The 100081-nt window shown below is 71.7% G+C and carries 84 protein-coding genes (1 of these 84 cut by a window edge); 53 read left to right on the forward strand and 31 right to left on the reverse strand.

The features are described 5' to 3' along the window. From trmD to ACIBQ8_RS30130, 10 genes are all read left to right on the forward strand, one after another. Positions 1-282, forward strand: partial view of a tRNA (guanosine(37)-N1)-methyltransferase TrmD gene (gene trmD / locus ACIBQ8_RS30085; protein WP_397169444.1) — the end only. Its footprint begins 498 nt before the window's first position; only the last 282 of its 780 coding nucleotides appear in the window; the start codon falls outside the window, past its left edge; it ends in the stop codon at positions 280-282. A gap of 137 nt (positions 283-419) precedes the next feature. Next, positions 420-782, forward strand: a complete 363-nt coding sequence (gene rplS / locus ACIBQ8_RS30090; RefSeq protein ID WP_357707128.1) for a 50S ribosomal protein L19 — start codon at positions 420-422, stop codon at positions 780-782. 142 nt (positions 783-924) lie between these two features. Further along, positions 925-1782 (forward strand): signal peptidase I, encoded by an 858-nt coding sequence (lepB, locus tag ACIBQ8_RS30095; protein ID WP_358283749.1) that lies wholly within the window; start codon positions 925-927, stop codon positions 1780-1782. After that, on the forward strand, positions 1782-2378 hold the full coding sequence (lepB, locus tag ACIBQ8_RS30100) for a signal peptidase I (protein WP_397169443.1): 597 nt from the start codon (positions 1782-1784) through the stop codon (positions 2376-2378). The genes lepB (ACIBQ8_RS30095) and lepB (ACIBQ8_RS30100) overlap by 1 nt, the downstream gene beginning before the upstream one ends. 50 nt (positions 2379-2428) lie before the next feature. Beyond that, positions 2429-3097 carry a ribonuclease HII gene (locus tag ACIBQ8_RS30105; RefSeq protein ID WP_397169442.1) on the forward strand — a complete coding sequence of 223 codons (669 nt, stop codon included), beginning with the start codon at positions 2429-2431 and terminating at the stop codon, positions 3095-3097. Positions 3098-3136: 39 nt separating this feature from the next. Then, positions 3137-3460, forward strand: a complete 324-nt coding sequence (locus tag ACIBQ8_RS30110; protein ID WP_026215037.1) for a DUF2469 domain-containing protein — start codon at positions 3137-3139, stop codon at positions 3458-3460. Positions 3461-4798: 1338 nt separating this feature from the next. Then, positions 4799-5152 carry a YraN family protein gene (locus ACIBQ8_RS30115; protein ID WP_397193509.1) on the forward strand — a complete coding sequence of 118 codons (354 nt, stop codon included), beginning with the start codon at positions 4799-4801 and terminating at the stop codon, positions 5150-5152. Then, the gene (locus tag ACIBQ8_RS30120) at positions 5153-6694 is read left to right on the forward strand and encodes a YifB family Mg chelatase-like AAA ATPase (protein ID WP_397193510.1); all 1542 of its coding nucleotides are present in this window, start codon (positions 5153-5155) and stop codon (positions 6692-6694) included. Positions 6695-6800: 106 nt separating this feature from the next. Further along, positions 6801-8039: a DNA-processing protein DprA gene (dprA, locus tag ACIBQ8_RS30125; protein ID WP_397193511.1), complete on the forward strand. Its 1239-nt coding sequence runs from the start codon at positions 6801-6803 to the stop codon at positions 8037-8039. Positions 8040-8338: 299 nt separating this feature from the next. After that, positions 8339-9451, forward strand: coding sequence for a tyrosine recombinase XerC (locus ACIBQ8_RS30130; RefSeq protein WP_397193512.1), 1113 nt, complete (start codon positions 8339-8341; stop codon positions 9449-9451). Positions 9452-10969: 1518 nt separating this feature from the next. On the opposite strand, the gene ACIBQ8_RS30135 is transcribed toward ACIBQ8_RS30130, so the two are convergent. After that, entirely contained in the window at positions 10970-12448 is a 1479-nt protein-coding gene (locus ACIBQ8_RS30135) for a M23 family metallopeptidase (protein ID WP_397193513.1), read from the reverse strand. A gap of 284 nt (positions 12449-12732) precedes the next feature. Between ACIBQ8_RS30135 and ACIBQ8_RS30140 the strand changes: the two genes are divergently transcribed. Then, complete coding sequence (locus tag ACIBQ8_RS30140; protein ID WP_397193514.1) at positions 12733-13971, forward strand: GNAT family N-acetyltransferase; 1239 nt, start codon at positions 12733-12735, stop codon at positions 13969-13971. Between the two features lie 495 nt (positions 13972-14466). Here ACIBQ8_RS30140 and ACIBQ8_RS30145 read toward each other — a convergent pair whose 3' ends face one another. Next, positions 14467-15789 carry an MFS transporter gene (locus ACIBQ8_RS30145; RefSeq protein ID WP_397193515.1) on the reverse strand — a complete coding sequence of 441 codons (1323 nt, stop codon included), beginning with the start codon at positions 15787-15789 and terminating at the stop codon, positions 14467-14469. A gap of 315 nt (positions 15790-16104) precedes the next feature. On the opposite strand from ACIBQ8_RS30145, the gene ACIBQ8_RS30150 reads away from it, so the two are divergent. The 6 genes from ACIBQ8_RS30150 to ACIBQ8_RS30175 all read left to right on the forward strand — a co-directional run bounded on the left by ACIBQ8_RS30150 (position 16105) and on the right by ACIBQ8_RS30175 (position 22174). Then, the gene (locus ACIBQ8_RS30150; RefSeq protein ID WP_397180112.1) at positions 16105-16719 is read left to right on the forward strand and encodes an ArsR/SmtB family transcription factor; all 615 of its coding nucleotides are present in this window, start codon (positions 16105-16107) and stop codon (positions 16717-16719) included. 242 nt (positions 16720-16961) lie between these two features. Beyond that, positions 16962-17885, forward strand: coding sequence for a 30S ribosomal protein S2 (gene rpsB, locus ACIBQ8_RS30155; RefSeq protein ID WP_397193516.1), 924 nt, complete (start codon positions 16962-16964; stop codon positions 17883-17885). A 1113-nt stretch (positions 17886-18998) separates the two neighbouring features. Beyond that, positions 18999-19832: a translation elongation factor Ts gene (gene tsf, locus ACIBQ8_RS30160; protein ID WP_352323799.1), complete on the forward strand. Its 834-nt coding sequence runs from the start codon at positions 18999-19001 to the stop codon at positions 19830-19832. 145 nt (positions 19833-19977) lie between these two features. Continuing rightward, complete coding sequence (gene pyrH / locus ACIBQ8_RS30165) at positions 19978-20676, forward strand: UMP kinase (protein WP_221762026.1); 699 nt, start codon at positions 19978-19980, stop codon at positions 20674-20676. A gap of 43 nt (positions 20677-20719) precedes the next feature. Beyond that, positions 20720-21277, forward strand: a complete 558-nt coding sequence (frr, locus tag ACIBQ8_RS30170) for a ribosome recycling factor (RefSeq protein ID WP_352350337.1) — start codon at positions 20720-20722, stop codon at positions 21275-21277. Between the two features lie 57 nt (positions 21278-21334). Continuing rightward, entirely contained in the window at positions 21335-22174 is an 840-nt protein-coding gene (locus ACIBQ8_RS30175) for a phosphatidate cytidylyltransferase (protein ID WP_352323802.1), read from the forward strand. Here ACIBQ8_RS30175 and ACIBQ8_RS30180 read toward each other — a convergent pair. Next, entirely contained in the window at positions 22154-23176 is a 1023-nt protein-coding gene (locus tag ACIBQ8_RS30180) for a suppressor of fused domain protein (protein WP_397193517.1), read from the reverse strand. The two genes, ACIBQ8_RS30175 and ACIBQ8_RS30180, sit on opposite strands and share 21 nt — an antisense overlap. A 153-nt stretch (positions 23177-23329) precedes the next feature. On the opposite strand from ACIBQ8_RS30180, the gene rlmN reads away from it, so the two are divergent. Next, a complete protein-coding gene (rlmN, locus tag ACIBQ8_RS30185) occupies positions 23330-24430 on the forward strand; it encodes a 23S rRNA (adenine(2503)-C(2))-methyltransferase RlmN (protein WP_397180108.1) in 1101 nt (366 codons plus the stop codon). 74 nt (positions 24431-24504) lie between these two features. Here rlmN and ACIBQ8_RS30190 read toward each other — a convergent pair whose 3' ends face one another. From ACIBQ8_RS30190 to ACIBQ8_RS30200, 3 genes are read right to left on the reverse strand one after another with little or no spacing between them, the layout of a single operon-like run. Next, positions 24505-25212 carry an SGNH/GDSL hydrolase family protein gene (locus ACIBQ8_RS30190; protein ID WP_397180107.1) on the reverse strand — a complete coding sequence of 236 codons (708 nt, stop codon included), beginning with the start codon at positions 25210-25212 and terminating at the stop codon, positions 24505-24507. Positions 25213-25243: 31 nt separating this feature from the next. After that, the gene (locus ACIBQ8_RS30195; protein WP_397193518.1) at positions 25244-25915 is read right to left on the reverse strand and encodes a hypothetical protein; all 672 of its coding nucleotides are present in this window, start codon (positions 25913-25915) and stop codon (positions 25244-25246) included. Next, positions 25912-26664, reverse strand: coding sequence for an ATP-binding cassette domain-containing protein (locus ACIBQ8_RS30200; RefSeq protein WP_397193519.1), 753 nt, complete (start codon positions 26662-26664; stop codon positions 25912-25914). Before ACIBQ8_RS30200 ends, ACIBQ8_RS30195 begins: the two co-directional genes overlap by 4 nt. Positions 26665-26822: 158 nt before the next feature. Here ACIBQ8_RS30200 and ACIBQ8_RS30205 point away from each other — a divergent pair, with 158 nt between their 5' ends. Further along, positions 26823-27323 carry a DivIVA domain-containing protein gene (locus ACIBQ8_RS30205; RefSeq protein WP_397180104.1) on the forward strand — a complete coding sequence of 167 codons (501 nt, stop codon included), beginning with the start codon at positions 26823-26825 and terminating at the stop codon, positions 27321-27323. On the opposite strand, the gene ACIBQ8_RS30210 is transcribed toward ACIBQ8_RS30205, so the two are convergent. Both ACIBQ8_RS30210 and ACIBQ8_RS30215 read right to left on the reverse strand, forming a co-directional pair. Beyond that, a complete protein-coding gene (locus tag ACIBQ8_RS30210) occupies positions 27320-27967 on the reverse strand; it encodes an HAD-IA family hydrolase (RefSeq protein WP_397180103.1) in 648 nt (215 codons plus the stop codon). The genes ACIBQ8_RS30205 and ACIBQ8_RS30210 overlap by 4 nt on opposite strands. 3 nt (positions 27968-27970) lie before the next feature. Next, positions 27971-29542 carry an FAD-dependent monooxygenase gene (locus tag ACIBQ8_RS30215; protein ID WP_397193520.1) on the reverse strand — a complete coding sequence of 524 codons (1572 nt, stop codon included), beginning with the start codon at positions 29540-29542 and terminating at the stop codon, positions 27971-27973. A gap of 66 nt (positions 29543-29608) precedes the next feature. Between ACIBQ8_RS30215 and ACIBQ8_RS30220 the strand changes: the two genes are divergently transcribed. Next, positions 29609-30202: a PadR family transcriptional regulator gene (locus ACIBQ8_RS30220; RefSeq protein ID WP_397180101.1), complete on the forward strand. Its 594-nt coding sequence runs from the start codon at positions 29609-29611 to the stop codon at positions 30200-30202. Here ACIBQ8_RS30220 and ACIBQ8_RS30225 read toward each other — a convergent pair. The 5 genes from ACIBQ8_RS30225 to iolC form a co-directional block, all read right to left on the reverse strand. Next, positions 30183-31187, reverse strand: a complete 1005-nt coding sequence (locus ACIBQ8_RS30225; RefSeq protein ID WP_397180100.1) for an AI-2E family transporter — start codon at positions 31185-31187, stop codon at positions 30183-30185. The two genes, ACIBQ8_RS30220 and ACIBQ8_RS30225, sit on opposite strands and share 20 nt — an antisense overlap. A gap of 62 nt (positions 31188-31249) precedes the next feature. After that, a complete protein-coding gene (iolD, locus tag ACIBQ8_RS30230; RefSeq protein WP_397193521.1) occupies positions 31250-33100 on the reverse strand; it encodes a 3D-(3,5/4)-trihydroxycyclohexane-1,2-dione acylhydrolase (decyclizing) in 1851 nt (616 codons plus the stop codon). Then, a complete protein-coding gene (gene iolB, locus ACIBQ8_RS30235) occupies positions 33097-33936 on the reverse strand; it encodes a 5-deoxy-glucuronate isomerase (RefSeq protein ID WP_397180098.1) in 840 nt (279 codons plus the stop codon). Before iolB ends, iolD begins: the two co-directional genes overlap by 4 nt. Then, positions 33933-34838: a deoxyribose-phosphate aldolase gene (locus ACIBQ8_RS30240; protein ID WP_397193522.1), complete on the reverse strand. Its 906-nt coding sequence runs from the start codon at positions 34836-34838 to the stop codon at positions 33933-33935. Before ACIBQ8_RS30240 ends, iolB begins: the two co-directional genes overlap by 4 nt. Continuing rightward, complete coding sequence (gene iolC / locus ACIBQ8_RS30245) at positions 34835-35773, reverse strand: 5-dehydro-2-deoxygluconokinase (protein ID WP_397180096.1); 939 nt, start codon at positions 35771-35773, stop codon at positions 34835-34837. Before iolC ends, ACIBQ8_RS30240 begins: the two co-directional genes overlap by 4 nt. A gap of 225 nt (positions 35774-35998) precedes the next feature. Between iolC and ACIBQ8_RS30250 the strand changes: the two genes are divergently transcribed. From ACIBQ8_RS30250 to ACIBQ8_RS30265, 4 genes are read left to right on the forward strand one after another with little or no spacing between them, the layout of a single operon-like run. Next, positions 35999-37177, forward strand: coding sequence for a CehA/McbA family metallohydrolase (locus ACIBQ8_RS30250; protein WP_397193523.1), 1179 nt, complete (start codon positions 35999-36001; stop codon positions 37175-37177). Beyond that, entirely contained in the window at positions 37168-38067 is a 900-nt protein-coding gene (locus ACIBQ8_RS30255; protein WP_397193524.1) for a TIM barrel protein, read from the forward strand. Before ACIBQ8_RS30250 ends, ACIBQ8_RS30255 begins: the two co-directional genes overlap by 10 nt. After that, on the forward strand, positions 38064-39152 hold the full coding sequence (locus ACIBQ8_RS30260; RefSeq protein ID WP_397193525.1) for a Gfo/Idh/MocA family protein: 1089 nt from the start codon (positions 38064-38066) through the stop codon (positions 39150-39152). The genes ACIBQ8_RS30255 and ACIBQ8_RS30260 overlap by 4 nt, the downstream gene beginning before the upstream one ends. Continuing rightward, positions 39143-41869, forward strand: coding sequence for an alpha-mannosidase (locus ACIBQ8_RS30265; protein ID WP_397193526.1), 2727 nt, complete (start codon positions 39143-39145; stop codon positions 41867-41869). Before ACIBQ8_RS30260 ends, ACIBQ8_RS30265 begins: the two co-directional genes overlap by 10 nt. A gap of 10 nt (positions 41870-41879) precedes the next feature. Here ACIBQ8_RS30265 and ACIBQ8_RS30270 read toward each other — a convergent pair whose 3' ends face one another. Continuing rightward, positions 41880-43334, reverse strand: coding sequence for a PucR family transcriptional regulator (locus tag ACIBQ8_RS30270; RefSeq protein WP_397193527.1), 1455 nt, complete (start codon positions 43332-43334; stop codon positions 41880-41882). A 70-nt stretch (positions 43335-43404) separates the two neighbouring features. Between ACIBQ8_RS30270 and speB the strand changes: the two genes are divergently transcribed. From speB to ACIBQ8_RS30285, 3 genes are read left to right on the forward strand one after another with little or no spacing between them, the layout of a single operon-like run. Then, a complete protein-coding gene (gene speB / locus ACIBQ8_RS30275) occupies positions 43405-44337 on the forward strand; it encodes an agmatinase (RefSeq protein ID WP_397180090.1) in 933 nt (310 codons plus the stop codon). Beyond that, a complete protein-coding gene (locus ACIBQ8_RS30280) occupies positions 44334-45839 on the forward strand; it encodes a purine-cytosine permease family protein (RefSeq protein ID WP_397193528.1) in 1506 nt (501 codons plus the stop codon). The genes speB and ACIBQ8_RS30280 overlap by 4 nt, the downstream gene beginning before the upstream one ends. Beyond that, positions 45839-46495, forward strand: a complete 657-nt coding sequence (locus ACIBQ8_RS30285) for a cyclase family protein (RefSeq protein WP_397180118.1) — start codon at positions 45839-45841, stop codon at positions 46493-46495. The genes ACIBQ8_RS30280 and ACIBQ8_RS30285 overlap by 1 nt, the downstream gene beginning before the upstream one ends. On the opposite strand, the gene ACIBQ8_RS30290 is transcribed toward ACIBQ8_RS30285, so the two are convergent. Beyond that, positions 46492-46983: an Lrp/AsnC family transcriptional regulator gene (locus tag ACIBQ8_RS30290; protein WP_352322709.1), complete on the reverse strand. Its 492-nt coding sequence runs from the start codon at positions 46981-46983 to the stop codon at positions 46492-46494. The two genes, ACIBQ8_RS30285 and ACIBQ8_RS30290, sit on opposite strands and share 4 nt — an antisense overlap. 203 nt (positions 46984-47186) lie before the next feature. Between ACIBQ8_RS30290 and ACIBQ8_RS30295 the strand changes: the two genes are divergently transcribed. From ACIBQ8_RS30295 to ACIBQ8_RS30340, 10 genes are all read left to right on the forward strand, one after another. Beyond that, entirely contained in the window at positions 47187-48620 is a 1434-nt protein-coding gene (locus ACIBQ8_RS30295) for a gamma-aminobutyraldehyde dehydrogenase (protein ID WP_397180088.1), read from the forward strand. Positions 48621-48635: 15 nt separating this feature from the next. Further along, a complete protein-coding gene (locus ACIBQ8_RS30300; protein ID WP_397180087.1) occupies positions 48636-49703 on the forward strand; it encodes an ABC transporter ATP-binding protein in 1068 nt (355 codons plus the stop codon). Positions 49704-49751: 48 nt separating this feature from the next. Next, a complete protein-coding gene (locus tag ACIBQ8_RS30305; protein WP_397193529.1) occupies positions 49752-50945 on the forward strand; it encodes a spermidine/putrescine ABC transporter substrate-binding protein in 1194 nt (397 codons plus the stop codon). Between the two features lie 2 nt (positions 50946-50947). Beyond that, positions 50948-51799, forward strand: a complete 852-nt coding sequence (locus tag ACIBQ8_RS30310) for an ABC transporter permease (protein ID WP_397180085.1) — start codon at positions 50948-50950, stop codon at positions 51797-51799. Continuing rightward, complete coding sequence (locus tag ACIBQ8_RS30315) at positions 51796-52608, forward strand: ABC transporter permease (RefSeq protein ID WP_397180084.1); 813 nt, start codon at positions 51796-51798, stop codon at positions 52606-52608. The genes ACIBQ8_RS30310 and ACIBQ8_RS30315 overlap by 4 nt, the downstream gene beginning before the upstream one ends. A 176-nt stretch (positions 52609-52784) precedes the next feature. Then, a complete protein-coding gene (locus ACIBQ8_RS30320) occupies positions 52785-54179 on the forward strand; it encodes an NAD(P)/FAD-dependent oxidoreductase (RefSeq protein WP_397180083.1) in 1395 nt (464 codons plus the stop codon). A gap of 60 nt (positions 54180-54239) precedes the next feature. Continuing rightward, positions 54240-55133: an alpha/beta hydrolase gene (locus ACIBQ8_RS30325; protein ID WP_397180082.1), complete on the forward strand. Its 894-nt coding sequence runs from the start codon at positions 54240-54242 to the stop codon at positions 55131-55133. Between the two features lie 38 nt (positions 55134-55171). After that, positions 55172-56116, forward strand: coding sequence for a zinc-binding alcohol dehydrogenase family protein (locus ACIBQ8_RS30330; protein WP_397180081.1), 945 nt, complete (start codon positions 55172-55174; stop codon positions 56114-56116). Positions 56117-56197: 81 nt separating this feature from the next. Then, entirely contained in the window at positions 56198-57112 is a 915-nt protein-coding gene (locus tag ACIBQ8_RS30335; RefSeq protein ID WP_397193530.1) for a serine hydrolase, read from the forward strand. Positions 57113-57327: 215 nt separating this feature from the next. Further along, positions 57328-58566 carry an MFS transporter gene (locus ACIBQ8_RS30340; RefSeq protein ID WP_397193531.1) on the forward strand — a complete coding sequence of 413 codons (1239 nt, stop codon included), beginning with the start codon at positions 57328-57330 and terminating at the stop codon, positions 58564-58566. Here the strand turns inward: ACIBQ8_RS30340 and ACIBQ8_RS30345 are convergent. From ACIBQ8_RS30345 to ACIBQ8_RS30380, 8 genes are all read right to left on the reverse strand, one after another. Then, a complete protein-coding gene (locus ACIBQ8_RS30345) occupies positions 58535-60040 on the reverse strand; it encodes a DHA2 family efflux MFS transporter permease subunit (protein ID WP_397193532.1) in 1506 nt (501 codons plus the stop codon). The genes ACIBQ8_RS30340 and ACIBQ8_RS30345 overlap by 32 nt on opposite strands. A gap of 35 nt (positions 60041-60075) precedes the next feature. Then, on the reverse strand, positions 60076-62958 hold the full coding sequence (locus tag ACIBQ8_RS30350) for an AfsR/SARP family transcriptional regulator (protein WP_397193533.1): 2883 nt from the start codon (positions 62956-62958) through the stop codon (positions 60076-60078). A gap of 7 nt (positions 62959-62965) precedes the next feature. Further along, positions 62966-63712 carry an isocitrate lyase/phosphoenolpyruvate mutase family protein gene (locus ACIBQ8_RS30355; protein ID WP_397193535.1) on the reverse strand — a complete coding sequence of 249 codons (747 nt, stop codon included), beginning with the start codon at positions 63710-63712 and terminating at the stop codon, positions 62966-62968. Further along, positions 63709-64476 (reverse strand): cytochrome P450, encoded by a 768-nt coding sequence (locus ACIBQ8_RS30360; RefSeq protein ID WP_397180075.1) that lies wholly within the window; start codon positions 64474-64476, stop codon positions 63709-63711. Before ACIBQ8_RS30360 ends, ACIBQ8_RS30355 begins: the two co-directional genes overlap by 4 nt. Positions 64477-64535: 59 nt before the next feature. Then, positions 64536-65210: a DUF998 domain-containing protein gene (locus ACIBQ8_RS30365; RefSeq protein WP_397180074.1), complete on the reverse strand. Its 675-nt coding sequence runs from the start codon at positions 65208-65210 to the stop codon at positions 64536-64538. After that, complete coding sequence (locus ACIBQ8_RS30370) at positions 65207-66418, reverse strand: glycosyltransferase (RefSeq protein ID WP_397193537.1); 1212 nt, start codon at positions 66416-66418, stop codon at positions 65207-65209. Before ACIBQ8_RS30370 ends, ACIBQ8_RS30365 begins: the two co-directional genes overlap by 4 nt. A gap of 81 nt (positions 66419-66499) precedes the next feature. After that, positions 66500-67312 carry a DMT family transporter gene (locus ACIBQ8_RS30375; protein ID WP_397180072.1) on the reverse strand — a complete coding sequence of 271 codons (813 nt, stop codon included), beginning with the start codon at positions 67310-67312 and terminating at the stop codon, positions 66500-66502. A 36-nt stretch (positions 67313-67348) separates the two neighbouring features. Further along, a complete protein-coding gene (locus ACIBQ8_RS30380) occupies positions 67349-67966 on the reverse strand; it encodes a DedA family protein (protein ID WP_397193538.1) in 618 nt (205 codons plus the stop codon). A 392-nt stretch (positions 67967-68358) separates the two neighbouring features. On the opposite strand from ACIBQ8_RS30380, the gene ACIBQ8_RS30385 reads away from it, so the two are divergent. Together ACIBQ8_RS30385 and ACIBQ8_RS30390 are read left to right on the forward strand one after the other, a co-directional pair. Beyond that, a complete protein-coding gene (locus tag ACIBQ8_RS30385; RefSeq protein WP_397180070.1) occupies positions 68359-69534 on the forward strand; it encodes a sensor histidine kinase in 1176 nt (391 codons plus the stop codon). A gap of 16 nt (positions 69535-69550) precedes the next feature. Continuing rightward, on the forward strand, positions 69551-70519 hold the full coding sequence (locus tag ACIBQ8_RS30390) for a hypothetical protein (RefSeq protein WP_397193539.1): 969 nt from the start codon (positions 69551-69553) through the stop codon (positions 70517-70519). Here the strand turns inward: ACIBQ8_RS30390 and ACIBQ8_RS30395 are convergent. Both ACIBQ8_RS30395 and leuE read right to left on the reverse strand, forming a co-directional pair. Then, a complete protein-coding gene (locus ACIBQ8_RS30395; protein ID WP_358283851.1) occupies positions 70427-71068 on the reverse strand; it encodes a VC0807 family protein in 642 nt (213 codons plus the stop codon). The two genes, ACIBQ8_RS30390 and ACIBQ8_RS30395, sit on opposite strands and share 93 nt — an antisense overlap. 217 nt (positions 71069-71285) lie before the next feature. Continuing rightward, a complete protein-coding gene (gene leuE, locus ACIBQ8_RS30400; RefSeq protein WP_397193540.1) occupies positions 71286-71939 on the reverse strand; it encodes a leucine efflux protein LeuE in 654 nt (217 codons plus the stop codon). Between the two features lie 106 nt (positions 71940-72045). Between leuE and ACIBQ8_RS30405 the strand changes: the two genes are divergently transcribed. From ACIBQ8_RS30405 to ACIBQ8_RS30415, 3 genes are all read left to right on the forward strand, one after another. Next, a complete protein-coding gene (locus ACIBQ8_RS30405) occupies positions 72046-73437 on the forward strand; it encodes a selenium-binding protein SBP56-related protein (protein WP_397180067.1) in 1392 nt (463 codons plus the stop codon). 11 nt (positions 73438-73448) lie between these two features. After that, a complete protein-coding gene (locus tag ACIBQ8_RS30410) occupies positions 73449-74048 on the forward strand; it encodes a hypothetical protein (RefSeq protein WP_397193541.1) in 600 nt (199 codons plus the stop codon). Between the two features lie 377 nt (positions 74049-74425). Beyond that, a complete protein-coding gene (locus ACIBQ8_RS30415) occupies positions 74426-77635 on the forward strand; it encodes a BTAD domain-containing putative transcriptional regulator (protein ID WP_397193543.1) in 3210 nt (1069 codons plus the stop codon). A gap of 76 nt (positions 77636-77711) precedes the next feature. On the opposite strand, the gene ACIBQ8_RS30420 is transcribed toward ACIBQ8_RS30415, so the two are convergent. From ACIBQ8_RS30420 to ACIBQ8_RS30430, 3 genes are read right to left on the reverse strand one after another with little or no spacing between them, the layout of a single operon-like run. Next, entirely contained in the window at positions 77712-78473 is a 762-nt protein-coding gene (locus tag ACIBQ8_RS30420; RefSeq protein ID WP_397180064.1) for an ABC transporter permease, read from the reverse strand. Continuing rightward, complete coding sequence (locus ACIBQ8_RS30425) at positions 78470-79381, reverse strand: ATP-binding cassette domain-containing protein (protein ID WP_397193544.1); 912 nt, start codon at positions 79379-79381, stop codon at positions 78470-78472. Before ACIBQ8_RS30425 ends, ACIBQ8_RS30420 begins: the two co-directional genes overlap by 4 nt. A gap of 4 nt (positions 79382-79385) precedes the next feature. Then, on the reverse strand, positions 79386-79898 hold the full coding sequence (locus ACIBQ8_RS30430) for an Lrp/AsnC family transcriptional regulator (protein WP_397193546.1): 513 nt from the start codon (positions 79896-79898) through the stop codon (positions 79386-79388). A 94-nt stretch (positions 79899-79992) separates the two neighbouring features. Here ACIBQ8_RS30430 and ACIBQ8_RS30435 point away from each other — a divergent pair, with 94 nt between their 5' ends. The 6 genes from ACIBQ8_RS30435 (at position 79993) to ACIBQ8_RS30460 (ending at position 90153) form a co-directional block, all read left to right on the forward strand. Then, positions 79993-80685 carry a nitroreductase family protein gene (locus ACIBQ8_RS30435; protein ID WP_397193547.1) on the forward strand — a complete coding sequence of 231 codons (693 nt, stop codon included), beginning with the start codon at positions 79993-79995 and terminating at the stop codon, positions 80683-80685. A 73-nt stretch (positions 80686-80758) separates the two neighbouring features. Further along, the gene (locus ACIBQ8_RS30440; protein ID WP_397180059.1) at positions 80759-82588 is read left to right on the forward strand and encodes a M14 family zinc carboxypeptidase; all 1830 of its coding nucleotides are present in this window, start codon (positions 80759-80761) and stop codon (positions 82586-82588) included. Positions 82589-83088: 500 nt separating this feature from the next. Beyond that, positions 83089-84912 carry a cellulose binding domain-containing protein gene (locus ACIBQ8_RS30445; RefSeq protein WP_397193548.1) on the forward strand — a complete coding sequence of 608 codons (1824 nt, stop codon included), beginning with the start codon at positions 83089-83091 and terminating at the stop codon, positions 84910-84912. Then, positions 84909-86597, forward strand: coding sequence for a fibronectin type III domain-containing protein (locus tag ACIBQ8_RS30450; RefSeq protein ID WP_397193549.1), 1689 nt, complete (start codon positions 84909-84911; stop codon positions 86595-86597). The genes ACIBQ8_RS30445 and ACIBQ8_RS30450 overlap by 4 nt, the downstream gene beginning before the upstream one ends. Before the next feature lie 74 nt (positions 86598-86671). Continuing rightward, positions 86672-88330: a carbohydrate binding domain-containing protein gene (locus ACIBQ8_RS30455; protein ID WP_397193550.1), complete on the forward strand. Its 1659-nt coding sequence runs from the start codon at positions 86672-86674 to the stop codon at positions 88328-88330. Continuing rightward, positions 88327-90153: a chitinase gene (locus tag ACIBQ8_RS30460; protein WP_397193551.1), complete on the forward strand. Its 1827-nt coding sequence runs from the start codon at positions 88327-88329 to the stop codon at positions 90151-90153. Before ACIBQ8_RS30455 ends, ACIBQ8_RS30460 begins: the two co-directional genes overlap by 4 nt. On the opposite strand, the gene ACIBQ8_RS30465 is transcribed toward ACIBQ8_RS30460, so the two are convergent. After that, positions 90140-91726, reverse strand: a complete 1587-nt coding sequence (locus ACIBQ8_RS30465; protein ID WP_397180054.1) for a molybdopterin-dependent oxidoreductase — start codon at positions 91724-91726, stop codon at positions 90140-90142. The two genes, ACIBQ8_RS30460 and ACIBQ8_RS30465, sit on opposite strands and share 14 nt — an antisense overlap. Positions 91727-91843: 117 nt before the next feature. Here ACIBQ8_RS30465 and ACIBQ8_RS30470 point away from each other — a divergent pair, with 117 nt between their 5' ends. Then, entirely contained in the window at positions 91844-93187 is a 1344-nt protein-coding gene (locus ACIBQ8_RS30470; RefSeq protein WP_397193552.1) for a hypothetical protein, read from the forward strand. Here the strand turns inward: ACIBQ8_RS30470 and erm are convergent. Beyond that, a complete protein-coding gene (gene erm / locus ACIBQ8_RS30475; RefSeq protein WP_397193553.1) occupies positions 93173-94000 on the reverse strand; it encodes an ErmE/ErmH/ErmO/ErmR family 23S rRNA (adenine(2058)-N(6))-methyltransferase in 828 nt (275 codons plus the stop codon). The genes ACIBQ8_RS30470 and erm overlap by 15 nt on opposite strands. A 232-nt stretch (positions 94001-94232) precedes the next feature. Here erm and ACIBQ8_RS30480 point away from each other — a divergent pair, with 232 nt between their 5' ends. The 4 genes from ACIBQ8_RS30480 (at position 94233) to ACIBQ8_RS30495 (ending at position 98767) form a co-directional block, all read left to right on the forward strand. Further along, complete coding sequence (locus tag ACIBQ8_RS30480) at positions 94233-95294, forward strand: ATP-binding protein (RefSeq protein WP_397193554.1); 1062 nt, start codon at positions 94233-94235, stop codon at positions 95292-95294. Then, positions 95291-97066 carry a hypothetical protein gene (locus ACIBQ8_RS30485; RefSeq protein ID WP_397193555.1) on the forward strand — a complete coding sequence of 592 codons (1776 nt, stop codon included), beginning with the start codon at positions 95291-95293 and terminating at the stop codon, positions 97064-97066. The genes ACIBQ8_RS30480 and ACIBQ8_RS30485 overlap by 4 nt, the downstream gene beginning before the upstream one ends. Before the next feature lie 78 nt (positions 97067-97144). Then, on the forward strand, positions 97145-97999 hold the full coding sequence (locus tag ACIBQ8_RS30490; RefSeq protein WP_397180047.1) for a hypothetical protein: 855 nt from the start codon (positions 97145-97147) through the stop codon (positions 97997-97999). Between the two features lie 36 nt (positions 98000-98035). Further along, positions 98036-98767, forward strand: coding sequence for a DUF6597 domain-containing transcriptional factor (locus tag ACIBQ8_RS30495; protein ID WP_397193556.1), 732 nt, complete (start codon positions 98036-98038; stop codon positions 98765-98767). Here ACIBQ8_RS30495 and ACIBQ8_RS30500 read toward each other — a convergent pair. Continuing rightward, positions 98744-99784 carry an AI-2E family transporter gene (locus ACIBQ8_RS30500; protein ID WP_397180045.1) on the reverse strand — a complete coding sequence of 347 codons (1041 nt, stop codon included), beginning with the start codon at positions 99782-99784 and terminating at the stop codon, positions 98744-98746. The genes ACIBQ8_RS30495 and ACIBQ8_RS30500 overlap by 24 nt on opposite strands. Positions 99785-100081: the final 297 nt, after the last annotated feature.

The raw sequence follows: 100081 nt of genomic DNA on the forward strand, positions 1-100081 counted from the left end.
GCTGTCGACGACTCCTTCGCGCCGGGTTCGATGCAGAACCTGGTGGAAGGCCCGGTCTACACCAAGCCGCCGGTCTGGCGCGGCCACGAGGTGCCTGCGGTGCTGCTGTCCGGACATCACGGAAAAGTCGCCCGATGGCGACGGGACGAGGCGCTCCGGCGTACGGTGCGGAACCGGCCGGAACTGGCCGCGGCGCTCGATCCCGAGACGCTCGACAAGCATGACAAGAAGCTGCTCGACGAGCTCTCGTTTCGCGTCCGGCCGGAAGATGTGGCAAACTGAATCGCTGCCGACCATCACACGGTTGGTCCGTCATGCCCGGGTAACGGTCCCGGGTTCATCAAATCAGCAAGCGTGTCCGCCGCGAGCTCCGGCCGGGTGGACCTCCGCGTGCTCGCGAGGACTTGAGGACAGCTCTCATGCACACGAAGATCCAGGAGCTCGAGAAGGCGACCCTTCGCAGCGACGTCCCGGCGTTCCGCCCCGGTGACACGCTCGAGGTCCACGTACGAGTGGTCGAAGGCAACCGCTCCCGTATCCAGGTCTTCAAGGGCTTCGTCCTGCGCCGGCAGGGCAGCGGCGCCCGCGAGACCTTCACGGTCCGCAAGGTCAGCTACGGCGTCGGCGTCGAGCGCACCTTCCCGGTGCACAGCCCGGTCATCGAGAAGATCGTGCTCGTGACCCGCGGTGACGTGCGTCGCGCCAAGCTCTACTACATGCGCGACCTGCGCGGCAAGGCCGCCCGCATCCGCGAGAAGCGCGAGGCGACGCCCGCGAAGTAACCCCAATCTTTTCCGAAAGGCCCGTGCACCGCACGGGCCTTTCGGCTTTGCGGGGCCATTTCCTTTATGTGGAGCGACTCGTGCGTGGGTGTAACGTCGGTCGAGGCTTGTCGAGCCGTTCCATCATCTAGGCTCGTCAGCGATGACAAGCGAAGACCAGGAGTACGGCGCCTCGCGCCGCCCTGTCGAGGACGAGGTGGACGTGGTCGCCGAAGAGACTCAGAAGCCGGCAAAGGGCGACAAGGAGAAGAAGGGGTCGTTCTGGAAAGAACTCCCCGTACTTGTCGTTGTGGCCCTCGTGCTGGCCCTGATCATCAAGACGTTCGTGATCCAGGCCTTCTACATTCCGTCGGAGTCCATGGAGAACACCCTGCTCAAGAACGACAGGGTCCTGGTCAACAAGCTCGTCTACCACACCCGTGACATCGAGCGCGGCGACGTGGTCGTCTTCTCCGGCGTCGACTCCTGGGACGGCGAGTTCGAGGTCGAGGAGCCGTCCAACCCGATCGCGGGCTTCTTCCGCTGGGTCGGCACGGCCTTCGGCGTCGTCCCCGGCGAGAAGGACTACATCAAGCGGGTCATCGGCGTGGGCGGCGACCACGTCAAGTGCTGCGACTCCAAGGGCCGCATCACGGTCAACGGCACGGCCATCGACGAGGAGAGCTACCTCTATCCGGGCAACGTGCCGTCCGACCGGTTCTTCGACATCACCGTGCCGCCCGGGCGGCTGTGGGTGATGGGCGACCACCGTTCCGTCTCGCTCGACTCCCGCTCGCACACCGGCGACCAGGGCGGCGGCTCGATCCCCGAAGGTCAGGTCATCGGCCGGGCCTTCGTGATCGTCTGGCCGTTCAACCGGGCGGGCGTGTTGTCCATACCTGACACCTTCGCGCAGCCCGCGCTCCAAGCACTCGGAGGGGCCGTACCGCTGGTGGCCGGGTTCGGGCTGGCCGTACCCTTGGTCCTGGTTCGTCGGCGCCGGTTGGGGAGGAAGCGCTGATGGCCGTCACCAAGAAGGCGGAGGGCGTGGCCAAAGAGAAGAAAAAGGGCGGCTTCCGGGAGACCGTCCTGCTGCTGGTGCTCGGCGTGGGCATCGCGTTGTTGCTCCAGGCGTTCGTGATCGGGTCGTTCTACATCCCGTCGGAGTCGATGGAGAACACCCTGCTCATCAACGACCGGGTCTTTGTCAACAAGCTGGCCGGCGATCCCGAGCGCGGCGACATCGTGGTCTTCAAGGGCTGGCGCACCGGCGAGGACACCATCAAGCGGGTCATCGGCGTCGGCGGCGACAAGGTGGTGTGCTGCGACTCCAAGCACCGCATCAGCGTCAACGGCACGCCGCTCGACGAGGAGTCCTACCTCTACCCCGGCGACTTCGGCGGCGGCGACAAGTTCAGCGTCACCGTCCCGGCCGGCAAACTGTGGCTGATGGGCGACCACCGCACCGCCTCGGCGGACTCGCGGGCCCACATGGACGAGCCCGGCGGCGGCTTCATCTCCGTCGACGACGTGATCGGCAAGGCGGTCGTCCGCTACTGGCCGCTGTCGCGCGGCTACCTGTTCTCCACGCCCGACACTTTCGACAAGGTCAAGTAAGGGGCTTTCGGTCGCGGTTTGCGGCGAATGGGGCGTACGCTTCGAGTGTCATGACAGTTGCGTTCCGCCCTCGACCGAGCGTCGTCCGGCGCGATTCCGGACTCTACGCCTACGAGCGGGCGCTGGCCCGCCGTGGGCTGACCCCGATCGCGGGCGTCGACGAGGCGGGCCGCGGCGCCTGCGCCGGGCCGCTGGTCGTCGCGGCCGTCGTCCTGCGCAGGGAGATCGACGGTCTCGGTGACTCCAAGATGCTGTCCCCGCCGGTGCGCGAGCGCCTGTACGACCGCGTCGTCGCCACCGCCCACGTGGGCGTCGTGGTGATCCCGGCCGCCGAGATCGACGCCCGGGGGCTGCACAGGAGCAACATCTCCGGAATGCGGCGGGCTGTGGCGCAGTTGCCATGTGATCCGGAGTACATCCTCACGGACGGCTTCCCGGTGCCCGGCATGCCCGCGCCGTCCCTGGCGGTGTGGAAGGGGGATCAGGTGGCCGCCTGCGTGGCGGCCGCGTCGATCGTGGCCAAGGTGACGAGGGACCGCCTGATGGTCGAGCTGGATCGAAGGTTCCCTCAGTACGGTTTTGCCGAGCACAAGGGGTATGTCACGCCAGGACACCGTTTGGCACTGGAGAGACATGGCCCGTGCCCCGAACACCGTTACTCCTTCGTCACGGTGGCCAGGGGGATGGGTGAAAATGAGATGGGGGCCGGGGTTGCCTGAGCAGGCGAACCGGGGGACCGGTACGACAGGAGGACCGCGATGAGCGCAGAGGATCTCGAAAAATACGAAACCGAGATGGAGCTGCAGCTTTACCGCGAATACCGTGATGTCGTCGGTTTGTTCACATACGTCGTGGAGACTGAGCGTCGGTTCTATCTGACCAACTCGGTCGATCTCGACGTCCGTACGGCGGAGAACGGCGACGTCTTCTTCGATGTGAAGATGCAGGACGCCTGGGTCTGGGACATGTACCGGCCGGCGCGGTTCGTGAAGAACGTACGGGTGGTCACGTTCAAGGATGTGAACGTGGAAGAGCTGGCCAAGGCCGACCTGGAGATGCCCAAGGAAGGGTTCTCGGGGTAGGGCGAAGGGGGCGCCGTCGAGGCGGCGGGTGTGGTGGTGGTGCGTCCGGTGGCGGCGTGTCCGGGCGTTGTGCTTGTGTTCGCATCTGGAGTTCCAGGGTTCCGGTGTTGCGCGTGACGCCGCACGCGGCCACACCGTCGCTTCGAGCAGCTTCCGGTCCCAGGACGTCTTGGGGCTGGTTGGCCAACGCTGACCTCATCGGCCCGATGCCGTGGATGAGGCCTACCTGCAGGTTCTGAATACCGCCTCCTGCACGCTGGGGCCCGGCCTGCTGTCTGCTGGTGCGGTGACGGCACAGTCGGGCCCACTGGACACATGCTGGGCCCTGCCGATGCACGCTGGGCCCTGTTGGCACATGCTGGGCTTTCCGGTACGCATTGGGCTCTGCCGGCAGACGCTGGGCCCTGCTGGTAGACGCCGGGCTCTGCTGGCACACGCTGGGTGCTGCCGGCGCACGCTGGGCGCCGTCAGCGCGTGCTGGGCGCCATTCGGCTTGCGGTGGGCCGTCGTCGAGCGCAGGGTGAGGGCCGCCGGGCATGCGGAATCATTAGCCAGCTCTGGGTAGCGACGCCAGGTCCGCGATGAGCGTTGGCAGCCGGCTCAAGATGCGCTTCGACTGGCCCACGGCGCCAAGCATCTGCCCTTCTCCTGCCACGCGCTACTCGCGCTCTCTGCCATGTGCCACCCCCTCCTCAGTGCCCACCCCCTCCTCAGTGCCCACCCCCTCCTTAGTGCCCCCCCGCCTTTCCGCACGTCCCCCGGCCATTTCAGTACCCACCCACCTCCCCGCACGCGCCCACCCGCCTCGGTCGCCTCCTCGCACGTGCCCACCCGCCCCCTTCCGCAGGCCTATCCGCCTCCTCCGTGCTGCCCGTCACGTGCCGCCTCGCGGGATAGGTTCCGCGTCCTACCAACACAGTCGCCGCCAGCCACCGCATCGCTTCAGGACCATGGAGGCCGCAGGCGGGCAGAGTGGCGTCGGGGGTGCAGGGACCGTGAGGCTCATGCTGCGCCTCCGCCTCCTGCGCTGTGCAGTGGTCGCCTGTCGTGCCACGGTGAGCCGTCCCCGGCAGGACGGTCACACCGCACATCGCGCCTGCTCACAAAAACGTCCTGTCCCGTCCCGCTCGTCATCCCGGTATCCCGGCATGGGACGCACGGATACCGCCCCCTTCGATGACCCGGCAACGAGCCTCGGTTGCATGAAGTTATCCACAAGCCACGGTCCAGCTCGTCCGGCCATCCCCAGAATCCCGTTCGCCTCCGTCTGACCTCCCCTCCATCCGCCAAGGTCGGTGACCGAACACAACACCGACGACGGACGAAGGGACGCCCCTCATGGCCCCGAAAGACGAGCTCGGCAAAGAAGGCGAGCACCTGGCCGCGATCTACCTCGAAGCCAAGGGGATGACGATCCTCGAACGCAACTGGCGCTGCCGTCGCGGCGAGATCGACATCATCGCCCTGGACGGTCAGGTCCTGGTGGTCGTCGAGGTCAAGACCAGATCCAGCAGATCCCACGGCACAGCCTTGGAATCCGTGAACCCCACCAAGCTGGCCCGGCTCCGCATGCTGGCCGCCAAATGGCTGTCGGCGCAGTCCCGTTCCTTCGAAGCCGTGCGCATAGACGTGATCGCCCTTGAGCGCTTCGCGGGCAGCTTCGCCCTGCGCCACATACGGGGGGCGATCTAGATGGCAGTGGCCCGGACCCGCAGCGTCGCGCTGGTCGGTGTGAGCGGCCGCAGCGTCGAGGTCGAGGCCGACGTGGGCAACGGCCTGGCCGGCATCCACCTCATCGGCCTGCCCGACACGGCGCTCAGCGAGGCCCGCGACCGGGTGCGATCCGCCGTGGTCAACAGCAGCTACCCATGGCCGGACGCCCGCATCACCGTCAGTCTCTTCCCCGCCAGCCTCCCCAAGCGCGGATCCCAGTTCGACCTCGCCATCGCCATGGCGATCCTGGGAGCCGCAGGAGTCGTCCCGGCGGAACGCATCGCCGAGCCCTTCTTCCTGGGTGAGCTGGGCCTCGACGGCCGAATCAGGCCCGTGCGCGGAGTGCTCCCGTCCATCCTCGGCGCCGCGGCGGCGCACGAAGACGCCACGATCATCGTCCCGTCGGAGAACTCGGGAGAAGCCGGCCTGGTCCCCGACGTGAACGTGGTCCCGGTGGCTCACCTGCGTCAGCTGGTCGAGTGGCTACGCAAAGGCGACAAGCCGCCCGAACCCGAGGCCGATAACCGTGTCGACACGCCCAAGCCCGTTCCCCAACCCGACGTCGACCTGGCGGACGTCGTCGGCCAGCCCGTCGCCCGCCGAGCCTTGGAGGTGTGCGCCGCAGGCGGCCACAACCTGTGGATGGTGGGCCCGCCCGGCACCGGCAAGACCCTGCTGGCCGAACGCCTTCCCACCCTCCTGCCGGACCTGGAGCTCGACCACGCCCTGGAGGTCACGGCCATCCACTCCGTCGCGGGGTTGCTGCCGCCCGACAGTCCCATGATCAACCGTCCGCCGTTCGTCAGCCCCCACCACACGGCGACGGCGGCCGCCATCATCGGCGGTGGCAGCACGGTCGTCCGTCCCGGAGCGGTCTCCCTCGCGCACAGGGGTTTGCTGTTCATGGACGAGGCCCCCGAGTTCCCCCGTCACGTCCTCGACTCGCTGCGGCAACCGCTGGAGTCTGGGCGCGTCACGGTGTCCAGATCCGCGGCCTCGGTCACGTTCCCCGCCCGGTTCATGCTGGTGCTGGCCGCCAACCCGTGCCCCTGCGCCCAGGCCGACGACCAGGCCGGCGCGGCCTGCCGCTGCTCGCCCACCACAAGACGCCGATACCTGGGCCGGCTGTCCGGTCCCCTCCTCGACCGCATCGACATGAAGGTCACGGTCGCCCGTTCGTCCAGACGCGAGCTCCTGGCCGACCGCCACTTCGTCGAATCCAGCGAAACAGTGGCCGAACGCGTCCTGCTGGCCCGCGAGCGCGCCGTCAAACGCCTGGCCCACACCCCCTGGCGGACGAACGCCGAGATCCCCGCATCCGTCCTCCACTCCGATTTCCGTCCGTCCGATGCGGCGATGAAGCCCATGACCTCCTGCCTCGATTCTGGCTCCCTCACCGCCCGCGGCCTCGACCGCACACTGCGCGTTGCCTGGACTCTCGCCGACCTCGCCGGCAAAGACCGCCCGGAAGAGAACGAGACCACCGCAGCCCTCGGCTTCTGGCTCGGAGTACGACCGTGACCCGGGCCGTCCGCCTGCACACCACCCCACCCATGAAGATCACCAGGAGGCCCCTGTGATTAGCCCAGAGCACGAGGCCCGTGCGGCCCTCATGCGAGCCGCCGACGTGGGCGACACGGCCATGGGCCGTCTGGTGGCGCACCTCGGTGCCTCCGGAGCGGTGGAGGCGATCCGCGAGCGTGCACTTCCACTGGCCTTCACCGCCCAGGAGTCGCGGCAGGAACGTCCGTGTGACCTGTCGGGGCGGCTGAACGCCTGGTTCCTCCGGCTGGCGGCGTCGAAACCCGCCGCCGATCTGGAGGCCGGCGAGAAGCACGGAGCCAGGCTGATCGTCCCCGGTGACCCTGAATGGCCCACGCAACTGGACCATCTCGGCCCGAGTCGCCCCCTGGGTCTCTGGTTGCACGGCACGGCCGACCTCCGTTTCGCCTGCCTGCAGTCCGTGGCCGTCGTAGGAGCCCGAGCCGCCACCCAGTACGGCCTGCACATCGCCGCCAACTTCGGCATCGGCCTCAGCGAAGCGGGCTGGTCCGTCGTCTCCGGTGGCGCCTACGGCGTGGACGGCGTGGCCCACAAGGGCGCCCTGCTGGCCGGCTCACCCACGGTGGTCGTGCTCGCCTGTGGAGTGGACATCTGCTACCCGAGCGGCCACCAGGAGCTCTTCGCCCAGGCCCGTGAACAGGGCGTCGTGATGAGCGAATGCCCGCCCGGCGTCCACCCCACCCGCGCCCGCTTCCTGATCAGGAACCGCCTTATCGCCGCCCTGACCAGAGGTACGGTCGTCGTGGAGGCTGCCCTACGCAGCGGTGCCCTGAACACCGCCGGCCACGCGCTCACTCTCAACCGGCACCTGGGGGCGGTGCCAGGGCCCACCACGTCCGCGCTGTCGGCCGGCTGTCACAAACTCCTGCGCGAACGCAAGGCCGTCTGTGTCACCACTCCGGAGGAGATGATCGAACTGGTCGGCGTCATGGGCGACGACCTGGCCCCGCAGACCCGAACCCCCGTCGTCCCCCGCGACGGCCTGAGCGAATCCACCAAGAGAGTCCTGGACGCCATCCCCACCCGCGGCGGCGCCGGCCCGGCATCGATAGCGGTCTCAGCAGGCGTCAGCATGGACATCACACTGAGCGCCCTGGGTGGTTTGGCCGCAGCGGGATACATAGAACGAACAGGCGGCGGCTGGCGCCTCCGCAAAACCGCATCCAGCTACCCGAAAGCCCCCGAATCCATGGCCCTGACCCCACCCCCGGTCAACGAAGCCCCCGCCCCAGACCTCCCGCCACCTACGGAAGACGACACCCCACCTCCACCCCACCCCGAAGAACTAGCAACCCCTACCTGACCAACCCGTGCGACGTAGGGGCATGCGGCACCGCCGATGTGACCGCCACCATGACCCAGATGACGAGTTCGTGAGGTGAGATGGTGAGGGAAGGGGCATGGGGGCGATCGAAAATGACTGACATGTGGGCGATGCGACGCACAACCAAGCCGCAGCCGGCGTCCACGCCGCGCCGCGGCGTGCCTTGCCTGTCCACTCAGGCGATGGACCTGCACACCGCTCCCATGGCGAGCCCGAGGCGCCGGGCGGCACAGTAGTGACACAAGTGGCAAATGTTCGTGCGGACAGTGGGTGAAGCCTTGAACAACAACCTCAACGACAGCCTGAACCACGACCAGAATCATGACCTGCCCCCCGACGTGGACGCCGGCCTGAACTCTGACGTGGACGCAAACCTGCACCCCCACGTGAACGCCCACCTGAACCCCCACGTGCATGCGGACCTGAATCGTGACCCGAACGCCGATCTAAATCGTGACCCGAACTGCGATTCGAATCGTGAGCCGAACTGCGATTTGAATCGGGACCTGAATGCCGACGAAGTGCTTGCCGAGTTCGAGAGATATTTGCGGTTCGAGCGAGACCTTTCCCCACATACAGTGCGTGCCTACCTCTCCGACATCACCGCCCTCCTCGACCACCTCCGTGGACGGCTCGACGGCCTGGACATCAGCGAGTTGCGAGGTTGGCTGGCCGACCAGCACAGCGCAGGCAAGGCAAGAGCCACGCTGGCCCGCAGAACGGCGTGCGTCCGGACCTTCACCGCGTACTGCCACCGCCGGGGTTGGCTCGCCGCCGATCCCGGCCTGTTGCTGGGCAGCGCAAAGGCGCCCCGTCCCTTGCCCGCCGTGCTCGATCAGGACCAGGCGCAGACCGTCCTGAGCGCGCCACCGTCCACCGGCGATCCCAAGGACCTTCGAGACCAGGCACTCCTGGAGCTCCTGTACGCCACAGGTGTGCGCGTGGGCGAGCTCTGCGCCCTAGACGTCGATGACGTGGACCGGGACCGGCATGTCATCAGAGTCCTGGGCAAGGGACGCAAGGAGCGTTCGGTGCCGTTCGGGCTGCCGGCGCTTCGAGCTCTGGACCGGTGGTGCATCAACGGGCGTCCCATCTGGGTTCGGGAACGCTCCGGACCGGCCCTCTTCCTCGGAGTCCGCGGCGGCCGGATCGACGCCGGTACCGTACGACGAGTGGTGCACGCGCGGCTGGCCCAGACCGAGGGCGCCCCGGACATGGGCCCACACGGACTGCGGCACACCGCGGCAACCCACCTCCTTGAAGGGGGCGCCGACCTGCGCAGCGTCCAGGAACTACTTGGTCACGCCTCCCTCAACACAACCCAGATCTACACCCACGTCTCGATCGACCGCCTCCGCACCGCATACCGCCAAGCCCACCCCCGCGCCTGACCACAGACACCAGCACGTCATCGCCTCCCCTCACCAACCCTTCGCCGCCCGGCTGAGCGCAAGGGGCACAAGACGTCGAACCAAGCCTCCACGTAGGCATTGGGCCCGGCCGAGCCCGCCCGCAGACGACGCAGCACGACGCGTTCGAGCGTGCTACGCAGTTCCCCAACTGACGCCAATGGCCCAAGACCTGAAGCCGTGTCGGCCTGAAGACCCGAAGGCACGACGACACGGCAGTGGCGTCGCTGCGCATGGCATGCGAAGGGGCGAGGGCAGTGAACGCGAAGAGCATGTTCCTCCCGCGCCGGCCGTGATGGATCCACGGTGCGACGAAGCGAGAGACCGGCGACCGCCTAACCGACGATGGCTCTACTGGATGGGAGCGCGCGCGGGAGGCGAGCGCACGGGAACCTGGGTGACGTGCAGCGCCTTGGTTGAAGACCTGACCTTCCTGGCTGGCGCTGGCTTGCTGGACGCTCCAGATCACCTGCCGTCATCCAACAGCAGGACCCGTCTGTACTCGGCCCCCTCCGAGGAGGAGCGGGGAAGGAAGGGGTGCGCACGAAAGCGGCGCGCACGGCGTAGGACCAAGCCACTCCAGCATTGGAGGGCGTAGTAGCGGGCAGGGTCTCCCACCGGGCCCGCCCCCGTCCCGCCAGGGGGTGGGGGTGGGGGCATCTACGCGGGTCCACCCTCTGCTTGGAAGCCTCCCGCCCTGCCAGGGGTGCCGGCTTCGGCGCGGGTCCAGTCTCCGCTTGAGTGAGTCCCTGCCCCACTGGGGTGTGGGCTCCGGCGCGGGTGCAGCTCTCGCCCGAGTGAGTCCCCGCTTGGTTCGGTTCCTTGCTGGACGAGCGTCCCATTGCGGCGGAGAGAAGCGTCTCGCATACAAGGGAGTGGTGACCATTCGGCGCCTGTGTTGACCCACGGTGGCCAAGAGGTGCGTAGTCGCCGTTCACATGGCGCGGGTGGCCTGTGCCGCTACAGGCAACCACAACCACACATGGCGCTGGTTTCGTGTGCGGTGGATGTAGGCCGCATCGGCAGCGCGGTCCTGGTGCACTGCATTCGGCGCCTGGCTCGATGGTGAGGACACCAAGGAGCAAGAGGTGCGAGGGGCGAGGGTTCAGAGACGTTTGGTCGGCGTCGGCGTCGGCGTCGGCGTCGGTGCGGGTGTCGGGCGCGCAACGCCGGTTGGCGGGCGGACAGCGGATGGCAGAGAGCGCGCGGCTACAGAGGTGGTGGACGGGGGCGCGGCGGGGCGCGGGGCGAAGCAAGGCGCTGGGATGAGTTGGGGCTTGGTCCGGGTTCGAGGGCGCATGCGTTTCTTGATGAGACTTGCGGGTCGTGACCATCTACCGGCGGTGAATGGGCATCTTGGCTGCCTTCAAGGAACTTCGTGATCGATGCGGCGGCCGTTGTGAGGTTCTCGTCGTGCGCTTGGAGGTTCTCGGTCGGGGGCGAGGGTCGGGGGTTGAGGGAGGGCTTGAAGAGTAAGGCTTCGGGGCGGTTTCAAGGGGGTTAGGACGAGCGTCGTGAGGGTGGGGTGGGTGGGCGTCTGTGGACCCCTTCTGTTGGGGGTTTGCGGTGTTGGCCGCTTCTGAAGCCGTGGTGCTTCTTGTGGGGGCGTCGGCGGCGGCGTAGGGCAGTGATCAGGAGTGCGGTGCCGAGGAGGGCGCCCAGTCCGATTGCTGGAGCTGCTGGCAGTGAAGCCGCATGTGTCAGGAGTCGAAGGACGGTTGCATAAGGCCTCGTGGGGGCGCGAGTTGGGTCAGGTCGCTGCTCGGAAGTGCTGGCTGATGCGTTGCGGAGGGGAAGGTCGCTGGGACGTATCTCCGGGCGTGAGGGGGTGACTGCAGGGGTGATGGGCGGGGGCTCGGGGGTCGGCTCTGTGGTGAGGGCAAGTGCCTCCTGGACTGTGGAGTAGGGGGATGGGAGCGCGTCCTGTGCGTTCGAGGGGGAGTCGCGGTGCGCGAGGACTGTGAGCAGGGACGGGGGGAGGGGGACGCGAAGTGGGGGCGGAGGAGGCGTGGGGGCGTTGGGGAGCAGGGTTCGTGCCAGCGGAGCCGGCGGGTTCAGGAGCAGACGTGGGGACGAGTTCGGGCGGTAGAAGGCGGCGGACAGGCTGGTGAGAAGGGGGAGGGCGGGTGGGGGCCAGGTGGCGGGTGCAAGGCCTTGCGAGGGGGCGAAGGAGACGTCAAGTGGAGCATCGGAGGGCTCGATGGGGACGGCAAGGGGCGCTCCGGAAGGCTCGGAGAGATAGGTAAGGGGTGCTTCGGAGGGTTCGGAAGCTTCGGAGGGATGGGCAAGGGGTGGGGGAATTGGGGGCGGGGGCGTTGTAGGCCAGATGGGGAGGAGGCGGATGGGGGCGTGGCCTAGGAGGAGGAGAGGGTCGAGGTAGCGGGTGCTTTGGAGCAGGCCCCAGTGCAGGCATGACTCCTGGCAGTGGCTGTGTGCAGCTTGTACGACACCCAGACGGCTGCCCATCGTGATCGGCTCACCTTGCTTCACCGATGGGCTGATCGGCAGGTACGTCGTTCGGAGTCCGCCTGGGTGGTCGATGGTGACGACTCCTCTTCCGCCTACTGGGCCTGCGAAGCGGACGGTGCCAGAGCCTGCGGCCAGGACAGGCGTGTCGGCGGAGGCGGCCAGGTCTACGCCGCGGTGTCCGGCCAGCCAAGGAGCCAGGGGTGGGGCGAAGCGGCGCAGGATGCGGGGGCTACCGTCGAGTGGCCATCGCCAGGCAGGTGGGGCGGCCTTCGCCAGCGGAGTGGGGGTGGCGATGGTCGTGAGCATGATCGCTGTCACGAGCACGACGAGGGAGATCACGGCGCGGCAAGCCATGTTCTGCGCGCATGGTCTCGGCGGTGATGGTGCTGAGCAAGGGGACAGGGCGCGGAGGCGTGGGCGAAGTGACAGCGCGCGGAGACGCGGGCGTGGGGAGAGGGAGGGCATGCGTGGATAAGTGGATAGGGACGGAAGACGTGGATGAGGGGGCATGGCGGGAGTTTCGCCGGGGGCGGCCTGCCGAGGTCGAGGCGAGCGGGATTCTGTGGATGGAGTAAGCGGCGGGGAGCCTCCTGTGGACAACCTGTCCTGTGCTGAGTTCCGCCGCCGCCCGTCCGGTGAAATCCAGTGGACCGAGCTCCGCCGGCCCCCGGTGAAATCCAGTGGACCGAGTTCCGCCGCCCGCCCGCTGATATCCAATGAGCCCAGCTCTGCCGTCCGCTCGCCCGGCGAAATGCAATGGACGAGGTCATGCGCGCGATGCGAGATTCCCACCCGTGAGCCCGACCGCAGTTTTCCCCGATCCCGTCCCGCTGGCCGGGGGTCTCGTTCTGCGGCAGGCACGGCCCGCTGACCTGGACCAGATCAGCGCGCTTCTCACCGAACGTGGCGACTCGTCCGACGCCCTCGACCACCGGCTGGTCGTCTCGGACCCGGAGGCCGGCTGGTCCGCCTGCGCCGTGGTCGTGGATGGAGAGCGGGTCGTGTCCACCGCGACGCTCCTTGACGAAGAAGTGCGCATCGGGAGCATCCGCCTACCCGCCGGCCAGGTCGAACTGGTCGCCACCGACCGCGAGTACGAAGGGCGCGGACTCGTACGGGCGCTGATGCGATGGGCTCATGACCGCTCCGCCGCCCGCGGGCACGTCGTCCAGGTGATGATCGGAATCCCGTACTTCTATCGGCTGTTCGGCTACGAGTACGCCATCGACATACCGTCGGCGCTGACCGTGCACACGCCACCGGCCGGTGAGGGCACGCCCGCACTTCGCGCCGCGCGGCCCGCCGACATCCCCGCCATGGCGGCTCTGCAGGACATGGCTCAGGACCGGTTCGACGTGGCCATGCCGCATGCGGCGGCATGCTGGCGATGGCTGCTCGACCATCAGGCGAGCACCTCCTGGGTTCTGGAGCACGCCGGCGCCGTCATCGCCACCGGACGCACCACGCCACCCGACGATGGTGAGGTGCTGCTGGCCGAGGCTGCCGCCGCCGACGAGAGCGCGGCCTGCGACCTGCTCAGTGCCGTCGTCGCACAGTTCCCTGGAAGTGAGCTGAAGGTCGTTCGTCGGGCCGGATCCGTGACTGCCGCCGCCTGGCAGGAGTTCCTCGAAGGCGAACCGCGGAAGCGGGCGCAGCAGTACTACGTGCGCATTCCGGACGTTGTGGTGCTGCTCGACCGCCTCCGGCCGCTGCTCTGGCAGCGCCTCACTGCAGATGGGACGGACCGCACCGGCGATGACATCGTCATCTCCACGTTCGGCGCCCATTACCGGATCCCGGTCGGCGCCGATGGCCTCGGCCAGGTCGTCACAGGCGGTCCGATGCAGGGACCCGGATCCGTGAAGGGCGTCGGAGTGGCGCCTGACCAGTTGCCTGCCCTGCTGTTCGGCCCCCACGGGATGGAGGGGCTGACCCGCATCCGGCCCGACGTCTACGCCGGAGAGGAAGAGCTGTTCCAGGCGCTCTTCCCGCCGCTCACGGCGGATCTGCTCACCTACTACCTGCCGTATTAGGCCCGTTCCAGCTTCAGGTCGCTGTTCGGCGGAGCTCGATATGGCCGATTGCTGCGGTTCTGGTCGACCGCCGATGGCCGCTTCCACCGGTGGCGGCGGCTACAGGACGTAGATGAAGCAATGATCGCCGCAGCCGCGCGGGTGCGGGGCAGGGGCAGGGGCAGGGGCAGGGGCAGGTCGATCTTTGTCTGGTCGGTGTGGGCTGCACTGTTGCGTCACCACCACGCGGCCGGTGTGGTGATCGAGCCAGAGTTGCTGCAAGAGCTGGAGAAAGACTGCGCCCAAGGGACGGGCCGCCGCAGTGACGGTAAGCGCCGACCCCGGCAGGGGAGCGATCAACGGAGGGGCGTCGTAGGCCGTGAGGATGAGGGCTCTGGGCGCATGCAGTCAGGGCCGGTGCAGACGCTGTGGGCGTACATGCGTTGGCATGGAGAGCAACGGGGGGCGAGGTGAGTCCGGGTAGGCGGGGTGCGGGATCTGGCGGAGTGGAGGTGGCTAGATGACGGAGTGGCGCTTGGCTTCCATCAGATTCTTCAGGGTCTCGGGGGTGGGGTTTTGCGGGGGTGCGGGGAAGGTGTGGGAAGTCTGAGGGCGGTTGGGGCGTAGGGGGGAGAGCCAGATCCAGAGGCTGCTCAGGGCGATGCCCGCCGCGCTCAGAAGGATGACCGGGCGCAGGCCCATGAACTCGGCCAGTACGCCGCCCGCCAGGCCGCCGACGGCCAGGACGCCCTGGACGGCGAAGGTCATGGTGGCGTTCACGCGGCCCCGCAGGGCGGTGGGGGTGTCGCGGAGGGTGATCACGCCCATGCAGGTGGCGAAGGCGACCACGATGACGCCGGTCATGACGCCCGTCAGTCCGAGGACGGTGAGCTTCACCCAGAGGGGACCGGTCAGGAGGCCGACGGCGAGGATGTCCAGCGGGAAGAACAGGACCGAGACGAGCAGGATGCGGTTCTCGCCGTAGCGCTTGGACAGGCGGGAGGTGAGCCAGGCGCCCAGGAGGCCGCCAGCGCCGCTCAGTGCCGTCAGAAAGCCGATCATGCCCTTGGGGATGTCGAGCGTGTTGACCATGTAGAGCATGTAGACGGCGATGTACGCCATGGCGAAGAAGTTGATCGTCACGCCGGCGCCCAGGACGGCTCGGAGCGCGGGGTGGGTGAGGCTGGTTCGCAGGCCCTCGACGATGTCGCGCCACATGCTGGACGAGCGGGTGGGCTCGTTGTGCTCCGGGGTGCGGATCGAGCGGAGCAGGAGGGCGGAGGCGAGGAAGGACAGCGCCTCGGCCAGTACGGCGAACGGCGCGGTGAGCGTCTGGACCAGGATGCCGGCCAGGCCGGGGCCGCTCACGGAGGCCACCGAGTACGAGGCATGGAAGCCGGCCATGGCCTCGGTGCGCTGCGACGGGTCCACGACCGCGGCTATGTAGGGGAAGTTGGCGGATTTGAAGATGACGCCGGCCGTACCGATGACCAGGGCCACGATGATCAGCCAGGGCACGGTGAGGACGCCGAACAGCCAGGCCAGCGGGACGGTGGCGGCGGCTGCGCAGGAGACGAGTTCACAGGCGATCATCAGCGGGCGGTGCCGGGTGAGACGGTCGGCGATGGCGCCCGACTGGAGGCCGAACAGCAGGGCGGGCAGCGGGGCGGCGGCGGTCAGCAACCCCATCTCGGCGGGTGAGGCGGTCAGCAGCGTGATGGCGGTCAGCGGGACGGCCAGCTTGGAGACCTCCGAGCCGGTGATCGAGATCGTGCGGGCGCTCCACAGCAGGCGGTAGTCGCGCTGTTTGCGGAGGGGGAGTGGGGGCGTCGTGTCCATGTTGAGGTCTCCGGTGGCGAGTTCGGGCGGGGATGGGGCTGCAAGGGGTGCCGGTTGGGCGGGGGCTGGGGAGGAGCGCCGGTGAGGGCGGGGGCTACGGGCTGGTGCGAGTGGCGGTTCGGCGAGGACGGAGGGCGGTGCAGGTGGTCTTGAGGTGGGGACGGAGGGCGGTGTGCGTGCTCCATGCAAGGGGGCGGTTGTGGGTACGGGAGGGCGGCGGTCGCGAGATGTGAAAGGAAGACTTCATAAGTATGAAGGGATCCCTTCAGAGTTGTAAAGGGAATGCTTCATATCTCCCGGCGGTACCTTTGGCACATGACGCAGGACATGGAGGGGCTCAGCGATCCCAAGATGATGCGGGCGCTGGCTCACCCGGCGAGGCTGTTGATCCTCAACCGGCTCGGCGTGGAGGAGAGTGCCACCGCGACCGAGGTGGCCGAGATCGCGGGGATCACACCCAGCGCCGCCAGCTATCACCTGCGCATGCTGGCCAAGTACGGGTTCGTCGAGGACGCCCCGCCCAGAGGCGACGGACGCGAACGGCTGTGGAGGTCGACGCACAAGCCGTTCAGTGTGGGAGTGCTTCCGGACGACCAGCCGGAGGTCCGTGACGCCAAGACCTTGTTGATCAAGGCGTTCCGCAAGGAGGCCGGCGACGAGGCCGATCGGGCGCTGGCCAGCATCGAGCACGACACGGACGAATGGCGCGACGCGACGCGCTTCAGCCGTGCGCGGATCAGGGTCGACGCGAGCGAGCTGGGACGGCTGAGCGCGGAGATCGAGAAGCTGCTGGAGCCGTACATCGCTCACCAGCGCAGCCAGGAGGACGCGCCGAGCGGGGCCAGGATCGCGGAGGCGCAGATCAACCTCTTCCCGGTCGCCCCCAGGACGTCGCCCGGGTTGCCCACGGAGGACCACGATGTGGGGTGAGCCGTACCCGGTATGTCGGTTTGACCTCCGACGGTCAGCCTGGGGCGGTGTGGGAGGTAGACTTTTCGATGGCCTGTGGCAACAGGCCGACTTCGCATGCCCCGTTGCGGACCGCACCCTCGGTCCGGGCCCCGGCCCGGCTGGAGCGGTTTTGGGGCATCAGGGCGGTAGACAACGCGCTGCCGCGGCACAACCGAGAACTGCGCCCATCCGCAGGGCGCCCAGACCTGGAGGACCATCACATGGCCCCCGTCGTCACCATGCGACAGCTGCTCGAGAGCGGCGTTCACTTCGGCCACCAGACCCGCCGGTGGAACCCGAAGATGAAGCGCTTCATCTTCACCGAGCGCAACGGCATCTACATCATCGACCTGCAGAAGTCGCTGTCGTACATCGACCGTGCCTACGACTTCGTCAAGGAGACCGTCGCCCACGGCGGCACGATCCTGTTCATCGGCACCAAGAAGCAGGCTCAGGAGGCCATCTCCGAGCAGGCCGCGCGGGTCGGCATGCCGTACGTGAACCAGCGCTGGCTGGGCGGCATGCTCACCAACTTCTCCACCGTGCACAAGAGGCTTCAGCGTCTGAAGGAGCTCGAGGAGCTCGACTTCGACAACGTCGCCGGCTCGGGGCTCACCAAGAAGGAGCTCCTCATGCGCCGTCGCGAGAAGGACAAGCTCGAGCGCACGCTCGGCGGCATCCGTGACATGGGCCGCGTGCCCAGCGCGGTGTGGGTCGTGGACACGAAGAAGGAGCACATCGCGATCAGCGAGGCCAAGAAGCTTGGCATCCCGGTCGTCGCGATCCTCGACACCAACTGCGACCCCGACGAGGTCGACTACCCGATCCCGGGCAACGACGACGCCATCCGCGCCGTCGGCCTGCTCACCAGGGTCGTCGCCGACGGTGTCGCCGCCGGTCTGATGGCTCGCTCCGGCGCCGCCCGCGGTGACGAGAAGCCGGCCGCCGCCGAGCCGCTGGCCGAGTGGGAGCGCGAGCTCATCGAGCAGGGCCAGGGCCAGGCCGCCGAGGCCGCCCCTGAGGCTGCTGCTCCCGAGGCCGCCGCCGAGGAGGCCCCCGCTGCCGAGGCTCCGGCCGAGGAGGCCCCCGCCGCCGAGGCCGCTCCGGCTGCCGACGCGACCCCCGAGTCCGGGCCGCAGGCCTGAGACCCGGCCACCGGGCCCGGCCGTGAGGCCGGGCACGGTACAGGCGCCGGCTCCGCGCCGCAGGTCGTCATCGACCGCGGTGCGGTGCGGGCAGCCGGCCGATCGAGGGTGAGCGGAACCGAGGTCCTGTGCGGGCCGAGGTTGTGAAGGGCAAGGCCGAGGTCCTGTGCGGGCTGAGGCCAGGTAGGGCAAGGTACGCGTCTCGACTGGGCAAACGGCCGAGCCGGGACGGCAAGCCGGACCGGACGGCACCCCGCTGAGGCGATAAGTCAAGGCAGGGCGGCGATCAGGCCGAGGCGGTCAGCCAAGTCGGATTGCCAGTCAGGCCGAGGCGGTCAGCCAAGTCGGATTGCCAGTCAGGCCGAGGCGGTGAGCCGAGGCAGGGTGGCAGCCGGGGCTGAGGCGGTCAGCTGAGGCAGGGTGGCGATCAGGTCAAGGCGAGAGCCGAGGCAGGGTGGCGATCAGGTCTGGGCGGTAAGCCAGGGGCGGGTGTCGGAGACCGAGGCGGTGAGCCGAGGCGGATGACCATCGGGCCGGAGCGATAAGCCGAGCCTGGCTGGGCAGTATGCCGAGCGAGGCGGAGCGGAGCTCCACCGGCGGAGCCCCGTCCTGCTGAGCGGAGACCTGGGCGCAAACCCGGGCCCGAGCGGAGTCCGCGCCCAGGCCGGACGAAGCCCGAGCCCAGCCCAAGGTACGAGCGAAGGTCCCGGCGAAAACCGGACGGGTCAGGCGAAAGCCGGGCTGGTTAGGCGGAAGCGGGGCCGGTCGGGCGGAAGTCGGACGGGTCAGGCAGAAGCGGGGCCGGTCAGGCGGAAGCCGGACGGGTCAAGCTAAAGCTGGGCTGGTCGGGCGGAAGCCGGAAGGCCCGGGCGGACAGGACCCGGAACCATCGCTTGAGACCTCGCAACACCTGGCACAACCTGGCATCACCCGGCGAACCTGGTAATACCAGGCGAGACCGCGCACAACCGAGGCAGAACGCACGACCCGCGCACGACCCGCGCACGACAAGGCCCTGGTGCGGCACGCGCCTGCCGTACCGACCCGGGGCGGGCGCCCAGGGCGTCCACTCCGATCCACGATGACGACGAAATCCCACAAGGAATAAGAGCAATGGCTTCCGTGAACATGGCCGACGTCAAGCGGCTTCGCGAGATCACCGCTGCCGGCATGATGGACTGCAAGAAGGCGCTTGAGGAGTCCGAAGGCGACTTCGACCGCGCCATCGAGCTCCTGCGCCTCAAGGGCGCCAAGGACGTGGGCAAGCGCGAGGCCCGTACGGCCTCCAACGGCCTCGTCGCGCTCCAGCAGGACAGCGACTCCTCCGCCGCCCTCCTCGAGCTCAACTGCGAGACGGACTTCGTGGCCAAGGGCGAGCGCTTCCAGGAGCTGGCCGCCGGCGTGGTCGCGCACATCCTGGCGAGCAAGCCCGCCGACGTGGCGACGCTGCTCGACTCCTCCTTCGACGGCAAGACCGTCAAGGAGCACCTGGACGAGGCCAACGCCGCGCTCGGTGAGAAGATCGAGATCCGCCGCTTCGCCGTGCTTGAGGGCGGCTACATCGGCTCGTACATGCACAAGACGGACCCGGCGCTGCCGCCGGCGGTCGGCGTGCTCGTGCAGCTCGACAAGCCGAACGCCGAGGTCGCCAAGGACATCGCCCAGCACGCCGCGGCGATGGCCCCGCAGTACCTCAAGGCCGAGTCCGTCCCCGCCGAGGTCGTCGAGAAGGAGCGCAAGCTCTTCGAGGAGATGACCCGCGAGGAGGGCAAGCCCGAGGCCGCCATCGGCAAGATCGTCGAGGGTCGCGTCAACGGCTGGTACAAGGACTTCACCCTGGTCCAGCAGGCTTTCGTGAAGGACAACAAGAAGAGCGTGGGCAAGTACGCCGAGGAGAACGGCGTCGAGGTGCTCGCCTTCGTCCGATTCAAGGTCGGCCAGGCTTAGGCTTGAGCGAACTGCCAGCCCAGAGTTCCACCCAATGAAGGAGGCCGCCGCCGTGCAGGACCACCGGGAGTCAGCCCACGAATCCACACGGACGGCGGCTTCCTCATCACCCAGCCCGCAGGGTCCACTGAGGTGGAAGCGGGTGATGTTGAAGCTGTCAGGCGAGGCGTTCGCCGGAGACGACCCGCTGGGCATCGACCCGGGCGTCGTCGACCACCTGGCCGACTCGATCACCGAGGCCGTGCGCGAGGGCGTGCAGGTCGCGGTCGTGGTCGGCGGGGGGAACATGTTCCGCGGCGCCACCCTGTCCCAGGGCGGCATCGACCGCGCCAGGGCCGACTACATGGGCATGCTCGGCACGGTGATCAACTGCCTGGCGCTCCAGGACTTCCTGGAGAGGCGCGGCGTCGAGACCCGCGTCCAGACCGCCATCACCATGCAGCAGGTCGCCGAGCCCTTCCTGCCGCGCCGCGCGATCAGGCACCTGGAGAAGGGCCGCGTGGTCATCTTCGGGGCGGGTCTCGGCTCGCCGTACTTCTCCACCGACACCGCGGCGTCGCAGCGGGCCCTGGAGATCGGCGCCGAGGCGCTGCTCAAGGGCACGCAGGTCGACGGGATCTACGACTCCGACCCGCGCAAGAACCCCGACGCGGTCCGGTTCGACCATCTTGACTACGGCGAGGTGCTGCTGCGCGACCTCGCGGTCATGGACGCGACCGCGATCAGCCTGTGCAAGGACAACGATCTGCCGATCGTGGTCTTCGACCTGATGGGCGAGGGCAACATCCTGCGAGCGGTACGCGGTGAGAAAATCGGCACGCTGGTGAGTCCCGCAGGCAAATGAGGGAGCTAGCCCGACACCGCCAGCTAGTAGACAGGGAGCCGCTGTGATCGACGAAACCCTCCTCGAAGCCGAGGAGAAGATGGACAAGGCCGTCTCGGTCGCGAAGGAAGACTTCGCGACCATCCGGACGGGCCGGGTCACCCCCGCGATGTTCAACAAGATCAATGCGGAGTACTACGGCACTCCGACACCGGTGCAGCAGTTGGCCTCGTTCCACCTGCCCGAGGCGCGCATGGTCATCATCCAGCCCTTCGACAAGAGCGCGATGGGCGCGATCGAGAAGGCCATCCGCGACTCCGACCTCGGCGTCAACCCGACCAACACCGGCGACGTGATCCGCGTGACGTTCCCGGAGCTCTCCGAGGAGCGCCGCAAGGAGTACATCAAGGTCGCCAAGAACAAGGGCGAGCACGCCAAGGTGTCGATCCGCAACATCCGTCGTACGGCCAAAGAGGCCCTCGACAAGATGATCAAGGACGGCGAGGCGGGCGAGGACGAGGTCCGTCGCGCTGAGAAGGAACTCGACGACCTCACCCAGAAGCACGTCGCCAAGATCGACGAGCTGCTCAAGCACAAGGAAGCCGAGCTGCTCGAAGTCTGAGCGGCACGCCTCGCGGCCCTCGCCGGAAGGCGGGGGCCGTGGCTATGGAGAGTGTCTGTGGAAGAACGTACGGCCGGCACCGGCCCGGACGGCGGCAGCCGTACCGGAAGGAACCTGCCGGCCGCGATCGCGGTGGGTGTGGGGCTGGGGGCGCTGGTCCTCGGTACCCTCTACACGATCAAGGAGCTCTTCCTCCTGGTGATCGTGGTGTGCGTCGGCGTGGGCGTGCTGGAGCTGACCAAGGCGTTCGCGACGCGCGGGATCAAGGTCCCGGCCGTCCCCGTGCTGGCGGGGCTGGTGGCGATGCAGGCCGGGGCGTACTGGGGCGGGCCGTTCTGGCTGCTGGGGACGTTCGCGGTGTTCGCGTTCGTGCTGCTGGTCTGGCGGATGTTCAGCGACGGCACCGACGGCTACGTGCGCGACGGCACGGCCTCGGTGTTCACGCTGTTCTACCCGGCGATGCTGGCGGCGTTCGCGGCGTTGCTGCTGGCGCCGCACGACGGCCGCGACCGGGTGCTGATCTTCATCGCGGTGACCGTGGCCAGCGACATCGGCGGATACGTCGCCGGCGTGCTGTTCGGCAGGCACAAGATGACGGTCATCAGCCCGAAGAAGACCTGGGAGGGTTTCGCCGGGTCGGTGATCGCCTGCACGCTGGTGGGCGGCTGGCTGGTGACCTGGCTGCTGGACGGCCCGCTCTGGCTGGGCGCGCTGATCGGGGCGCTGGCGGCGCTGCTGGCGACCGTGGGCGACCTCATCGAGTCGATGATCAAGCGGGACCTCGGCATCAAGGACCTCGGCACGATCCTGCCGGGGCACGGCGGCCTGATGGACCGCCTCGACTCGCTGGTGACCACGCTGGTGCCGGTCTGGCTGCTACTGACGCTGTTCCTCTAGCGCCTCCGTCGTGACGGGCGTGAGCCACAACCACCGGACGGCCTCGCCACCGAACGCGAACCCCGACATGTCCGGCATGTCGGGTGGGTCGGCCCGCATGAGCACCCCCGAGTACTGCGACCCCAGCGGGAACGTCGAGGGCTCGTGGTACCACTTGGCCGTGTGCCCGTGGCCGAGCCAGGTCACCGAGTGCCACGGATACTGGGCCAGCCACACCAGCAGCAGCGCCGCGTCCCTGGGGTCGTCGTGGGTGGCCACGGCCAGCTCGATCCGGGCGTAGGCGTCGGGGCGGTCGATCCACTGCTCGACCGTCGGCATGCGCTGGCAGCTCATCCCCACCGTGGACAGCACGGTCGGCTCGCGGCCCGCGTGCGGCGGACGTTCGGTGATGCCGACGGTCGGCAGGCGCTCGCCGCTGGCGTCCCAGTAGCGGCCGGCCGGGCCGAGCACCCGGTCCAGATGGCCCATGACGAACTGCTGGAACGACGGCCACGACCCCTCGCCGTGCCGCCAGCGCCAGTAGGACGTGGCGTTGGAGATCCGCGGCCGCAGCCCCTCCAGCGCCTCCGCCAGCGCCCAGGCGAACGGCGACTCGCCCACGGCGTCACGGGCGTAGCCGGGCATGCCCCTGCTCATGTCGGCCCAGCCGGGGATGACCGCGAGCAGGTCGTCGTCCTCGTAGAGGGCGACGCCGTCGCCCTCCTCGAACCACAGGGCGGACAGCTGGCCGAGCGGCCTGCGCCCCTCGGGATGCGTCGTGTTCCCCCTGGGCATCAGCGGGGGCAGACCGGAGTTGATCCGGGCCAGGTCCACCACGGACGGCGCCGGCCGATGGTTGGCCAGCCAGACCGCTCCGTGGACGGCGCCCTCGGGCGAGCACAGGTAAGCTACCGAGGAGTCCTCGTCCCGCTCGACCACGAGCGTGCGGCTGCCGTAGGGGTTACCGGCGGCGAGGACGACCTCGGTGCCACCCTCGCCAGATGCCGACCGGAAAATCGCCATACGAGATGACTGTAGATCGGGCGGTGACCCTGACGCGAGCCGTACCGTGATCAGGAATGCCTCCTCCGCGGGCGGCGTTCACTAACCTGGCCGGTGAGAAATCCCGGAAGTCCGAAGCAGAGTCCCGGAAGTCCCCCAAGCAAAGGCAGGAACGTGTCCCAGCAGCCAGGCCAGCTCACCTTCGTCGCACCGCGGCGGGCCAAGCCCGCGCGGCACCTGGCGGACCTGTCCATGGCCGAGCGCCGGGTCGCGGTCACCGAGCTGGGGGAGAAGGCGTTCCGCGCCGACCAGCTCTCGCGCCACTACTTCGAGCGCCACACCGCCGACGTCGCCGAGATGACCGATCTGTCCGCGGCGGCCCGCGACAAGCTGTCGGCGCTGCTGCCGACGCTGCTCACGCCGGTCAAGGAGCTGACCACCGACGGCGGCACGACCCGCAAGACCCTGTGGCGGCTGTTCGACGGCGCGCTGGTCGAGTCGGTGCTCATGCGCTATCCCGAGCGGGTCACGATGTGCGTGTCGTCGCAGGCCGGGTGTGGCATGAACTGCCCGTTCTGCGCCACCGGCCAGGCGGGCCTGACCCGCAACATGTCCACCGCCGAGATCGTCGAGCAGGTGGTCTCCGGCGCCCGCGCGCTGGCGGCGGGCGAGGTGCCGGGCGGGCCCGGCCGGGTGAGCAACATCGTCTTCATGGGCATGGGCGAGCCGCTGGCCAACTACAAGCAGGTGATCGGCGCCGTGCGCCGCATCGTCGAGCCCGCGCCGCACGGTCTCGGCATCTCCGCGCGCGGGGTCACGGTCTCGACCGTGGGGCTGGTGCCCGCGATCGGCAAGCTCGCCGACGAGGGGCTGCCGGTCACGCTCGCGCTGTCCCTGCACGCGCCCGACGACGAGCTGCGCGACACGCTCGTCCCGATCAACACGCGCTGGAAGGTGGCCGAGGTCCTCGACGCGGCCTGGTCGTACGCGGCCAGGACCAAGCGCCGCATCTCCATCGAGTACGCCCTGATCAAGGACGTCAACGACCAGGAGTGGCGGGCCGACCTGCTCGGCAAGCTGGTCAGGAACAAGCTCGTGCACGTCAACCTGATCCCGCTCAACCCCACGCCCGGCTCCAAGTGGACCGCCTCCCGCCCGGAGGACGAGCGGGCGTTCGTGCGCCGGCTGGAGTTCCACGGCGTGCCGGTGACCGTGCGCGACACCCGCGGGCGCGAGATCGACGGCGCCTGCGGCCAGCTCGCCGCGGCCGAATGAGCCGGCCCCGGCCTGAGCGAGTGTCCGGCGGCTGAGCGGCCTCGCCCGGCGCGCTCGCCGAGCCGGGCGGGTGGCTATCTCGTGGCGGTCGAGCGGGCGGCGAAGGTCTCGACCAGGTCGGCGATCATGGCGGCGCCCCGGCTGTTGAGGTGCACGGTGTCGGTGGTGAGCCGCAGGCCGCGGCTGCTGGAGATGGCGTCCAGGCTGCGGCCGAGCAGGAAGTGCTGCATCGCGGCGGTCTGCGCCTGCCTGCTCTCGGGACGGTAGCGGGTGCGGGGCGAGGCGCCCGCCAGGTCGGCGGTCATGCGCTCGTTGAGCGGCAGATAGGTGACGCCCTGCTCGGCGGCGACCGTCCTGACGATCTCGGCGAACTCCTGGCTGCGCCGCACCGGGAGCGAGTCCAGGTCCTCGCCGATGACCGGCGGGGACAGCAGCGCCACGCGGGCCATGGTCTCGTTCTGCAGGCGGGCGGCGATGGCCGTCAGGTTGGCGGCGTACGCGGCGGCCGTCGGTGTCTGCGTGAGCTTCCAGCGCCGGCGCAGGGCCCTGGCCCGCTTCTCGCTCAACGTGGCGTTGGCGTCGTTGGTGCCGATGAGCACGGTGACCACGTCCGGGTCCTGCCGCACGACGTCGTCGAGACGCTTGAGCAGCTCGGACGACGGCTCGTAGTTGACGCCCGCGTTGATCACCGTCTCGCCGGGCAGCCGGTCGCGCAGCATGGCCACATAGTCGACGCTCACCTGTCCGCGGGTGATGCTGTCACCCAGGCAGATCACCTTCACCGTTGCCTCCTCAGGGGTGAGTGAACGCTTACTAACCTACCTTACGGCGCCTCCAGGCATACAGGGCGAGTCCCGCCAGGCACCATGCCAGGGAGATCGCGGACAGTTGGGGCAGCCGGTCGAGCAGCTCGCCGGCGCCGGCCGTGCGCATCCAGACCACCAGCGGAACCGTCAGCCAGTACGCGGGGGACGCGCTGAGCAGCAGCATCACCAGGTAGCCGAGCACCAGCGACATGATCGAGACCGCGGGGGAGCGCAGCACGGCCCGGCTGGTGAGCGCGCCGAGCGCCGTCCCGGCGAGCACCGCCAGGGCGTGCAGGACGAGGGCCGCGCCGAGCACGTCCCGGCCGGGGCGCTCGCTCAGACCCAGCAGGACGGCCCACGCCAGGCCGACGGCGGCCAGCGCCGCGCAGGCGACCAGGCTCGCCAGGAGCCCCGCGGCCACCTCCTTGCCGCGCCCGCCCGCGGTGACCGCCGACAGCTCGCGCTGCCGGTCGGGCTCGGTGTCCAGGAGGCTCCGCGTGGCCCAGGCCAGGATGGGGATGATCAGGACGGCGCCGTCGGCCAGCACGGCGGCCTCGGCGCCCTTGGGCGCGCGGCTGCCGTGGACGATCGCGAGCATGGCGAGGGTGAGCAGCAGCGCCTGATGAACCCGATGCGACCGCACATAGGCGGCCAGCCGGAAGACAGCCAGAGCGATCATCCGGGCTCCTCGGAGGTAGGGGGGTGGCCGGGCTCGGCGGTCCGGTAGCCCTGGTCGCGCATCCTGGTGAGGAAGAGCGGGAGCTCGTCGGCGGGCAGGGTGACCGTCACGGTGGTCAGCGGGCGTCCCGGAGCGTGCGGTGCCGGGGCCGCCGGGGTGGCCTCCTTGAGGTGGCCGTCCACGATCGACCAGGAGCGCAGGCCGGGAAGGCCGCGCAGGCCGCCCTGGTGGTCGCTGGCGACGACGATGCCCCCGCGCCCGGCGACCTCGGTGACGATGGCGGGCAGCGTCTCGCGGGTGTCGGCGTCCAGGCCGGCGAAGGGCTCGTCCAGGATCAGCAGGCCGGGGTCGGCCATCAGGGCCTGGACCAGGCCGACCTTGTGCGCGCTGCCCTTGGACAGCTCGCCGAGCGGCAGGCCGAGCAGGTGTCCCATGTCCAGGCGTTCGGCCCAGGGCCGCCACCGGGCGCCGCCGCGTACGGACGCCATGTGCGTCAGGTAGGAGGTCACCGTGAACGGCTGGGCCGCCGGGAAGCGGTCGGGGGCGAAGCCCACGACGCCGGGACGGTCGGTGATGCGGCCCCGCGTCGGCCGCACGAGCCCCGCGAGGAGCCGCAGCAGCGTGGACTTCCCCGCCCCGTTGACGCCGGTCAGCTCGATCGCGTCGCCCGGCGCGAGCTGCGCGTCGGCCTCTTCGAGGACGAAGGGCTGACGTCTTCGGTAGCGGAAAGAGACCTGTAACAGTCGCATGGTGCTGTAACGGTATATGTCAGGGCGCAGGGCCGTGATAAAGGTTCCCACCGCCGTGATGAAGGGCCTCACAATGGAGAAGCCCCCGGCACATCTCAGGAGGAGTGGGCTTGAACCGCTTTCCGCGCGTCATGGGTATGCGTTCAGGCTATGACCCCGTGGAAGTCGACGCCCTGATCGCGCGCATCGAGTCGACCCTGGGCAGGGGGCCGCACGCGGTCGAGCCCGTCACGGCCGACGAGGTCCGCACCGCGACCTTCCGCGCCAAACGCGGCGGCTACCACGAGACCGCGGTGGACTTCGCGCTGGAGGCGTTCGTCGTGGCCCTGGAGACCCAGGCCAAGCGCCCGGTACGGCTCGCCATGGCCGAGCCCACCGGGGAGCTGCTGCGCGAGGAGTGGTTCGAGACCCAGGCGGCCCGCGTCGAACGCGTGGCCTTCCGCCCCGGCCGCATGGGCACCGGCTACAACGAGGATGAGGTCGACGCCTTCCTCGACCGCATCGTGGCCACCCTGCGCGGCACGACCGAGTTCGCGGTGACCGCCCAGGAGGTGCGCGAGGCCCGGTTCTCGACCGTGCTGCTGCGCGCCGGCTACCTGATCGCCGACGTCGACTCCTTCCTCGAAGACGTCGCCGAGATCCTGGACAAGCCCCGCTAGGCCCGTTCGACGGCCGCGAGCAGGCCGCGGAGGTCGGGCAGGACCACCCGGACGACCTCGGGCCCGGCGGGCCGCTCGCCGTGCCGGTTGATCCACACTCGGCGCACGCCCAGCCGCTCGGCCGTGACCATGTCGTGGAAGTGGCTCTGCGCCACGTGCACCCACTCGGCCGGCTCGTACGCCCTCCTGAAGTGCTCGAAGTGCGCCTCGTCCGGCTTGTAGGCCCCGGCGTCCTCGGCGGTCACCACCGCGTCGAACGGCACGGGCAGCCGCCGCAGCGTCTGGGCGATCAGGTCGCGGTCGCAGTTGGTCAGCAGCGCCAGCCGCCGGCCCGCCGCGCGCAGGGCTGACAGCTCCTCCCCGACCTCGGCGTACACCGGCCAGTAGGGCAGCGTGGCGGCCAGCACCGAGGCGTCGTCGTCGTTCAGCGGGACTGCGGCCTCGGCGCAGGCGCGGCGCAGCGCCTCGGCCATGACGTCCCGGTAGCGGGCCCGTGGCGTCTCGGCCTCGACCGCGCTCTCGTGCCGCAGGTACGCCGTCAGCAGCTCGTCTCCTCTGCCGGGCGCGATCAGCTCAAGGCTGGTGCCGATGCCGTGCCGCCAGTCGACGAGGGTGCCGAAACAGTCGAACGTGATCCATCGCATACGTCACATGATGACCCTTCCGAGCACCTGGTCCAGCGCCCGGCCGACCTCGCCCACGACCGCCGGTCCCTCGGCCCGCCAGGCCACGTAGCCGTCCGGGCGGACCAGGACGGCGGTGGCGGCGCCGTAGCGTTCGGCCCAGGCGTCCTCGACGTCGAGCAGGTCGCCGCCCACCTGATGCACCCGCACGCCGGGCTCGGCGGCATGCGCCCAGTCCGCGCCGCCGGGGCCGCACAGCAGGACGAAGGCGTCGTGGAACAGGTCGTGGACGCCGATGCGCCTGCCGTCCCGGTCGAGCCAGAGGTGCGGTGCGCGGGTGCCGGGACGGGCGCCCTGGGCCGCCGGGTCGCCGAGCACCGTCTCGTGGGTGGCGCCGACCATGGCCGACGAGCGGTAGCGCTGCCCCAGGATCGCCGCGACGTGGTCGAGCGGGTCGTCCTCGGGGTTGGGGCCGAACCTGGCCGCCTGGCTGCGCACGGTCAGGTCGGCCAGCTCCAGGGCGATCGGGCGGCGCTCGGCCTCGTAGGTGTCGAGCAGCGTGTCGGAGGCCCGCCCGGCCAGCACGGCGGCCAGCTTCCAGGCCAGGTTGTGGGTGTCCTGGACGGCCGAGTTGGCGCCCAGCCCGCCGGCCGGCGGCCAGACGTGCGCCGCGTCGCCGACCAGGAAGACCCGTCCCTCGCGGTAGCGCGTGGCGACGCCCACCGCCTCCTCCCAGGCGGCCTTGCTGACGATCTCTATGGGCAGGTCGCGGCCGATCAGCTCCTTGGCCGCGGCGACCAGCCGCTCGTCGGTGAAGTCGGCCGGCGACTCGGAGGCGGGGTCGTACGTCAGGGCCATGCCCCAATGGTTCGGAAGCGCGTGGGAGACCATCGCGCCCGAGGCCGTCCCGCCGGGCGCGCCGAGGATCCAGAACAGCGCCCGCTTGGTGACCAGTTCCGACAGGTCGGCCCTGAAGACGAAGGACTGGTAGCTGCGCAGGACGCCGAGCCCTTCGCGGGCGATGCCCAGCCGCTCCCTGATCGTGCCGCGGTAGCCGTCGGCGGCGATGAGGTAGCGGGCGCGCAGGGTCCGGCGCTCGCCGGTGCGGGCGTCCTCGGTCACCACCGTGACGCCGTCCGCGTCGGGCTCGACCGACCTGCAGATGGTGTCGAAGCGCAGGTCGGCGCCCCGGGCGCGGGCGGCCTCGGCGAGGATCGGCTCGACCGTGCTCTGGTCGGCCATGCCGTACTCGCCCGCGGTCAGCTCGGGCATCGCCCGGGAGGAGCCGCCCTCGAAGAGCCACTGCCACTCGCCGGCCAGCGTCGCGCAGCGGGCCACGCCCCCCTCCTCGTCGAAGGGCCGCCCGGCCTCCTGGACGGCCTGCTCCAGGCCGAACGGCCGGTAGATCTCCATCGTGCGCGGGGTGATGCCGCGCGCCCGGCCCAGGAGCGACACGCCGGGGTGGCGGTCGACGAGCACGCAGGGGACCCCGTGGTGCGACAGGAACAGGGCGGAGGTGAGCCCGGCGTAGCCGCCGCCGACGATCAGCACGGGAATCTCGGTCATGACGCCCTCCGGGCGGTCTGTTGTGGTCATGGAAGGAATAGTTGCATTGCAACTAGTAGCAAGTCAACTAGTCTCTCTGAACGATAGGGTGACTCCATGGCGCTCGACCGCGGCTCGCCGCTCGCTCTGACCGTGCTGACCTTGCTGAACCACCAGCCCCTGCACCCGTACGGCATCCAGCGGCTGCTCAAGCAGTGGGGCAAGGACCTGGTGGTCAACGTGGGCCAGCGGGCCGGGCTCTACCGCACGATCGACCGGCTGAGCGAGGCCGGGCTGATCAGGGTCAGGGAGACCGGGCGCGACCAGCAGTACCCGGAGCGCACGGTCTACGAGATCACCGAGGCCGGCCGCGAGCGGCTGATGGCCTGGCTGGACGACATGCTCAGCCGTCCCAAACAGGAGTTCCCGCAGTTCCCCGCGGCGCTGGCGAACGCGATGCTGCTCGGCCCCGGCGGGCTGGCCGAGGCGCTGGAGCGGCGGGCGGCGGCCGTGGAGCGCACGCTCGCCGGGCTGGAGGCGGGCCTGGCCGAGGAGGACCTGCCGCGGGTCACGATGCTGGAGTGCGAGTACCTGCGCGAGGTGACGGCGGCCGAGGTCCGCTGGCTCCGCGCCGTCATCGCCGACCTGCGCGAGGGGCGGTTGGAGTGGTCACGCGAGCAGCTTGAGGAGGTCAGCTCGGCCCGGGAGTGATCAGCTGCGCGCGCGGCCGCCGCAGCAGCGCGACGAGCACCGAGGTCACCGGCGCGGCCAGGAACGCCCCGGTGATGCCCGCGATCACGCTGCCCACCGTGATCGCGACCAGGATGACCGCCCCCGGCAGGTCGAGCGCCTTGCCGTAGACCTGCGGCGCCAGCACGTGCCCTTCGAGCTGCTGCACCGCCACCGTCACCGCGACCACGATCAGCGCCACCAGCCACCCCTTGGCCACGAGCGCCACCACCGCCGCCAGCAGCCCGGCCATGAACGCCCCCACCACCGGCAGGAACGCCCCCACGAACGTCAGCACGGCCAGCGGCAGCGCGATCGGCACGCCGAGGATCCACAGCGCGAGCCCGATGAAGAAGCCGTCGACCACGCCGACGATCGCCACCCCGCGGATGTAGCGCCCGATCACCGCGAAGATCAGCACGCCGGTGTCGCGGCAGCGCGCCTTGGCCGCGTCGGGCACCAGATCGACGATCCAGGCGAACAGCCGCTCGCCGCCGTGCACGAAGTACACCGACAGGATGACCGCGAGCACCGCGCCGACGACGATCTCGCCGGCCGTCCTGACCCCGGCGATGGCGCCGCTGGTGATCTGCCTGCCCTGTTTGGACACGTACTCCTTGGCCTGGGCGAGCAGCCGCTGGTCGTCGAGGCCGAAGCGGGCGGCCAGGCCGTGCAGGTCGCCGAACGCCTTGCCCAGGCTGGTGCGCATCTCGCTCAGGCTGTCGACCGTGGGCGGCACCAGCAGCGCGATCAGCGCCCCGGCCAGCAGCAGGCCGCCGACGAAGACGATCGTGGTGGCCAGCGCCGGGCCGAGCCCGCGGGAGGTGAGCCAGCGGGCCGGCGGGTGCAGCAGCGCCGTCAGGAAGACGCCGATGATCACGGACATGACGACCGTGCGCAGGTGATAGAGGCAGAAGAAGGCGACCGCGATGATCGCGATCCACCCCAGCACCCGCCACGGCCTCATGTCCGACCCCCCGATCGTGCCTGGTCAGTGGCCTTCCCGGCGGTGATCGAGGGCAACCCTGGTCAGGACGGCGGGCTCAGGTGCGCGCGCTGCGACCGCTTGGCCTCCTCGTACGCCGCCCGCTCGGCCGGCGCGCCCACCCCGGCCACGGGCACGTCCCACCACGCCTGCGAGGAGGGGACGTCGTCGGCCATGGGGTCGGTGCGCACGTGCACGACGGTCGTCCCGTCGGACGAGCGCGCCTCCTCCAGGGCCTTGCGCAGGTCGGCCAGCGACTCAGGACGCAGCACGGCCGCGCCCAGGCTGGCGGCGTTGGCGGCCAGGTCGACCGGCAGCGGGCCGCCCGTACGGGAGCGGTAGGAGGTGCCCAGGCGGCGCGCGCCCACGCTCTCCGACAGCCGCCCGATGGAGGCGAAGCCCGAGTTGTCCACCAGGACGACGACGAGCTTGACGCCCTCGGCCACCGCGGTGACCAGCTCCTGCGCCATCATCAGGTACGACCCGTCGCCCACCAGGACGAACACCTCGCGCTCCGGCGCGGCCAGCTTGACCCCGAAGCCGCCCGCGATCTCGTAGCCCATGCAGGAGTTGCCGTACTCGACGTGGTAGCCGCCTGGGCCGCTCGGCCGCCACAGCTTGTGCAGGTCGCCCGGCATGGAACCGGCCGCGCACACCACGACGCCGTCCTCGCCCGCCGCCGCGTTCACGGCGCCGATGATGGCCGCCTGCGACAGCGGGGAGCCGTCGATCGCGTAGGCCCGGTCCACCTGCGCGTCCCAGTCACGGGAGAGCGCGGCGGCCCTGGCCGTCCAGGCGTCGCCGGAGCGCCGGGCGGCCGGGCCGGTCAGCCCGGTCAGCCCGGTCAGCTCGGTCAGGCATTCGCGGGCGTCGGCGACCAGTTGCAGCCCCGACAGCTTGGCGGCGTCGAAGGCGGCGACGTTGACGTTGACGAACCTGGCGTCCGCGGCGAAGAGCGACCTCGACGCCGTGGTGAAGTCGCTGTAGCGGGTGCCGATCCCGATGATCACGTCGGCCTCGCGGGCCAGCGCGTTGGCGGCGGTGGTACCGGTCGCGCCCACCGCGCCCACCGCCAGCGGATGGCCGTGCGGCAGCGATCCCTTGCCGGCCTGGGTCTCGGCGACGGGGATGCCGCGCGCCTCGGCGAAGGCGGCCAGTTCGGCGGTGGCCCGGCTGTAGATCGTCCCGCCGCCCGAGACGATCAGCGGGCGGGCCGCCGACCCGATCACCTCGGCCGCCCTGGCCAGCGCGGCGCGTTCGGGGCGCGGGCGCGGCACGTGCCACACCCGGCGGGCGAACAGCTCCTCGGGCCAGTCGTACGCCTCGGCCTGCACGTCCTGCGGCAGCGCCAGCGTCACCGCGCCGGTCTCGACCGGGTCGGTGAGCACCCGCATGGCCGCCGTCAGCGCGGACGGGAGCTGTTCCGGCCGGTTGATCCGGTCCCAGTACCGCGAGACCGGCTTGAAGCAGTCGTTGACCGAGATGTCGTACGAACGCGGGTCCTCCAGCTCCTGGAGCACCGGGTTGGCGGCCCGGGTGGAGAAGACGTCGCCGGGCAGCAGGAGCACCGGCAGCCGGTTGATCGTCGCGCCGGCCGCGCCGGTGATCATGTTGGTCGCGCCGGGGCCGATCGACGTCGTGCAGGCCAGCGTGGCCAGCCGGTCGGCGGCGCGGGCGTAGGCGGCGGCCGTGTGCACCATGGCCTGCTCGTTGCGGGCCAGGTAGTAGGGCAGGTCGTCGCCCGCGGTGGCGAGCGCCTGGCCGAGCCCGGCGACGTTGCCGTGGCCGAAGATGCCGAAGCAGCCGCCGAAGAAGCGGCGCTCCTCGCCGTCGCGCTCGCTCCACTGGGCGGCCAGGAAGCGCACGACGGCCTGCGCGACGGTCAACCGGATCATGCGCGCCCTCCGAACGGCAGTCTCGGGTCGATGTCCTGGCCCGACCAGGACGAGCGGATCCAGGCGTGACGGGGATCATCGCAGAACGCCATCGAACGCTCCTCCGCCGGCCCCGCCAGCACGTTGAGGTAGTACAGGTCGTAGCCCGGGGCGGCCATGGACGGCCCGTGGTAGCCGTAGGGCACCAGGACGACGTCGCCGGAGGACACCTCGGCCAGCGTGTCGACCTGCCCCCGCTCGGAGGAGTAGACGCGCTGGTAGCCGGGCCCGTCGCCGGCGACCTCGAAGTAGTAGACCTCCTCCAGCACGGCCTCGCCCGGGTTGGGCGTGTCGTGCTTGTGCGGCGGGTAGGACGACCAGTTGCCGCCCGGGGTCAGCACCTCGACGGCCATGAGCTTGTCGCAGTCGAACACGCCGGGGGCACAGAAGTTGTTCACCTGCCGGCTGGCCTGCCCCGCGCCCCTGATCTCCACCGGCACCCGGGAGGCGGGCACGTGCCGCGGCGGCAGCGACCGGGTCGCGCGGGCCGACGGCAGCGCGATGCGTCCGCCGCCGCTCAACGTGACCTGGACGCCGATCGGCAGGTACGCGAAGTCGCTCGGCCCCTCGAACACCGACCCGCGCCCGGCCAGCACGAACGTCTCGCCGGCGACCTCGACCGTGCACGACCCCGACAGCGGGAGGACGATCATCTCCTCCTCTCCGGTGCCGAACGACAGCGGCGTGCCGGTCAGGTCCGCCACGCGCAGCCCGGAGTAGGTCCAGCCGGCCAGCGAGGGGGTGATCTCCACCGACCAGGGGCCGTTGGCCGCCTTGCCGTAGGGCAGGTAGGTCATGCGTGTGCCTCTCGTACCAGGGCGGCGGCGCCGTCCACCGCCGTCGCCACGTCGTCGTCGGATGGGTAGAGCAGGGCGCGGCCGACGACCAGGCCGAGCACGCCGGGCAGGGCCAGCGCGCGGTGCCAGTCGGCGTAGGCCGTGCCGATGTCGGGCGGGTCGCCGCCGAGGAGCAGGGTGGGCAGCGTGGTCGCGGCCATCACCCGTTCCATCTCGGCCACCACGGGGATCTTCAGCCAGGTGTGGGCCGAGGTGGCGCCGAGCGCCTGGGCGACGCTGATCGAGCGGATCACCGCGTCGGGGGACAGGTCGTTGCGCAGCACCCCGGACTCCGAGCGCGCCGCCCAGAACGGCTCCACCATGGCCACCAGCCGCCTGCGGGCCAGCCCGGTCACCGCGTGGGCGCACGACTCCAGGGTGGCGGCCGTCGCGTGGTCGCCGGGGTCGATGCGGCACAGCATCTTGCCGCCGTCGAGGCGCATCGTGTCGATGGCCTCGGGGTCGAAGCCGGTGAAACGGTCGTCCAGCTCGAACACCGAGCCCTGGAGGCCGCCGCGGTTCATCGAGCCGAAGGCCAGCTTGCCCTCCAGCGCGCCCAGCAGCAGCAGGTCCTCCAGGACGTCGGGGGAGGCGAGGATGCCGTCCACGCCGGGCCGGGCCAGGGCCGCCTGGAGGCGGTCGAGCAGGTCGTGGCGGCTGCCCATGGCCAGCGGGCGGTCGCGTACGGACAGGGCGCCCCTGGCCGGATGGTCTGCGGCGATGATCAGCAGCCGCTCGTCCGGCCCCGGCATCCGGCGGCGCTGCCGGCGCGCGGCGGCCGCGGCGATCTCCTCGGGGCGGGTCGCGCGGATCCGCGTGAGCCACTCGTAGCGGGCGGTCCTGGGCAGCGTGAGGTCGCTCACGTGGGCACCTCGTTCAGCAGCTCGTGCACCTCGTCGGTGGTGGGCATGGCGTCGGCGCAGGCCAGCCGGGCGGCCACGAACGCGCCCGCGGCGCCCGCGAAGCGGATCGTGCGCTCCAGCGGCCAGCCGCGCAGCAGCCCGAGGCAGACGGCGCCGCCGAACGCGTCGCCGGCCCCGATGCCGTTGACCACCTTCACCTCGACCGGCTCGGCCACGACGGTCTCGGTGGCGGTGCGGGCGAGCACCCCGGCCGGGCCCATCTTGACGATCGCCACCTCGACCCCGGCGTCGAGCAGCGCCTGCGCCGCCGCCTCCGGCTCGCGCACGCCCACGGCGGTCTCCACCTCGTCCAGGTTGCCGACCGCCACGTTCGCGTGCGGCAGCGCCTCGCGCGCCGCCGCGCGGGCGGCCGCACGCGACTCCCACAGCGCCGGACGGTGATCGAGGTCGAACACCGTCCAGCCGGAGGTGCGGGCCGACAGGGCGGCGGCGTGCGCCGCGCGGCTCGGCTCCTTGCTCAGGCCGGTGAGGGAGAACCAGAACAGGCCGGTGGCGCGGATGGCGTCGAGGTCGAGGTGGCCGGGGGTGAGGCGCAGGTCGGGCGGATGCTCGCCGCGGTAGAACCAGATGGGGAAGTGGTCGGGCGGGAAGATCTCGCAGAACGTGACCGGGGTGGGCGGGCCCTCGATGACGCTCACGTAGGCGTCGTCCACGCCGAAGTCGCGGATGGCCCGCCGCACGTACGCGCCGAAGGGGTCGGCGCCCACCGCGGTGATCACCGCCGAGCGCAGCCCGTGCCGGGCCGCCGCGACGGCGACGTTGGTCGGGCTGCCGCCGAGGAACTTGCCGAAGGTCTCGACGTCGGCCAGCCCGACGCCGGTCTGCAGCGGATAGACGTCGACGCCGCAGCGGCCGATCGTGATCAGGTCGTACAACGCACCTCCAGAGGACGCACCCTACCTCGACACTATGGCATATTGTCATGACATAAGGATGTCCGCTATGTTGTTGATGATCCTTCAGGACGGGCCCCCGTCACCTCACTTCTGTAGTGTCGGGCGGTGAGGAGGTTCGCTCATGTTCGTCCCCAACGGCGTCCATCACGAACAGCACACCACCAAGCTCTCCTTCCGCCCCGCCTCAGGCAAGGGCGGACCGGCGTGAAAGGCCACTGGAGCCTCGACGACCGGCTGGAGCGGTCGTTGCGCGAGGTGCCCTTCGAGGTGCCCGCCGGGTCGGAGTCCGTCACCGTGCGGCTCGACTACGACCGGTCGCAGGGCGTGCTCGACCTCGGCTGCGGCTCGCCCGGCGGCTTCCGCGGCTGGTCGGGAGGGGCGCGTCCGGAGTTCACGATCGCCCGCGACTGGGCCACCCCGGGCTACCTGCCCGGCGTCCCCGAGCCCGGCACCTGGCACGTGTGGCTCGGGCTGCACCGCGTGCCGCCGCAGGGGCTCGACTTCACCCTGGAGATCTCGGCCGCGCGCACGGCCCCGCCGGAGCCGGTCGCCGCCGAGCCGCCGCCCGGCGAACGTCCGCCGCGCCGGGACGTGCCCGACGTCGGCGGGCTGCGCTGGTTCGCCGGCGACTTCCACGCGCACACCGTCCACAGCGACGGCGCGCTCACCGTCGCCGAGCTGGCCGAGCTGGCCCGCGGCCGGGGCCTGGACTTCCTGGCGGTCACCGACCACAACACCGTCAGCCACCATCCCTGGCTGCGCGCGACCGGCCGCGGCGTCACGCTCATCCCCGGCCAGGAGGTCACCACCGACCGCGGCCACGCCAACGTGTTCGGCGAGGTCGGCTGGGTGGACTTCCGGCGGCCCGCGAGCTCCTGGACCGAGCACGCCGGGCGCGCCGGCGGCCTGATCTCGATCAACCACCCGCTGGGCGGCGACTGCGCCTGGCTGCTGCCGGTCGGCGAACGCCCGAGGGTGGCCGAGGTGTGGAGCTCGGGGTGGTGGGACCGCCGCTGGGGCGCGCCGCTGGCCTGGGCCGACGCCTGGCGCGACGACGTGGTGGCGATCGGCGGCAGCGACTTCCACCGGCCCGGCAGCGACGGCCTGCCGGGCGCGCCGACCACGTGGGTGCTGGCCGAGGAGCCGGGTGCGGTGCTCGACGGCGTGCGCGCCGGGCGCACCGCGGTCTCGGCGGGCCCTGACGCGCCGCTGCTGCTCCGGCTGGGCGACGAGCTGCTCGCGCTCGACGCCGACGGCCTGGTGCTGGTCCGCCCCGGCGGCGCCCGCCAGGTCGTGCGCGGCGAGCGGGCGCTGCTCCCCGCGGCCGAGGGACGCCACCGCCTGGAGACCTACGAGAACGAGGTGATCGCCCTATGCGAGTGAGGAGAGTCGCGAACGCGCCGGTGAGCTTCGGCGTGTTCGAGCTCAGCGACGCGCCGCCGCCCCTCGGCCCCGACGAGATGGTCCGCGCGCTGGCCGAGGCCGGTTACGCGGGCATCGACTCCGGGCCCATCGGCTATCTCGGCACCGGCTCCGGCCTTGCCGACCGGCTGTCGGCGCACGGCCTGCTGCTCGCCGGCGGCTGGGTCGACCTGCGTTACGGCGACGCCGAAGGCTACCGGCGGGGGCTGCCCGCGCTGGAGGCCGCGCTCGACGTGTTCGCCGCCGCGCCCGCGGCGCCCGCCCTCTTCGCGCCCCGGCCCACGCTGGCCTGCTCGGGCTCGCCCGAGAGGTTCGCCAGGCCCGGCGGCAGCGCCCCAGGGCTGCCCGCCGCCGACTGGCCCGGGTACGCCGCCCGCGTCCAGGAGGCCGCCGACCGCTGCCGCGAACGCGGCCTGGAACCCGCCTTCCACCACCACCTCGGCACCTACGTCGAGACCCCCGACGACGTCGAGCGCCTCCTGGAGCTGACCGACGTCCAGCTCTGCCTGGACACCGGCCACCTGCTGCTGGCCGGGGGAGACCCGGTCGCGGCGCTGCGCGCGTGGTCCGGCCGCGTCGGGCACGTGCACGTCAAGGACGGCGACACCGAGATCCTGGCCGCCGCCCTGGCCGACGGCGCCGACCTGCGGGAGCTGATGGCCAGGGGCGGCTTCACCCGTCTGGGCGAGGGCGAGCTCGACCTGCCCGCGGTCGTGGCGGCGCTGGACGCCATCGGCTACGAGGGCTGGATCGTGGTCGAGCAGGACACGATGCCGGGCCGCCGCCCGGTCGAACGGAACATCGCCGACCAGGCCGCCAACCGCGAGCGGCTGAGGGAGCTGGGCCTGTGAGGATCGCGCTGGTCGGGTGCGGGGCCGTCACCCAGGCGGTCTACGTGCCGCTGCTGTCCAGGCGGCGGGACCTGTTCGAGGTGAGCGCCGTCTGCGACCTGTCGCGCACGCTGGCCGACGTCGTCGGCGACCGGCTGGGCGTGTCGCGGCGGTACACCGCCCTGGCGAAGATGCTGGCCGACGGCGGTTTCGAGGCCGTGGTGGTGCTGGCCTCCGGCTCCCACGGCGAGACCGTGCGCCGGGCGCTGGCCGCCGGGTACGCCGTGCTGTGCGAGAAGCCGCTCGCGCTGACCAGGGCGGAGGTGGCGGCGCTGCCCGAGGGGCGGCTGATGGTCGGCTACATGAAGCAGTACGACCCGGCCGTGCGCCGGGCCGTCGCGCTGCTGGAGGAGCTGGGCGGCCCGGCGGCCGTCCGGTCGGTCGAGGTGACCGTGCTGCATCCCAGCGGGGAGTCGCAGCTCGCGTTCGCGAACCTGGCGCGGGCCGGCGACGTCGATCCCGGCGTGCTCGGCTCGTTGCGCGAGACCGAGGACTCGCTGGTCTCCCGGGCGCTGGGCCAGGCCGCCCCCGAGTCGCTGCGCAACGTGTACGCGGTCTCCCTGGGCTCGATCTGCCACGACCTGTCGCTGCTCAGGCGCTTCACCGGATCGCCGCGGGAGATCGCGCACGTGGACAGCTGGGGGCCGGCGCCCGGTTCCGTGGAGATCTCCGGGCCGCTGCCCGTGGCGGGCCGGTTCCACATCCGCTGGCACTACCTGGACGGCTACCCCGCCTACCGCGAGACCGTCGCGATCCACCACGACGAGGGCACGCTGGAGCTGGTCTTCCCCACGCCCTACCTGATGAACGCGCCCACCACCCTGACCGTGGTCTCCGGGGCCGAGACCCGCGCCGAACACCGTCAGGTGACCGAGGCGTTCGAGGTACAACTGACGGCCTTCCATGCTTATGTGAACGATGGCAGCCCGCCGCTCACCGACGCGGCCGGCGCACTTGAGGACATCGTGACGGCCCAGCGGATCGCCGCCCGCTACGCCGTCCAGCATCGGCTGCCCATCGGAGGGGAGGCGGCGGCATGGACATAGTGGTCGTTCCGCACACGCACTGGGACAGGGAGTGGTACGAGCCCTTCCAGCGCTTCCGGCTGCGGCTGGTGGACCTCCTCGACGAGGTGCTCGACACCATGGAAGGCGAGCCCGACTACCACTTCACCCTCGACGGCCAGCTCGCCTGCGTGGACGACTACCTGGAGGTGCGCCCGGAGAACCGGCGCCGCGTCGCGGCGCTCGTCGAGTCCGGGCGGCTGGCGGTGGGGCCGTGGCAGATCCTGCTCGACGAGTTCCTGTGCTCGGGCGAGAACATCGTGCGCAACCTCGAACTCGGGCTGGCCGGCGCGGACGAGCTCGGCGGCGCGATGCGGGTGGGCTACCTGCCGGACATGTTCGGCCATACCGCCCAGATGCCGCAGATCCTCAGACTGGCCGGGCTTGAGCACGCCTGCGTCTACCGCGGGGTGCCGTCGTCGGTGACGACCGACGCCTTCGCCTGGGTGGCCCCCGACGGCACGGCCATCCGCACCCAGTACCTGCCCGAGGGCGGCTACGGCAACGGCGCCCACCTGTTCTCCGACGCCAAGGGGCTCAAGGAGCGGGCGGCGGAGTTCGTCGCCGCCATGCGCGCCTGGCACGGCCCCGAGGGCGAGCTGCTGGCCATGTACGGCGCCGATCACTCGGCCCCCGTGCGCGGGTTGCCGCAGATGGTGGCGGCCGTCGGCGCCCGCATGGACACCTTGTCTGGATATATCGAGAAATTTTCGGGTGACACCGCGGGGCTGCCCCAGGTCGTCGGCGAGCTGCGCTCGCACGCCCGCGCCAACATCCTGCCCGGCGTCATCTCCGTCCGCGTCGCCGTCAAGCAGGCCATGGGCCGGGCCGAGCGCATGGTCGAGCGCTACGCCGAGCCCCTGGCCACGCTCTGGGGCGGCCCGTGGCCCGGCCGGTTCCTCGACATGGCCTGGCGGCGGCTGGTGGAGGCCAGCGGCCACGACTCGGTCACCGGCTGCGGCGTGGACGAGACCGCCCAGCAGGTCGCCGCCCGCATCGCCGAGGCCGAGCAGCTCGGGCAGGCCGTCCGCGACATGGTGACCGCGCGGCTGGCGGCGGCGGTGCCGGCCGACGGCGTGCTCGTCGTCAACCCGACGCCGGCCGCGCGCAGCGGCGTGGTGCTCGCCGACGTGGCCGGCGCCGGCTGGACGCTGGTGGACCCCTCCGGCGCTTCGGTGGTCGCCCAGCCCCTGGAGTACGGGCCGGAGCTGCTGCTGGACGAGCGCATCGACCCCCTCACCGTGCTGGGCTTCGTGCACGGCACCGAGCTGTACGGCCAGCACATCATCGGCTGGCAGGTGTTCGACGACATCCTCCTGATCACCGTGGGCAGGGAGCCGCGCGGGCCGTTCGACCAGGCCGAGGTGCGCCGCGCGCTCGACGGCGTGACCTACGTCCGCGTCGAGGCCGAGCCCCGGCGCACGGTCGCCGCCCTCGTCGAGGTGCCCGCGCTCGGCCACACGAGCCTGCGCCCCGCCCCGCCCGGCCCCGCCTACCCCGCTCCGCAGGCGGAGATCCGCAAGAACGGCCACCACCAGGACTGCTGGCTCGCCTCCGACACCCACGTCCTGCCCGTCAAGGCCGACCCCAGGGTGATGGACAACGGGCTGCTGCGGGTCGAGATCGAGCCGGACGGCACCCTCGGCCTGTTCGGCGAGGACGGCCGGACCATCACCGGCGTGGGCCGCATCGAGGACGGCGGCGACTCCGGTGACACCTACAACCACGCGCCCCCGGCCGAGGACCTGGTCGTGTCCGAGCCGATCTCGATCGACACGGAGATCATCGAAGGCGGCCCGCTGGTCGCCGTCGTGGAGATCACCCGGGTCTACCTGTGGCCGGCGGCGGGCGAGCCCGTCCCGAACACGCCGGAGCTGCCGCCGCCCGCGCGCACCGGCGCGACCGAGGACGTCGTGGTCACCATGCGTGTCGAGCTGCGGGCGGGCGAGCCGTTCGTCCGGCTGCGGGTGTCGTTCGACAACCGGTGCGCGGACCACCGGGTGCGCTTTCACGTGCCGCTGCCCAGGCGGGCCGACCACTCGCTGGCCGAGGGGCAGTTCGCGATCGTGCGACGGGAGCTCGAAGCGGAGGGCGGCTGCGGCGAGACCCCGCTGCCCACCTTCCCCGCCTCCGGCTGGGTGGCCGCCGGCGGCGTCGCCGCGCTGCTGGAGCACGTCACCGAGTACGAGCTGCTGGACGAGGGGTACGAGCTGGCGCTCACGCTGCTGCGCTCGGTCGGCTACCTGTCGCGCAACCACAACAGGCTGCGCCCCGAGCCCGCCGGTCCGCAACTGCCGACCCCCGCCGCGCAGTCACGCGGGCCGCACACCGTGTCGCTGGCGCTGATGCCGTACATGGACTGGCGGGACGTGCCGCCGCAGGCGGAGCTGTACCGGCACGACCTGCTGGTGGTTCCGGGCGGCGGCGACCGCGAGCTGAGCCTGCCGCCGCCGGCGCACGGGCTGTCGGTGTCCGGCCAGGGCGTGACGATGAGCTCGCTGCGCCGCCGCGACGACTGGCAGGAGCTGCGCCTGGTGGCGCTCACCGCGTCCGGCGCCGAGGCCGTGGTGCGGGGGGCCTTCACCCGGGCCCGGCGGGCCGGCCTGACCGGCAGCCCCGGCGAGCCGCTGGAGACGGAGGACGGCACGCTCAGGCTGCCGCTGAGGCCGTGGGAGATCGCCACCGTCCAGCTCCGCTGACCCCGCGGCCCTAACACAGGCCGAGCTGACGGGCCGCGCGCACCGCCAGCCAGACCTCCGCGAACGCCGCGCTGGACGACAGGTCGCGCCCGCTCAGCGCGGCGAACCGGCGCAGCCGGTAGGCCAGCGTGTTGGGGTGGACGTGCAGCGCCGCCGCCGCGTCCTCGACGTGGCGGTTGCGCTCCATCCAGGTGCGCACCGACAGCAGCAGCCGCGAGTCGTGGGCCTCGTCGTAGGCCAGCACCTCGCCCAGCACGTGGTCGACCAGGGCCGACAGCGTCGAGGGGTCGTCGGGCAGCCAGCGGCCGGTCGTGTCGTCGCCGTAGTGGACCAGCGCTTTGCCCGACTCGGCGGCGTGCGCGGCCGCCCACACGGCCTCGCGCTGGGCGACCCGCAACGACTCGCCCGGCGGGAACGGCCGGCTCACGCCCGCGCTGACCCCGGGCACGGCGGCCACCGTCGGCCCCAGCTCGGGCGGCCCCAGCAGGTAGTGGTCGTCGCCGCGCCGCAGCAGCAGGTGGGGCAGCTCGCCCACCGCCCGGCGCAGCGCGTCGTCGGGCGCGTGCCGGACGACGAGCAGCACCGACCCGGTCTCCAGGGGCAGGCCCATCCTGGCCAGCCGGCGCCGGGCCGCGGGCGGGTCGAGCACGTCCTGGAGCAGCTCGGCCAGCGTCTCGGCGCCCTCTCTGCGCAGGGTCTCGCGCTCGTGCCTGGCCATGGCGACCTGGAGGGCGGCCACGGTGGCGATGTGCTGGACGACGGCCAGCCCGGCGGGCCGCGCGCCCTCCCGCTCGAAGGCCACCAGGAACCCGGCGGGGCCGCCGGGCGCCGGCACCGGCAGCGCGAAGCCGCCCGGGATCGTGGGCGGCGCGTCGGGCTCGGCGGGCAGGACGTCGAGCGCCGGCACCGGCACGCCGGGCAGCAACGGCCGGCCCTGCGGGGTGCACAGAAAGACGTCGTAGCCGGACAGGCGTTCCAGGCGCTTGAACAGGGTGACGGTGTCGAGGTCTTCGGCGGCCAGCCAGCGCAATGCGCCGAACACCTGGAGCTGGGCGCCCAGCCGGTGGCTGGCGTCCTCCTGGAGCGCCGCCGCGACCTCCTGCGAGACGGCGATGAACGGCACCGCGAGCGGCACCTCCAGCACCGGCATGCCGCGCTCCTCGGCGGCCTGGAAGAACGCCTGATGCAGCGGCGGGACGTGCAACTGGGCCGACAGGGCCAGCGCCGAGACCCCCGCGTCGTCGAGGCGTTCGAGGTAGGCGCGCTGCCGGGCGGCCGAGCGCGGCAGGCCGAGACCGGTCGTCATGATGACCTCGGCGCCGAGCAGCCAGGGCGTCGGGTCGGCCAGCTCGCTGACGTGCGCCCACGAGACCGAGCGGGACAGCCCGGCCTCGCCGGCCAGCACGCGGAGCTGGAGGGCGGGGGAGCGGAGAAGGTCTTCGACCGTCAGCTTGTGGTCAGCCACAACACACACCGTATTACTTTGTGGGAGTAACAATTGCCGCAGGTCAGAAGCGTGACGAACACTGACGAGCATGCACATCGGTCCCGTCGACTCCTCTCGGGTCCCGCGTTTCGCCGGGCCCGCCACCTTCGCCCGGCTGCCCCGGCTCGACCAGGTCGAGCGGGCGGACGTGGCCGTCGTGGGCGTGCCCTTCGACGCGGGCGTGTCCTACCGTCCGGGCGCCCGGTTCGGCCCCGCCGCCGTACGGGAGGCCAGCCGGTTGCTGCGGCCCTACCATCCGGGGCTGGACGTCTCGCCGTTCGAGCGCGTCCAGGTCGCCGACGCCGGTGACATCGCGGCGAACCCGTTCGACATCGGCCAGGCCGTCGAGGCCATCGAGGCCGCGGCCGACGAGCTGGACGCCCGGCTGGTCACCATCGGCGGCGACCACACGATCGCGCTGCCGCTGCTGCGCTCGGCGGCCAGGAAGCACGGCCCGGTGGCGCTGCTGCACTTCGACGCGCACCTCGACACCTGGGACACCTACTTCGGCGCCGAGTACACCCACGGCACCCCCTTCCGCCGGGCGGTCGAGGAGGGCCTGCTCGACACCGAGGCGCTGAGCCACGTCGGCATCCGCGGCCCCCTGTACGGCAAGAAGGACCTGGAGGACGACCGGCGGCTCGGGTTCGGCATCCTGACCGCCGCCGACGTGCTCCGCCGCGGCCTGGACGAGGTCATCGACGTGCTGCGGCAGCGCGTCGGCGACCGCCCGCTCTACGTCTCCGTCGACATCGACGTGCTCGACCCCGCCCACGCCCCCGGCACCGGCACGCCGGAGGCCGGCGGGCTCACCAGCCGGGAGCTGCTGGAGATCCTCCGCGGTCTGGCCGGCTGCCGCCTGATCGGGGCCGACGTGGTCGAGGTGGCCCCCGCCTACGACCACGCCGAGATCACCTCGGTCGCCGCCTCCCACGTGGCCTACGACCTCGTCAGCCTGCTGGCGATGCAGGAGAAGACATGAGCATCACCGAGATCGAGACCTACGGCGTCGAGCGCATCCCCGACGCCGACCGCACCGCCGGGCCGTTCGACCTGTTCCGGGTCGCCTTCGGGGGCGCGAACACGTTCGCCACCTGCGTGCTGGGCGCCTTCCCCATCCTGTTCGGCCTGTCGTTCTGGCAGGGGCTGGCGGCCACCGTGCTCGGCCTGGTGGTCGGGGCGCTGATCCTGGCCCCGCTGTCGCTGTTCGGTCCGCTCAACGGCACCAACAACGCCGTCTCCTCCTCGGCCCACCTGGGCGTGCACGGCCGGGTCGTCGGCTCGTTCCTGTCGCTGCTGACCGCCATCGCGTTCTTCTCGATCTCGGTGTGGTCGTCGGGCGACGCGCTGGTGGGCGGCGCGCACCGGCTCGTCGGCCTGCCCGACACCGACCTGTCCTACGGGGTGGCCTACGCCGTCTTCGCCCTGCTCGTCCTCGTGGTCTGCGTGTACGGCTTCCGCTTCATGCTGTTCGTCAACAAGATCGCGGTCGCGGCGGCCTCGCTGCTGTTCGTGCTCGGGCTGTTCGCCTTCGCCGGGGACTTCGACCCGTCCTACCCCGGGACGCTGGCGGCCGGCGACCCGCTGTTCTGGCCGTCGTTCATCGGCGCGGCGCTGATCGTGCTGTCGAACCCCGTGTCCTTCGGCGCCTTCCTGGGCGACTGGTCCCGCTACATCCCGGCCTCGACCCCGCGCTCCCGCGTGATGGCGGCGGCCTTCCTGTCGCAGCTCGCCACCATCCTGCCGTTCTTCTTCGGGCTGGCCACCGCCTCGATCATCGCCGCCAAGGCCGCCGAGTACGTCGACCCGGCCGCGCCCAACTACGTGGGCGGGCTGCTGGCGATCTCGCCGGCCTGGTACTTCGTACCGGTCTGCCTGATCGCGCTGATCGGCGGCATGTCCACCGGCACCACCTCCCTGTACGGGACCGGGCTCGACTTCTCCAGCGTGTTCCCGCGCTTCTCCCGGGTGCAGGCGACCGTCTTCATCGGCACCCTGTCGATCGTGTTCATCTTCGTCGGGCGCTTCGCGGCCAACCTGACGGCCAGCATCTCCACGTTCGCCACGCTGATCATCACCTGCACCGCCCCCTGGATGGTGATCATGATGCTCGGCTACGTGACCCGCAGGGGCTGGTACGACCCCGACGCCCTCCAGGTCTTCAACCGGCGCCAGCGCGGCGGCCGGTACTGGTTCACCCACGGCTGGAACTGGCGCGGCCTCACCGCGTGGCTGGTCGCGGCCGCCGTGGCGCTGACGTTCGTGAACCTGCCCGGCCAGTTCGTCGGGCCGCTGGGCGACCTGGCCGGCGGCGTGGACGTCTCGCTGCCGCTGGGCCTCGCGGTCGCGGCCGTGCTCTACCTGGCGCTGCTCGCGCTCTTCCCCGAACCGCGCGAGGTGTACGGCCCGCAGGGCCCGCGCCTGGTCCGCTCGGCCGACACGCCGATCCTGCCCATCGTGGACGCGGCAGAATCGATGGCGTGATGGAACTCGTCGACCTGTCGGTGCCCGTCGAGACCGGGATGCCCGTCTATCCGGGCGATCCCGAGGTCTCGGCCGTCCCCGCGCTCACCGTCGCCCGCGACGGCGTCAACGTGCTGGGCCTGCACCTCGGCTCGCAGTCGGGCACCCACGTCGACGCCCCCTTCCACATCGACGACGCGCTGCCGCCGCTTGGCGACCTGCCGCTGTCCCGCTTCGCCGGGCCCGCCGTGGTGGCCGACGCCCGTGGCCTGGCGCCCCGGTCGCCGATCGGGGCCGGGCTGCTCGACGGCCTGGCCTGGCCGTCCGGCGGCGACGCGCCGATCGTGCTGGTCGCGACCGGCTGGTCGGCCCACTGGGGCGGCGAGTCCTACCAGGGCCACCCCTTCCTCACCGAGGAGGCCGCCACGCTGCTGGTCGGGCGCGGTGTGCGCACGGTCGGCATCGACGCGCTGAGCGTCGACCCGACGCCGGCCGACGACTTCCCGGCCCACCGCGTCCTGTGCGGGGCGCACGCCGTGATCGCCGAGAACCTCACCGGCCTCGACCGGCTGCTGGACGCCCAGGCCCGGGGGCGGCCGATCGAGGTCTGGATGATGCCGCTGCGGCTCGACGGCGCCGACGGCGCTCCCGTGCGGGCCGTGGCGCGGATCGGTTAGCGCGTGCCCCAGGAGTACGACTGCTTGCGCAGCTTCAGGTACACGAACGACTCCGTGGCCCGGACGGCGGGAATGGCGCGGATCTTGCTGAGGATCTCCAGCAGGTGCCCGTCGCCCTCGCAGACCACCTCGACGATCACATCGAAGGAGCCCGCCGTGAGCACCACGTAGTCGATCTCCTCGATGGCCGACAGCTCGTCGGCCACCGACTCCAGGTCGCCCTCGCAGTTGACCCCGATCATCGCCTGGCGGGGGAAGCCGAGGGTGAGGGGGTCGGTGACCGCGACGATCTGCATCACCCCGGCGTCCTGCAACCGCTGGACGCGCTGACGGACCGCGGCCTCGGAGAGCCCGACGGCCTTGCCGATCGCGGCGTAGGGCATGCGCCCGTCTGACTGGAGCTGCTCGATGATCTGCTTGGAGAGATCGTCGAGCACGACGGGCCCGGAACTGGCGTTGTTTCGTCGTACGCGGGGCGGCGTCGTCATGTCAGAGGAATCCTCCTAGCGGTCCGGCGTTACGGGGGCGTTCCCGCTCGATTGCCGTCCTGGTGCGACATGTTGTCAGTTCTTGGCGGTGTGTCAAGCGAATTCGTAGCAATTTGATATCTTCACCACGAAATCCCTTGTCCAGATGCATCTGCTCTGTAAGAGTCGCGGCATCTCAGCCACCTCAACGAGGAGGTCGTGCATTGACCACCCGTCTGCAGAACTTCATCAACGGTGAGTTCGTGGACGCCCAGAGCGGCCGGTTCTCCGACATCATCGACCCTTGCACGGGACAGGCCTACCTTCAGGCCCCGGTCTCCGGCGTCGAGGACGTCGACGCGGCCTACGCCGCGGCCGCCGCCGCGTTCGAGTCGTGGGGTCGGACCACCCCCGGTGAGCGGGCGAACCTGCTGCTCAAGGTCGCCGACGCGATCGACGCCCGGGCCGACGAGATCAACGAGGCCGAGTGCCTCAACACCGGCAAGCCGCGCGCCCGCATGGCCGAGGACGAGACGCCGGTCGCCTCCGACCACTTCCGCTTCTTCGCCGGCGCCGCGCGCACCCTGGAGGGCCCCACGGCCGGGGAGTTCCTGGCCGAGCACACGAGCGTCATCAGGCACGAGCCCATCGGCGTCGTCGGCCAGGTCACCCCCTGGAACTACCCGATGATGATGGCCGTGTGGAAGATCGCCCCGGCGCTGGCCGCCGGGAACACGATCGTCCTCAAGCCGTCGGACACCACCCCGGCCTCCACGCTCAAGCTGGCCGAGATCGTCGGCTCGGTGCTGCCGCCCGGCGTCTTCAACGTCGTCACCGGCGACCGCGAGACCGGCGCGCTGGTCGTGGGCCACCCGACCGCCGCCATGGTGGCGATCACCGGCTCCGTCGGCGCGGGCATGGCGGTCGCCAAGAGCGCCGCCGACGACCTCAAGCGGGTGCACCTGGAGCTCGGCGGCAAGGCGCCGGTCGTGGTCTTCGAGGACGTCAAGGACCTCGCCAAGGCCGCCGCCGACATCGCCGGCGCCGGTCTCTACAACGCCGGCCAGGACTGCACCGCGGCCTGCCGCGTGCTCGTCCAGGAGAGCGTGCACGACGAGTTCGTGGCCGCGCTGACCGAGGCCGCCGCCGCGACCGTGACCGGCGACCTGGACAACGAGGAAGCGCTCTACGGCCCGCTCAACAACGAGAACCAGCTCGCCAGGGTCCAGGGCTTCCTGGACCGGGTCCCCGGCCACGCCAAGGTGCTCACCGGCGGTCACCGCGTCGGCGACAAGGGCTATTTCTTCGCCCCGACCGTCGTGGACGGCCTGCGCCAGGACGACGAGATGGTGCAGAACGAGGTCTTCGGCCCCGTCATCACCGTCCAGACGTTCACCGACGAGGCCGACGCGCTGGCCAAGGCCAACGACGTCAAGTACGGCCTGTCCAGCTCGGTGTGGACCTCCGACCACGGCCGCGCCATGCGCATGTCGAACCGCCTCGACTTCGGCGTGGTCTGGGTCAACACGCACATCCCGTTCGTCTCGGAGATGCCGCACGGCGGCTTCAAGCACTCCGGGTACGGCAAGGACCTGTCGGTGTTCGGTCTGCACGACTACACCAGGGTCAAGCACGTCATGCACTACATCGGCGAGTAAGGACGAGCCCTGGACATGACCGAGCTATCCGCGATTCAGCTTGAGGACGTCGTCAAGGAGTACCTCTCGCACGGCGAGGTCGTCCAGGCGGTCAAAGGTGTGTCGCTGGACATCGCCGAGGGGGAGTTCTTCTCCCTCCTCGGCCCGTCCGGATGCGGCAAGACCACGACCATGAGGATGATCGCCGGCTTCGAGGAACCCACCAAAGGGCTCGTGAGGCTGCACGGCAAGGACGTCACCGACGTCCCGCCGAACAAGCGCGACGTCAACATGGTCTTCCAGTCCTACGCCCTGTTCCCGCACATGAGCGTGTGGGACAACGTGGCGTTCGGCCTGAAGCAGCGCAAGACGCCGCAGGAGGAGATCCGGCGGCGGGTCGGCGAGATGCTGGAGATCGTCGACCTGACCGGCCGGGAGAAGCGCCGGCCGCGCGAGATGTCCGGCGGCCAGCAGCAGCGCGTGGCGCTGGCCCGCGCGCTGGTCAACCGGCCGCGGGCGCTGCTGCTCGACGAGCCCCTGGGCGCGCTCGACCTCAAGCTGCGCCAGGCCATGCAGATCGAGCTCAAGCGCATCCAGCGCGAGGTCGGCATCACGTTCGTGTACGTGACGCACGACCAGAACGAGGCTCTGACCATGAGCGACAGGATCGCCGTGATGAACGACGGGCTGGTCGAGCAGCTCGCGAGCCCGCGGGAGATCTACGAGCGACCGGCCACCGCGTTCGTCGCGGGGTTCATCGGCACCTCCAACCTGATCACCGGGACGGTGGCCGGCGGGGTGCTGGCGATCGGCGGCGGCCGGGTGCTGGTGCCGGACCACGAGGGCGACGTGACGGTGACCGTCCGCCCCGAGAAGATCACGATCTGCGCGGACGAGCCGGGACCCGGGCTGAGCGCCGTCCCCGGGACCGTCACGGAGATGGTCTACCTGGGCACCTCCAACAGCTACGCGGTGCAGCTCGCCGACGGGGCCGAGATGACCGTGTTCGAGCAGAACGCGCATGACGCGACGGCGACCGCGGAGCGGGGCGACTCCGTGTGGCTGTCGTGGGAGGCGCAGCACTCTTACGTGATTGGAAGTTGATAGCACCCCATGAACCCCCGCCAGATCACCCCCGCCCTCCTGAGGGGCATGACCCAGCCCCGCACCCGCCGCGACTTCTTCCGCGTCACCGGCCTGTCCGCCGCCGGCCTCGCGCTCGCCGCCTGCGGCGTCCAGGGCCAGAAGGCCGCCCCTCCGAAGGCCGACGCCGTCCAGGACTACTGGTCCAAGCAGAGCAAGCACGGCAAGCTCGTCTTCGCCAACTGGCCCGAGTACATGCCCGAGGACCAGGCCCCGCTGAAGAAGTTCACCCAGACGACCGGGATCTCCGTGGAGTACAAGGAGGTCATCCAGGAGAACGCGGAGTTCTTCGGCAAGGCCGACCCCGTGCTCCGCGCCGGCCAGTCGCTCGGCTACGACATCATCGTGATGACCAACGGCGTGCAGCTCCAGCACATGGTCGAGCTCGGCTACATCGTGCCGCTCGACCACAGCCGGATGCCGAACTTCCTGGCCAACGCCGGTGACAAGTACAAGGAACGCGCCTACGACCCGGGCAACCAGTACACGATGCCCTACTCCTCGGGCGTGACCGGCATCGCGTACAACACCAAGTACGTCAAGGACGACATCACCAGCATCGAGGCCCTGTTCGACCCCAAGTACAAGGGCCGGGTCGGGATGATGGCCGACGCGCAGGAGATCGGCAACTTCGGGATGTTCGCGCTGGGCGTCGACCCGGAGAAGTCGACCGAGGCCGACTGGAAGAAGGCCGGGGAGAAGCTCAAGCAGCAGCGCGACGCGGGAATCGTCCGGAAATATTACGACCAGAGCTACATCGACGCGGTCTCCAAGGGCGACGTCTGGCTGACCATGGCCTGGTCGGGCGACATCTTCCAGCGGCAGCTCGCCGGCGAGCCGGTCAAGTTCGTGGTGCCGGCGGAGGGCGGCACGATCTGGACCGACAACATGCTCATCCCCAAGGGCGCGGCCAACCCCGTGGACGCGCTCACCCTCATGGACTACCTGTACCAGCCCGCGGTGGCCGCCGAACTGGACGAGTTCATCCAGTTCGTCACCCCGGTCCCGGCCGTGCAGGACCTCATGCGGGAGAAGGCCAAGACGGCCAAGGGCGAGGACAAGAAGGCCCTGGAGGACATGGTGGACAGCGCGCTCATGTTCCCCTCGGAGGCCGACTACGCCAAGCTGCGCACCTACACCAAGCTGACCACCCAGCAGGAGCAGGTGTTCAACTCCATCTTCCAGTCGATCACCCAGGCCTAGCCATGAAGCGGCTCACCCCCTACCTGCTCGCCCTGCCGAGCTGGCTGTGGCTGGCGATCTTCCTGGTCGTGCCCATGGTGGCGATGGCGTCGGTCTCGCTCCAGACGGGCAACGCCATCGACGGCTATGCGATGACGTTCAGCTTCTCCAACTACGCCGACGCGCTCGGCAGGTACAGCGACCAGCTGCTGCGCTCGCTCCTGTACGGCGGCCTGGCCACGGTGGCCATGCTGGTGATCGGGTACCCGGTGGCGTACTGGATCGCCTTCAAGGGCGGCAGCCGCAAGTCGGTGTACCTGTTCCTGCTGCTGCTGCCGTTCTTCGTCTCGTTCGTGCTGCGGACGATCTCGTGGAACTTCCTGCTGGCCGACAACGGCATCCTGTTCGGGACGCTGAAGGGCTGGGGGCTGCTGCCGGAGGGCTTCCACGTGCTGGCCACGACCGTGGCCGTGGTGGGCGGGCTCACGTACAACTTCCTGCCGTTCATGATCCTGCCGATCTACGTGGCCCTGGAGCGGGTGGACCCGCGGGTGGTGGAGGCGGCCCAGGACCTGTACGCCACCCGCGCCGGGGCCTTCCGCCGGGTGGTGCTGCCGCTGTCGCTGCCCGGCGTCTTCGCCGGGGTGCTGATGACGTTCGTGCCCGCGACGGCCGACCCGGTCAACGCGCAGATCCTCGGCGGCACGGCCAACACCATGATCGGCAACATCATCCAGACCGAGTACCTGACCAACCTCGACTACCCGACCGCCTCGGCGCTGTCGTTCACGCTGATGGCGATCCTGCTGATGGGCATCTTCGTCTACGCCCGCGCGCTCGGCACCGAGAACGTCCTTGAGGCGGCGGCGCGATGAGCGGCGAGCGAGCGATGAGCAGGGGCGCGCGGGGCAGGTTCGGCGACCGCCTGCTGCACGTCTACACCTGGCTGATCATCCTGTGGCTGTCGTCGCCGATCGCCGTCATGATCCTGTTCGGCTTCAACGACAAGAAGAGCAAGTCGAACACGAGCTGGCAGGGCTTCACCCTCAAGTGGTACGGCGAGCTCTTCGAGATCTCCGACCTGACCACGGCGCTGCGCAACTCCATCGTGATCGCCCTGGCCAGCACCGTGATCACGGTCGTCATCGGGACGATGCTGGGCCTGGCCGTCGGCCGCCACCGCTTCCGCGGCCTCGGCGCCACGAACTTCCTGGTCTTCGCCGCCATCTCCACGCCGGAGCTGGTGATGGGGGCCTCGCTGCTGTCGCTGTTCGTCTCGGGCAACGTGCCGCGCGACGGCACGACGATCATTGTCGCGCACGTGCTGTTCTCGCTGTCCTTCGTCGTGGTGACGGTCAGGGCGCGGGTCATCACGCTCGACCCGTCGCTGGAGGAGGCGGCCAAGGACCTCGGCGCGACCGCCTGGGGCACGTTCCGGCAGGTGACGCTGCCCTCGATCATGCCGGGCGTGCTGGCGGGCGCGATGCTCTCCTTCGCGCTGTCGATCGACGACTACGTGGTGACGAGCTTCGTCAACGGCTCGACCGTCACCTTCCCCCTGTGGATCGTGGGCGCGGTCAAGACCGGCATTCCACCGCAGGTCAACGTGATGGGTACGCTCATCTTCGGGATCGGTGTGCTGATCGCCGTGGCGAACGCGGTGGCCGCCAGACGCCGCGCCTAGGATCTGCTCCAACAGTCTTTCCCCCCGCGATCCGGCGGGGGGATTGGTGTATTCCGACCAAGAACAGGGAGGCGAGATCGGATTTCGGCGGGGGGAACCCGCGCGTGATCACATCATGCTTTTGGATCCCGCAATCAACAAAGAACAACTGAGACTTTCGTAGGGAAGTGGGATTTGTGGATCCGCTGAAGGCGCTGGCTGACGCGGAGCGCAAGCCGTACTGGCTGGACAGCCCGGCCAGACCCGAGCCGCGCGCGCGGCTCATCGGAAACACCGACGCCGACCTGGTCGTCGTCGGCGGAGGCTTCTCGGGGCTATGGACGGCCCTGATGGCCAAGGAACGAGACCCTTCGCTGGACGTGGTCCTGCTCGAAGGGCGCAGGATCGGCTGGGCGGCGACCGGCCGCAACGGCGGGTTCTGCATGGCGACCCTGACCCATGGCCTGGCCAACGGCCTGGAACGGTGGCCGGAGGACATCGGCCGCCTCGAACGCATGGGCGTGGACAACCTCGACGAGATCGAGCGCACGCTGGAGCGGCACGGCATCGACTGCTCCTTCGAGCGCACCGGAGAGCTGCACGTGGCCACCGAGCCGTGGCAGCTCGACTCGCTGGGCGAACACCTGGACCTGATCTCCGAGCTCGGCCTCGACTACGTGCCGATGGACGAGCGGCAGGTGCGGGCCGAGGTCAACTCGCCGACCTACCTGGGCGGCCTGTGGGAACGCAGCGGCTGCGCCATGCTGGACCCGGCGCGGCTGGCCTGGGGGTTGCGCGAGGCGTGCCTGCGGCTCGGCGTACGGGTCTTCGAGCGCAGCCCGGTGCGTTCGCTGCGCGACGACGGCACGACGATCACCCTGCGCACCCCGTACGGTTCGGTGACGGGCCGCCGGGTGGCGCTGGGCACGGGGGTCTTCCCGCCCCTGCTGCGCAGGCTCAAGCACTTCGTCGTCCCGGTGTACGACTACGCCCTGATGACCGAGCCGCTGAGCGCGGCCCAGCTCGCCGAGGTGGGCTGGCACAACCGGCAGGGCGTCGGCGACTCGGGCAACCAGTTCCACTACTACCGGCTCACCGACGACAACCGCATCCTGTGGGGCGGCTACGACGCGGTCTACTACAACGGCGGCCTGGTCAAGCCCGAGTACGAGCAGCGCGACGAGACCTTCGTCAAGCTGGCCGAGCACTTCGCCACCACGTTCCCGCAGCTCTCCCAGGTGCGCTTCACGCACCGCTGGGGCGGCGTGATCGACACCTGCAGCCGCTTCAGCGCCTTCTACGGCACGGCGCACGGCGGCCGGCTGGCCTACGCCGTGGGCTACACCGGCATGGGCGTCGGGGCCACCAGGTTCGGCGCGAACGTGATGCTGGACCTGCTGTCGGGGGAGGCCACCGAGCGGACCGAGCTGCGGATGGTCAAGGAGAAGCCGGTCCCGTTCCCGCCCGAGCCGGTCCGGTCGGGGGTGATCCAGTTCACCCGATGGTCGATCGCCCAGGCCGACCAGCATCAGGGCAGGCGCAACCTGTGGCTGCGCACGCTCGACAAGATGGGCCTCGGGTTCGACTCCTGATCCGGTGATCCGAGGGGGCGCCGGGCCCGCCCGCCGCGGGCCTGGCGCACACTTGTCACCATGAAAGTCGAGTTCGCCGCCGACGGCGTGCGCCTGACCGGTGACCTGCGCACGCCCGAGGGCACGGGCCCCTGGCCGGGGCTGGTGCTCACCGGGCCGTTCACCGGGGTGCGCGACCAGGTCACCGGCCTCTACGCCGAGCGGCTGGCCCGGCGCGGCTACGTGACGCTGTCCTTCGACCACCGCAACTGGGGCGAGTCCGGCGGCGAGCCGCGCGGGCACGAGGATCCGCAGGGCAAGCTGGCCGACCTGCGGGCGGCGGTGTCGCTGCTGCGCTCGCGGCCCGAGGTGGACGGCGACCTGATCGGCGCGGTCGGCATCTGCCTGGGCGCTGGGTACGCGCTGAGGTTCGCCGCCTTCGACCCGCGCGTACGGGCGTTCGCGGGCATCGCCGGGGCCTACAACAACCCGTACACGATGCGGTCCGGCATGGACTACCAGGCGGCGCTGGCCGGGTTCACCGGCGTGCTGGAGCGGCAGGACCGGGGCGGCCCGGTCGAGTACCTGCCCGCCGTGGCCGAGGAGGGCGAGGCCGCGATGCCGGGCGACGAGCCGTTCGCCTACTACGGCACCGAGCGCGGCGCCGCCGCCTCCTGGCGGAACGCGGTGACCCGGGCCGGGCTGCGCGAGCTGATCACCATGGACAACATGATGGGCGCCGACTTCCTGTCGCCGAAGCCCGCCCTGATCGTGCACGGAGTGATCGACAGGTTCTGCCCGCCGGAGGGGGCCGAGGAGGCGTTCAAACGGCTCGACCAGCCCAAGAGGCTCGTCTGGGTGGACGCCAAGCAGCACATCGACCTCTACGACCGCGAGCCGTACGTGTCGCAGGCCGTGGCGGCCACCGCGGACTTCCTCGCCGAGCACCTCCGGCCGGGAGGCTCCCGAGCCTGACGTCTACGCTGGGGGTATCGCACGGAATGGGGGGATTCATGCGTGCCATCCAGTTCACCCGCTTCGGCGGCCCGGAGGTGCTCGAAGTGGCCGAGGTGCCCGATCCGGTGGTGGGGCCGGGCCAGGTGCTGGTCGACGTCGAGGCCGCCGGGCTGAACTTCGCCGACGTGCGGCAGATCTCCGGCCACTACTCCGCCCCCGACCGCCTGCCGCACATCCCCGGCAGCGAGGTCGTCGGGCTCGATCCCCGGGGGCGGCGGGTGATGGGCTTCACCGCCAACGGCTACGCCTCCAGGGCCGTCCTCGATGAGGGGGACGTCGTGGTGGTGCCCGGCTCGCTGCGGGCCGGGGAGGCGCTGGCACTGCTCGTCCAGGGGCTCACCGCCTGGCACCTGCTGCGCTCGTCGGCGCGGATCAGGGAGGGCGAGAGCGTGGTCGTCCACTCCGGCGCGGGCGGCGTCGGCAGCCTGGCCGTGCAGCTCGCCAAGGTGTTCGGGGCCGGACGCGTGATCGCCACCGCCTCCAGCGAGGACAAACGCTCGCTCGCCCTCGACCTGGGCGCGGACGCCGCCGTGGACGGCGCGGCCGACGGCTACGCCGAGCGCGTCATCGAGGCCAACGGCGACCGGCCGGTGGACGTCGTGCTGGACGCCGTGGGCGGCGCGGTCTTCGACGCGGCGCTGACCGTGCTGGCCCCCTTCGGGCGGCTGGTGAGCTACGGGTCGTCCTCGGGGGAGCAGGCCGGGCCGGTCGAGGTCGGGCGGCTCACCGCGGGCAACCTCGCCGTCCTCGGGTTCTGGCTGCATCCGCTGCGGGGGCGGCGGGAGATGGTCGGGCCCCCGCTGGGCGAGCTGCTCGCGCTGACCGCGGCCGGGCGGCTGAGGCCGCTGGTGGGCGGCGAGTACCCGCTGGCGGAGGCCGGCCGGGCCGTGGCCGACCTGGCCGGACGGCGAACTGTCGGAAAGGTGGTGCTCCTGCCCTGACGCGCAGGGTGTGACCAATGCCGCTATTGGGCAGAAAGTGATCAAAACCCCCGAGACGTGACGATCACGGGGGTTCTGCGCGTGTGGTGGAGATGGCCGGCCGTCGTGACGGTCTGGGGGCTCGCGGCCGGAGGTGTGGCCGGGTGCGCGGCCGGACGGCTGCCCGAGGCGCCCGGCGTGCGGAAGGCGCCGGTGCCGGTCGGCCGATGCGTCCTGAAATTTCAGGACAAGAGGGCGGGGAGGGCGGCCCGCGACCGGCTTGCGCACGACATCGAGCAGTACCTGTCCAGACGCCCCGGACGGGTCGCCTACAGCATGCTGGAGCTCGACAGCGGCATCACCCTGGGCCGCGGCGAGCACCAGCACGACATGATCACCGCCAGCGGCGTCAAGGTGGACATCCTGACGGCTCTCGTGCTGGGTCGCGGCGGCCTGGGCGAGGAGGAGCGCGACCTGGCCGAACGCATGATCACCGAGAGCGACAACGGCGCCGCCGACGCGTTGTGGGGCCGGGTCGGCGGCGCGATGGGCGAGTTCTACCGGCGCATGGGCCTGACCGAGACCGTCCCGGGGCCCGGCGTCTTCTGGGGCGGCACCAACACCAGCCCGGCCGACCGCATCCGCCTGCTCCAGGTGCTGGTGAAGGGCGGCGAGGGCCTGTCCGGCCGGGACCGCGACCTCGTGCTCGGCCTGATGGGACGCGTGGTCAAGGACCAGTCGTGGGGCGTCAGCGCGGCCGCCCGCCCGGGGGACCGGGTGGCGTTGAAGAACGGCTGGACGCCACGCCCGTTCATCCACAACACCTGGGCGGTGACCAGCTACGGCCGCGTCGTCGGGCCGGGGCGCGACCTGCTGCTGGCGGTGCAGACCGACGAGCAGCCGGGGGAGGGGGCGGGCATCGAGACCATCGAGGGGGTGGCCAGGATGATCGGCTCCCGCCTGGACGAGCTGTCGCCGACGATGATCCGCTCCTGCCCGCGAAACCCGGGCCCCTGACCGCACCCCTCCCGGCCCTTCCGCCTCCCGGACCTCGCCGGGATGAAGTAAGTCGCCCGTTTCCTGCAATAGGATCGGCTCTCGTCGCGTTTGACTGTTGTGAACTGATTGACCGCTCGGCGGCCGGCACCCGCCGGTATCTACCCCGGTCGAAGCCCACCTCCGACGGTGTGCTCCCCCGGCGGAGGACTCCGTCATGATCTGGACGGAGACCCTTGAAGTCCTACCTCGACGTGCTGGCCACCCCCGGCGCCTGGCGGTTCCTCGTGCCCGCGCTGCTGGCCCGCGTGCCGTTCGCGATGACCCAGATGGGCATCCTGCTGCTGGTCCAGTGGTCCACCGGCTCCTACGGCGCGGCCGGGATCACCTCCGCCGCCTCCGCCGTCTTCCAGGCCCTCATCGGCCCCCAGACGGGCCGCCTGGCCGACCGGTACGGCCAGGCCCGCGTGCTGCTCCCGCAGGTGGCCCTGCACGCCCTGGCCATGGGCGGCCTGCTGGCCCTGGCCGCCGCGCACGCCCACCTCGCGCTGCTGGTCGCCGTGGCCGCCCTCGTCGGCGCGTCGGGACCGCAGGTCGGCTCGATGGTCCGGGCCCGCTGGGCGCACCGGCTCGGCGGCACCGGCCGGCTGAACACGGCGTTCGCGGTCGAGTCGATCACCGACGAGCTGACGTTCACGCTGGCCCCGGTGCTGCTGGTGGGGCTGTCCACGGCGTACTCGCCGGTGGTCGCGCTGCTCGGCGGGCTCGTGCTGATCCTGGTGGGCACGGTGGTCTTCGCCGCCGTCCGGACGGGCCTGCCCGAGCCGGTGCCGGTCAGGATCGCCGCCTCCAAGGGGGTGCTGCGGCGGCGCGGCGTGGCGCTGCTGGCCGCCGCCTTCCTGGCCATGGGGTCGGTCTTCGGCAGCCTCCAGGTCGGCGTCACCTCGCTCACCACCGCCCTGCACGCGCCCGCCGCCGCCGGACCCGTCTACGGCGTCTTCTCCGGCGCCAGCATGCTCGGCGGCCTGCTGTACGGCGCGGTCCGCTGGCGGTCGTCCGCCCGCGCCCGGCTGGTCGCCGGGCTGGCCCTGCTCGCGGTCGCGACCAGCGCGTTCACGCTCGCCGGGGCCGTCCCCCACATGTACGTCGCCGCCGCCCTGGCCGGCCTGGTGATCGCCCCCGTGGTGATCACCGGCTACACCCTGGTGGAGGGCCTGGTCGCGGCGGAGGTCCGTACCGAGGCGTTCACCTGGCTGAACGGCGGCATCGCCCTCGGCATCGCGGCCGGGTCGTCGGTCGCCGGGCAGCTCGTGGACCACTTCGGCGCCTCCCTGGCGTTCGTCGTCGCCCCGGCGGCGACGGGCGTGGCCGCGCTGCTCGTGCTGGCCAGGGTCCGCAGCCTGCGCCCGCTGCCCCACAGGCCCGGGAGCCAGGCCCCCTCGCTCACCGAGGGACCGGCTGCTCTTCCTGGATGACCTTCGGCACCCCGCGCAGCCAGGCCAGCGCGAACACCGCGACCACGGTCAGCAGGACCGCCGTGACCAGCGTCGTCACCTGCATCCCCGACACGAACGCCGTCCGCGCCGCGCGCATCAGCTCCCCGGCCGCCTGCGGGGGCAGCTCCGCCGCCGTGGCGGTGGCCCCGGCGATCGACTCCCGCGCCGCCTCGCCGGGCACCCCGGCGGGCACCAGCAGGTTCGCGCGGTAGACGCTGTTGAGCACGGTGCCGAGCACCGCGATGCCCAGCGCCCCGCCGAGCTCGAACGCCGTCTCCGACACCGCGGCCGCCGCCCCCGCCCGTTCCTTGGGGGCGGTGGCCAGGATGTTGTCGTTGTTCACGGTGAAGGTGAGCCCGACCCCGAGCCCGCCGATCATCATCACCGGCAGCAGGGTGAGATAGTCCAGCTCGGTGCCGAGCATGGCGTACCGGACGAACGCGCCGGCGTTCAGCGCCAGGCCGAGCGCGACCACGCCGTTCCTGCCGAGCCGGCCGATGAGCCGGGCCGCGAGCACCCCGCCCACCGCGCCGCTGAGACCGCCGGGAAGCTGCGCCAGCCCGGCCTGGAGCGGGGTCCACCCCAGGACGAGCTGCAGGTACCAGGCGAACAGCAGGTTCATGGCCGACAACGCGAAGATCGCCAGCAGGTTCGTGCCCACGGACGCGCTGAAGGCCCGCCGCCGGAACAGCCGCACGTCGATCAGCGGCGTGGCCAGCACGCTCTGCCGCCGGACGAACAGCACCAGGCACACCGCGCCCACCACGGCCGTCCCCAGCACGTCGGCGTGCGCCAGGCCCTGGTGGGCGGCCTCCTTGACCGCGTAGACCGCCGTCACGACACCGGCGAAGGACAGCGCCACGCTGAGCCCGTCCACCCGCCCGGCGGCGGGGTTGCGCGACTCCGGCAGCACCAGGAACCCGCAGACCAGCACCAGCGCCATGATCGGCACGTTGATCAGGAACACCGACCCCCAGCAGAAGTGGTCCAGCAGCACGCCGCCGACGACCGGCCCCAGCGCGAACCCGGCCGCGCTCATCCCGCTCCAGATCCCGATGGCCGCGGTCCGCTCGCGCGGATCGGCGAAGACGTTCCTGACGATCGAGAGCGTGGACGGCATGATCATCGCGCCGGCCACGCCCAGCAGCGTCCTGGCGGCGATCAGCAGCTCCGGGCTGGGGGCGTAGGCGGTCACCACCGAGGCGGCGCCGAAGCCGGCCGCGCCGATCAGCAGCAGCCGCCTGCGGCCCACGCGGTCCCCGAGGTTGCCCATGGTGACGAGGAGCCCGGCCAGGGCGAACCCGTACATGTCGCCGATCCAGAGCAGTTGCGTCGAGCTGGCGCCGAGGTTGGCGACCAGCCGGGGGAGCGCCAGGTGCAGCACGGTGAGATCGACCGAGAGCAGCAGCGTCGCCAGGCAGGCGATGGCCAGACAGGCCCATTTGCGCGTCATGCCCTTTACGGTGGCGAGAGCGGCTGACGGCCCGCCTACCGTTCGCTGACCGCCCGGCCGAGGGCCTCGTCGATGCGGTTGCGGATGTCCTCGGTGCTGTACCAGTCGTCGGGGCACTCCGCGCGGGCCTGGGCCAGCAGGGACAGCGCGGCGTCGCGCTCGCCGCCGATCAGCGCCACCTCGGCCATCCCGAGGTGCGCCCAGGCCAGCATGTCCATGGAACCGACGCGGCGGGCCAGCTCGGCGGCCTCCTCGTAGTCGGCCCGCCCGCCCAGCGGCTCGCCCATGCCGAGCAGCGCGTCGCCGCGCCGGCACAGCGCCTCGGCCATCTCCGCCCGCGCGTCGAGCTCGCGGGCCAGCGTCAGCGCCTCGTCCGACAGCGCGTACGAGGCCGCGTAGTCCCCCTCGCGGGAGGCCAGCTCGCCCAGGCCCGACAGCACCAGCACCGTCCCCCAGCGCTCACCGATGGCCCGGAAGGCGGCCAGGGCGCGCCGGAAGGTGGCCAGCGACTCCTCGGCCCGTCCCAGGATCTGCAGCACGAACCCCGCGCCGCTGTACGACAACGCCCGCTGCCAGGGCGGCAGCCCCTCGATGTTGGCCAGCAGGTCGCGGTAGATCTTCTCGACGTCCCCCGGCGGCCCGGTGAACATCGACCGCATCATCATCAGGAACTCCACCCGCTCCGGCAGGTGGGCGATCGGCAGCAGCTCGCGCACCTCGGCCAGCCGCTCGCGCACGACGTCGTCGGCCACGCCCGTCCAGGCGGTGACGAGCAGGCACATGACGTACTCCTCCTCCATGCCCGCGGGACAGACGTCGCCGATCCTGGCCAGCAGCGCGGCGGCCAGCCCGGCGATGACGCCGCGGTGGCCGCGCATCCACCAGTAGCAGGCGCTGTGCGCCAGCAGCCGCAGGCCGGTCTCCGGCCGCCCGGACACGGTCGTCCAGCGCACGGCGGCTTCGAGGTCGTCGCTCTCCCGGTCGAGGCGGGCCAGCCAGGTGAGCTGATCGGCGGTCCGCAGCAGCGGGTCGACGGTCAGGACCAGGTCGAGGTAGTAGGCGGTGTGCGCGTCCCTGATCGCGGCGGTCTCGCCGGACTCGGCCAGGCGTTCTGCGCAGAACGCCCGGATCGTGTCGAGCATGCGGTACCGGCCGCCGACGTACTCCACCAGCGACTTCTCCGCCAGCGAGAACAGCACCTCCTCCGGCAGCCCGCACACCCGCTCGGCCGCCTCGGGCGTGGCGCCGCCGACGAACACGCTCAGGCGGGCGGCCAGGCGCTGCTCGGCGTCGTCCAGCAGGTCCCAGCTCCAGGCGACGACCGCGCGCAGCGTCTGGTGGCGGGGCAGCGCCGTACGGCTGCCGCGGGTCAGCAGCCGGAACCGGTCGTCCAGGCGGGCCGCCACGTCGGCGACCGGCAGCGTGCGGAGGCGGGCCGCGGCCAGCTCGATGGCCAGCGGCAGCCCGTCGAGCGCCCGGCAGATGCGCACCACGTCCGCGGCGTTGCCGGCGTCCACGGCGAACCCGGGACGCACGGCGGCGGCCCGGTCGGCGAACAGCCGGACGGCGGCGTACGCCAGCGGGTCGTCCGGCTCCGGCGGCGGCAGGCGCAGCGGGGACACCGGCAGGATCGACTCCCCGGTGATGCCCAGCGCCTCGCGGCTGGTGGTCAGCACCCGCAGCCCGGGGCAGGAGGCCAGCAGCGCGTCGGCGAGCTCGGCCACGGCGGCGACCAGATGCTCGCAGTTGTCCAGGACGAGCAGCAGGTCGCGCTCGGCCAGCGCGGTGAGCAGCCGGGTGACCGGGCCGACCGCGGCGCGCTGGGGCGCGGGCAGCAAGGCGTCGCGGATGTCGAGGGCGACCAGCACCGCGCCGGGCACCCCGGCGGCGCCCGCCACGTGGGCGAGCGGCACGAAGCACACGTCGCCCGGCTCCTGGGCGGCCGCCTCCTGCGCCAGCCTGGTCTTGCCCGCGCCGCCCGGGCCGATCAGCGTGACGAGCCTGCTGTCCCGCAGCCGCGCGCTCACCTGCGCCAGCTCCTCCGCCCGGCCCACGAAACTGGTCAGCTGCGCCCGCAACCCCTGCTTGAACCCGCCGCCCGGCGACGCGCCGGGCCCGCCGGGCTCGGGAAGGGAGGGGGGAACCGGCGGCTGGAAGGGCGCGGGACTCGGCGCGGTGGTCTGCGCGGTGAGGGACGGGTCGGCGCGCAGGACGGCGAGGTGCGCGGCGGCCAGTTCGGCGCCCGGCTCGACGCCCAGCTCCCGGTCGAGCAGCCGCCGCGCCTCCTCGTAGACGGCCAGCGCCTCGGCCTGCCGGCCGCTGCCGTACAGGGCGCGCATGAGCTGGGCGCGCAGGCGCTCGCGCATCGGGTGGGCGGCGGTGAGCCGGCGCAGCTCGGCGACCAGGTCGCGGTGCCGCCCGAGCGCCAGGTCGGCCTGGAGGCGGTCCTCGACGGCCGCCAGCCGCAGCTCCTCCAGCCCGGCCGCGGCCGACACCGCGTGCGGCGCGTCGGCGAGCGGCGCGCCCCGCCACAGCTCCAGCGCCTCGCCCAGCAGCGCAGCCGCCCGCCCGGCGTCCCCGGCGGCCAGCGCCCGGCGCCCGTCCAGGGCAAGGAGCTCGAAGCGGCGCGCGTCCACGTCGTGCGGGTCGGCGACCAGCCGGTAGCCCGCCGGGTGGAACTCGATCAGGTCCCGGCCGAGCGCCCGGCGCAGCCTGGACACCTGGGACTGCAGCGCGTTGGCGACGCCGTCCGGCGGGTGGGGGCCGTAGAGGTCGTCCACGAGCCGGTCGGCGCCGACGACGCGGCCGGCGTTCAGGGCCAGCAGGGTGAGCAGGGCGCGCACCCGCGGCCCGCCGAGCGCCACCGGCGCGCCGTCCTCGTCCAGCACGCTGGTGGGTCCGAGGATCTCGAAGCGCATGCCCCGATTATCGGGTCTGCGGGAGGAGTGCGGCGATTTCTCCGTACGTCGGCAGCGCCGGGGCGTCCTTGCCCTGCGCGCCCAGCGCGGCGGCCAGGGCGCCCTGGAGCGCGGCCCGGTAGAGCAGCGAGCCGGTGCTCACCCGGGCCACCCCCGCCTCGGCCAGCCGGTCCAGCGTGGGGCCGCCCGGCTGGTAGAGCACGTTGAGCGGCAGCCGCGTGCGCGCGACGACCTCGGCGATCTCCGCCGGGTCGGACAGCCCGGGGACGAAGATGCCGTCGGCGTGCTCGTAGGCGTCCACCCGTTCGCGCCAGTCGCCGGTGCCCAGCCAGTGGGTGTCGGTGCGGGCGTTGACGAACACGCCGTGGCCCGTGGCGGCCTCGATGATCCGCCGGTGCAGCTCGACCGGGCGCAGCGTGCCGTCGGGACGGCCGTCCTCCAGGTTCACCCCCGCCACCCCGAGCGCGGCCAGGCTCGCGACCAGGTCCGACACCTCCTGCGGGTCGTCGCTGAAGCCGCCCTCGATGTCCACCGTGACCAGCATGCCCAGGTCTTTGATCGTCTCGGCGAGCTCGATCGTCTCGGCCTTGGTCGCGCCGGCGGCGTCCGGCTTGCCGTGCACGGCGGACACGCCGAGGCTGGTGGTGCCGATCGCGGGGAAGCCGTGCGCGGCCAGGATCGCGGCCGAGCCGTAGTCCCACGCGTTGGGCAGCAGCAGCGGGTCGCCCGGCTTGTGCAGGTCGTGGAAGTTCATCGGCGGGTCCCTTCGAGGAGCGCGTCGAGCACGCCGGCGGCCAGCGCGAGGGCGTGGGCGGGAGCGGGGCACGGGCGCAGGCCGTCCCCGAACGTCAGGTGGGGGGCGGGGCCCCGGGAGGCGTCGAAGCGGTCGGGGTCGGCGAACACCTCGGGATCGCGGTTGGCCGCGACCAGGTCGATCGTGACCTCTTCGCCGGTGCGGGTGTCGAGCCGGCGGCTGGCCTTCAGCGGCGGGTCCTGCCTGAGCGTCTCGCGCAGCACCGCCTCGGGGTCGTCGCCCGGCACGGCGTGGGCGAGCGCGTTCTCGATGAGCGACTCGGTGGCTGCGTGGCCCTGGAGCAGCAGGGTGACGGCCGGCAGGTCGGTCAGGCCGAGCAGTTCGGCGACGGCGGCGTCGGCCTGCGGGCTCCCCTCGCCCGACAGGTAGCCGCTCGCGGCGGCGGGCACGGCCGAGGTGTCCGGCACGCCGAGCGCGGCCCCGAGCACGGCAGTGGGCACGCCGTGCCAGTCGCCGTCACGGTTTCCGATGCGGTCGCGTGTCGCGGCTCTGGCGGCCGTCCGCAGCTCGGCCGGGTCCAGGGCGGACAGGCGCTCGACGGCCAGGCGGCGGCGTTCGGCGTGCGTCTCGCCGGTGCTGAAGCGCGACACGTGGGCCCGCAGCCAGGCGAGCGTCCCCGGCTCGCCGTCCTGCGGGACGGGCGGCGGCACGTACCGGCTGTCCGACAGCACCGCCCTGGCTTCGGCGTGGTGGGTGATGAGCATGGGTCCACGCTAGGCCGCCGACCGTTCGGCGGCGGACGAAGTATGGTCGCGCATCCCGGTCAGGCCGCCAGCCGCTGCGGGCTCTCGGGCTGCGCGGGCGCCCCGGTGGCCCGCGTGCCCTGCGCCCGCACGGCGGCGCGGCCCGGTGCGCCGGCCAGCGCCATGGCGACGACGAGCACGATCTCGGCCAGCACCAGCCCCCGTTCGAGCAGCCCGTAGTAGGCCTGGCCGCCGATCAGCGAGGAGGTGACGGCGGCCGGGTGGGCCGCCAGGTATGCGACCAGCGTCAGCCCGGAGGTCAGGCTGAGGGCCTTGACCGCGCTCCAGCGCGCGGCCGCCGCCCGTCCTCTGGCCAGGGTCCAGCCGGCGACCGGCAGCGCGGTGAAGACCACGGCCGCCGACCAGCGGTGGATCTCCCCGCCGAGCGTACTGATGTCCGACATGCCGGGATCGGTGGGGAAGATGGCGCTGAGCATCAGCCCGGCCGCCCCCGCCAGCAGCAGCACGCGGGTCGCGGCGGTCCGCGCCGGCTCCCGGGCGGCCAGCCCGTACGCCAGCGACAGGCAGGCGGCGGCCAGCGCCAGCGTCCCGGCCAGCACCGGCAGCATGCCGCCGGGGACGAGCGCGTAGTCGCTGATCAGCGGCTGCTCGGGCAGGGCCGCCTGCGCGTAGCCGAGGGCGGCCACCGCGGTCACGGCCCCGGCCACGGGGGCCGGCACGGCACGCCAGGTCATCGGGTCACCTCGTCGTAGATCTGCTCGAAGCGGGCCAGCGACGCCTGGTCGTCGTGGGTGAGCGCCAGCGCCCGGCTGGCGTTGCCCAGGCGGGCGCGCAGGTCGTCGTCGGTGAGGACGGCGGTCAGGTGCCTGGCCAGCGCGACCACGTCGCCCGGCCGGTAGAGGTAGCCGTTGCCGTCCACCAGGTGCGGCAGCGCCATCGCGTCGGCGGCCACGACGGGCAGGCCGGACGCCATGGCCTCCAGCGTGGCGATGCTCTGCAGCTCGGCGACGCCCGGCATGGCGAACACGTCGGCGGCGGCGAACGCCTGCGGCATGCTCTCGTCGGGCACGAACCCGACGAAGAACACCCGGTCGCCCACCCCGATGCGCTTGGCCAGTCTCTCCAGCTCCATCCGCTGGTTGCCGCGGCCCACGAACGCCACCTGCGCGTCGGTCTCGTTGAGCACGAGGGGCAGCGCGCGGATCAGCTCGTCGAGGTGCTTCTCCTCGTCCAGGCGGCCCACGAACAGGGCGGTCGGCCGGTCGGGCAGCGCGAACCGGCGGCGCGCCCACGACTTGGGTTCGGCGTGCGGGTGGAACCTGGCCAGGTCGATGCCGCACGAGACGGCCTCGACGTCGCGGGAGAAGCCCTGGTCGGCCAGGAGCTTGGCGGCCAGCGGGGTCGGCGTGGTGATGTGGTCGGCGCGCTTGAAGATCCGGCTGAAGTCGCGCCAGGCCAGCCGGCCCGCCCTGGCCCGCAGCGCCTCGGGGACGTGCCCGAACTGGAAGAGGTTGTCGGGCATGAAGTGGTTGGTGGCCACGACCGGCACGCCGCGGCGCCGGGCGGCGGCGATGGCGGACCGGCCGACCACGAAGTGGCCCTGGGTGTGCAGGACGTCCGGGTCGATGTCGGCCACCAGCCGGTCGAGCCTGGTCGGCACGGTGACCCGCATGGTCGGGTGCACCAGCAGCGGGGCCGAGCGCAGCCGGTGGACGATCACGCCGTCCACCACGTCGGCGCTGGCCGGGCCGGCCTCCGACTGGCACACCACGTGCACCTCGTTGCCGCGCGCGGCCAGGCCGGTGGCCAGGCGGTGGGTGAAGTAGGCGGCGCCGTTCACGTCGGGGGGATAGGTGTCGGTCGAGATCAGGACGCGGCGGGGACGTTCGGGGGCGGGGGCGAGCTGGGCGTGGTCGGTGACGTTGCGCAGGGGCATGGCCATGACGGTGACTCCGCTTTCACAAGGGGGGACGGCTGGGGGAGGGCCGATGGACGAACAGGGGGTTTCGGTCAGGGGAGGTGATCAGGCGAGGTCGTTGCGCGCCTCCAGCGGGGACGTCCTGGCCAGGGCGAACGTGCCCGCCGCAGTCAGGGCGGCGGCCGCGATCGGCGCGAGGCCGGACGGCAGCGGCTCGCCGAGCAGCAGCGCCCCGAAGGCCACCGCCGTGAGCGGGTCGGCGATCTGCAGCGAGGCGAAGGAGACGCCGAAGTGCCCGACGGCGTAGGCGCGTTGCAGCATCATCAGCGCCAGCAGCAGCGGGACCGGCAGGGCCAGCAGGTACCACCAGTTCCAGCCGCCGTCCACGAGGACGCGCATGAGCGTGGCGGTCGCGCCGTACAGGACGCCGGAGCCGGTGGCCAGCAGCGCGGCCCGGCCGGCGGGGGAGGCCGCCTTCGAGCCCGCCCACAGCAGCACCGCCGCGACGCCGGCCACGGCGAGCAGGGTGAGCACGCCCGTGGGCGCCAGGTACGTCGGCCCGTCGGACTCGGGCACCAGCAGCACCAGGCCGATCAGCCCGGCCGCGACCACGCCCGCCGCGGCCAGCTCCTTGCGGGAGGGCCGGCGGCCGTGCAGCGCGGCGGCGATGGGCAGCGCGAACAGCAGGCTGGCCACCCCCATCGGCTGCACCACGGTCAGCGGGCCGAGCCCGAGGGCGACGATGTGCAGGCCGCCGCCCGTCACGATGGAGACGCCGCCGAGCAGCCAGCGCGGCCTGCGCAGCAGGGTCAGCAGCGCGGGCTTCGCCGAGCCCGCCGCCTCGAACTGCTGCAGCGCGGCCCCGAGCGCGAAGAACAGCGAACCGACCAGCGCGATCGCCGCGGCCAGCACACTCATGCGCACTCCTTTCAGACGGATGGTTGCCGGACAGGGTCAAACGGACGTGTCCACCGGAAGGCGTTCCAGGGAAGGCTGGGTGGCGCGCCGCTTCCTGGCCCACCGCACCAGCTCGACGAGCCCGGTGATCGACAGCGCGATGCCGAGGCCCAGCAGCAGGCCCTTGATCGGGTCGTTCTCGAAGGCCATGCCGCCGAAGAAGCCGATCAGCCCGGAGTACACCGCCCACGAGCTCGCCGCGATGGCGTCGAAGAAGGTGAACGAGCGCAGCGGATGCCCGACGGCGCCCATGGTCAGCGTCGTCGCGGTCCGCCCGCCGGGGATGTACCTGGCCACGATCAGCACCATCCCGCCCCGCTCGGCCAGCGCGCCGCGCGCCCAGACGAACGCCTTCCTGTCCCGCAGCCGCCTGGCCGACTTGTTGCCGATCAGGTACGACACGTGGTCGCCCACGAACGCGCCGAGCGCCGCGACCACGATCACCAGGGCCAGGTTGGTCTGGCCGGAGGCGGCGAACACCGCCGCGGTGATGACCGACGTCTCGGCGGGCACGACGGGGAAGAACCCGTCGAGCAGCGCCAGGGCGAACAGCGCCACGTACAGCCATGGCGATGACATCACCTGCTGGACGAGGTCGAGAATGGCGTGCGACATATGCGTGGACTCCGATCGTCAGGGCACTCACAAAGCCTGTCGGCGTGAGCGGACCGGGGACATCGGGGATGCCCCGGGTCGAACGCGGGCCCGTCCCCTAGGAGGGTCAGGGCCGCCTACCCCACGAAGGTAGAAATTCCGCAGGTCGTGGCACATCGGCCCATCGGCACGCGCCACCCCCTACTTTCGTCAGGGGCGGAGGTGCGACTTCCGTGTGACACCCACGATCAAACCGGTTGCGCGCCCCGGAAACAGGAGAGGAGGTATCCGCCTTTCAGGTGGGGTTAGCCCCACCGTGATCACTGCACCGGACCCCACCCTGACTTTCGTCAGGGGTGCCGCATGACCTTCGGGCGGGACCGGCCCCGCCGGACGGCGGATACCGTCGGTGCGTGAACCGTCTGCGTCGTGAGAGCCGCCGTCAGGTCGTCCTCGACCTGCTGCTGTGGGCCGTGCTGGGCGTCTTCGTGACCGCCATGGGCCCCGACCCGTTCGTCGACCCGGCCGGGTTCGCGACGGTGACGCTGCCCAGGGTGGGCCTGGCCGCGCTGGCGGTGCTCGTGGGCCGGCCCTGGCCGCTGGCGGCGCTGGTGCTGCTGCTGCCGCTCGGCCCGTGGCGCTTCACCGACGGCTTCGCGACGGTGGACCTGACGTGGCTGCTGCCCCGGCGCGACGTCAAGATCCTGCCGCTGCTCGCGACCTCGCCGTTCATCATCTGGTACGCCTACCTCACCGGCCGGCGCATGGCCCGGCTGTGGCCGGCGGGCGCCGTGTTCTGCCTGATCACGGCCATCGGCTGCGGGGTCGTGCTGCTCCAGGGCGGTGACCTGGCGCTGTGGGTGTCGATGGGCACCGGGCTCGTCGGCACGTACCTGGCGCCGTACCTGCTGGGGCTGCTCCGGCGGGGCGTGCTCCAGCAGCGGCGGCAGGCGCGGCTGTCGGTCGAGGCGCAGGCGCGGCTGCGCGAGCGGGCCAGGATCGCCCGCGAGATGCACGACTCGCTCGGCCACGACCTGGCGCTGATCGCGGTGCGCGCCGGCGGGCTCGAAGTCGCCCCCGGCCTCGGCCCGGCCCAGGTCAAGGCGGCCGGCGAGCTGCGCATGGCGGCGGCCGACGCGACCGAGCGGCTGCGCCAGATCATCGGCCTGCTGCGCGAGGACGCCGAGGAGGCCCCGCTGTCCCCGGTGGGCGAGGACGTCGCCGAGCTGGTCGGCCGGGCCAGGGACTCCGGCATGTCGATCACCCTGGAGCTGGCGCCGGGGGCGTCGTCGGAGCTGGCGCACGCCGTCGTCCAGGAAGGGCTGACGAACGCGGCCAAGCACGCGCCGGGCGCGGCGGTCGCCGTGTCGGTCGCGCCGCACCGGGTGGTCGTGCGCAACGGCCCGCCGAGCTCGCGTCCCAGCGCCCGGCGCGGCGGGCTGGGGCTGGCGGGGCTGCGCGAGCGCGTCCGGCTGGCCGGCGCCACGCTGACCGCGGGCCCCGACGGCGACGGATTCCGCCTGGCCGTCGAGCTCCCCCGCGAGGGGGAGGCGGATCCCCGCCGCTCGGGAGGGGACCGGCCCGCCTGAGGCGCACGATCGGGGCATGACGAAACAGCGAGCGGGCATCGGCCGGCTCACCGCCGCGATCGTGGCGGTCGCCGCCACGCTGCCCTACCTCACGATCAAGACGCTCTGGCTGACCGGCGACCCCGTCGGCGTCTCCGACCCGGCGCTCATGGACAACGGGCAGATGCTGGGGATGAACGCGCTGACCTTCGCCATGGAGGCCGCCGGGCTGCTGCTGGCGCTGGCCTTCACCATGCGCTGGGGCATGCGGCTGCCCGCCTGGCTGGTGCTGCTGCCGCTCTGGGCGGGCACCGGCCTGCTGTCGGTGCTGGCCGTCACGACCCCGCTGATCGTGCTCGTCGGCGGCCTGGCCATCTTCAGTGGCGGCCCGATCCAGACCTGGGTCTACCTGGTCGTCTACGGCGGGTTCATCACCCTCGGCGTCGCCCTCACGACGGCCTTCGCCCTCTACGCCCGCGACCGCTGGCCCGCCGTCTTCGCCACGCCGGTCAGGCTGGCCTTCCCGAGCGCGACCCGATCGTTTCAGGAGGTGGTGGCGTGGGGCGCGCTGCTGGTGGCGACCGCCGTCGGGGCGCTGCGGGTCGTCATGGCCTTCGACGGGACCGTCCAGGCCGTCCAGAACGGGCTGAAGGCCCTGCTCGCGGTGGGCGGGGCGGCCGCGCTGGTGGCCCTGGTCAGGCGGCGCGGGACCGGCCCGTTCTGGCGGCCGCTGGCCCTGGCCTGGCTCGGATCGGGCTCGCTGTTCGGGTGGGGGCTGTTCTCGATGATCGTCAGGTCCACGGGCGGCCCCCTGGCCTACGGCGGCACGGGGGTGGCGGACTTCGCCGAGCTGTTCGGCATGCTGACCGGGCTGGTGATGGGGATGTGTGGAGCGTTCCTGCTGGCCGAACGGTCAGGCGTGGGCCACGTGCAGCCTGGCCAGGACGCGCTTGAACGCCAGGATCGAGAAGGTGATCGCCAGCCCGCTGATCACGGCCACCGCTGAGGTGCGCAGCACCATGAACGCGCCGAGCGAGCCCTCCAGCTTCTCGTAGACGGCCAGGAAGATGCTCAGCGTCGAGTTGGCCAGCAGCACGAACGCCCACAGCAGCGTGATCCTGGCGAAGAACCTGCGCACCCGCTCGTGCTTGAGCACGGCCGACGGCAGGTGGATGTAGTCGAGGGTGAGCTTCTGCACCAGCGGCCGGTTGAGCCGGACGGAGGCCAGGAAGACCATGCTGATGCAGATCGTGCCCAGCTCCGGCTGGATGAAGAACCACATCCAGGTGCCCGTCCAGAACGACACCAGGGCCCGCACCGTGACCGCGAACGCGGCCAGGAACATGGTGGCGGGCACCTTGATCCCCCTGATCAGCCGCCAGGCCACGCCGAGGTACACCCAGGAGACCGTGGCCACCAGGGCCCACTTGAAGCCCAGCACGACCATGGCGAGATAGAACACCAGCAGGGGGGCGACCACGCCTTCGAGCAGGCGGGGGGCCGCCTGACGGGCGAGCGCGGTCAGACGGGGGAGTGCGACCGGATGGTGGTTCAAGGCTGCTCCGCAGATAGGCCGACGATCAGCGTCTACCCGGGCTTCGGGGGTCCAGGCTTGCCGGATGGACCGGTCGTCGTCACCGCCGGGTGCGACTCCGCCCGGTGCGACTCCGAAGGCCGGTGGCCTACCGTACCGGAGCCCGGCGAGTAGGACTGCCGCTTTTGCCGCGTTCCATCTGTTCCATACGAAACCAGCTCACCCTTGAACCCGGCTTTCAGCCGAGTGACGCCGTGGCGAGCTTGGCGCCGAACCCGAGGAACAGCGCGCCGACGCCCGAGGTCAGGCCCGCGCTCAGCTTCCTGTGCCGGCGGAACTGGCCGGCCAGGAACGTGCCGGAGAAGATCAGCGTGGTGAGGTAGAGCACGCTGAAGATCTGGATCACCGCGCCCAGGATGAGGAACGACAACCAGGGGGCGCTGTACCCGGGGTCCACGAACGGGATGAAGAACGACAGGAAGAACAGGATCGCCTTCGGGTTCAGCAGGCTGATCGTCAGGGCCTTGCGGAACGGCCGGGCCTGCCGCACGGGGGCCGCCCCGGCGTCGTCGGCCGCCGCCGGGCGGGCCCGCCAGGCCCTTACCGCGCCGCGGATCATCTGGAGGCCCATCCAGGCCAGGTAGGCCGCGCCGGCGTACTTGACGACGGTGAACAGCACGGGCGTCGCGCGCAGCAGGGACGCGGCTCCGGCGGCGGCGAGCACCATCAGGACGGTGTCGCCGAGAAAAACGCCCGCCGCCGCCCGGTAGCCCTGCCGGACGCCGTGCTGGGCGGCGAAGCTGAGGACGTACAGGGAGTTCGGGCCGGGGAGCAGCACGATGAAGAAGGCGCCGACGACGTAGGTCCAGATGTCCGTGATACCGAAGAACACGCTTAACGGTATCGCGTGATATGTGCCGATTCAGTCGGTCGGGGGCTGTGCTTTGCGGTGCGGATGCCTATTGACCCAGTAGGGATACTCGTGAATATCTGGAGTCATGGCTCTCTGGACCCCCGACCCCACGTTCTACCCCTCCCCGCGCGACGCCGTCGAGGCCCCCGTGGAGAAGCTGGCCTACGTCGCCGCCTTCGACCGGTCGGCGAACCGTCCGGACGCGCTGGCCGTGCTCGACACCGACCCCGCCTCCCCGGCCTACGGCACGGTCATCGGCTGGACCGACCTGCCCGGCACCGGTGACGAGCTGCACCACTTCGGCTGGAACGCCTGCAGCAGCGCCCTGTGCCCCAACGCGCCGCACCCGCACGTCGAGCGGCGCTACCTGGTCGTCCCCGGCCTGCGCTCCTCGCGCATCCACATCTACGACACCAAGGACCGGATCAGCCCCGAGCTGGTCAAGGTGATCGACGCCGAGTCGCTGGCCAGGCGGGCGGGCTACTCCCGCCCGCACACCGTCCACTGCGGCCCCGAGGGCCTGTACGTCTCGGCGCTCGGCGGCGCGGACGGCGCCGAGGGCCCCGGCGGCATCGCCGTGCTCGACCACACCTCCTTCGAGGTGCTCGGCCGGTGGGAGCTGGACCGCGGGCCGCAGTACCTGGCCTACGACTTCTGGTGGCACATCAACCACGACGTGCTGATCACCTCGGAGTGGGGCACGCCGTCCATGATCGAGGACGGCGTGGTCGGCGAGCTGCTGCTCGGCCGCAAGTACGGCCACAAGCTGCACTTCTGGGACCTGCGCAAGCGCCGGCACGTCCAGGAGGTGGACCTGGGCGACCAGCACCAGATGCCGCTGGAGCTGCGCCCCGCCCACGACCCCACCCGCCTGTACGGCTTCGTCGGCGTGGTCACCAGCGTCGAGGACCTGTCGGCCTCCGTCTGGCTGTGGTTCCACGAGGACGGCCGCTGGCAGGCGCGGAAGGTCATCACCATCCCCGCCGAACCGGCCGACCCCGCCCTGCTGCCGCCCGTGCTGCAACCGTTCGCCGCCGTGCCGCCGCTGGTCACCGACATCGCCCTCTCCGTGGACGACCAGCGCCTGTACGTCTCGTGCTGGGGCACCGGGGAGCTGAAGCAGTACGACGTGTCGGACCCGTACAAGCCGGTCGAGCTGGGATCGCTGCGGATCGGCGGCATCACCCGGCGCACCCCGCACCCCGCCGAGCCCGGCCTCCCGCTTCGCGGCGGCCCCCAGATGGTCGAAGTGAGCCGCGACGGCCGCCGCGTCTACCTCACCAACTCCCTGTACGGCTCCTGGGACGACCAGTTCTACCCCGAGGGCGTCGGAGCCTGGCTCGCCAAGGTCGACGCCGGCTCCTTCACCTTCGACACCGCCTTCTTCCCCCACGGCGACGCCTTCCGCGGCCTGCGCCCCCACCAGGTGCGCCTCCAGGGCGGCGACGCCTCCTCCGACTCCTACTGCTACCCGTGACCATGCCCGCCATGAGCACCGCGACGGTCCTGCTGCTCGGGGCCTTCCACGGCCTGAACCCGGCCATGGGCTGGCTCTTCGCGGTGGCCCGCGGCCTGCAGGAGCGCAGCCGCGACCTGCTGCTCCAGTCGATCCCCGTGATCGCCCTGGGCCACCTGGCGTCGGTGGCCCTGGTCGCCCTGATCGTGGCCGTCACCGGCTCCCTGGTGACGGGCGCGGCGCTGCCGGTGGCGGGCGGGCTGGTGCTGGTGGCGTTCGGGCTGTGGCGGCTGCTGTCCACCCGCCACTTCCGGTGGGTGGGCATGCGCCTGTCGCTCGCCCAGCTCGCCGGGTGGTCGTTCCTGATGTCGTCGGCCCACGGCGCCGGGCTCATGCTGCTGCCCGTGCTCACCGGGCTGCGCGCTGAGGGCCACCCGGGGCACGCCGTCTCAGGAGGACTGGCGGTGGCCGCCCTGCACACGCTGGCCATGTTCGTGGTGGCCGGCGTGGTGGCCCTGGTGGTCTACGAGGTGCTCGGCCTGACGATCCTGCGCCGCGCCTGGTTCAACGTGGACCGCATGTGGGCCGCGGCCCTGGTCGCCGCCGGCCTCCTCACCGTCCTCCAGGCCTGACCCGAACACCTCGCAGAGCCGGTCGGCGTGAACGGCCCTGTCGATCCAGGCCTCGAGGACGGCGATGTCCGTGCAGGCGGTGACACCCTCCCGCACGGCATCGGGCACCTCCACGCCTCGCCCGGCCAGCAGCCGCAAGAGCCCCCTGGCCATGGCCTCCGCCTTGCCTTCGGCGCGGAACAGCTGGGCGCACTCGGACTGGTAGCGGTAGGTCTTGGTCGCCATCCTCGGTCGGGGACGGGAACGGGATGTCGAGCACCTTGAAGACGAACCGGACGGCGTGCGCGTGACGGTAGAAGGAGTTAATCCCCGGGAGGAAACGGGCGGGGGAAAGATCTCTGCCGGAGCATGTGCGCAGGCAGGGCAGGATGTGGTGCGTGCGGATATCCATCCTGGGGCCGTTGGAGGTCGAGGGCGACGGGGGGCCGGTCGTGGTCGGCGGTCTCCGGCTGCGGGCGCTGCTGGCCGTGCTGGCGCTCGAAGCGGGCCGTACGGTCACGGCGGAGCGGCTGATCGACGTGCTCTGGCCGCAGGAGCCGCCCGCCAACGCGGCCAACGCGCTGCAGACGCTGGTCAGACGGCTGCGGGCGGCGCTCAGGCCGGACGAGGCGATCGACAGCCGTCCCGGCGGGTACGCCCTCGCTCTCCCCGCCGAGCAGGTGGACGCGCTGGCGTTCCGGCGGCTGGCGGGCGAGGACGCCGGCCGGGCGCTGGCGTTGTGGCGCGGGGCGGCGCTGGCGGATCTCACGTCGGTCCCGTACCTGGCGGACGCGGCGACCGCGCTGGAGCAGGAGCGGCTGGCGGCGGTCGAGGCCAGGGCCGAGCGCCTGCTGGCGGCCGGACGGCCGGTCGAGCTCGCCGCCGAGGTGACGGCCCACCCGTTGCGCGAGCGGCTGGTCGGGCTGGCCATGCGCGGGCTGGCCGCGTCCGGACGGCAGGCCGAGGCGCTGGAGCTGTTCGAACGCACCCGCCACCGGCTGGCCGACGAACTGGGCGTCGATCCCGGCGCCGAGCTGCGGGCCGCGCACCTGGCCGTGTTGTCGGCGGAGCCGCCTCCGGCCGCGTGGCCGAGGAGCCGGCCGAAGGGCAACGTACGCAGGCCGCGCACCAGCTTCATCGGCCGGGAGAGCGAGCTCGCGCAGCTCACCGCCCTGCTCCGCCATGACCGGCTGGTCACCCTCGTGGGGCCCGGCGGCGCCGGCAAGACCAGACTGGCGACCGAGGCGGCCCTCCACCTGGCCACCGAACCCGGCACTGCCGCCGAACCCGGCACCGAGGCGGCCCTCCGGCTGGCCACCGAAACCGCCACACCCCGGACGGCCGCGGTGACCGGGCGTGGCGCCGCAGGCCGGTCCGGTGACCGGCGGGCGGTCGTGGCGTGGATGGTGGAGCTGGCCTCCGTCAGCGACCCGGCCGGCGTGCCCGGAGCCGTGCTCGACGCGCTCGGCCTGCGCGACGACGGCCCCGGCTACCGCCCGCCCGAGGCGGCCAAGGACGTGGTCGAGCAGGTCGCCGAGGCGCTGGGCGAGCGGCCCGCGCTGGTCGTCCTGGACAACTGCGAGCACGTGGTGGCGGCCGCGGCCGTGCTGGTCGAGCGGCTGCTCGACGAGTGCCCCGAGCTGCGGGTGCTGGCCACCAGCAGGGAGCCGCTCAACGTGCCGGGCGAGCGCTTGCTGCCCCTCCCGCCGCTCGAACCGCCGCCGGCGGGGGCCGGGCCCGCCGAGGCGGCGGCGTACCCGTCGGTGCGGCTGCTGGTCGACCGGGCGGCGGCGGCCCGGCCGTCGTTCGCCGTGGACGAGGGCAACGCGGCGGCCGTGGTCGCGCTCTGCCGCAGGCTCGACGGCATGCCGCTGGCCATCGAACTGGCCGCCGCCCGGCTGCGCACGATGACTCCGCGCCAGCTCGCCGACCGCCTGGACGACAGGTTCAGGCTGCTCGACGGCGGCAGCCGTACCGCGCTGCCGCGCCAGCAGACGCTGCGGGCGGTCGTGGAGTGGAGCTGGGACCTGCTCGACGAGCGGGAACGCGTGCTGGCCAGGCGGCTCGGCGTGTTCGCCGGCGGCGCGACCCTGGAGGCCGTCGAGGAGGTGTGCGGCGGCACGGCCGACGTCCTCGGCGCGCTGGCCGACAAGTCCCTGGTGCGCCTGTCGCCCGAAGGCCGCTACTCGATGCTGGAGACCATCCGCGCCTACGCCCTGGACCGCCTGGCCGAGGCCGGCGAGACCGCCGAGTACCGCGACCGGCACGCCCGCCACCTGCTCGACCTGGCCGAACGCGCGGTGCCCGAGCTGCGCACCGCCACGCAGGTGGAGTGGATCGAACGCCTGGCGGCCGAACGCGACGACTTCGCGGCGGCCCTGCGCTGGCTGATCGACCGCCGGGACGCCGGGCCCGCGCTGCGGCTGTGCGGGGCGCTCAACTGGTACTGGTGGATGTGCGGCTACCGCCGCGAGAGCGCGGCCTGGGCCAGGCAGGCACTCGACCTGGCCGGGGACACGCCGCCGCCGGGGCTCGCGGAGGCGTACACGTCGTGCATGTTCGCCTACGGCGTCGACGTGTTCGGGACGATCAGCAACGACCGCGCGGCCATGCTGGACCTGTCGGCCCGGATGGAGGAGCTGGTGGAGCGGGCGGCCCAGGAGGGGCCGGTGCATCCGCTGCTGCTGATCAGCAGGGTCGTCATGGCCGCGGCGGCCGGGCAGGACGAGCGGGCGGCCGAGCTGATCGGCGACTACGCCGGCAGCGACGACCTGTGGTTGTCGTCCGCCGCCCTGATGATCGGCGGCCGGTTGCGATCGGGGGCGGATCGGGAGCGGGAGCTGGAACGGGCGGTCGAGGGGTTCAGGCGGCTCGGCGACCGCTGGGGGCTGAGCGAGGCGCTGCTGGGCCTGGCCGACCTGCGGGCCGAGCGCGGCGCGGGCACCGACGACCTGATCGCCGAGACCAGGTCGCTGACCAGCGAGTGGATCAGCGACGACGAGTCGATCTCCACCCTGATCCGGCTCGCCCAGCTCCGGCTGCGGGTCGACGACCTGGACGGCGCGGGAGCCGACCTCGCCACGGCCAGGTCCCGGGTGGGCGAGGAGACGTCGCCGTGGACGCTGGCGCTGCTCGGCCTGGGCGAGGCCGCGTACCGGGAGCGGCGCGGCGACCTGGCCGGCAGCCTGGCGATCTACCGGGACATGGACGGCGTCGTGGCCGCGGCCCCCCGGGTGCCGCAGATCACCGCGGTGTACCTGACCTCCTACGGCCGGGCGCTGGCCCGCGCCGGCGACCTGGACGCCGCGCTGGCCCGGCACCGCCAGGCGCTCGACGTCCTCGGCGACGTCAGCCCGGACCGGCCGCTGCTGTCGATGACGCTGGCCGGGTTCGCGCTGGCGGCGCAGGCCGCGGGCGACCAGGAACGGGCGGCGGTGCTGTTCGGCGGGGCGTCGGCGGTCGTCCCCGAGGACACCTCGCCCGACACCACGCAAGGACGCGCGGCGGCCAGGAAGGCGCTCGGCGACGAGCTCTTCGAACGCCGTTTCGCCGAGGGCGCCGCCCTGCCGCCGGCCGAGCTCTACGCGATGGCCGCCGGCGTCACGTAGCGGCGCGGTGATCGCACTTCACGGTTGCACGCTGCGGCGCGGCGATCGCACTTCACGGTTGCACGCAGCGGCGCGGTCATCGCACTTTGCGGTTGTAGGCACGAAGGGCGAAGGGGGCGAAGAGGGCGAGCAGTGCGGCGGCCCAGCCGAGCGTGATCCACACGTCGGACGCCGCCAGCCCGCCCACCAGGAGACCGCGCAGCGCGCCGGCCAGGTGCGAGACCGGGTTGACGCCCATCCACCAGGTCAGCCAGCCCGGCAGGCCGGTGGCGGGGATGAAGGCGCTGCTGCCGAACGTGAGCGGCAGCAGCACGGCGGTGGCGATGCCCTGCATCGAGGCGACCGACCTGGCCACCAGCCCGATCCAGGCCGACCCCCAGCTCAGCGCCGTCACCATGAGCAGCACCAGGCCGATCCCGGCCAGCGCGCTCAGCGGATCGGTCCGCACGCGGAAGCCGACGGCGTACCCCACGGCCAGCGACATGGCGATGGTGATCAGCAGGGTCAGCAGGTCGGCCATGATGCGCCCGGCCAGCGGCGCCGACCTGGCGATCGGCATGGTCCTGAACCGGTCGAAGACGCCGTTGCCGATGTCGGTGGCCAGGTTCATGCCCGTCGTGATCGTCGCCATCAGCGCGACCTGGACGAGCACGCCGGGCAGCATGTACGACACCGCGCCCGCCCGGTCGCCCCCGGCCGCCCCGCCGAACAGGTAGACGAAGATGACGATCATGAAGACGGGCTGGAGCAGCAGCCCGGCGAGCTGGCCGGGGTTGTTCTTCAGCGGGATCAGGCTGCGCCAGGCGAGGGTCAGCCCTTGGGAGAGCGCGGTGGTCATGAGCTTGCTCCGGTGAGTGTGCGGAAGACGTCGTCGAGTGAGGGCAGGCGCAGGGCGTGCTCGGCCAGCACGATCCCGGCGTCGTCCAGCCGCCTGAGCAGGTCGGGCGGGGCGGCCAGGTCGTGCACGGGCACGCTGAGCAGCCCGTCCACGGCCGTGGCGCCGAGGATCGAGCCGGCCTTCTCCAGGTCGGCGGGGTGCAGCGGCCGGACGTCCAGCCGGTGGCCGCCGGCCAGCGACTTGAGCTCGGCCGGCGTGCCGCTCGCCGCCACCCGGCCGCGGTCGATGACCAGCAGGTCGTCGGCGAGCTGGTCGGCCTCCTCCAGGTACTGGGTGGTCAGCAGGACCGTCACCCCGTCCGCGACCAGCTCCCTGACCACGTCCCACAGGTCGCCGCGGGCCCGCGGGTCGAGGCCGGTCGTCGGCTCGTCGAGGAACAGGATCCGGGGCCGGCTGACCAGGCTGACCGCCAGGTCCAGCCGGCGGCGCATGCCGCCCGAGTAACCGGCCGCCGGCCGGCCCGCCGCCTCCTCCAGGCCGAACCTGGCCAGCAGCTCGGCGGCCCTGGCCCTGGCGGCCGTCCTGGACAGGCCGAGCAGGCGGCCGACGAGCAGGAGGTTCTGGGTGCCGGTCAGCTTCTCGTCGACCGAGGCGTACTGGCCGGTCAGGCCGATCAGCTCGCGGACCCGGCGGGCCTGGGCGACGACGTCGTGCCCGCCGACCGTGGCGTGGCCGGCGTCGGGGGCGGCGAGGGTGGCCAGGATGCGGACGGCGGTGGTCTTGCCCGCGCCGTTGGGGCCGAGCACGCCGAGCACGGTGCCGGTCCTGACCCGCAGGCCGACGCCGTCCAGCGCGGTCTTGTCGCCGTACCGCTTGACGAGCCCTTCCGCTTCGATCGCGTATGTCATGCCCTCACGGTCGCGGAGGGGGCTGGCAGCTGCCTGGCACCTGCCTGTCAGCCGCCGCCAGCGGCAGGACCCGGTGCCCCACGACGGTCGACAGCGCGATGACGGTGGTGCTCCGGCGCACCCCGGGGATCGTCAGCATCCGGTCGATCACCCGCTGGACGTGCTCGTTGTCGCGGCCCGCCACGCGGCACCAGACGTCGCCGGGACCGGTCACGATGCAGGCTTCGAGCAGCTCGGGGATGGAGGCCAGGGTATTGGAGATGTGCTCGCGGGCGGCCTGCTCGACCTCCAGGGTGGTGAACGCCTGCACCGGGTAGCCGAGGGCGGCGGGGGACAGGTTGGGGCCGTAGTCGGTGATCACGCCGTCCGCGGCCATCCGGTCCAGCCTGGCCTGTACGGTCCCCCGCGCCACCCCGAGCAGCCGGGCGATCTCCAGCAGCCCGCTGCGCGGCCGGTCGGCGACCAGGCGCAGGACGCGCAGGTCCAGATCGTCGAGCCCGCGGCGACGTGCCGGCATATTCGCCTCCTAAAAGCCGATTCGGCTGTCAGATCGGCAGCATACGGCGAGCGGTGTTGTCAGACCGGCCGGTCGTGCCGAGACTGCGGATCTTATGGAGCACCAGTTTCCGTTCGTCCCCTACCGGCCCGAACGTTACGAGGCCGACGAGATGATCAAGCGCGGGGAGGAGTTCTGCGCGCTGGCCGACCGGCGGCGCAGCGTGCGGTTCTTCAGCGACGAGCCGGTGCCGTACCGGTGCGTCGAGCTGGCCGTGCGGGCGGCCAACACCGCGCCGTCGGGCGCGCACCAGCAGCCGTGGAAGTTCGTGGCGATCGGTGACCCGGCGACCAAGCGGCGCATCCGCGAGGCGGCCGAGGAGGAGGAGCGCCGCAACTACGAGGGCGGCAGGCTCCCGCAGGAGTGGCGCGAGGCGCTGGCCCCGCTGGAGACGACCTCCGACAAGGGCTACCTGGAGGTCGTGCCGTGGCTGGTGGTGTGCTTCGCCGAGAAGTACGGCGTGCGCCCCGGCGGCGGCAAGGTCAAGCACTACTACGTCAACGAGAGCGTGGGCATCGCCTGCGGCCTGTTCATCACCGCCCTGCACGCCATGGGACTGTCCACGCTCACCCACACCCCCAACCCGATGGCCTTCCTCAGCGGGATCTGCGAACGCCCGGCCAACGAGCGGCCCTACATCCTGTTCCCCGTCGGGTACGCCGCCCCCGACGCCGAGGTGCCCGATCTCGCCAGGAAACCGCTGGCAGAGGCGTTGATCCGGTTCGACGGAAAATTGGGCCTTTCCTAGGGCACCCAACGTCTTCACTCTCAGTTCAGGCGCGGGTCAAACCCCCCAGTCCCGCGCGGGCGAGGAGGACGAGGTGAAACGCCGATTACTCATCCTGCTGGCGGTCCTGGGCATGGTCAGCCTGACCGGCATGACCGGCGCCGGGGCCGGCGCGGAACCACCGGCGAACAAGCAGTACCGGGTCTCCGGCCCGGCCGACGCCCGGCAGCGCAGCGCCGTCGCGGCGACGGGCGCCGCCATCGAGGACGTGCAGGCGGACTCGGTGCTGGTCACCGCCACGGAGGCGGAGATCGCGGCCATCAGGCGGCTCGGCTACCGGGTGGCGGCGGCCCCGCGCCCGGCGCCGCCGGACGCCGTCGGGACGTTCGACTTCCCGCCGTCGGACTCCGGTTACCACAACTACGCGGAGATGACGGCCGAGATCAACACCCTGGTCGCGGCCCATCCGGGGATCATGAGCCAGAGCACGTTCGGCACCTCGTACGAGGGACGGGCGATGCGCCTGGTCAAGATCAGCGACAACGTGGGCACGGACGAGGCCGAACCCGAGGTGCTGTTCACCGCCCACCAGCACGCCCGCGAGCACCTCACGGTCGAGATGGCGCTGTACATCATGCACCTGCTGGCCGACAACTACGGCACCGACGCCAGGATCACGAACCTGGTCAACACCCGTGAGATCTGGATCATGCCGGACCTCAACCCGGACGGCGGCGAGTACGACATCGCCAGCGGCACCTACCGTTCCTGGCGCAAGAACCGGCAGCCGAACTCCGGCTCCTCGGCCGTCGGCACCGACCTCAACCGCAACTGGGCCTACCAGTGGGGCTGCTGCGGCGGCTCCTCGGGATCGACCTCCAGCGAGACCTACCGCGGCGCGAGCGCCGAGTCGGCCCCCGAGGTCAAGGCGGCGGCCGACTGGGTGCGCAGCCGGGTCGTCGGCGGCGTGCAGCAGATCAGGACGAACCTCGACTGGCACACCTACAGCGAGCTGGTCCTGTGGCCCTACGGCTACACCTACAACGACACCGCCCCCGGCCTGACCCAGGACGACCGGGACGCCCACGCCACCCTCGGCCAGAACATGGCCGGCACCAACGGCTACACCCCCGAGCAGTCCAGCGACCTCTACATCACCGACGGGACGATCGACGACTGGATGTGGGGCCAGTACAAGATCTTCAGCTTCACGTTCGAGATGTACCCGGTCGGCGCGAGCCCCGGCTTCTACCCGCCGGACGAGCAGATCGTCCCGCAGACCACCCGCAACAAGGAGGCCGTGCTGCGCTTCCTGGAGTACTCCGACTGCGTCTACCGGATCATCGGCAAGGAGTCCCAGTACTGCGGCACCGGCACGCCGCCGGTGACGGTCTGGTCCGACACGTTCGAGACGGCGACCGGCTGGACGGCGAACCCGTCCGGCACCGACACCGCCACCACGGGCGCGTGGGAGCGCGGCGACCCCGAGGCGACCACCTCCTCGGGCGCCAAGCAGCTCGGCACCACGGTCAGCGGCACGAACGACCTGGTGACCGGCCGTCTGGCGGGCGCCGCGGCCGGTGACTACGACCTCGACGGCGGCGTCAGCTCGATCCAGTCACCGCCGATCACGCTGCCCTCGACGGGCACGCTGAGCCTGTCGCTGTCGTGGTACCTCGCGCACGGCTCGAACGCCTCCAGCGCGGACTACTTCCGGGTCCGCGTGGTCGGCGGCACCACGACCACCGTGTTCCAGCAGGCCGGCGCGGCCACGAACCGCAACGGCGCCTGGGCCGTGGCGTCGGCCGACCTGACCCCCTACGCGGGCCAGACGGTCCGCATCCTCATCGACGCGGCCGACGCCTCCGGGGCCTCCCTGGTGGAGGCGGGCGTGGACGACGTCAAGATCACCCAGCAGCCCTGACCGGACTGTCGCGCCCCCTCGTCCGGACCCGGTCCGGGCGAGGGGGCGCCGCCGTTGCCGCCGCGTTTCGGCACGTCGCGGGCCATCACGTGATTGGGTCTTGTAAGCACAGGGTGTCAAGGCTACGATCGCGACAACTCTTAGGAAACTTTCCTAAAAGAAATCATGGATCGGATGGCCCATGACTCGCTCGCCGCCCGCATGACTCGCTGCTGAGCTGCGGAGACATCCGCCCGAACGACCCCTTCTCCCACGCCCCCGGCGCTGCGGGCGTGCACACCCCCCACCTCTTCCCAGCCGCTGGAGCGGTCACGCGGCCCGGCCGGACGCATCGGCCCTGACTGCCGCTGCAAGCTCCGCGCGCGCCTCGCGTCTCCCCGGCCTGCGCCGACACCCCCCGAAAAGGCCCGTGTCTCACCTCCACGGGCCCGTGCCGTACGGCTTGCGCTCTCACCCCCCGGTGCAAGCCGTACGGCACGCCAGAAGAACGGAAATCGACAGTGAGATTTCGCGCGATCCTCTTAGCGCTCGCGACCCTCGCACTGAGTCTCCTGGCCCTGCCCGCCCAGGCCGCCGCCGCCACCACCGCGACCTTCGTCAAGGTCGCCGACTGGGGGTCCGGCTTCGAGGGCAAGGTCACCGTCGTTAACGGCGCCACCGCCCCCCTGGCCTGGAACGTGCAGTTCGACGTGCCGGCCGGGTTCTCCATCCCGTCCGCCTGGGACGCGGTCATGACCAGGAGCGGCCAGCACTACACGTTCACCGCGCCGAGCTGGGCGGGACCGCTGGCGGCCGGGGCGAGCACGAGCTTCGGCTTCAACGGCGCCCCGGGCAACTTCCCCGGCATCACCGGCTGCACGCTGAACGGCTCCTCCTGCGGCGGCACGACCGTCGAGGTCCCCGGCAAGCCCGGCACGGCCACCGCGACCAGCACGGACACCAGCATCGCCCTGTCCTGGGGCGCCTCCTCCGGCACGGTGACCGGCTACCGCGTCTACGAAGGCGGCGCCGTCAAGGCCACCGTCACCGGCACCACGGCGACGATCTCCGGCCTCGGGACCTGCCAGAGCCACACCTACACCGTCAAGGCGTACAACTCGGCGGGCGAGTCGGCCGCCGGCGACGCCGTGACCGCGACCACCACGGGCTGCGGCACCGGCGTGCCCGGCAAGGCCGGCCCGATCACCGTGACCGGCACGTCCCAGACGGGCGCCACGCTCGGCTGGCCGGCGGTCAACGGCGCCACCGGCTACCAGGTCCGCCTCAACGGCTCCCAGGTCGCCACGGTGACCGGCACCTCCCACACCCTCACCGGCCTGACCGCCTGCACCTCGTACTCGGTCACGGTCACCGCCTCCAACGCGGCCGGCGACGGCCCGCCCAGCGACGCCGCGACCTTCACCACCCCCGGCTGCACCAGCGACCCGCTGCCCAAGCACTTCCTCACCGGCTACTGGCACAACTTCGTCAACGCCGCGACCGAGCTCAAGCTGTCGGCCGTGCCCAACGAGTACGACGTCGTCGCCGTCGCCTTCGGCGAGGCCACCTCCACCGCGGGCGAGGTCGTCTTCTCGGTCGACCCGGGCCTTTCCACCGCGCTCGGCGGCTACACCGACGCCCAGTTCAAGGCCGACGTGCAGGCGCTGCACCAGCGCGGCAAGAAGGTCATCCTGTCGGTCGGCGGCGAGGCCGGCCGCGTGCAGGTCGCCAGCGGCGCGGCCGCCACCAAGTTCGCCGACACGGTGTACGCGCTGATGCAGAGCTACGGCTTCGACGGCGTGGACATCGACCTGGAGAACGGCCTCAACGCCACCTACATGGGCCAGGCCCTGCGGGCGCTGCGCGCGAAGGCGGGCAGCGGCCTGATCATCATGATGGCCCCGCAGACCATCAACATGCAGTCGACCGGGATGGAGTACTTCAAGCTCGCCCTGAACATCAAGGACATCCTCACCGTCGTCAACATGCAGTACTACAACTCGGGCTCCATGCTCGGCTGCGACCAGTCCGCGGCGTACTCGCAGGGGACGGTCAACTTCATGACCGCCCTGGCCTGCATCCAGCTGGAGAACGGCCTGCGCCCCGACCAGGTGGCACTGGGCCTGCCGGCCGGGCCCGGCGCCGCGGGCGGCGGCGTCGTCTCGCCCTCCCTCGTCAACCAGGCGCTCGACTGCCTGGCCAAGCGCACCAGTTGCGGTTCCTTCGTGCCGCCGCGCGCCTACCCGGACATCCGGGGCGCGATGACCTGGTCCATCAACTGGGACGCCAGCAACAACTGGTCCTTCTCCAAGACCGTCAAGCCGCACCTTCAGGGAATGCCATGAGATTACGTAGCAGACTGATCAGCTCGGTGGCCGGCCTGGCCATCGCCCTCACCGGGGCCGGCCTGGCCACGGGCGTCCCCACCGCCTACGGCGCCGCCGCCCAGCAGCAGCTGGCCGCCGCCTGGGCGCCGTGGACCGCCTACGCCACCGGCGCCGCCGTCACCTACAACGGCGTGGACTACGTGGCCCTCCAGGGTCACACCTCCCAGCCCGGCTGGGAGCCGCCGAACGTCCCCGCGCTGTGGAAGCAGGGCAGCGGCGGAGGCGACACCACCCCGCCGTCGGTGCCCGGCAACCTGCGCTCGACCAGCGTCACCGCCACCAGCGCCGGCCTGGCCTGGGACGCCTCCACCGACAACGTCGGCGTGACCGGCTACAACGTCTACCGCGGCGGCACCCAGGTCGGCACCGCGACCGGCACGACGTACACCGACAACGGGCTGACGGCCTCGACCACCTACAGCTACACCGTGCGGGCCCGCGACGCCGCGGGGAACCTGTCCGGCCCCGGCAACGCGCTCAGCGTCACCACCCCCGGCGGCACCGGCACACCCGGCCAGCCCGGCACGGTCACCACGACCGTGACCGACAGCAGCATCGCGCTGTCGTGGGGCGCCTCCTCCGGCACGGTGACCGGGTACCGCGTCTACGAGGGCGCGACCCAGAAGGCCGAGGTCACCGGGACCAGCACGACGATCTCCGGGCTGAGCGCCTGCCAGAGCCACACCTACACCGTCAAGGCGTACAACTCGGTCGGCGAGTCGGCCGGACGTGACGTCTCGGCGACCACGACCGGCTGCCCGACCGGCGGCAAGATGCCCGGCGCGCCCTACCTCTACACCGGCTGGGGCGACCCGCCCTCGCCCACCACGGTCATGAACGCGACCGGCATCAAGTCGTTCACGATGGCCTTCATCCTGGCCAGCAACGGCTGCAACCCGGCCTGGGACGGGCAGCGCCCGCTGACCGGCGGCCAGGACGCGCAGGCCATCTCGGCCATCAAGGCGGCCGGCGGCAGCGTGCAGGTGTCCTTCGGCGGCTGGCAGGGCAACAAGCTCGGCCCGAACTGCTCCACGCCCGAACTGTTCGCCGGCGCGGTGCAGAAGGTCATCAACGCCGTCGGCCCGGCCGTGGTGGACTTCGACATCGAGAACACCGACGAGTTCGAGAACCTGACCGTCCAGGACCGCATCCTGAACGCCCTCAAGATCGTCAAGTCGAGCAACCCCAACGTCAAGATCGCCGTGACCTTCGGCACCGCGACCACCGGCCCGACCTACTACGGCACCCGCCTGATCAACCGCGCCAAGGAACTGGCGGTGCCGATCGACAACTACACGATCATGCCGTTCGACTTCGGCGGCGGCGCCAACATGTACCAGAACACCGTCAACGCGGCCGAAGGGCTCAAGAACGCCCTGAAGACCGCCCAGGGCTGGACCGACGCCCAGGCGTACGCCCACATGGGCATCTCCGGCATGAACGGCCTGTCCGACCAGCAGGAGCTCACCAACCAGAGCACCTGGACCCAGATCCGCGACTACGCCAACTCCCACGGCCTGACCAGGCTCGCGTTCTGGTCGGTCAACCGCGACCGCCCCTGCCCCGGCGGCGGCGTCGCGGAGAACTGCAGCGGCATCGCCCAGGACAACTGGGAGTTCACCAAGATCACCGCTGGTTTCTGACCCGCTGAGGCGGCCCGCCACCCCCGGTGGCGGGCCGCACCGGCGCGCGGTCCGCACCCCCCGAAAGGACCCGCATGAGACCCCGCACGAGACTGCGCGGACTCGCGGCCACGGCCCTGGCCGCACTGGGACTCACCGTCCTGCACGCCACCCCGGCCGCCGCCGCGAACATCCTGTCCAACCCCGGCTTCGAATCCGGCCTGAGCGGCTGGACCTGCCCGGCCGGCGCGCAGGCCGTCACCACCCCCGCGCACGGCGGCACGCAGGCCCTCCAGGCCACCCCGCAGGGCTCCGACCTCGCCCGCTGCCAGCAGACCGTCACCGTCAAGCCCGGCACCGCCTACCAGCTCTCCGCCTGGGCCCAGGGCTCCTACGTCTTCCTCGGCGCGACCGGCGCCGGCGTCAACGCCAGCACGTGGGGCGCCCCCGGCAACCAGTGGGGCCAGCTCAGGACCTCCTTCACCACCGGCGCCACCACCACCTCCGTGACCGTGTACGTCAACGGCTGGTACGGCCAGAGCGCCTACACCGCCGACGACGTCGTCCTCGACGGCCCCGGCGGCCCGCCCGACACGCAGGCGCCGACCGTCCCCGGCGGCGTGGCCGTCGGCGGCCCGACCGGCACCAGCCTGACCGTGACCTGGTCGCCCGCCACCGACGACTCCGGCTCGGTGGCCCGCTACGAGGTCTCCAGGGACGAGGCCGCCCCCGTCGCCGTTCCCACGACCAGCTACACCGCGACCGGCCTGACCCCCGACAGCTCCTACGCCTTCCGCGTGCGGGCCTGCGACGCCGCCGGCAACTGCTCGGCCTGGTCGGCGCCGGTCAGCGGCCGCACCTCCAAGGACACCGTCCCGCCCGCCGGCGACATCAGGTACGCCCCCTACATCGACATCACGATGACCAGCCCGTCCCTGGTGGGCGCGGCGAACGCGACCGGCGTGAAGAACTACACGCTGGCGTTCGTCCTCGGCGACAGCAGCGGCTGCAACCCGGCCTGGGGCGGCACGATCCCGCTGGCCGACCCCCGGATCGTCAACGACGTCAAGGCCCTCCAGGCCCAGGGCGGCCAGGTCGTCGTGGCCAGCGGCGGCGCGGTCGGACCCTACCTGGAGCACGCCTGCGGCACCCCGGCGGCGCTGCTGGCCGCCTACAAGAAGGTGCTCGACACCGTCGGCACCAACCACCTGGACGTCGACGTCGAGGCGAGCATCGACGCCAACAAGGTCAACACCGCGCTCAAGCAGCTCCAGGCCGAGCGCGGCACGGTGATCAGCTACACGCTGCGCGTGCAGGGCCAGGACTACGGCGTGGACCCGTTCTCGCTGCAGATCCTCCAGGACGCCGCCGCCAAGGGCCTCGACGTGATCGTCAACCCGATGCTGATGAACTTCGGCCACACCGGCGACTGGGGCGAGGCGATGACCGCCGCCGCCCAGGCCACGCTCGGCCAGATGAAGGGCGTATGGCCGGCCAGGAGCGACGCCCAGCTCAGGCGCGCGCTCGGCGTCACCCCCATGATCGGCAAGAACGACACCGGCATGACCACCACCCAGGCCGACGCCCGCAAGCTCCTGACCTGGGCCAACAGCAACCACATCGGATTCGTCGGCTTCTGGTCGGCCGCCCGCGACAACGGCGGCTGCCCCAACGGCCAGGTCTCCCCGACCTGCAGCGGCATCTCCCAGTCCAGCTACGAGTTCACGAACATCTTCAAGGGGTTCACCGGATGAGCGGCATCTTCAGGTGGCGCACCGCCGTCGCGGCGGTCGCGCTCGCCCTCGGCACGGCGGGCCTGACCGCCACCCCCGCCCTGGCGGCCAACATCGCCGTCAACCCCGGCTTCGAGGACGGGCTGACCGGCTGGACCTGCAGCGCCGCCGCCGGCGCCGCCGCCGTCACCTCGCCCGTCCACGGCGGGACGAAGGCGCTCAAGGCCACCCCGGCGGGGGCCGACCTGGCCCGCTGCCAGCAGCAGGTCAGGGTGCAGCCGTCGTCGTCGTACACGCTGTCGGCCTGGGTGCAGGGCGGCTACGTCTTCCTCGGCGCGACCGGCACCGGCGGCACCGACCCCCAGACGTGGGGCTCGCCCGGCCAGGCGTGGACGCAGCTGCGCACCACGTTCACCACCGGCGCCACCACCACGTCCGTGACCGTCTACCTCAACTCCTGGTACGGCCAGAGCGCCTACGTGGCCGACGACGTCGTCCTGGACGGCGCGCCCGGCGGCGGAGGCGGCGGCGACACCCAGGCCCCCACCGTCCCCGGCAACCTGACCGTGGGCGGCGCGACGAGCAGCTCGCTCACCGCCACCTGGTCGGCCGCCACCGACAACGTCGGCGTGGACCGGTACGAGGTCTCCCGCGACGGCGGCTCCCCGGTCGCCGTGACCGCCACCAGCCACACCGCCACCGGCCTGGCCGCCTCCACCTCCTACCGCTTCAAGGTCCGCGCCTGCGACGCCGCCGGCAACTGCTCGCCCTACACCGCCGAGGCCACCGGCACCACGACCGCGGGCGGCGGCGGGGGAGGGGGACTGCCCAAGCGCGTCCTGGTCGGCTACCTGCACGCCTCCTTCGCCAACGGCTCCGGCTACATCCGCATGGCCGACGTGCCCGCCGAATGGGACGTCATCAACCTCGCCTTCGGCGAGCCCACCTCGGTGACCTCCGGCGACATCCGCTTCCGCCAGTGCCCGGCCGCCGAGTGCCCGAACGTCGAGCCCGAGGCGGACTTCGTCGCCGCCATCAGGGCCAAGCAGGCCCAGGGCAAGAAGGTGCTCATCTCCATCGGCGGCCAGAACGGCCAGGTGCAGCTCACCACCACGGCCGCCAGGGACAAGTTCGTCGAGTCGGTCGCGGCCATCATCGACAGGTACGGCCTGGACGGCCTCGACGTGGACTTCGAGGGCCACTCCCTCTACCTCAACCAGGGCGACACGAACCTGGCCAACCCCACCACGCCCGTCGTCGTCAACCTGATCTCCGCGCTGCGCGCGCTCAAGAGCCGCTACGGCGCCAAGTTCGTGCTCACCATGGCGCCCGAGACGTTCTTCGTGCAGCTCGGCTACCAGTTCTACGGCCCCGGCCCGAACGGCTCGGCCGACAGCAGGGCCGCCTCCTACCTGCCGGTCATCCACGCCCTGCGCGACGACCTGACCCTGCTGCACGTGCAGGACTACAACTCCGGCCCGATCACCGGCCTGGACAACCAGTACCACACGATGGGCGGCCACGACTTCCACGTCGCCATGACGGACATGCTGCTGGCCGGCTTCCCGATCATGGGCAACCCGAACAACGTGTTCCCGCCGCTGCGCCAGGACCAGGTGGCCATCGGACTGCCTGCCTCGCCCAACGCGGGCAACGGCTTCACCACCGTCGCCGAGGTCCAGAAGGCGTTCGACTGCCTGGCCAAGGGCAGCAACTGCGGCAGCTACAGGCCACGCGGCGTCTACCCGAACCTGCGCGGCCTGATGACCTGGTCGATCAACTGGGACAAGTACAACGCCTTCGAATTCTCAAGGAGCCACCGGGCCTACCTCAACGGCCTGTGAACGGCCGGACGAGCTGGGTGGGCTTGAGCGGCACCCCCAGCCCCGGCGGACGGTAGGTCGGCAGCGCCTCGCCGTACTCGTGCATCCAGGCGTGGTCGACCATCAGGCGCATGCGCCCGTCCGCCGGGGTGCCGTCCGGGTCCGCCCGGGACGTCCGCCCGGCCAGCCGGGCCACCGCCTCGGCCACCAGGCCCGCGTCCGGCGGCGCCAGGTCGCACTGCTCGTCGGGACCGATGAGCAGGTCGACCTCCGGCGGCAGCGGGTAGATCGGCCGGGGGATGGCCAGCACGCGCGGCGAGGGAGCCATCGGCCACCCGTCGCGCACCGCCTCCAGCAGCACCGACCGCGACGTGCGGCGCGCGAACAGGCCCTCGCACAGGGCCCAGCTCAGCGCGCCCACGTCGGCGCGGTCCTCGCCGCAGGCGTGCAGGCACAGGTACGGCACCAGCGGGATCCCCGCGCCGCCCGCCGGCTGCGCCCACCCGCTGCCGCACCCGGTCAGCACCAGCAGCGCCAGCATCGCCCGGTAGGCGGTGTCGGCGTGCGGCGTCTCCAGCCGGCCCGGCACGATCATGCACCGCCCGCCGGTCTTCTCCGCCGTCACGCCCAGCTCCCGCGCCGTCTTCACGGTCCGCGAGGCGGCCACCCCGGTGTAGATCTCCTGCCAGCCCGGCGTGTACGGCTCCCGGTCCCCGTACCCCTGCGGCCACACCCCGGGCAGCCCGTCCCGTGCCACGCCGTAGGCGGCCAGCAGCAGGTCGAAGACCGTGGTCACCAGCTCGCCGCCGTCCCGGACGACCGGCACGCCGCGGCGCAGCACGCCCGGCCCGAAGTCGAAGCGCGGCAGCAGCACCTGCACCGCCTCGCCGCCGTACACGCTGAGCCGGTCGCAGGCCCGGCCGAGCAGCCCGCCCGGCACGTACGCGTCCTCGCGCTCGCGCAGCCGCACCAGGAACGGCAGGTCCGTCCGCTCCATCGCGTGCGCGGCGAACGGCGGCCGGTCCAGGAAGAACTCCTTCAGCAGCACGTGCCCCATCGCCATCGCCAGCGCGCCGTCCGTGCCCGGCCGCACGACCAGCGTCTCGTCCGACAACCGGGTCGGATGGGTGCCGATCGCCACCACCTTCTGGCCCTTGTACCGCCCGGCGATCACCCAGGGCGTGTCCGCCGTACGGGCCAGCCGGTTGTTCTCCCCCCACAGCAGCACGTACGCCGCCCGCGCCCAGTCCTCGGCCCCCGGCCCCGTGAACCGCGGCCCGAGCACCTGCTCCGACGCGCACGGATGCTCGGTCAGCAGCGCGCCGCCCAGCCCGCCCACCACGCCCGCCAGCGGCGACGTCGCCAGCGCCGCCACCCGGTCCGCGCCGTGCTCCGAGGCCGTGTGCACGATCGCCGCCGCCGCCAGCTCGGCCGCCGTGGCGTCGTCCAGCGGGACCCGCCGCTCCCCGCGCCGCGCCTGGTAGACCTGAGAGTTGCCTGTGAGTTTCGCCCAGGCCGCGACCGGGTCACGGACCCCGTCCCTCACCTCGAAATAGAGCCTGACCAGTGCCTGGTTGACCTGCGATCCCCCCATGGAAAAAGTTCAACACAGACAGTCATGTTCTATCGCGTTACGTGTCCGCATGTCGGGGATAAGAATTGGAAGCCCAGGTGGCGGCACTCAGATTGTTACGGCAGGCTAGGGGCCGCCATGGATTACGCAGTTCTCACGGGGGTCGTCCTCGTCACCGGTGTCGTGCTCGCCCTCGTCGCGCAGTGGCGAGACTGGCGTCCGCCCCTCTACGTCGCCGTGCTCGTCGGCATCGCCGTCCGCGTGCTGATCATGTACACCTCCGCGATCGACTCATGGCAACCCGTCGACTTCATGGAGAGCTTCAAGCCCGCCGGCGAGGCGGTGCTGCAGGGCAAGGACCCGGTGCTGGCCAGCGAGGGCGGCTGGCACTTCCTGCCGACCATCCCCTACGTCTACGGCATCCTGCTGTGGCTCGGCATCCCGTGGGAGTACGCCGGCCGCCTGGTCACCGTCGTCGCCGACATCGTGCTGATCCCGCTGGTCGGCAAGCTGGCCGGCGGCCCCAAGGCGTCCCTGCGCGCCCTCCAGTACGCCTTCAACCCGCTGGCCCTGCTCATCGCCAGCGTCCACGGCCAGGTCGAGCCGGTCGCGCTGGTGTTCGGCGTTGCCGCGTTCGTGGTCGCCCGCGGGCCCGGCGCGCCCGACCGTCCCGGCGTCACCATCGACGCCGCCGGCCTGCGGGAGGCGGCGCGCCGCCCGGTCGCGATGCTGCGCCGCGCCCTCATGCCCGGCTCCGGCGACCGGGCCGACCTGCGGCGCGGCATGCTGGCCGGGCTGCTCATGGGCCTCGCGCTGTGCGCCAAGAGCTGGCCGATCTGGCTGATCCCCGGCATGCTGCTGCTCCTGCCCCACCTGCGCGCCAGGATCGCCGCCCTCGTCGTGACCGGCGTCGTCCCGGTGTTCTTCCTGGTCACCTCGCCGATCTTCGCGGGCACCACGCTCGACGAGATCCCCGCCGTCATCCGTACCATCCAGGACATCCGCCCGATCGTCGGCGAATGGGGCTACACCCCGTGGTTCACCGGCGGCGACTGGGCCCTGATGCCGGAGCTGGCCTCGTTCGGCACGAAGCTCATCTACCTCAGCGTCGTCGCCGTCCTGCTGCTGTGGCGGCGCGCCGACCCGATCGACCTGACCACGGCCATCCTGCTCGTCTTCATGGTCATGACGCCCCGCCTCGGCGCCCAGTACCTGCTGTGGTTCATGCCGTTCCTGGTGGCCAGGCCGACCAGGTGGGCCTGGCCGGCCATCATCGGCGCCTCCTTCTGGGCCGCCTACGGCTACCTGTACATGACGCAGTTCAGCGTGAACGACTGGTGGTACCTCCACCGCGACTGGTCACGCGCCTCCATCGTGCTGCTGCCGGTGCTGCTGCTGGCCATGCCCTGGGCCCGCCGCGTGTCCACGGCCCGGGGCCGGGTCGCCGCCGTCCCGCCGAAGGTCACCTCAACGGCGCTCTAGCCGTCGCCACAGGCTGACCCACTGGTCCGGGTGCACGTGGCCCACGACGGCGTCGCGGGCCACGCCCGCCGCGCCGAGCGCCGCGTCCACCCCCCGGTAGTGCGGGCGCAGCGAGGCGCGCACCGAGCCGCCGACCCCGCCGAAGCCCAGCTCCACCAGCTCCAGGTAGCCCGCGCGATCGCTCACCAGCGGCTCGGGCCGCCGTCGCACGCGCAGGATCGCCGAGTCCACCGACGGCACGGGACGGAAGCTCTCCCTGCCGATCGTGTCGCCGAGCCGCCAGTCGAACCACGGCCACGACGACACCGTGACCAGGCTCCACCGGCCGTAGTCGCCGGTGCGCTTGCGGGCGTACTCCCGCTGGGTGAGCAGCGTCGCCGAGGTCAGCTCCCGCGCCCGCAGGCACCACTCGACGATCCTCGACGTGACCGAGTACGGGATGTTGCCCACGACCGCGAACGGCTCACGCGGCGCCCGCGCGGCCGTGAAGTCACCCCTGACCACCTCGATCCGCGGATCGTCGCGCGTCCGCGAGGCCAGCCGCCCGGCGAGCCGGGGATCGAGCTCGTAGCCGATCACGTGCGCCCCGGCCTCGGCCAGCGCCAGCGTGAGCGCGCCCGGCCCGGAGCCGGGTTCGAGCACCAGCCCCTCCGGCGCCGCCGCCTTGATCATCAGCTCCACGGCATGCCGGTCGGCCAGGAAGTTCTGCGAGAGCTCACGCCTGAGCCGGTCGGCGGGCGTACGACCGCCGCCGCCGTTCCTGACGTTCTTCTGGGTGTGTGAATAGTTTCCGTGCGCGAAATTCTGCGCCACAGCACTGCCCTTTCGGGTCCTCGAGATGAACAGGTCTCGAAGGGCCCCGGGCGCGCCGGCGGACGCGCGGTGTCAGCCGTCCGCTAGCGGGCCAGAGCCCGGCCGCGGCGGATGCGGATGAACACGGTGCAGAACATGGAACACATGCCGCCGACAGTAGGCCGGACGGCTCCACCAGGGCAAACGATTAAATGTGATGCGCGGGCACGCCCGGTTCGTCACCCTTGGACGCATGCAGGCAACGGTCACCGTCACCCCGGCGCAGCTTCCGGAGGTGCTGCTGCACGTCGCCGTGGTCCGCCCGGTCTTCCTGTGGGGCGCGCCCGGCATCGGCAAGAGCTCGCTGGTACGCGAGTTCGCCGGCTCGCTCGGCCTCGACTGCGTCACCCTGCTCGGCACCCAGCTCGCCCCCGAGGACCTGATCGGCGTGCCCGAGCTGGTCGGCGGGCGCAGCCGGTTCGCGCCGCCGGAGTCCATCGCCCGCGACGAGCCCTACTGCCTGTTCCTCGACGAGCTCAACGCCTCCGCGCCCGAGGTGCAGAAGGCGTTCTACTCGCTGATCCTCGACCGCCGCATCGGCACGTACGAGCTGCCCGCCGGCTCGGTCGTGATCGGCGCCGGCAACTGGGCCACCGACAACGCGCTGGCCCGCCCCATGGCCTCGGCCCTGATCAACCGCCTGGTCCACGTGCACCTGCGCGCCTCGGCCGACGACTGGCTGAAGTGGGCGGCCGCCGCCGGCATCCACCCCTGGATCGTCGACTACCTCGTCCAGCGCCCCGACCACCTGTGGAGCCCGCCGCCCAAGACCGAGGAGCCGTTCTCCTCGCCGCGCGCCTGGCACATGCTCTCCGACGTCCTCACCTCCTACGGCGACGACGTCGGCGACGAGACCCTCGCGATGCTCGCCTTCGGCACCCTCACCACCGCCCACGCCTCCGCCTTCCGCGCCTACGTCAGGACCGTCCGGCACGCCTACGACCTCGACGCCGTGCTCAAGGGCGAGGCGCCCTGGCCGCGCCGCCCCGAGGAGCGCGACCTGCTCTACTTCCTGGCCGAGACCTTCCGCGCCCGCCTGATCAAGGAGCTGCCCGCCGACAAGCGCGGCGCCTCGGCGCGTGGCCGCGACCTCGGCTTCCGCGCCAAGACACTGCTCGTCGAGCTGGCCGAGATCTCCCTCGAATGCGCCCAGCTCGTCATCGCCAACGACGCCGACGGCGCGCCCGCGCTGCCCACCTGGTTCCTCGTCGAGATCGGCAGGGACGTGCCCCGGCTCATGGCGGCCCGCTCGTGAGCCGCCGCAAGCCCAAGGCAGACCCCTGGCGGGCCGAGGTCATGAACGGCTGGGCCGCCGTCAACCGCCACCCGCTGTTCGCCGGCCTGCACGGCACCCTGCTGGAGGCGGCCGACGGCCGGCTGCCGCCCGAGACGTGGGCCGTCGTCAGCCAGGACGGCGACGTCACCTTCCACCCCAAGCGCCGCGCCCCCGCCGCGGAGTGGGCATGGGTCTTCGCCCACCTGCTGCTCCACCTGGGCTTCGGCCACGCCGACCCGCGCGCCTGCGCCCCCAAGGACGTCGACGGCGACCTGCCCGACCCCGCCTACCACGCCGCCTGCTGCCTGGCGGTCGACCGCTTCCTGCGCACGGTCAAGATCGGGCACTGCCCCGCGCCGCTGCCCGCCGAGCTGCCCGAGGAGGACGAGGTGACGCTCTCCGAACGCTGGCGCAGGGTCGGCGTCCCGCCCGGGTTCCAGCCGCTCGGCCCGGCCGACTTCCACATCGGCACCGAGGAGGACGCCGAGCACTTCGACTTCCAGCGCGGCTTCGCGATCGGCGTCGCCTGGTCGGCCACGTCCGCGCTCGACCGGGCCGGCGCGCCGCGCACCCCCGTCGAAGGCCACGTCAAAGGCCCCTGGGACGGCGCGCTGCGCTGGTTCATGTCGTCGTACCCGCTGCTCGGCGCGCTGGCCGCGGGCATGAAGATCGTCGCGGACGCCGAGCTGGCCAGGGCCTGGGACATCTCGATCGCCGCCGTCAGCGCCGAGGCGGCCGAGATCTACGTCAACCCGCTGGCCACGCACACCGAGCACGAATGGCGGTTCGTGCTCGCCCACGAGATGCTGCACGCCGCCCTGCGGCACGGCGAGCGGGCCGGCATGCGCGACCCGTACCTGTGGAACGTCGCCTGCGACTACGTGATCAACGGCTGGCTGGTCGAGATGGGCGTCGGCGAGATGCCCGAAGGGCTGCTGTTCGACCAGTCGCTCGGCACGATGTCCGCCGAGGCCGTCTACGACCAGATCGCCGGCGACCTGCGGCGCATGCGCAAGCTGGCCACCCTGCGCGGCCGGGGCACGGTCGACGTGCTCGACCGCCCGGCCCGCCAGGCCCGCGGCTACGTCGACCTGGACGACTACTACCGCAACGCCCTGTGCACCGGCCTGGCCTACCACCACTCCAGCGGACGCGGCCTGCTGCCCGCCGGGCTCGAACAGGAGATCCGCGCGCTCGAACAGCCGCCCCTGCCCTGGGACGCCCGGCTCGCCCGCTGGTTCGACGAGCACTTCCAGCCCGAGGAGCCGCGCCGCTCGTACGCCCGCGCCTCCCGCCGCCAGGCCGCCAGCCCCGGCATCCCGCGCCCCGGCCGGGTACGGCCCGAGGAGGTCGTCCGCAGGAAGACGTTCGGCGTCGTTCTCGACACCTCCGGTTCCATGGACGTGAAGCTGCTCGGCAAGGCACTCGGAGCCATCGCCTCCTACGCCACCGCCCGCGACGTGCCCCGGGCCAGGGTCGTCTTCTGCGACGCCACCGCCTACGACGCCGGCTACCTGCCGGTCCAGGAGATCGCCGGCCGGGTCAGGGTGCGCGGCCGGGGCGGCACGATCCTCCAGCCCGGCGTCAGGCTGCTCGAACGCGCCGACGACTTCCCGCCCGACGGCCCGATCCTGCTGATCACCGACGGGCAGTGCGACGTGCTGCGCATCCGCCGCGAGCACGCCTTCCTGGTGCCCCAGGGCGCGCCGTTGCCCTTCCGGCCGCGCGGCCCGGTCTTCTTCATGAAGTGACGCGTCCGATTCCGACAAGAGCCGTCCGCGCCGCCGGCGGTAGCGTCACCGGGTATGGCTCTCTCGACGGAAGCGGACATGGACACACTCGACCGGGCGGCACAGTTCCTGCGGCTCCACGGCAGGCTCATCGACAGGCTGAGGTTCGAGGCCCTGTTCGCGAACGGCTCCCGCACCCGCGTCCTCGACGCCCTGCGCTGCTACCAGAACGCCGACGGCGGCTTCGGCAACGCCCTGGAGCCCGACCTGCGCGGCGCCGCCAGCCAGCCGCAACCGGTCGAGGTCGCCTTCTGGATCCTCGACGAGCTCGACGCCTTCGACTCGCCGATGGTCGCCGCCGCCTGCGACTACCTGGCGGGCATCACGGCCCCCGGGGGCGGGGTGCCGTTCGTGCTGCCGTCCGTCCGCGACACGCCGCACGCGCCCTGGTGGCAGACCCCCGACGACCCGCCCGGCGACCTCAACCCCACCGCCGTGCTGGCCGGACTGCTGCACAAGCACGGCGTCACCCACCCCTGGCTCGGGCCCGCCACCGACTTCTGCTGGTCGCGCGTCGCCGGGCTCACGCGGACCACTCCGTACGAGGCCCGCGCCCTGCTCGTGTTCCTCGAACACGTCCCCGACCGGGAGCGTGCCCTCGCCGAGTTCGCCCGGCTGCGCGAGGCCGTCCTGGCCACGGTCACCTTCGACCCGCACGCCGAAGGCGCGGTCCACCACCCCCTCGACTTCGCGCCCGCGCCGTCGGCCCTGCCGCTCTTCGACGCCGCCACCCTCGACGCCCACCTGGACGCCATGGCCGCCGCCCAGTCCCCGGAAGGCGGCTGGCAGCCGAACTGGAACACCTGGACCCCGCTGGTGGCCCACGAATGGGCGGGCCACCTGACCCTGGCACGCCTGCAGACCCTGCGCGCGTACGGCCGCCTGCCCGCCTGAACCGATTCTGTCGGCGCGGTCGCGTACGTTGGAGGCATGTACGCGGAACGGCACCCGGGCGAGGCTCTCTCCGGCCGTGTCGCCTGCGTGTGGCACCAGGTCAGCGAGGGCGACAGCACCCAGCTCGTGGTGCCCGACGCCTGCGTCGACCTCGTCTGGGGGCCCGGCGGCCTCTTCGTGGCCGGCCCCGACACCGGCCCGGTGCCGACCCCGATGACGGCGGGCGACGCCTACGTCGGCATCCGCTTCAAGCCCGGCGCGGTGGGCGCCGTGTTCGGCGTCCCGATCCACGAGCTGCGCGACCGTCGCGTCCCGCTGGCCGCCCTGCCCGCCCTCACCGTCCCGTCCTCCCCGCTGGCCGACGCGGGCGACCCGGCCCTCGCGCCCGACCCGGCGGCTCGGCTCGCGGCCATGCGCGCCGCCGTCCTGACCCGCCTGCGCGAGACCCCCGCCCCCGATCCGGCCGCGGCCGCCATCGCCGGGGCGCTGCGCATGGGCCGCAGCGTGCGCGACGTCGCCTGGGCCATCGGCCTCAGCGAACGCCAGCTCCACCGCCGCAGCGTCGCCTCCTTCGGCTACTCGCCCAAGACCCTCCAGCGCGTCGTCCGCTTCCAGCGCGCGCTCACCCTGACCCGCGCGGGCGTGCCACCGGCGGAGGCGGCGGTCCGGGCCGGTTACGCCGACCAGGCCCACCTGTCCCACGACGTGAAGCGGCTGAGCGGCGTCCCGCTGGGCCGCCTGCTCTCACCCGTCCGGCATCTTCCCTGACACCAGCGCCTGCGCCCACTTCGCGCTCGGGTCGCTGTCGATCAGCACCGCCCGCGCCAGCAGGCTGAGCGGGATCGCCAGGATCGCGCCGAGCGGCCCCAGCATGAACGTCCACACGATCAACGACAGGAACGTCATCGTGGTCGACAGCCCCACCGCGTCCCCCAGGAACTTCGGCATGATGAACGACTGCGTGACCACGTTGATGACGATGTAGGCCACGACGACCAGCACCATCGTCTTGACGCCGCCGTGCAGCAGCGCCAGCAGGGCGGGCGGCAGCAGCCCGATGACGAACCCGATGTTCGGGATGTAGTTGGCGATCAGCGCCAGCACCCCCCACAGCAGCGGCAACGGCACGTCCAGCAACGACAGCACGATGACGTCGAGAATCGCGTCGATCAGCCCGAAGACGGTCGAGACGATGAGATACCGCCGCGTCTTGTGCGCGAACGTCGCCAGCGCCGTCACCAGCTGCGGCCGGTTCCCCTCGCCGGTGGTGAGGATCCGCGCCGTCACCGGCGCGTCGAGGCACATCGCCAGCAACAGCACCACGATCAGGAACAGGCTCGACAGCACGCCGATCAGGCTCCCGAGCAGGCTCTGCGCCAGCCCCAGCATCCGGCCGGGATCGAACGCCTGCACCGCCTTGGCCAGCACGTCGTTGCCCAGACCGTGGGTGCTGGCCCAGTGCTGCGACTCCGCCAGCAGCTCCTCGAACTGCTTGGCGTACGTCGGCAGCAGCGAGGCGAGCTGGGTGACGGAGATCGTCAGGATCCCCACCATGCCGAGCAGCACCAGCACCACGATCAGGAACGGCACGGCGACCTGCACCCAGATGGGCGCCCGCCGCGCCGACAGCCAGCTCCGCACCGGCGCCACGGCGATGACCAGCACGAGCGCCAGGACGACGGGCCCGACGATCGAATTGACCTCGCGCAGCCCGAACAGGGCGATCACCGCGCCGGCGATGCCCACCAGGAGGATGAGTGCTCTCGGGACGGATTGATCTCGCACGCCGGAATACCTACCCAGCATGTCCTGCCGACGTGTGACGGGCCGCCGATTTGACGGTTCTGGGGACCGTACATAGAGTTCACCAGTCCCACGAGGAAGGCGTTGATCGCCGACCTCACTCGGGGGCCACCTCCAGACACTGCCACTCCGGCGGACGTTCGCGTCCAACGGAAGGTCGATTCGACAAGAGTCGAGCTTGGGAGTAAGTTAGAGGGGTTGTCCCGGAAGCGGGGCGCGACTTAATTCCAGCAGGTCGAGCAAGTCCGGTCAATTTGACAGAGACTTGAACGGCTGAAA

Origin of the sequence: Nonomuraea sp. NPDC049646 (assembly GCF_044465525.1) — a bacterium.
Lineage (GTDB): Bacteria > Actinomycetota > Actinomycetes > Streptosporangiales > Streptosporangiaceae > Nonomuraea.

Bases quoted from the DNA above. Each gene is read 5' to 3' on its own strand.
- ACIBQ8_RS30455 (WP_397193550.1), top strand. From the start codon at position 86,672: ATGAGACCCCGCACGAGACTGCGCGGACTCGCGGCCACGGCCCTGGCC.
- ACIBQ8_RS30145 (WP_397193515.1), bottom strand. From the start codon at position 15,789: ATGGACACGACGCCCCCACTCCCCCTCCGCAAACAGCGCGACTACCGC.
- ACIBQ8_RS30215 (WP_397193520.1), bottom strand. From the start codon at position 29,542: ATGACCACAACAGACCGCCCGGAGGGCGTCATGACCGAGATTCCCGTG.
- ACIBQ8_RS30390 (WP_397193539.1), top strand. From the start codon at position 69,551: ATGACGAAACAGCGAGCGGGCATCGGCCGGCTCACCGCCGCGATCGTG.
- rpsB (WP_397193516.1), top strand. From the start codon at position 16,962: ATGGCCCCCGTCGTCACCATGCGACAGCTGCTCGAGAGCGGCGTTCAC.
- iolB (WP_397180098.1), bottom strand. From the start codon at position 33,936: ATGACCTACCTGCCCTACGGCAAGGCGGCCAACGGCCCCTGGTCGGTG.
- ACIBQ8_RS30425 (WP_397193544.1), bottom strand. From the start codon at position 79,381: ATGACATACGCGATCGAAGCGGAAGGGCTCGTCAAGCGGTACGGCGAC.
- speB (WP_397180090.1), top strand. From the start codon at position 43,405: ATGCACATCGGTCCCGTCGACTCCTCTCGGGTCCCGCGTTTCGCCGGG.
- ACIBQ8_RS30280 (WP_397193528.1), top strand. From the start codon at position 44,334: ATGAGCATCACCGAGATCGAGACCTACGGCGTCGAGCGCATCCCCGAC.
- ACIBQ8_RS30435 (WP_397193547.1), top strand. From the start codon at position 79,993: ATGGAGCACCAGTTTCCGTTCGTCCCCTACCGGCCCGAACGTTACGAG.
- ACIBQ8_RS30375 (WP_397180072.1), bottom strand. From the start codon at position 67,312: ATGAGTGTGCTGGCCGCGGCGATCGCGCTGGTCGGTTCGCTGTTCTTC.
- ACIBQ8_RS30370 (WP_397193537.1), bottom strand. From the start codon at position 66,418: ATGGCCATGCCCCTGCGCAACGTCACCGACCACGCCCAGCTCGCCCCC.
- ACIBQ8_RS30480 (WP_397193554.1), top strand. From the start codon at position 94,233: ATGCAGGCAACGGTCACCGTCACCCCGGCGCAGCTTCCGGAGGTGCTG.
- ACIBQ8_RS30225 (WP_397180100.1), bottom strand. From the start codon at position 31,187: ATGAGGCCGTGGCGGGTGCTGGGGTGGATCGCGATCATCGCGGTCGCC.
- ACIBQ8_RS30310 (WP_397180085.1), top strand. From the start codon at position 50,948: ATGAAGCGGCTCACCCCCTACCTGCTCGCCCTGCCGAGCTGGCTGTGG.
- ACIBQ8_RS30195 (WP_397193518.1), bottom strand. From the start codon at position 25,915: ATGATCGCTCTGGCTGTCTTCCGGCTGGCCGCCTATGTGCGGTCGCAT.
- ACIBQ8_RS30290 (WP_352322709.1), bottom strand. From the start codon at position 46,983: ATGACGACGCCGCCCCGCGTACGACGAAACAACGCCAGTTCCGGGCCC.
- ACIBQ8_RS30365 (WP_397180074.1), bottom strand. From the start codon at position 65,210: ATGACCTGGCGTGCCGTGCCGGCCCCCGTGGCCGGGGCCGTGACCGCG.
- ACIBQ8_RS30410 (WP_397193541.1), top strand. From the start codon at position 73,449: ATGAGCACCGCGACGGTCCTGCTGCTCGGGGCCTTCCACGGCCTGAAC.
- ACIBQ8_RS30150 (WP_397180112.1), top strand. From the start codon at position 16,105: ATGACGCAGGACATGGAGGGGCTCAGCGATCCCAAGATGATGCGGGCG.
- iolD (WP_397193521.1), bottom strand. From the start codon at position 33,100: ATGATCCGGTTGACCGTCGCGCAGGCCGTCGTGCGCTTCCTGGCCGCC.
- ACIBQ8_RS30265 (WP_397193526.1), top strand. From the start codon at position 39,143: ATGGACATAGTGGTCGTTCCGCACACGCACTGGGACAGGGAGTGGTAC.
- ACIBQ8_RS30305 (WP_397193529.1), top strand. From the start codon at position 49,752: ATGACCCAGCCCCGCACCCGCCGCGACTTCTTCCGCGTCACCGGCCTG.
- ACIBQ8_RS30355 (WP_397193535.1), bottom strand. From the start codon at position 63,712: ATGAACTTCCACGACCTGCACAAGCCGGGCGACCCGCTGCTGCTGCCC.
- ACIBQ8_RS30465 (WP_397180054.1), bottom strand. From the start codon at position 91,726: ATGGGGGGATCGCAGGTCAACCAGGCACTGGTCAGGCTCTATTTCGAG.
- ACIBQ8_RS30345 (WP_397193532.1), bottom strand. From the start codon at position 60,040: ATGACGCGCAAATGGGCCTGTCTGGCCATCGCCTGCCTGGCGACGCTG.
- ACIBQ8_RS30490 (WP_397180047.1), top strand. From the start codon at position 97,145: ATGGACACACTCGACCGGGCGGCACAGTTCCTGCGGCTCCACGGCAGG.
- pyrH (WP_221762026.1), top strand. From the start codon at position 19,978: ATGTTGAAGCTGTCAGGCGAGGCGTTCGCCGGAGACGACCCGCTGGGC.
- lepB (WP_397169443.1), top strand. From the start codon at position 1,782: ATGGCCGTCACCAAGAAGGCGGAGGGCGTGGCCAAAGAGAAGAAAAAG.
- ACIBQ8_RS30120 (WP_397193510.1), top strand. From the start codon at position 5,153: ATGGCAGTGGCCCGGACCCGCAGCGTCGCGCTGGTCGGTGTGAGCGGC.
- ACIBQ8_RS30180 (WP_397193517.1), bottom strand. From the start codon at position 23,176: ATGGCGATTTTCCGGTCGGCATCTGGCGAGGGTGGCACCGAGGTCGTC.
- ACIBQ8_RS30315 (WP_397180084.1), top strand. From the start codon at position 51,796: ATGAGCGGCGAGCGAGCGATGAGCAGGGGCGCGCGGGGCAGGTTCGGC.
- ACIBQ8_RS30200 (WP_397193519.1), bottom strand. From the start codon at position 26,664: ATGCGACTGTTACAGGTCTCTTTCCGCTACCGAAGACGTCAGCCCTTC.
- ACIBQ8_RS30255 (WP_397193524.1), top strand. From the start codon at position 37,168: ATGCGAGTGAGGAGAGTCGCGAACGCGCCGGTGAGCTTCGGCGTGTTC.
- ACIBQ8_RS30105 (WP_397169442.1), top strand. From the start codon at position 2,429: ATGACAGTTGCGTTCCGCCCTCGACCGAGCGTCGTCCGGCGCGATTCC.
- ACIBQ8_RS30110 (WP_026215037.1), top strand. From the start codon at position 3,137: ATGAGCGCAGAGGATCTCGAAAAATACGAAACCGAGATGGAGCTGCAG.
- ACIBQ8_RS30350 (WP_397193533.1), bottom strand. From the start codon at position 62,958: ATGCGCTTCGAGATCCTCGGACCCACCAGCGTGCTGGACGAGGACGGC.
- ACIBQ8_RS30495 (WP_397193556.1), top strand. From the start codon at position 98,036: ATGTACGCGGAACGGCACCCGGGCGAGGCTCTCTCCGGCCGTGTCGCC.
- ACIBQ8_RS30115 (WP_397193509.1), top strand. From the start codon at position 4,799: ATGGCCCCGAAAGACGAGCTCGGCAAAGAAGGCGAGCACCTGGCCGCG.
- ACIBQ8_RS30210 (WP_397180103.1), bottom strand. From the start codon at position 27,967: ATGCGATGGATCACGTTCGACTGTTTCGGCACCCTCGTCGACTGGCGG.
- ACIBQ8_RS30450 (WP_397193549.1), top strand. From the start codon at position 84,909: ATGAGATTACGTAGCAGACTGATCAGCTCGGTGGCCGGCCTGGCCATC.
- ACIBQ8_RS30460 (WP_397193551.1), top strand. From the start codon at position 88,327: ATGAGCGGCATCTTCAGGTGGCGCACCGCCGTCGCGGCGGTCGCGCTC.
- ACIBQ8_RS30325 (WP_397180082.1), top strand. From the start codon at position 54,240: ATGAAAGTCGAGTTCGCCGCCGACGGCGTGCGCCTGACCGGTGACCTG.
- ACIBQ8_RS30420 (WP_397180064.1), bottom strand. From the start codon at position 78,473: ATGACCACCGCGCTCTCCCAAGGGCTGACCCTCGCCTGGCGCAGCCTG.
- ACIBQ8_RS30430 (WP_397193546.1), bottom strand. From the start codon at position 79,898: ATGCCGGCACGTCGCCGCGGGCTCGACGATCTGGACCTGCGCGTCCTG.
- ACIBQ8_RS30405 (WP_397180067.1), top strand. From the start codon at position 72,046: ATGGCTCTCTGGACCCCCGACCCCACGTTCTACCCCTCCCCGCGCGAC.
- ACIBQ8_RS30285 (WP_397180118.1), top strand. From the start codon at position 45,839: ATGGAACTCGTCGACCTGTCGGTGCCCGTCGAGACCGGGATGCCCGTC.
- ACIBQ8_RS30360 (WP_397180075.1), bottom strand. From the start codon at position 64,476: ATGCTCATCACCCACCACGCCGAAGCCAGGGCGGTGCTGTCGGACAGC.
- ACIBQ8_RS30300 (WP_397180087.1), top strand. From the start codon at position 48,636: ATGACCGAGCTATCCGCGATTCAGCTTGAGGACGTCGTCAAGGAGTAC.
- tsf (WP_352323799.1), top strand. From the start codon at position 18,999: ATGGCTTCCGTGAACATGGCCGACGTCAAGCGGCTTCGCGAGATCACC.
- ACIBQ8_RS30135 (WP_397193513.1), bottom strand. From the start codon at position 12,448: ATGCCCCCTCATCCACGTCTTCCGTCCCTATCCACTTATCCACGCATG.
- lepB (WP_358283749.1), top strand. From the start codon at position 925: ATGACAAGCGAAGACCAGGAGTACGGCGCCTCGCGCCGCCCTGTCGAG.
- ACIBQ8_RS30220 (WP_397180101.1), top strand. From the start codon at position 29,609: ATGGCGCTCGACCGCGGCTCGCCGCTCGCTCTGACCGTGCTGACCTTG.
- rplS (WP_357707128.1), top strand. From the start codon at position 420: ATGCACACGAAGATCCAGGAGCTCGAGAAGGCGACCCTTCGCAGCGAC.
- ACIBQ8_RS30470 (WP_397193552.1), top strand. From the start codon at position 91,844: ATGGATTACGCAGTTCTCACGGGGGTCGTCCTCGTCACCGGTGTCGTG.
- ACIBQ8_RS30330 (WP_397180081.1), top strand. From the start codon at position 55,172: ATGCGTGCCATCCAGTTCACCCGCTTCGGCGGCCCGGAGGTGCTCGAA.
- ACIBQ8_RS30380 (WP_397193538.1), bottom strand. From the start codon at position 67,966: ATGTCGCACGCCATTCTCGACCTCGTCCAGCAGGTGATGTCATCGCCA.